Raw genomic sequence first — 115,343 nt, 5'->3', positions numbered from 1 at the left:
CGCATACCAAATCCCAAATTTGATTTATCAACTAACATGCCCATTTTACGGGTGAATTCACCGTTACCGTCCGGTAGCAAAAACACATTTTTGGCGTGTTGACTTAATCCCCACTGGTACATTACAAATGCATCGTTTACCGACAGGCATACAACGGCATCAACACCTTGGTCCTGAAATTCTTGGTAGAGTTCTTCAAAACGCGGTAAATGAGACGTCGAACAAGTTGGCGTGAATGCTCCAGGTAATGAAAATAGCACGACGTTTTTGTTAGCAAACACCTCATCGGTAGTCAGGTCTTTCCACTCAAATGGATTCGGTCCACCGAGCGCCTCATTTCGAACTCGAGTTTTAAATACAACCTTTGGAACTGATGTAATCATAATTTTTCCTATTAGTATGATGGTTTTTGATTTTTCACTTATTCAAAGCCTAAGAGATAAAACGAAATATTTCTAACATAGCGATCAATTTTTTCGCATTAATTTAATTCTAAGCAGATAAATTAATAGGGGTGGGATACATCCTCCTTCCCCTCTCAAAAAAGTTGTACTGTGAAAGTAATTTTCCAATTGCAGCGCGAGAAAAACACAACATGAAAGATACAAGTACTTTCCATTCAGGCTTCTGTAATTCTCTCCAATAAAAAAGGGCCTTGAAGGCCCTTTTTGTAAAACTAAAGATTACGCAAAGCTTGTTTTAGTCAACGCTTCTTCTGATTCCATTTCCCCGCGATGATCTTTCGCAATCATTTCATAGAGTAGCGGTAATACAACGAGCGTAAAGAAGGTACCAATCAACATCCCCGCAACAAGAATAATACCGATACTATTGCGCGCCTCAGCACCCGCACCTGTTACGAGTACTAGTGGGAAATGACCTAATACAGTAGCACCGGTAGTCATCAAGATTGGACGTAATCGAGTCGAAGCTGCGCCCTTAACTGCGTCAATCTTTGACTTGCCTTCAAGTTGCAACTGGTTAGCAAACTCAACGATCAAAATACCATTTTTTGCAATTAAGCCGATCAACGTAATCAAACCTATCTGGCTATAAATGTTAATCGTTGTTAATGATAAAAATGGCAGTATTAACGCGCCAGCTAATGCTAATGGTGCACAGCCAAGTAATACAACCAGCGGATCTCTAAAGCTATTAAATTGAATTGTCAGTAAGAAATAAACCACAATCATCGAAACAAGCAATACCGTCACCATCGTATTACCTTCTTTTCTCAATTGACGAGACTCACCTGCATAATCAATTGAATACGTCGCTGGCAGTTCAGCCGACGCAATCGACTCAATCGTTGCCAAGCCTTGTTCTTTGGTTATATGCGGTAAAATACCCGCTAAGATTCTAAACGAGCTTTGTTGATTAAATGACCCCAACACTCTTGGCTTAGTCAATGTTTTCAGCTCAGCAAATGCCGACACTGGAATGAGTTCACCTGAATCGGTGCGAACCTTCATGTCCATCACATTCTCTGGATTGAATCGTTCGTCATTGCCGACTGTAGGAATCACGCGATACGCTTTTCCATCTTTATTGAAGTAATTAACAAAGTTATTCGACACGAGAATACTAAGCTGTTCGTTCACCGAGGCTAAACTTAGCCCTAAATCCGCCACTAACTCGCGGTTAATCAATAATTCTGCTTGAGGTAAGTCTATTTTCAAATCGGTATTGACGAATAAGAAGTTACCACTTGCCGTCGCTTGCTCAATAATTTTATCAGCATACTGCTTCATTGTTTCAGGGTCATCAGACGCTCGAATCACAACTTCAACATCAAACTGACCAGCGGTTGGCAAAGATGCAGGTAAAATAGGGAACAAGCTTAAGCCCGTCACAGAACCAAGACGACCATATAAGTCGAATAATAAATCATGAACTGAGTTTTCACGCTCTTCATATGGCGCCAATTCCACACCACCAAAACCTGCGGCTGCCGTGATAATTTGCCACGTAAACTTACCACCTTCAGTAGCATTCAGGACACGAGCCGTATCATTCATTTTACTTGAGGTATAGCTTTGCGACGACTCTGGCGGAGCTTCGACAACGACCTGAATACTGCTTTGGTCTTCAATCGGGGCAAGCTCTTTTTGCGACATTAAATAAAATGGCACCGATAACAAAGATAAGACAATCGCGACGAATAATATCTGAGGACGCCAGTTAAAATACGTATCTAATAACTTGAAATAAATTTGCTGAATTTTATCAAAGTACTGGTTAACCCTGCGAGTAAGCTTACCTTCTTTACCACCTTCAGGATTCACATAAGCACTCATGATTGGTGACAAAGTTACCGCTACAACACCTGAAATAAGTACGGCAATCGCCAACGTAAACGCGAATTCTCTAAATAGAAACCCCGTCAGGCCAGTTAAAAAGCCAATCGGTGCATATACGGCCGCCAATGTCAGTGTCATAGCGATTACCGGCACCAATAATTGACGTGAACTGATCAATGCCGCTTGCAATCTTGGTTTGCCTTCACGCATATGCCGAGCTACGTTTTCAACGACAACAATGGCATCATCGACAACTAAGCCAACGGATAGAACAATCGCTAAAATTGTTAATAAATTCAGCGAAAAGCCCATCAACGAAATAACCGCAATCGCACCTAATATTGAGATTGGAATAGTCACTAATGGCACTAAAGCCGTTCTAAAAGAACCCATCATCGCCAACACCACGATACCAACAAGAATCACGGTTTCAGCGAGCGTCGAGAAGATTTCTTTAATTGAGTCACGCATGTACAACGTACCATCGTAACCGATGGTAATTTGCATACCATTAGGTAGTACTTGGTTGAGCTGATCTAGTTTTTCATACAGCGCATCACCAATGTTAATTTCGTTAGCACCAGGTAACGCCCATACCGCTAAAAATACTGTGTCCTGATAATCTAATCGCGCTGTAACCATCCCTTCAGCTTCACCAATTTCAATATCGGCTACGGCTTCCAAATAAAGCTGGCTTCCGTCGACTTCTTTAATCACTAATTTATTGAAGTCTTCGACACTTTTTAAGCTTGTGTTTGCAAGTAAATCAATTCGCTGGCGAGCATTTTCACTGTAACCTAATGTCGCGATGGTATTATTCGCTTGTAACGCGCTAAAAACATCACTTGCGCTAACATCGTATACCGCTAATTTGTCTGAATCTAACCAGATACGCATTGCTGGGTTACGACCGCCTTCTAGTGTTACCTTTTGAACACCTTCAATATCTGACATTTGAGGAACAACATCGCGAATCAAATAATCACTCACTTCACTGCGTGGCAACTCACCAGATTCAACATTCAGATAAAACACTGCGTAGGGGCTATCAGCTCTAACAATCTCAATCGAAGGATCTTCTGCTCCGGTCGGTAGTTCAAACTTAATTTGGTCAAGCTTCGTCGTTAGTTCGGCTAAAGCATCCGACGTGTTGTGATTTAGATCTAACCAAGCAGTCACTTTACTCGATCCTGCTGTCGTTGCAGAATCGACATAATCAACACCTGGAACCGTTGAAGCCACACGCTCAATAGGTTCAGTCACGTAGCCTTTAACGACATCTGCTGAAGCCCCAGTATAAACCGTATTAATAACAAGAGAGGCACTTTCTATTTTGGGGTATTGCTGAACAGAGATACTTTTCGACGCACTAACACCGGCAAGTATTATTAAAATTGACAACACAATTGCCAATACTGGTCTATTAACGAATATATCCATAACCGACGGTTTATTTTCATGTAGAGAGCTCATTACTTACCTCCAATTGCCGCCGTTAACTCAGGCTCTTGGGTGTAAACAAGAATGTTCTCTCTTAATTTAAATGCACCTTCACTCGCAATCAGTTCACTACCTGTTAACCCCGACAATACCACCTGCATATCCTGAACTTTATCGCCAAGTTCTACTTTAACTGGCTTTGCGCGCCAGTTACCTGCTTCGTCTTTAACTAACTGATATACAAATTCGCCAAAATGACTACGGGTAACAGCATTTGTTGGCACCATCACAACACGGCGTTGCTCGGTAGGGACAACAACATTAACAATTTGGTTATGAATAAAACGCTGTTCACTGTTATCCAGTAGCGCTCGATAGGTTTGTTGGCGAGAATTAGCATCTAGTGATGCATGCTTAGCGATAACACGCGCAGTACGAATAACTTCAGCTGTGTTTGAAGAAGATAATGTTACTTGAACTTCATCGCCCACAGAAAGTTGAGTCAATGTTTGAGGTATAGAGAAATCAACCCAAATCTCATCACCAATACCAATCAGCTGAGCTATCTGGCTATTTGCATCAAGCAGCTGACCAACTTGGTATTGCGACAAATCAATACGACCTGCAAATGGTGCTTTAATCACTTTTTTTGCGATGATCACCTGTAAGTTATCAATTTCGGCTTGAGCTACCGCAACTTCAGCTTCAGCGCGATCGACTTCGTCTTGACTAATGCGGTTTTGATCGACGAGTTTTTTGAATCGCTGTAGCGTTTTACTCGCTAACGTTAAACGCGCTTTGGCAGCAGCAAGATTTGCTTGCTCAACGCTTGAATCAATCTTTAATAGTACTTGATCTTGATCGACAACATCACCGGGTTTAAAGCCCACAAGGGTAATTGCCCCCGGATACTCGTTACTAATCGTCAATGTTTTTGTTGCCTTTACCTGACCAATGACTTTCGTCGTTTTAGTATATTCTGATGTTTGGGCATACGTACTGACTACAGACGCCGAAGGCTCTGGGAAAGACTCCGCAAATGCGATCGCAGCTTGAATTTGACCAAATTTAATAAAACCTAGTCCTAAGATCACAACGAGCAAGATAAATACGGCACTAAGCCATCTCGTAATATTCATTTGATACTCCCGACGCTACTATCGTAGGTCTAATTTTGTTAGTTCCGCTTGAATACGAACTAATGATTCGTCGTCAATCGGTTGTTGCCAGGGATAACTGTTTAATAAGCGAATTAGGCTGCGGATGATCGGGTGATCGACCTCTAAGGCTTCATTCACTGTAGCTGTCCCTTCAACAATTTCTTTTGTTTGTTTGACGCGGCGAACCATTTCGTAACCAACAGCCATCGACCAGCTGCTGATCAAAATATCTTCAATAACTTGGCTTAAATTAGGCACTTCTTTAAGTTCACCAGCAGCAATACCTTCCGTCATACTGATTTTGAACGTCTGCTCACAACTTTCACTCGCCTTTAAAATTTTGTCTGTCCACATTGGCGAGGCTCTGCGAATCACTGCTTCATTGGTTGAATATGACTGCAGTTCATAATCAAATTCAAAACGTTGCATTTTTTTCGGTGCGATTAAACTAATTGCGACAATTTTTTCGGGTGCCGACAAAGGTAAGTTCAATACGGTCGTAAAAATAGACGACGCATACTCAAAAGATTGGCAGGCTAATGCCAACACCATGTCTTCTTTGCTTTGCACAAACTTGTAAACAGATCCCATTGATAAACCCGCTAAACGCGCTACTTTCGCCATCGTGAAATCAGTAATAGATGATTCACTGATAGATTCCGCAGCGGCATTCAATATCAATTCTTGCTGTTTTTCTGCGCTATGCTTAGGTGCAGGAGCCATAAACCCTCCAAATATTGCTATGAAATAATGCTTTTGATTATCATTCGAATACCATTCGAATGCGGTTATTCTATCCTTTTAAAACATCATGTCAATGATTGATTAACAAAAGTAACTATAGCGAAACGGCTTAAGAACTCAGTTTCAGTACTACTAAATTCCCTGAAATTTGCTGGAGAGTAGAGTTAAGAAGTTGAATAACTGATAAAAGAATTTATTTTGTGAAGGGATTAGAAATACTGACTTCGTCTAAAATGAACATAGGTTGATTAAGTAAAATGTAAAGAAAATAAAAAAGGTGGATACCTAGAGCACTAGGTAACCACCTTTTGAGTCTGAAAATCATTTATTGGCGTCTTGTGTACTTCATCACACCAAATAATGCGATAAGCGATATCAGCACGGCGTTGAACGATCCACCACTTTCGTAGCTAATGCTTTCATAGTGTTCTTCGTAATACTGATCATAATCAACACTTTCAAGTGGTAAAGCATAAAGCTCGTTGTCATCATTACCACTTAATGTAGCAACAACATCTGGATAACCCACCTCATATAAATCAATTAATACGTCATAATGATCTGTTACGTAACCATCTAGCAATGTTGTCACAACCTCATACTCATCGTCAGTGCTTTCACCGTAAATCAAGAAACTATCTGTCGTGAAATAATGGATCCAAGGGCCACCATTTCGGCTGAGATACATTTCGGCGTATACTTCGCCCACATCATGGTTGCCATCACTTAAAACATCGGCATCAAACATCACTGAAAATGTCCGGTGGAAGCCATCAAAATCGATATCTTCTTCAAGAAAGCTCTGTGCGTCAAAAATACTAAAACTATGGTGATAACTTGCAGGCTCATAACCTTGAGTTGCAGCTTTACGCTTGAATAACAATGATTTGTCGGCACTAAGCTGCTCTCTTGTTTTGCCTTGCACTACATTAATGTTTTGTTGTTTCGCTTGTGTCAATCGCGCTTGCTTCACGTCGTCTGTTAAATCACGTTTTAAACCACCTATTGCAATGGCAAAAGTTTTTTCATCTTGTTTTTGTTCCGCTGCAGTAGCAAAGGGTGTCAATACAACACAAGCAAGTAATGCTGTGTGGAATAAAGAACTTAACATTGCTTCCATAAAAAGAGATTTTGATGTTTGTGAATCTTTCATAGTGGTCTTCCTATTGCCGTTTTGTTGGCTTCATTAAAAACCACGCAAACTGAACGCAAGCTGAACGAATAAAATAATTTTTAAATAATTTTTTGTTCAGCTTGCGTTCAGCTTTTAGCGTTTACATTGACCACGAATAATCATTTATTTACCCAACTCAATAATTTAAACTGATTAGCGTTACCTTGTTGGAGTTTACTATTCATCATGAAATATTTAATACCGTTAGCATTTATTTTGAGCTTATTTGTCAGCACGGAGATCCATGCTGCAAGTAAACCTGCAGTTAAGAATGCTAATCAAGCGGCACAAATTGTTAAGTCTCGCTACGGTGGTAAAGTTCTGAAAGTGAATAGCAGCAAAGGAAAAGGTAGTAAGGTCTATAAGGTTAAGTTAATCAAGAAAAATGGAAAAGTCGTAAACGTCTCCGTTTTTGCTGATACGGGTCGGGTAAAAGAGCATTAAGGATAGCAAGCGATGCGCTTATTACTGATAGAAGATGACCCTCAATTACAAAACAACCTAACCGCCAAACTTATTCAAGAAAAGTATTCTGTCGATGTAGCAAGTGATGGTGAAGACGGCTTGTTTCAGGCATCTGAGCATGCTTATGACGCAGCAATTGTTGATGTAGGTCTCCCAAAACTTGACGGCATTAGTGTCATAAAAGCCATTAGATCGCAGGGGATTACTTTTCCTATTCTCGTACTCACCGCACGAGATCATTGGCAGGATAAAGTGAATGGCTTAGAAGCAGGTGCCGATGACTATGTAACTAAACCATTTCACCCTGAAGAATTAGTAGCAAGACTCAATGCGTTAATCAGACGCTCAGCTGGCAAAGCAAGTCCAGTAATCGAAAACGGGCCGCTTGTCCTAAATACGTCGACACAGCAAGTTCACATGAATGGCAAGCTGATTAATTTGAGTGGATCCGAATATAAGCTTATCGAGTATTTCATGCATCATATCGATGAGGTGATGTCCAAGACGACGCTAACTGAACATATTTATGATCAAGACTTTGATTTAGACTCAAATGTTATCGAAGTGTTTATTCGACGACTGCGCAAAAAGCTCGATCCTGACAATGCTCATAAGATTATTGAAACGCTTCGCGGCCAGGGGTATCGACTCAGAAGCCATGAAACCTAATTCAATTCGTACGCGCCTGATTGCTAGCGCTTTATTAATTATTATCGTGACATTACCGATTATCGGTTTTGCATTAAATCAGGCGTTCGAAAGCAAGTTGAAAAATGCCCTTCAACAAGAACTAAGCGCTTATGTTTACAGTATTTTGGCAGTGGCAGATGTTGAAAACCAACAACTTTTTATGCCAGATCAACTTCTTGAAAATCAGTTTAACGTAAGCCAGTCAGGCCTCTATGCATTAATTTCCCAAAGTAATGCCTCTGGTGAAGATAAAACCTTATGGCAAAGTGAGTCGTTATTGACAATGCAACCACCTAAAACATTAATGCATCCAGAATTAGGTGGGTTCGCTTTTTACAATACCAGCATAGATAACCAAGCCCATGCTATATATAGTTTTAGCGTTAGCTTTGTTGATCAATATTCAGAGTTTCCTTTTACTGTCCACATTGTTAAAGACTTATCAAACTTTGCTGCTGTAAATGACGAATTTCAGCAAGAGCTTTGGTTATGGCTAGCGGCATTAATGGCGTTCTTCATGTTAGTCCAAGGCGTATGGTTATATTGGTCCCTTAAACCATTAAATACATTGAAAAATGAATTAAACGCTATCGAAAACGGTACAGCCATCAGTATTGAATCTACTTACCCACAAGAACTCGAACAAGCTACCCAACAGCTCAATACACTGCTGGAGACAGAGCAATCTCAGCGAACACGTTACCGAAACTCATTATCTGACTTGGCCCACAGCCTAAAGGCGCCGTTAGCGGTAATTCAAAGCCAGCCAGATCTGAGCAACAGTTCAAGAGAACAGCTTCAAACGTTGCATCAGATGATCGAACATCAATTAAAAAGAGCACAAGTTGCAGGTGAGTCGTCCTGGCATTTAGGGGTCACCATTAAGCCAATTGCAGAGAAGCTCACTAATACAATGGGTAAATTGCACCCTGACACTTCAATAGCACTCAAGTTAAATGTGAGTGCACAAGCAACGTTTAAAGGAGATGAGGTAGACCTAATGGAAATCTTAGGCAACCTTCTCGACAATGCTTGTAAAGCAGCCAAGTCAACGGTCGTATTTTCGATAACGGCGACGCAATCAGAAACGGTATTTTGCGTAGAAGATGATGGGCTTGGGGTGTCTGAGGAATTAAAGCACACGATTTTATCTCGCGGAACACGTGCCGATACCTATGAAAAAGGTCACGGTATAGGGTTGGCGATAGTTCGAGACCTAGTCTCAAGCTACCAAGGCAATATACACATTACTAACTCAAGCTCATTAAGTGGCGCGAGTTTTTCCGTTTCCTTCTCACATTAAACAATTAATTTACAAAATAACATTTTCGTTCAGCTTACGTTCAGCTTGACTGCTTTAAGCTGAACCTATCTTTTTGGAAAAAGGATAGAACAATGAAAAAGTTAGTTTTTGGTTTCTTTATCCCAGCACTACTTATCGTAGTGTTTATGGGTCTGCCAGCCTTAGCAGAAAATGTGAGTCATTCGGAATTAAGTCATGCCGAAACCAAAGCATTTGAGCAAGGTGAAATTGCACAAGTGTTAGCACCAATAGCACTTTATCCCGACAGTTTACTGACTCATATTCTGATCGCATCAACTTACCCAATTGAGGTGATTGAAGCACACCGATGGGCGACTAAAAACCCTGAAATAACAGGTGAAGACGCTGAAAAACAGGTAGAAGCTTTTGAGTGGGACCCGAGTGTCGTTGCATTAATTTCCTTTCCAAGTGTACTTGAGAAGATGAGTACAGAGCTTGGGTGGACCCAACAACTCGGCGATGCGTTTTTACAAGATGAAGAGCGTGTTTTAGCGACTATTCAAACACTCAGGGAGCAAGCTCAACATGCGGGTAACCTTGAGAAAATGGAAAACGTAAAGGTCATCAAAGAAAAAGAAACAATCATCATTGAGCCGGCGAAAAAAGAAGTGGTATACGTACCATACTACGACACTCGCGTAGTTTACGGGGGATGGCATTGGGCGCACCACCCGCCTGTGTACTGGCATTACCCGCACCATCATGTTGTACACCACCATCATAGCCCATTTCACTGGCATACCGGTGTGCACATTAGTTTCAACTTCTTTTTCAGTAGTTTTCATTGGAGCAATCGTCATGTTGTAGTGCACCACCATCACCGTAAGCCGTATTACCACAAGCGTCATTATGGCTATAAAAGAAGTGTTTCGCACAGCGGTTATGCAAATAGTAAACGTTGGCACCATAACCCCGTTCATCGTCGTGGTGCAGCTTATAAAAGCTCAACTATTTCACGAAAGTATCATAGCAATAGACCAAGCAAGAGCTACACAAAGACGGTACGCGTAAGTGAAAAACAATTTGGTAAACACCCAAATAAGGTGAAAACAACAACGATAACGCGTCATCAAAAGCTCAATAAAAAGATGACAACGACAAAAGTAACGAAAACAAAAAGCACGCATTACAAAAACAGTAAACCGTATAGCACCAAGTCAACAAAGCAAAAGGTAACGACGCATGCAAATAAAACCAAGACATATAGGTCAGAAAAATACCAACACAAACCGGTGAAAAACGTGCATCAAAAGCAAGTTAAATCAGTAAAACAAAGTACAAAGACATCAAAGCACTACCAAAGTAAACCAAGTAGTAGTGTCAAAAAAAGTAAGCAGTACAGTAGTAAACAAACCAAACAACGTGCGTCTAAAAATTCGCATAGAAGTAAAGTGAACGTAAAACATCGCAGCTCAAAAGGGGGGAGCAGCCGTCACCATTAATCAAACCATCAATAAAAAAGCGGCATTGGTGACGGCCGCTTTCATTGTGTCGAATAACGAAAAGATTAACCAAATAAAAAAGGCTCCATTAGGAGCCTTTTTTAAATAAGTGTTGGCACACAATAAAGCCGTTAACAAAAACAAACATAAGCTATTGATTTTATTACAAGGTTATTATTCATAAAATTAAAAAAGTTGTTAACTTCTCAGCACATCAAGCATTCTCACAACTAAAGCTTTAACAATAAAGTTGTTAACAACAATCAGACTACAAAAAGCTACTTCCTTTTTAAGTAAGAAAGAACTTTTCGTAAACCTGCTTCACTACAACAAAGATTAACAGGAGAATCTCCAAGAGCTTTGTTTTTTGAGTTCATCCAGTGTTGCATAAACTCAACATCGCCACCGCCAACTGCAAACAGTTTTTGATACACCATTATAAATAACTTCATTCTAATTTCAGAGGATAGATCAACATCAACTTTATTAGTGATGGAGTAACTCCATTCCTCTGTGACATCCAAAATGTCTCTTGCTTTTTTAAAGGCTATTTTTAATGTTTCTAATTCTCTGTTTTCAGCCATTACATCACCTTTATGAAAGCTCTTGTGTCGGTAACTAATAACGTTATACCTATACAAACCTTAACTATCATATAGCAAATACTATTTAATTATGCTCTAAATCTACACTAATACTCATAGACTTAGCCCTGCTTACTACATCTTGTAGATTCCACCCAAAAACCGCCACCTTTCCAAAGCAAACCAGCCATGTTTCCGACCATAATTTGCCACTTATCCAATACCAGTTTGCCACTACAGGGCATCATTCAGAGAGAGAAAACCAATTTTCGCTAACTTAACCTAAAAGGGGGCGAAAACACTTAGTGTATCTTTTTTCGCAAAGCTGCACCGACAGCCTGCTTCTGAGTACGTACCCAACCTTTCTCCCAGTAGGTTTGGTTTTTTTTCATCATGTCGATTAGCCCATCAAATATTCGGTCTTTGGCTTCCTTTGATGCAGATGAACCTATTGGAGAGTTGTTATTTAGGTTATGAGTTGAGGAAAATGCCCATATATGTTGGCGCATGTCGAACTTTCTAGTGTCAGCGGACTTTTGCTGGTTTCCACAAAACCTAAGAAAATCACATAGGGAGGTGTTGGTTTCTTCGCAAACATGAACGATCCCTTCCAAATCATGAATACCACAGAAGTGAATATTTTCAGCAGGGAGCATGTTATTAATCGTTTCAACGAGATTTTGGCGGTGCTCAGGGATCAAATATTCTAATAAATCGCGACAATCACCAATATAGTAATCTTGGTGAGTAACAATCAGAGCAAAACGATTGTCATACTTATTTGACATACTATCGTTTATCGATGTTAAATGCTGAATACATTGGGAAACCTGCTCCACACCCTTTAAGTGTATATCACGAATTTGATCTCTTAATATACGTGGGTTATCTGTTACTAGTACTCGACTTTTGGGCTCTGCTCCTTTGGCATCGATTAATAACATATCGTCCTCTTCAGTAACCAAAAAGTCGACTACTTTACCCGTTATTTCACTCTCTTTATAAATAGCTTCGATGTCACTTTCTGACAAAAACTCATGCTCAAATTCAAGTAATAATTGCTCTAAGTACCTTTCAAAGGAAGAAGTGAACTTGTCTTTGAATCTATTTGGGTCTGCTTGTTTTAATACTCTTAAAATAAACTCTGAAATACCAATACTAAGTACCGTCGAGTGTGGTGTTGTTATTCCATCAGGTATGACGATAACCGGTTTACAAATTAAAAAGGGTTCATCAAAATATTCATCTCGCCTTATTGTTCTCGTGACTGGGCGGTGCTTTTTAATTAATGTTTCAATTTCATAAATATTACCTCCAACTAGCTTAAGCAATGCTTTCAATTCGTCAAAGCTAAAATATGGACACATATACTCCACAAGTTCTTGGTACTTGATCACTACAGAGTTATTCCAGGTAAAGATTAAGTGAAGCAACGCGGAAAACAATAAAAACCGCTCAAATTCGACCCCTGTAATTTTTTCAAAGTCATCTTTTGGTGCAGAGCTTGCTGTTGGTTGCATCAACATGGAATAAAAGCGAAATAAAAAAAACAAATGCTGTATAGGGTGAATTTGAAATCTTAATTGCGGAATAACCATTTTTCTCAAAACGATGCGGTAGTTTGAATGATTTGCGATGTCAGAGGCATCAGATTGAATATTCCAAATATCTTCCATTATTTGGTGTGCTTGCTTATCAGAAGCGAACTTGGCATTGGTGTGCGGTACTAACTCTAGTGCCCATTCTAATGCTAAAAGTGCGGTCCAAGGTCTGCGCTCTGCGACATTCTGGCCTTCAGGTTGATGGTGCAAATATCGAAGAAAATAGCTAACTAGTGATTCTTGAGTATAAGATTTGATATTTTCACGAACTTGATTGGCTTTTATTTCAAATGACATAGGCAGCTTTAATTATTGAATTTAAAGGAGATAAATAAACTAACCAATGTGGTAAGTCCCTAATTGTTATTTACTAAGTTAAAAGGCTAAATAATAGTCGACACTGAACAAATTAATATAATACAGCCCTTTCTTAGATTACTGACAAAAACCACATGGAAGCGAGCCGCGCTGATACAATTGTTTTTATTTCAAAATATTCAAGCGATGATATTGCAAGTACTGTTGCTGCTTAGCATTAAAACGGCCGTAATTTCCTACTGAAATTAGCCACTCTTTTTTCACGCTATCAGGTAGTTTGTCACTAACAATTAACTCCCCATTGCCCTTAAAGCTAATGAAACATCTGTCAAATAACCTATCCACATGGGGAGATAAAAGTAATCCATTATTACCATCTAATCTTTCCTTATTTGTTGCAGCTCTCCATGGTTTAATATGGCTGGCAATCAAGAAACCTGTTTCTTTAATCTGAGTTAAACGGCACATACTCTACATATTGAATGCCTCAAAGAAATGGACAATGCCAATTCAGAGCTGGAATCTGACATTGTCACAACTCGCCATTCACTTCGAAGACCGATTGGATGACGCGCTAGATATGTAGCAATTTAGGCTGACACAGAATTCTGAACGCCCTCTTATAAGATAAATTTGACGCTGACCTTACAAAATATTTACTTCCAATATCACTTAATTCGCCACTCTTTTTCATCTCCTTTATTATAGCTTCAGCTTCAGGTATCAAACTCATGTGCTTTTTATGCAAATAAGTATATTGCTCATAAGAGGTGATTGGATCTTCATGGAGCTTAATTAGTGACCGTAATTCAGGGTGTTGATTAATTAAGCTTTTAGCAACAGACTCAAAAATAACAGCATGTTGTATCCTACCTCTTGCTACCAACTCTATAGCTTGTATGTTTGACGAAACGGGGTGCCTGTTTTTCTCTAAAATATTACGTTTAATCCTTTTTGAACCTAGTAAAAATGCCACTTTTTTGTATTAACGTATTTCCAATTGACTTGCTCTATTTCTACATTAGCTTTTGTAATGAGTGAAATGCGAGTCTCAACTACTGCTTCATCTATCTTTCTGTAATTTGATACGTTGTCATCTGAAATGGACAATATATTACCAACACGACATAGATCGCCATCAAGTTTACCACTGTTGACCATTTTAAATACTCTACGCCCAGGTAACTCAAGTACTTCAACTTGAAATCCAAGCTTTTCAAAAACTCGACTCTGAACCTCAAAAAGGTACTGGCTTAAAGGGGGTTTAGTATGAGTTGCAAATGTTATCTTTGATTGGGCATAGCAACTACCAACGAATATGTTACTTACCATATAAAAAATAAAAATTAGTCTGAGTACCTTAAAGCCAAATAACCCATTCTTATTTGAGAAATATGGATAACACATCATTTGGCCTATGCCCCCTGATAAATCAAACTTATCATGTGTAAATGTAATTATTGTTCTTCAATAATTTAGTACAACACCCAATATTGTTCCAATACTAAGTATAGGCGTGGTTCTACCTTCAGTTCTATCTTGTAGTTGTTCCAAAAAATGATTAAGGAAGAGCATCCGTTATCTTGATTTTATTAGTTGTGTGACTCACTAGCCAAACGACTGAAAGTGGCACTTTTGCGAAGTTCGGTTGAGAGCGATCTACGAACATTAGACTTAAGCTGATAATTGTCTAGGTTTTTGTTGTCGATTCATTACTATCTACTCTGTTGACATACCAGCAGCAAATAATATTGACTTTACATTATCCAAACAAAAGTCATATTTTTTCCAACTGCCAACAGCTTTGTTATTAATAGGGCTTCTTACTTGAACCGCGCTGGCTGTCGCTACAGGGGATGTGTTCTTATGAATATCGACTAAACAATCTTGCCAGGTTAACCCACAAAAATGGATCAATTTTTTGGCCTCTTCAGCAGGTGAATTCACCAGCTTTTCATAGTTGACCAGGTAAAAATTGTCCGGATACTTTTCCTGCCAAAAAGCGATGAGCCGTTTAAATAGCAGATAGTATCGGGCGCTTGTTGCCAGGTCATATGAGTAGTTATAGTAAGAGAAATTTACGGCGAATAGCTGTCTGAAATTGCTGACTACAGTATCCAGCGGGTTTCTGTCTAAACAGACTATTTTGGCCTGGGGAAAGGCCGACAGAATAAAACCTGTATATAGAAAATTAAGCGGCATTTTATCTACGAACCTTGGGGTTGCTCCTGTTAGGACCCGGGTGCTTTCGATATATTTTTGTCCCAGCGCCTCGAAGTCGATATTGCAGGCTGCACCTATAGTCTCAGCATCGATGACATAAGGCGATGAAGTCGCTGAAAATTCCTTTAACAACAAGCCGAAGTTCTGCAACTCGCCGGCGCTGGTCACATCAGGATGTTTGGAAATTATCCGTTCCACCAGAGTGGTGCCTGTTCTTGGCATGCCAACGACAAATATCGCTTCCCTTGAATCATTGCTGGCTTGGGTAACCTTAGGTTTATCATTAAAAACAGACATTAAGCGCTGAAAAATCCTTTCATCGTCTTCAATGGTGTAATTTAACTGTTTTCGTTTAGCCGTTTTAGCTTGGCTCAAATACCGGTAAGCCTGCTGATAATCTTCGCGGGCCTCATATATCCTTGCCAGTGCATGCCCAATGTACAGCCGATCATCCGCAGACATTTCCTCGTGCGCCATGCCAAGCATTTTTTCCTGAATGTGAGAAGCAACCTCCTTTCCCCCCAGGCTGGCAAGTGAGGAATAGGCTTTATAATAGTCAGGTGCAAGCGCTATGGTTTTCTCAAAGGCCGCTTTGGCGCCCTCAAAATCACCGGTGAACTTTAAAGATGTTGCCAGGTTAAAATGGAACTGGGCATTGTCCGGAGCCATTGCCACCGAGGGTTTAAAGCTTTTTGTCGCTAAATGGTGCAAACCTGATTTACTATAGGCTACTCCAAGGGTATCTAAATCAAGCGCGCTTAAGTTAGCCAATGATTCTGCTTTTTTACAGCTTTCCTTTGCCTTTAAATGGTCATTGGTCAAAGCATAGTGTTTTGCAAGCTGGGCAATATATTCGGCGCGGTTAGGCTCAATAACAATAGCTTGTTCTATAAGCTGTATCGCTTTTTTATAATTGCCATGCTCACTGGCAATTATCGCTAAGAGAAAGTAACCATCAGCGACATATTTATTCACATGTAATAGGTTAATAAGGCACTGGTGAGCCTGCTTATATTCCTTTTCTTCAATAAGCTTTTGAGCTTTTATTACCTGCTCGTGAATATTCATTTCGGTTACTCTCTTCAATTAAAAAAGGTATTACCCCTTATCCCTCAACATTGGGGTAATACCTGAATAAAATGACTTTATTCCTATAAGTCAAACATATACTCGAATCGCACCCCTATTTTTCTCGGCGTAATCAGATAATGTCCATAATTTCTTTGTAACGCGGGGTCGTTGGAATTCATTTCGGAAAACCTGGCTAGGCCAATATCCCCTCGATCTCGACGTGCTGAGCTAAACGCGTATTTATCGAACAGGTTATCTACATAGAATGTGACAGACCAGTTGTCTTCAGAGAGTTGAGCCGAAAGATTGCTTAAGGCATATCCAGGTAATTTTTCACCATCGGCTTTTAAGCCAAGTTTCGTATAGACATCACTTTGATAAGTCATGCCGTAATTGATGTCTAATGCCTTGTTGAATAATTCGGTACTGTATTTCAAGCCCAGTGATACTTGCTGCTCAGGTGAACCCGGTAAGCGGTCGCCTGAAGCACCGTCATAGAAATTTTGCAATTGAGAACCTTGCTCGTCAAAGACACCAAATAGATACGACGCATCCGCGGTTAATTCCGCTTTGGTGTAGGCGTATGTGGCAAAACCGGTTAAGTTGTCACTTAGCATTGCTCTAGTTGATATTTCGATACCCGAAGCTTCCGCAGTAGCGGCATTGGATGTGATAGGTTGCTGTCCGTTTTCGGTTGCCCCTCCCACTTGCGCGTTATCCCATTCAACAAAAAACAATGCCGAATTAAAATGTAATTTGTTTTTAAACCAAGAGCTCTTAAAACCAAGTTCATAGTTGGTGGTAGTATCCGCTTGATAGGTGGCTTCATGTGGCAAAGCACAAACAATTTGGTTGTTCAGCTCGTCGACATTATCCGGACATTCGGCAACACCATTGGAACCACCAATTCTAAACCCTTCACTAATGGTTAAATAGGTAAGGACATCATCACTAAATTGATAGCTGACATTAAATTTCAATAAGTTACCATCATCTTCTGCACCAATGTCTTTAAAGTCCAAGTTAACTTCGCTGGCTGAATAATCACCAAATAAAGTGTAATAAAGCGGTAAGTCAATAGCAGAGCTGGATGCAACTTCATACTCGTAGTATCTGCCGCCCAAGGTTAAGGATAGCTGGTCCGTTGCCTGATAACTTATTTCACCAAAAATAGCTTGCTCGGTGATTTCTGAGTCAACGATAGAAATGTATTCCAAATCATCCGGGCGAAGTTGATTTCCGCCCCAGTTGTCGACCGCAAACTGGTCAAATCCAGGGGTAAATTCTCGACTGTCTTCGGTTGTTTTAAAGTTATTATAATAGCCACCTACTATCCAGCTTAATTCAGAGTCTGATGTGGAAACCAACCGGATTTCCTGAGTGAAAACTTCTGAATGGTCTTCTTCACGGGTAAACGATGAAAAGGCAGGGAATTCTTCATAACTATAATCTAAGCGAATCAACAAATCGGTTTGGTCACGCTGCCCGGTTGCTTCAAATTCAGAGAACCCAGTCGCAGAGGTTAACTCGGCAAAGCCTAAATCGGCTGTGATTTCCAGACTAATGAGTGAATCTTCTTTTTCTCTAGGCTCGACATAACGATAGCCAGATTCATATCGACCTATATGCTCAGATAAGGGATTGCTGTCACTTAAGCTGTCATAATGCACGATAGAACGGCCGCCGATTTCCTGTTTCTGGTAAAAATAAGAAAGGGTAGCGTCCAGATAATCTGTCGGTGTCCAGCGCAACATTAAGCGAGCCGTTGACGTTTCCTCACTGTTAACATCTTTTTGCTTTTTTAAGTTATTTTGCACGTCTGATGGATTAGTCCAATCGGGATCAGGTAAAGATACGCCTCCTTCACGAACGAGATAACCATAATCAACATAACCAGGTCTATCCAGGTAGTTATAGGCAAAACGTATACCAAATTCGTCGTCGATCAATGGCGTGTTAAAAACAACACCCGCTTCACCACCAGTGTCGTTGCTTTGAGCTAAATTAAAAATGTCGCCATAGAATGAGCCAGAGGTCTCATCAAGGACGGGTTTGTTAGGCAAATAACGAATGGCACCACCTAGTGTGCCAGCACCGTACAAGGTACCTTGCGGCCCAATCAAAACTTCAACGCGTTCAACATCAATAAGTTTCATGTCAACAAATAAAGGTATTTCACCGACATAAGTGGCAACGGTACCGCCATCGGAGTCTGGACCTGAAGAGTTGGTATTTAAGCCTCGAACTATAATGGTTGAACCTGAGCGACCACCTTGATCCGGAACAGAAAGGCCTGGAACCCATCGCGCCACATCGGACAATTGGCTAATGTTTTGATCTTTCATCACATCACCGTCAAGGGCAGTAATATTAACCGGGGTTTCCTGCACGCTTGATGCACGCCGTGACGCGGTAACAGCAATACGTTCAATCCCTTCCGCAGACTCTTCCTGTGCAATCGTATGTGTAGATACGGATAAGGCACCTGATAATGCGACGTAAATGGCTGATTTTTTAAAATATTGCCTGTTGTTAATAATCATATATTCGTTCCCCTCAAGTTCAACTTATAGTGTTTTAATAGGTATAGTTGCCAGTTGTTATATCTTGGCTAGATATTATTTTAGTAAATAACGACGCCGATACTCAGCAGAGCAATAACGAGTACGGTTAACGCCACTAATAAAGGTGCGATGAATTTAAGCCAGGTAATATAAGAAACACGACCCAATGCTAGTCCACCCATCACTATCGCGGAAGTGGGGGTAACTAAATTTGGTAGTCCTGACGCAGCCTGATAAGCGGTGACAACTAACTCTCTCGGTACATTGACAAAATCCGCCAATGGCGCAAGCACCGGCATAGACAGCACAGCTAGGCCAGAAGAAGATGGGATCAGCAAAGATAAAAAGGCTTCAACCGCGTATATGGCATTGATAAAAGCAATTGGTGATAAATCACTTAATGACTGTTCAAAATAAAATAAGAAAGTATGGGTAATATTGCCTTCATCCATGATGACAACGAGGCCCCGTGCCAAAGCAATAATAAAGGCAACCCCTAACAATTCTTTTGCGCCATTGATAAAACTTTGGCAAATGACCTCCTCTTTCATTCTGGCAATTAAGCCAACCAAAATGGTCGCGCCTAGAAACAAGGCTGATATTTCGGCCATCCACCAACCTGAAGTAGAAACCCCCCAGACCATAACGATAAAGGTGACACAAAGGACAACTAAAACAAGCTTTTGATTCAAGGTTAAAGCGCTGTCACTAACAGAATGCTGAGCATGTAAAAAATAGTTTTCATTTTCTTCCTTGTGTGCAAATACCAGCGAAGATTGCGGTGACTTTTTGATCTTGCTGGCATAACGCATGACATAAGCGGCGCAAAGTAACCAGCCAGCAACAAGGAGCAGGATCCTCAGGGTTAAGCCCTCGGTAAAGCTTACCTGGGCAGCATTTGAGGCAATAATGGTTGCAAACGGATTTATGGTAGAGCCTAAAGCGCCTATGCCAGCCCCTATCATTACCACGGCAACACCTGTGATAGTGTCGTAACCTGCGGCGATCATGACAGGAATAATCAGGGTGTAAAATGGCAGTGTTTCTTCAGCCATGCCAAAAGTGGTACCCCCTAGAGCGAATAAGCCCATTAAGGTTGGGATCATCCATATTTCTTTTCCCTTTAATTTAAGGGTTATATGAAAAATACCACTCTCAATGGCTTTGGTTTTGTTCACAACGCCAAAGAAACCACCAATAATAAGTACAAATAAAGCAACGTCAATTGCGCGCGCCTGACTGGTTTTAGGGTCATAGAAACCCTTAACTGGCGCTAATAAAATATCTACGATCCCTTGTGGGTTACTCTGCGTTGGCTGATAAGTCCCCGCAATAGGCACTAGAGAATCTATTGCCTCATGTTTTTCAAGTTGATATTGACCCGCTGGCACGAGCCAAGTCAGGACTGCCATTAAAATGGTGAGTAAAACCAAAATGGTATAAACCGATGGGAACTTCATTTTAAACATACTGTTTCAGGCCTTTCATATGGTCATTCACTATATTAGCTAACCAGGTTAACAATCTCAGCTGGCGTTTTACCTTCTAGCCCCATTTTGCTCAGTGTTCTTCCGCTCTTGAAATAGTTATCATCATTTAAGGCACTGGTTAGGTGAAGCACAGAATTGATGATTGGTACGTCTACTCCTGACAGTTTAGCCAATTGTGCGCATGGCACTAATAAATAAGGCGCATCTTCAGTAATATAACGGCTTTTGGCTGAATCCGGGGCTGAATTCACGTTTCCATGAGTTTCTGATGTTTTATTGAGTTCATAAACACTTGTGGCCGACATGCCATACAGTTCATTCATTGCGTCTAACTCTGTCTTTAAATTTAAATTTAAAGCGCGGCCTACGGCTAATCGTTCTTCGTCTAGCTTTTCGCATGCTTTTGCCGTTGCTGTAGAGCAGCAATCGGTATAATAGTTAAATTCACCGGGAAAGTTTTCAAGTAAGCCGATATTTAGCAAGGTCATTAGTGGATGACCACCAAAGTTGATGTTTTCCATGCCAGCCGCGATAACATTTTCTAATGGAGTCAATTGCAGAGGGAAAATGGGCTGAAGCTTTTCAATTAATTCTGCCGTGCGAGAAGCTGGCAAAGCAGCAACAGGCAAAAAAGACTTCATGCCAAAAATGGCTATTTCAGCATTTCCGGTAATTCGCGTTGCCCAAGGAATTGATATGGCGTCGACAAAGGAAATATCTAATGAAGCATACCCTTCATTATTTTTGATTTGTGTCAGTTCCAGCGAACCATAATTACCCGGCATCAACACGATGGTTTGCCCTGAAGAAAGGAAAGGTAGCATTTCCCTAAACAAAGGGGCTTGGGCAAACGATGGTACTGGTAGAACTAAAACCGAAGAAAATTCAACGGCTTCTTTGATATTGGTGGTGGCAAGATGAATATGTTCAAAGCCACAATAATCAAGTTTGGCGCCACGGTATTCATTTAATGACTGTATCCCACCTTCAGCAGAAATAGCATGTATCTGTTCATCAAACCCTTTGGAGCCGTAGAGTGCCACTTGAGCACCTTGATGAGTAAAATGGTAAGCAGCAGTCAGCCCGGCATTACCGGCACCAAATACAGATACCCTTGTCTTATCTAAGCTGTTAGTACTTTTTTTGTCGGTCACGCTTAAAGCCTATTTATATCAAATCAATTAAGAAAACTTGATGAAGACTTTATTAGGCTGAGTATATCTTGTCTAATGCTAGTATAGAGTGAAGCTATGTTTAAATGTTATAGATGGCTGTGTTCAAGCTGAAATAGCCCCATAAAAACAAATTGTTAGCGCTGTTCTGGAGTTGTAAAAGTATACGCGCTATGCCTATGTGTTATATTTCGGAGTGCGTAAATACCACCCCTAATTGCTCAGCCTGTTTTATAAATAATGCGATAAATTTATCTAAAACTTCAGAGCGAGTACGTAATGATGGCAATAAAATAAAAAAACGAAATGGAATGCTTGGTTTGAATGGCTTAATTACTACTCCTGGATGCACTTCAGAGGCATACTGTGCCGAAAAAGGATCGACAATTGCTGCGCCTACCCCTTCCGCTACCAGAGTTGCAATAGCACTGGCGAGCGAAACTTCTGCAACTTCTTTTTGCTTTAGTTTTTTCTTTCTAAAGGCTTTGTCAACGAGTTGTTGAGTATCGTCTTTTTCACAACTTACCAAGGGATGATCCGCCAGCAACTCAGGAGTTATCACAGGTAAATTGGCCCGTGAGCTGTCGGGAGGAAGTATACATACACAATCACATTCTATAGTAATGCTGGTTACCCCCTCGGTAACTTCAGGTAACAAGGCAAAACCTATATCGCAAGATTGTAACGCCGTACGACGCTGCACTTCCTCGGAACGGTAGGTTTTAAGTGAAGTGGTAACATTTGGGTGCTCTTTTAAGAACTTACCTAAAATCTTGGGCAAAAAACTGGTGGAGAGCATAGGAAAAGCAGCAATATGTAAACTGCCATGGTGACTATTCTTGATATCTTCAGCGCAATCAGACAAAGACTCTATAGCACCGTAAGCTTTAGAGACTTCCAAGTAGAATGCTCGCCCTTTATCTGTGGGAAGTAATCGGCCTTTAACACGTTGAAATAGTTTAAAGCCAATATTTCTTTCCAAACTTGCGATTAAACGACTCACGGCAGGCTGGGTGATATGAATAAAGTCAGCTGCGGCTGTCACAGTTCCTAATTCATATACGGCTTTAAATGCACTTAATTGCTGAAACTGCATTGCTTCTCACTCTTGGTTCGTATTGCTATATAGATAAAGTTTATTGCCTTGCTTTTAAACAAATGACTAAAGCTTGTAATTGATTAATAATCAAATTTTGATTCAATTATAAGTTTTAAACAACTTAAATTATCGCATTTAATTCAATACCGCATAAGCCCTAAGCGGAAGTATGACTAATCTCACCTGTATTTTCGCTTTGAATCGATAAGCAGATACTTAGCATATGAAAATCAAATTGTTAGCAAGAGTGCTGTGGTCCAACCACATGAAAATTTCTAAGGCGCTTTGTGCCCCAAAGCGCCATAGAGAACTAAACTCGCATAATGAATCCTGGTAAACATATTTCTACCGATAGAATGTCTGCTTTTAAGATTTTTCATTAAACCTAAATTCTTTTTTCAATCTTGGAAGTAAAAATATTGGGCTATATGTTCAGTCAGTTCATGTCTGCTTTGGCGGAGCAGCTGCCATCAGCAAAAACATACTTATAGGTCGGCTTATCGAACAGGCTGTGTAAAAACTTGATTATTGTTGGCACTCCTCTAGATTGCCGTATTTTTGCGTAAACTGACTTTTTAGCCATTGAGATATTTGATGTGCTTTAAATTGAATATTTTCGTTTAAATGGCGTTAACGTTGGATATCCACAGCCATTTTTAATGGAGTATATAAGCATGTTGGTACGCTATGCCCTGAGCATTGAGATTAATTTGGTGGTTCCCACTATCTTCATCATGCGTTTAAAGTTGTAGGCTAGAATATGAAGGCTGATTTCTGTGCTGACATTGTGCTTACGCTTCATTAAGAAGTGAGTCGCCCCCATCCACATTTTGATAGTACCAAACGGGTGTTCTACCGTTTGCTTTCTGAGTACAGTCGTTTCAGGGGCTGCGTCTAACTTCGCTTGCATGACTTCAATATCGTGCTCATGTATCCATCGCCTCATGCGGCGAGGATCTCGTTTTGATTGGGTGCATTTGGCGCGAATAGTACAGGCTGTACATGCCGCTCGGTTGAAGTACACATCTTGCTCGACACCTTTATCCATTGACCGCATTCTATTTTGCAGCTCATTGTTAGCGGGGCAAACGTAGACATCTCTTTTGGGGTCATACTTAAATAATGACTTATTAAATATGCCTTTAATTTTAGCGCCAGACGTGTCTATTTGCGGCACTAAGGCTGTCGCACCTAAGTCTTGCACAGCTTTGATATCTACTCGGCTGAAGTAACCTTTATCTGCAATAACCGTGATATCTTTTCTGTGTAACGCCTTTTGTACTTGTTCAGTAACCGGAGGTAATTGGCCCCTGTCTATCGTCATCGTAATGTCATGACTCACAATGAGGTGATGCTTAGTGTCAACGGCACTTTGCAAGTTGTAGCAAACCCGACGATTCATATTATCCGTTTTCATTAACCGAGCATCCGGATCTGTCAAAGATAATTGCTTGTCTGGATGCGTATTCACAGCTTTTTCTATCGCCTTCATTTCCTGAAGGCGACGTTTCAGCCAGGCTAATTTATCTTTCATCAATGCCGTATCTTTTTCGCTTTTATCCTCAACATCGGCACTATCGAGTAGTGATAAGTACTTGCTGATGTGACTTTCAATGCGTTTAACGTGGTCTCTGGCTTTTTCTGGGGTGAAGTTATTCTTTTTAGCGTTCACCGCTTTAAACTTGCTGCCGTCAATTGCGACTATCGCATCGGTAAACATATTCATTTGCCGACAGAGCTCAACGAACTGACGGCAAGCATTCTTTATCCCTTTGCCATTATCCTTCCTGAAATCAGCAATGGTCTTAAAGTCTGGTGTGAGACGCTCAAGAAGCCACATCAATTCGACATTGCGTTGGGTTTCTCGCTCTAGACGGCGAGATGACTGAATACGATTTAAATAACCGTAGATGTAGAGCTTTAACATTGTGGCGGGGTGATAACCCGGACGGCCTGTTGCTTTAGCCTTTACCTTAGTGAACCCAAGAGAGAGTAAATCGAGTTCGTCGACAAATACATCAATGACACGCACTGGATTCTCAGCCGAAACAAAGTCATCTAATGCTTCTGGAAATAATGTGGTTTGGGTTCGACTTTGGCCCTTAATATGATGTGACATATCAGAGACTCTAATTGTTGTTAACCTACTAATAAGTATAGTAGTTTAGTCATTTCACTCGCATGAATATCAAGACTGAATGATCATAAAAACAAGCCTGTTAGACCAAAACGTGATCAATAGTTTTCACACAGCCTGCGAACATACCAGCCATTTACTATTGGGTTATTCCCTTACTGCGGTACGAAGTACTCTAGAAAATTAAGTCTTTAAAAGCAGCTGGTTTTAACATTCGTTAACTAGCTTTCTTATCTTGATTACGAAATTTTCGCTCACACGTACCTTTTTCACAGCGAATAGATTCGATGCAATCGTAATCTTGATTGATGCAATAACAAATCAATACTTTCTTTTGTTTAGTACATAACAGCTTTGAGATATCGGAATGCAAGTCTGTTTTGGTAGAAGATAAGTTACGGCCCATATACCCTCTCCTGATGTCCTTGTGGGAACCTGTTTACCACTAATGCAATATTGGGTACTGCAAATACTTGATTGGTACTAATTGGTAAAGCTCTAAGAAGCTACTCGTAAGACCATCCAGAGGCCATACTAACGGACTCATAGTTTACGTTGTATCAACAATCCGACCGCAATTAGTAATATTCCGACACCCTAAAATAACTTGATATTTATTAGTAAGATGGCGTTGAAGTTTTTTGAACTATTTTCAATAAGGGGCTGGAGAAGAATGGGTTTAAAGGTTGAAGAGCAGTAACACCCAATAATCGGGTGTTACTAAATGAGAGCACACTTCCTTGTGTAACCTTGTTAACTATTGAGCCGGTAATGGCATTGTTGTGATCTGCTCACAGCGGTATGCCGGCATGTTTAACTCAAACGGATCATCACAACTTGCTAATGCGTTTGTATTAGTGCGCTTATAACACATAGTTGTTAACGTACCTTCTGTGAAGTAACCTGTTGGACAGGTATCGATTTCTTTGGGCTGATAGTGAGTTGTGCTGCATTGTTGACCTTCCAAAGTTCCTGTTTCACAAGAGTAAGTCACATTACTAGTCACGTCGGTTAAACACTCTGAGCCAGAAAGCGTACCTGTTATACACTGATATAAAACACCGATTTCATCATCATATAAGCAATCTGTACCGGATAAAGTGCCAATCGTACAAGAGTGAGTTGCCGGTGCTTTACCATCTACTAGACAATCAGAACCTGAAAGTGTGCCTGAACCACATTGATATAAAACCGACGTATACTCTGTTGATAAACAGTCGGTACCAGATAACGTGCCTGTTGCACAAGAAAAACTCGCTGGTGCTGTGCCATAATGCAAACAATTGCTGCCTGATGGTGTACCAGTAGGACATTGGAAGTCAGAGCTTAAGCTAGCAGCTATTGCGAAGGGGCATTTTTAGAACGTTCGATCAGCACGATTCATTTGACCCTCCGCAAAAATTAACATAGACAAGTACCACATGAATCATAACGTGAGTTCAGAAAATTGGTAACAAACATGACGATGATAGTGTTCATCTGCAGTCAATATTGCGGTAGGAAAGCCTTTGGTATTTATCGCGTTTGGGAAGTTTTGCGCTTCTAAGCACATACCTTGGTAGGCTGAAAATTCATCCGCTAAGTACTGGCCGGAGTATAACTGCAACCCAGGCTGGTCGGTAAAAACTTGCATTTTCACCCTATTAGCATTGCCAACTAGAGTCGCAACCGCTTGTTTATTTTTCGTATTTTCCAATACAAAGCAATGATCATATCCGTTGTTTTGCTGTAACTGACTATCGGCAACTGATGTTAACTTTTCGCCCAGCACAGACAGCTGTTTAAATGAAAATGGGCTATTCTTAACTACTCTCACTTCGCCTGTCGGTATTCCTTCCCTATTTATTGGTAGGTAATGCAACGCATTTAACTGTAGCGATAAGCTTTTAATGGAGGGCTCTCCCAGGTGAAAATAGCAGTGGTTGCACATATTCACCACGGTATCTTGATCTGTCCGTGCCTTAAACTCTATCTCCAACGAGTTATTGGCTGTCAACCTATAGACGACGGTTGCCAATACCCGACCAGGAAACCCCTGATCGCCATCTTCAGAAAGTAAACTTAGCTCGGCAAAATTATCAGACAAGCTATCAGGGTTAAAGTGCCAATACCGTGAGGAAAAGCCTTGTGCTCCGCCGTGCAGGCAATTTTCACCACTATTCTTGCTCAATTGATATTCTTTGTGGTTTAAGCTAAAACGCGCCTTAGCAATGCGATTACAGACCCGGCCAACTGTCGCGCCAAGATAAAATGGATCCTGCAGATAACTTTCTTGTTTTGTGTAAGCTAACGTCATTTCCGTCAGCCGGCCTTTTATCGGAAACAAGATGGAGCTTACCCTTGCGCCAAAATCCAGTATCTTAACCTGCATGCCATGATGGTTGCTTAATATGTGGTAGTTCATATCATTGCTAGCCTTCATCAAGCTGTTGTTACCTGAGCTGTCATACCCTGATGCCTGTGTGCTAACTACAGCGAGGCAACCAGATCAGTTTTGGCAACCTCGATGCCACCAAACCTACCACCAAACGGTGTATAAGCCGGTTAATATGACAACAACACCAAATGCGGCAATATTAAAGGCCTTTTCAGTGGTAAAACTAACGTCATTTAGGTTGACGGTAGTATCGTTTAACGAAAAGTTAGTGCGGTTCAAAAGAGAAACAATAACCATCAAGAGCAGACAAAGCATAAAGACAAAACTCATCCGATCCATAAAAGGTAATTCTGGCTGTAAAACTCTTAGGCTAAATGAGAACACCGCAGAGCCAATGGCTGCAGATAACGCCCCCATTGAAGTTGCTTTTTTCCAGAACATACCTAATAAGAAGATCACAACAATGCCTGGAGTGAACACCCCAGTGAACTCCTGTATATACTGAAATGCCTGATCAAACTGACCTAATAGCGGCTCTGCCATAACGAGTGCAATAGTCAAAGAAATAAGTGTTGCTATTCGACCTACCTGAACATAATGATGCTGGCTCTTATTGGGCTTAATAGGACGATAAATATCCATAGTAAATATGGTCGAGATGCTATTAGTCATAGATGCCAGCGAAGAAACGATAGCCGCAACCAGTGCCGCGAAAACAAGCCCTTTGATGCCAACAGGCATTAACTCCATCATTGATGGATAGGCCTGATCAGCCGTCGCCAAATTCGGATAAAGCACCACAGCCGCAATTCCTGGCAAAACAACGATGATCGGCATTAACAGTTTTAAATAAGCCGCTAAAGCAATGCCCTTTTGTGCTTCCTGAATATTCTTCGCGGCCAGTGCTCGCTGAATAATATACTGGTTAAAGCCCCAGTAAGACAGGTTCATCACCCACATACCGCCAACTAACACCGAAATGCCTGGCAAATTCGTATATTGGGCGTTTTCGGGTGACAAAATCATATCGAAATGTCCAGGTAACTCAGCGGTCAACTTACCAAAACCTGCCATAGCTCCCTGCCCCTCGGCTACAGCATCAAGCGCTAGATAACTTAAAAATAAACCGCCAAATATCAAGAGAACCACTTGAATAATGTCGGTATAAGCAACGGCTTTTAAACCACCATACAATGAATAGGCTATCGAGAATGTTGCTAAAAATAACATACCATACCACCAGTCAACTCCGGCAACCGTTTCAATCGCCAAACCTCCTAGCCAAAGTACTGCGGTTAAGTTAACGAAGATATAAACCACCAGCCAAAACAACGCCAGTGTTGTTTTGACACGATGGTCAAAGCGCTGTTGCAGATATTGAGGCATAGTGTATATCTCATTTTTTAGAAATACCGGTAACAGGTATTTTCCCACTAATACCAGCGTGATTGCCGCCATCCACTCGTAAGACGCTATAGCCATACCAACAACAAATCCGGAACCTGACATACCGATAATTTGCTCTGCCGAAATATTAGACGCAATTAATGACGCACCAATCGCCCACCATGGTAACGAGCGGCCAGCGAGAAAATAATCTTTGGTGTCTGCCCCTTGTTCTTTTTCATTGCGTGAGATCCATAGTGCGACTACCAAAAGCCCTAACACATAGACGACAAATATGCCGACATCAAACATTGCTAATTTCATCATTTCACCTTGTTATCATTGTTATTTATCGTGATTAAATTAAGTTGACGAACGCACCATTGACAGCTGTACATCGATAGATATCTGGCGTTAACCCTGTTTTAGCCGGGTACTGTTCTAATACAGCATCAATGACACTAGGGAGCATCAGTTTAGGGGCAAGCGCGACCACGCAACCACCAAACCCACCGCCTGTCATTCTTACGCCACCTTGTTCACCCAGAACAGTAGCAACAATATCAACCAAAGTATCGATTTCAGGTGTGGTTACTTCAAAGTCATTTTTAAGTGACTGGTGAGAGTCGGCCATTAACTGACTAATGCTTGCCATGTCTCGCTTGTTAAGCGCGGACAACATTTGACAAGTTCTGCTATTTTCACTGAGTACATGTTGTGCTCTTCGAAAAAGTATTGGTTCAATGTCTTGCTTAACCACTTCTAGCTGTTCAGGTAAAACATCGCGCAAAGTCTTCTTGCAGCAAAAACTCGCTGCGGCTTCGCATTGCATTCGTCGAATATTATATTCACTGTCAACCAGGCCACGCTTGACGTTTGAATTGATAATTAAAATAGCAATATCGTCTGGCATAACTGCGTATTGAACGCTTAGGTCTTGGCAATCGAGCAGCATCACTTGTGATTTTTTGCCTAATGCCGAAATCATCTGATCCATAATGCCACAGTTACAACCGACAAACTCGTTCTCTGCCTGCTGCCCTTTCAATGCGGCCTCAAGCCCTGTTAGCGATAGTTTATTTAGTTGTGTAAAGGCCAAAAGCAAGGCGATTTCAAACGAAGCCGAGGAACTGAGTCCCGCACCTCGAGGTACATTACCTGAAACAGTAATATTTGCGCCTTTGATATCTGGATAGCTCTGCATTAAGGCGAACAAGGTGCCCCTGACATAGTTACTCCAAGCATATTTTTGATCGAAGGTGATATCATCCAGAGAAAATTCGACTTGTTCATTATCAATATCAATCGCAATGACATTTACCTGGCGATCATCTCGTAAGCTGGCCGCGATATCAGTGCCGAAGTCGATAGCCACAGGTAAAACGAATCCCTTGTTATAATCTGTATGGTCGCCCATCAGGTTTACCCGTCCGGGAGCATGACAAACAATATCAGGCTGCGCGCCAAACGCTTTGGCAAAAGAGCGTGTTAATAGTTCATTCCGATTCATGGTTAAACAACCTCCAGATAATGAACGGGGGCAAGGTCACGCAAGCGCTGCGCCGCTTGCTCTGGGGTAAGATCGCGTTGTGCTTCAGCCATCATTTCGTAACCAACCATAAACTTTCGCACCGTAGCCGAACGTAACAGCGGCGGAAAGAAGTGAGCATGTAATGTCCATTCTTCATGAGTAGCTCCGTCAAAAGGAGCGCCATGCCAGCCCATGGAGTACGGAAAGGAGCATTGAAACAGATTGTCGTAAGCTATGGTGATTTTCCGGATGATGTCAGCCAATGACTGCCGGGTTTGCTCGGTTAATTCTGTCATGCGCTTTATAGAAAATCGTGGCAACAGCAGAGTTTCAAATGGCCAAGCAGCCCAATAAGGTACTACCACCAACCAGTCATCATTTTGACATACAATACGTTCTTTATTAATTAGCTCTCGGGCTACATAATCAGCAAGCAGAGGCCGATGATATGATTCAAAATAAGCCAATAAATTGGTTAATTTCTTTTGCGCCAACGTTGGTAATTGCTGCTGTGCCCAGATCTGACCGTGTGGGTGCGGATTTGAGCAGCCCATAACTGCACCTTTATTTTCAAAGATCTGTACCCACTGATACTTAGTGCCCAGCTCTTTACATTGTTGTTGCCAAGTATCTACCACATATTTGATTTCACTAACTGACAACTGGGGCAGCGTTTTTGCGTGATCTGGAGAAAAGCAGATAACTCGGCTTTCACCCTGCTCTACCGCCATCCTAAATAAGGGGTCGTCATTACTCATTTTGGGCGTACCGGGTTTTAACGCCGCGAAATCATTTTGAAAAACATAGGTTTTTTCGTATTTAGGATTGACGTCGCCGCTAACACGGGGATTACCAGGACATAAATAACAAGCGTCGTCATAAGCCTCTTTGGGTTGCGCATCATTGGCTTCAACCTGCCCTTGCCACGGACGCTTTGCTCTGTGAGGAGATACCAGTACCCATTCAGCTAGCAACGGGTTGTACCTTCGATGAGGGTGCTCTACCGGATCAAACGTTTCTTTTATTCCAATATCAGACACTTCTAGTCACACCTCTACGATAAACAACCAACTTAAGATATTAGTATAATACTATTTATAATACAATATGTTTATTATTTGAAAATCTGCCGGCCATGAAAAAGCAAAAGCCACTCAAATGCCAAATATTTGAGTGGCTTTTTAAAGGCTAGAAGTGACTTAACTATCTGTCGTAATAGTTACCGGTGATACTAGGAGGCTTTGCTTTCTAATGCCGCTATTTGCTCATTAACTATAGCTAAGGTCGCTTTTTGCGTTATCATTGCCGCATCAAACGCCGCTTGTGCCTCTTTATTCTTAATATGTTCAAAAATATCTCTATGGGCTTGGTATTCGTCCATAGTTACGGCTATTAACCGATTGGTAAAACGAATATTTACCTTTAACGCCGTGGTAATAAAGTTTTTTAACTGTATGAAAAACGGGTTATTACTGGCAGACAAGACACTTTGATGGAACTCTATGTCTGCTTCATGGGTATCATCCATGCCGCTGGTTGCATCTTTCATCCGAACTAAGGCGTTTTCAATCGCCTGTAAATCAGCGTCGGTGGCATATTGAGCAGCCAAAAACGCCGCTTCTGGCTCAATCGCTAAACGCAATTGTAAAAAATGTCTAAGCAGGTATAAATCCGGCTTACCCAATAAAATCCAATTAAGGACATCAACATCAAACAAGTTCCAATGCTTCGAATCAACAACCTTTATCCCTTGCCTAGGCCTTGAGCTGATCAGCCCCTTAGCTGTTAGCATTTTCACCGCCTCTCGAGTGGCAGTGCGACTAATATTGAACTGGGTGCACAAATCAGCTTCCGACGGCAAGCTATCACCGACTTTATAACTGCCTTGCATTATTTGTTTACCCAACTCATGCACTAGCTGCTGAGTTAAATTACGATGTGATGGTTCCATACAACTAATTAATGTTAAAAGATTAAGATTTGTATGATAAATGACTCAAATTAAATACTCTAGTGTAATTTAATAAATGCTGTCCATATCCTATTGTCCGAAATAAGTAGTCCCCAACAGTCTCATCGCTCTTATTCTTGAATTTATTAATAGCGACAGAAAGTACTTGCTTCTGCCCTCTTTATTTGTATTATAAATACTATTGTTAGTTTAATTTAGACGTTATGATGAAATCAATGCTACTGACCAATGTTGCCTTAGCAACACTGCTGTTATCTCATTTGTTCTCGAATGCACAAGCGCGTGAACCCTGGGAAAATCATGAGGTGTTTGCCATCAACAAAGAAGCGCCACATGCCACCTTGTTTCCATTCAACTCCAGAGATGCCGCGCTGAATAATGACAAAGAACAGAGTAGTAACTTTATTTCACTCAATGGCTTATGGAAGTTTGACTGGCAGCGTTCGCCTAAGGATAAACCTAACGGTTTTGAACAGTTAAATTTCAATGACGAAAATTGGCAGCAAATTGCGGTGCCTGGCAATTGGGAGACTGAAGGTTACGGTTACCCTATTTATCTAGATGAGCGGTTCCCGTTTGCTACCACTTGGCCAGATGCTCCTAAAGATTATAATCCAATAGGATCATACCGTAAGCAATTTAGTCTACCAGCATCATGGCAAAATAAACAAGTATTCTTACACGTCGGCGCGGCAAAATCTTCACTGGATGTTTGGTTAAATGGCAAAAAAGTGGGGTTTAGCCAAGGTTCAAAAACACCAGCAGAATTCGACTTAACCTCTTATTTGGCTAAAGATAAAAACCTGCTCGCCTTTCAAATTCGCCGCTGGACTGATGCCAGTTATCTGGAAAGTCAGGATATGCTGCGCATCTCAGGAATAGAGCGCGATGTCTATCTATATGCAACTCCTAAGCAACATATCTTTGATTTCCATGCTAAACCGACGCTGAACGAAAACTTTACTCAGGGTAAATTAACGCTTGATATCAACATAAAAAATTATGACAAAGCCGCTACGAACAAGCTGGTTGAACTGCAGCTATTGGATCCCCGTTCAGATTTGAAAGTTTTGCTTAGCAAACAAAGTAAAATCAACATTGCAGGGCAAAGTTCTTTAACTATTTCATTGGCGGGTGAGATAAACACACCGGCGCTTTGGTCGGCAGAATCGCCCAATTTATATACCTTGCTCATTAACTTAAAAGACACCGAAGGTAATACCATAGAGTCAATACGTGATGACATTGGTTTTAGACATTTAGCCGTAGTTAACAGCCAGCTTACCATTAATGGCAAGGCTATCACTATCAGAGGTGTTGACCGCCATGAAACTGATCCGATACACGGTCATGTGGTAACCAAAGCGTCGATGGAAAAAGATATTAAATTAATGAAACAGTTTAATATTAACGCTGTTCGTTCAAGCCATTACCCCAATCACCCCTACTGGTATGAGTTAACCGATAAATATGGCCTATATGTGATCGATGAAGCCAATATTGAATCGCACCCCTTGGCTATCAATGAAAAAACCCAACTGGGTAATGAGATGAGTTGGCTGCCTGCCCATTTAGATCGAACAAAACGGATGTTTGAGCGCGACAAAAACCATCCATCGATCATCATCTGGTCATTAGGAAATGAAGCGGGTCATGGCAAAATTTTTGAAGCCACTTACCAGTGGCTAAAAAGCAATGATGACAGCCGACTAGTACAGTATGAACCAGCCGGAGAAGCGTACTATACCGACGTGTTTGCGCCCATGTACCCGTCAATTGAGCGCTTAATCAAATACGCTGAGTCTAAACCCAGTCGTCCGGCGATCATGATTGAATATGCTCATGCAATGGGTAACTCTGTTGGCAACTTAAAGGATTACTGGCAAGCCATAGAAAAGTATGACGTTTTACAAGGTGGCTTTATCTGGGACTGGGTCGACCAATCGTTGCAATATACCAATGAAAATGGCACAGATTTTTGGGCCTATGGAAAAGATTTTCATCCAGATTTACCCAGCGACGGTAATTTTCTTAACAACGGTTTAATGAACCCAAACCGAGAGCCACATCCACATGCGTTCGAAGTAAAAAAGGTTTATCAGGCCATTCGTTTTGAGCGTTCAAATGCGTCGGTTGACGTATATCGCATTAAAAACCGTTACGATTTCACCGATCTGTCTCAGTTTGATCTCCAGTGGAAAATAGAAGCCGATGGCGAATTGTTTGCTCAGGGGCAGCAAGCATTGCCAGCAATAAAACCGGACAGTGAATCTGATATTCGCTTGCCATTACCTGCGCTACCTAAAAGTGACTCTAAGGAATATTTTATTACCTTAAGCGCAGTGTTAAATAAACCACAAGGGCTCTTGGCTACCGGCCACGAAGTTGCTTTTGAGCAATTCAAGCTTCCGATTAAATATGTCAATCAAGCACCACAACCTGCAATGCTTACCATGGAAATTGCCCAGCAGTCTGATAACAATTTGGTATTAAACAATGGGGATACCAAAGTAACCTTTGATAAGGTTTCCGGCTGGTTAAATCAATATCAGCACAACAACAGTGCATTACTTAAGTCACCACTTAAGGCAAACTTCTGGCGTGCACCGACCGACAACGACCTAGGTAACGGTATGCAAAACTGGGCTGGAGTTTGGCAAACCGCAGGTGAAGAACTTCAGTTACAACAATTAACAACCAGCAAAGTTGCTGACGGCTTCAAGGTGATTGCTCAATATCAGACACCTCTTTTTAGCGGTAACTATCAAGTCGCCTACCTTGTTCATCATAATGGCCAAATACATGTGCAGGTTGACTTAGAGATATCAGATGGCCAACAACTGCCCAACATTCCGCGTCTCGGCATGCAGTTAACTATGCCTGGGGAGTTTCAGCAATTATCCTGGTTTGGTCGTGGACCACATGAGAGCTATGCCGATCGCAAAACATCGGCACCCATCTCTTTGTATAAGAGTTTAGTAAAAGATCAAATCCATCATTACGTTCGTCCGCAAGAAAATGCCAATAAGACCGATGTTCGCTGGATTGCGCTGAAAAACTCAATGGGCTCAGGCATAATGGCTATCGGTGATCAACCGCTAAACGCAAGTGCTTGGCCATATAAGCAAAGTGATATTGACTTTGTCGCCGGCAAAGATGGAACTGCCTCGGCGTCAGGTTTAGTACCGGTAACCACTAAGCGTGGCGCCGAAGTACCAATGCGAGACTTAACCACCTTAAATATCGACCATATGCAAATGGGAGTCGGTGGCGATACCTCTTGGGGACGTTTAGTGCACCCCGAATATACGATTCCGGCTAAAAGTTACCGCTACGGATTCACCTTAGTACCAATTGGTCAATCTCAATCCAGTGAAACGGTGCTGGCTCGCTCTGCGAGGTTAAAATAGGTATTGGTATTAATGAAGTCGGCACAGCAAACAACGATATGGCTTATAAGAGGCAAGAATGACAACAGCTAGAACACCAGAGTTTTCTGATGATGAATTATTGCAGGTATTAGCAGCGCATTACGAGTTATCAGGTACATTAAAAAAGTTGCCCGGTTATTGCGATCAGAATTTATTACTGACCACAACTGATGAGCAAAAGTTTATCGTGAAAGTGGCAAATTTAGCTGAGCCTAAACTTGAGCTCGAAATGCAAAATGCAGCCATGGCACATTTAACAGCAAAGCGATGTGCCGTACCTTGTGCACTCAACAATAAGCAGGGTGAATCAATCACGGCAATGGTTAACAGCGAGCAGCAATCGTTCTGCTTACGGGTATTAACCTTTTTACCTGGGCAGTTTTATGCCGACGCTGACAGCACCCAACACAACCCTGCATTGTGGACTGATTTGGGTCACTTTCTCGCCAATATTGATCTTGCCCTAGCTGACTTTCAACATCCTGGTGTATTTAGGTATTTGGACTGGGACTTGGCACAGGGTTACCGTATTTGCATGAGTAAAAAGCATTTGCTCGATGCAAAACAAACCGAGTTGGTCGATAAGTTTTTAATGCTTTATCAATGCCAAACCATGCCGTTACTCGCTAAGTTACCCCAAGGAGTTATTCATAACGACGCCAATGATTACAATCTGTTGATTGATGATGTTAACGGCCCACAAAAAATAACAGGGGTTATTGATTTCGGCGACGTGGTGCACAGTCACATAGTCAACGAACTGGCTATCGCCTGCGCCTATGCGCTGATGGGCGAAAAAAGAGAGCATCATGACGCCCTAAGCACGTTAAAAACTATCGTTGCTGGCTATCATCAAGTGCGTCCGCTGCAAGATGCCGAATTAGAAGTGTTATATTCTTTAGTTGCACTGCGATTATGTACAACCGTATGTAACTCTGCCTTAGCGATACGGCAACAACCTGACAATGAATACTTGCTGGTATCGGTAAAACCGGCATGGCTACTACTGACCGAGCTCAGCACCCTATCCCCGTTTGCAGTATTATGTCAACTACGCGAGGCTTGCAACCTGCCCATAGATACCGGGCAGACTGCCGACAGCATCATTAGCTATCGTAAACAGCATTTAGGCAAGACGTTAAGTTTAAGCTATCAACAGCCACTAAAAATAGTTCGTGGTCAGGGAGCTTACTTGTTTGATCAACAAGGAACGCCCTATTTGGATATGGTCAATAATGTTTGCCACGTCGGTCATTGTCACCCTAAAGTGGTCGCCGCAGGTCAGGAGCAAATGGCCAAGCTGAATACCAATACCCGCTACCTGCATGACAATATTGTTAATTATGCCAACAAATTACTAGCGACCATGCCAGAAGAGCTGTCGGTATGTATGCTGGTAAATTCTGGCAGTGAAGCCAATGAACTAGCGTTGCGCTTGGCTCGCTGTTATTCCAAATCAAAAGAGCTATTGGTGGTAGACGGCGCCTATCACGGCAACACCAATGCCTGTATTGAAGCTAGCCCATATAAATTTAATGGTCCCGGTGGCGAAGGTGCCCAGCCGCATATTCATACGGTAGCTCTGCCCGACCCTTACCGCGGTGAGTTTCAGGGAAATACGCCTGCAACAGCACAAGCTTATGCCAACAGTGTCAGCAATGCCATAGAACGGCTGACTCAGGAAGGTAAACAACCCGGTGCCTTTATTTGCGAATCATTGCAAGGGGTCGCAGGACAAATCATCATGCCTGACGGCTACCTGTCATCTGTGTATTCAATGGTTCGAGCGGCTGGCGGTGTATGTATTGCCGACGAAGTACAAGTTGGTTTTGGTCGTGTCGGCTCGCATATGTGGGCATTTGAAACCCAAAATGTGGTACCAGATATTGTCACCTTGGGCAAACCCATTGGCAATGGTCATCCCATGGCTGCGGTAATTACCACCCAGGCAATTGCTGATGCTTTTGTAACTGGCATGGAATATTTCAATACCTTTGGCGGCAACCCAGTTTCCTGTGCCATTGGCACGGCAGTGCTCGATGTAATTGAGCAGGAAGGTTTGCGTGAGCATGCCCACACAACAGGGTTGTACTTCAAAAACAAATTAATCGAGCTTCAGCAAAGGTTTGATTTAATTGGTGACGTTCGTGGCCTTGGCTTATTTATTGGCGTCGAATTGGTAGAAAACAGAAAAAGCAAACACCCAGCGACGGAGAAAACCGCATGGTTAGTGGAGTTTTTCAAAAAGCACAATATATTACTCAGCACTGAAGGCCCGTTTTATAATATTTTAAAAATTAAACCGCCGTTGGCCTTTAATTGCGCTGACGCAGATAAATTTATCAAGGTGCTTGATTTAGGTCTAACCGAATTAGCACAACAATAATATTTCTTGATCAAAAGAAATTACAGATATTAACATGCAAATGAATCGATAAGGTTACCATGAACTTTTTACAGACTTTAGGCATAAACAGTCATAACTATGGCGCATCGACTGGCCAGCAATGGTTACACACTGACAATAATGGACAGTTTGATATCGCATCACCAGCCGATGGTAAAGCCATTGCCAGTGTTTATCAGTGCTCTGAAGATGACTACGAGCAAGTTATCGCCACCGCACAAGCGGCATTTAAAACCTGGCGCAAAATGCCAGCGCCCAACCGCGGTGAAATCGTCAGACAAATAGGTAATAAACTAAGAGATTACAAACAGCCTTTAGGTGAGCTCGTTGCCTATGAAATGGGGAAATCACTTCAAGAAGGCTTAGGTGAAGTTCAGGAAATGATCGACATTTGTGATTTTGCCGTTGGTTTATCGCGTCAACTTAACGGTGCCACCCTGCACTCTGAGCGACCGCTGCACCGTATGTATGATCAATATCACCCGCTCGGTATCGTTGGTGTTATCTCGGCCTTTAACTTCCCTGTCGCAGTTTGGTCGTGGAACGCCATGATAGCGGCAATTTGCGGTAATGTTACCGTCTGGAAACCGTCAGAGAAAACCCCGTTAACGGCCATTGCCTGTCAAAATATTTTAAAAGACGTGTTGGCTGAAAATGAATTGCCTGAAGGTATATTCTCTTTGGTCATCGGTGAAGGCCAGGTTGTTGGCGAAGGTATGCTGCATGACAAACGTATTCCGCTGATGTCAGTCACTGGCTCTACCCGCGTAGGACGCCATGCAGGTACCTGTGTCGCCGCTCGATTTGGTAAGTCAATTCTTGAGCTAGGCGGCAATAATGCAATTATTTTAACGCCTCAGGCAGATTTAAAACTAGCCATTCCAGGTATAGTTTTTGGTGCTGTCGGTACCGCGGGCCAGCGCTGTACGTCAACCCGACGAGTCATTATTCACGAAGACATTTACCAGCAAGTAAAAGAAGTCTTAGTTAAAGCTTATCAGGGGCTAAGAATAGGTACGCCTCTTGATGAGAATAATCACGTCGGCCCATTAATCGACAAACAGGCCGTTGCTATGTTTACTGAAGCGCTGGAGAAAGTTCAGGCTGAAGGGGGTAAGTTACTTTGTGGTGGTGAAGTATTAACTGGCGAAGGCTATGAGTCAGGCTGCTATGTTAAACCCGCTATTGTTGAAGCAGAAAACCATTTTGAGATGGTTCAGCACGAAACATTCGCCCCCATCGTCTATTTGATCAAATACTCTGGCGATGTACACGAGGCTATCGCCATTCAAAATGACGTGGTACAAGGGTTATCATCTGCAATTTTCACCGACAACTTGCGTGAAGCAGAGAACTTCCTGTCACACTGGGGCTCAGATTGCGGTATTGCCAACGTTAACATTGGTACCTCTGGCGCTGAAATTGGCGGTGCTTTTGGCGGTGAGAAAGAAACAGGTGGTGGTCGTGAATCGGGCTCTGACGCATGGAAAGCTTATATGCGACGTCAAACCAACACCATTAACTATTCGACCGAATTACCATTGGCTCAAGGGATAAAATTCGATCTTTAATCGGCGATTAATCTCTATCACAAGAGCGAAAGATTAATTCATTGCTATTAGCTCTTGAAAGGCACTTAATACACAAAGGCTCATCTCATGTCGAGTTGGCCTTTTAAGTTTAAGACGCCTGAATACCCTCGTTCAATAAAGCTTACTCTGTAAACTTGGCGTCTCTTTTCTCAACACTTTTGATAAACTTTTTGGCGAGCTTTCAACTAAGGATTTCACTTTAAAACCAATCAGCGCACAGCTAATGCCTATAATGGGTGACAACCAGTTAAAAAAGCAAAACACGGCGTATTCGAGTGGGTTTATCAATAGAACTGACTGCATATATGCGCCACAAGTATTCCATGGAATAAGTGGTGAAGTAACTGTACCGCCATCTTCTAGCGCACGTGATAGGTTTTCAGGTGCCAGCGAACGACGGCGATACTCTTCCTTAAACATTCTGCCCGGCATCACTATCGCGATATATTGATCGGCAGCAATGCAATTAGTGCCAAAGGCGGTAACAATTGTTGTAGAGATTAATGCCCCAACAGAATGGGTGACACTCACTAAACTTGTTACCAAACGCTTTAGTAAGCCTACGGATTCCATAATGGCACCAAAAGTCATCGCTGATATAATCAGCCAAATGGTGTTAAGCATGGACCCCATTCCCCCGCCACTTAATAAACTATCAAGCATCGGATTACCGGTATCAAGGCTAACTCCTGCATACATTACTTGCCAGACCACCATAATATTTGCTTCAAGAATAGATAAGTTGCCGATAGCAAAAGACTGTATCAATTCTTGTTGAAACAATATCGCCCACACAGCGCCAGCAATTGCACCAATGCCTATTGCTGGAAACGCGGGAATTTTTCTCATTGCTAAAAATAACGTGATAATTAAAGGTAATAATAAATACCAGGCAATAAAAAATTCACGCTGCAAACTGGCAGCAAGCTGCGCTAATTGCTTGTTAGCAACCTGTTCAACAGTATTCAACCCCAGAATAAAAAAAATAATCAAAGTGAGCATAAAGCTTGGTACGGTGCTCCACATCATATTTTTAATGTGTATAAACAGCTCGGTACCTGCAATGGCCGGCGCTAAGTTTGTGGTATCTGAAAGTGGTGATAGCTTGTCACCAAAGTAAGCGCCACTAATTATCGCACCCGCAGTAACAGCCCCCGAGGCGCCAAGCCCTGCGGCAACCCCCATCAAAGCAACACCTATAGTGGCAGCAACAGTCCAACTGCTGCCAATGCACAATGCAACTATTGCGCAAATCACACTACAGCTGACATAAAAGTATTGAGGTTCAATAATTTGCAGACCGAAATAAATCATAGTTGGGACTGTGCCCGCGAGTAACCAGGTACCAATTAACGCGCCCACAGCAAGCAGAATCAATATCGCGCCAAGGGTCAAGCTGATGCCCTTAACAATTCCCTGCTCCAGCTCTTTGCCTGTGTAGCCGTTTTTCAGACCGATGATACTGGCTATGCCCGCACATAACATCAGGGCAATTTGATTGGGCCCAACAGAGGAGTCATCACCAAAAAAGTAAACCGCTGAGGACAGTAAAATGAGTAAGATGACGATGGGAAACAATGCATCAATTAATGACGGTTTTTTATGTTTATTTATCATGCCGATCCTTAACCGTTTTAATAACAAAAGAGAATTCTGCTGAGTTAAACGTTTAGCGCTTAACTGCGGGCAATTTACTGAGGGTTAGGCGCCAAGTACCCCTGTGGAATAAGCACTTGGCTATAGTTATCGAGAAAAGACATTAGGAACTGACTGCCCTAACATCTAAAAAATTGAGTAAATCCATTTACTCATAAGGAGCTTATAGTGAACCACGTATACCGATGGCGTAACGAGGGCCAGTCTCAGTGATCGATAAAATATGGTTTGAAAACAGTCCACGCTTATGGGTGATTTCATTGGTCACATTGATACCTTCAAAAAATACCGTCAAGCTGTCATTAATGTCGTAACTGCCACTGATGTCTACCTGAGCATAATCATCAACATACACTGGGTGTCCATAACCTCCATCAGTGACTTGCATAAACTCATTACGATTGTTGTAGGCAATTCGGAACTGAATGGCATCCTTCTCGTAATACAAGACGGCATTTTGAGAGTCCCCCAGACCTGGCAACGGCAGTGGGTTCTCTTCACTATCAGCACTCGATTCACTGTCAACAAACGTCATATTGGCCTGAAAACCAAAACCATCAAATGGTGCCGGTAAATAGGTCATACGATGCTGCACTGCTAGTTCAAAGCCATCGATTTCAGCTGAATTTAAGTTCATTGGGCGACTCATTTTATAGTCGTAGGTGCCGCTTGGAACAGTAACTGACTCATCAAAGACGCCGCCTTCAATAAAGTTGTCTATATCCTTGCTGAAATAGGCGACAGCAGCATAACTTGATTCATCAAAGTACCATTCCAAACTCAAGTCGATATTGTCTGACTCATAAGGTTTCAGTTTTGGATTGCCGCCCCAACCGGTTAAGGCACTGGGTTTACCACCACCATAACCAGTTTCCGGAGACATTTCGGTTAATGTTGGACGAGTAATACTTTGCGAATAAGCAAAACGAGCGATAAGGTCGTCTACAATTTCAATATTGGCATTAACACTTGGCAACAAATGCTTATAACTATGGGGGACGGTAACCGGCTCATAGTCTTCGGACTCTATCGCGGTTAATTCACCTGAGTTATTGATATCAACCAAATCTTCTAATTTGATTGAAGCGCCAATGGACTTCGTTTTGGTTTCAACGTAACGCAAGCCGGCAACCAAACTCCACGGCATATCACTAAACTCACCGTCAAAATGAAAATCTGTATAGAGTGATGTTGTTCTTTCATTTACTTTAAATGAATAGGGTTTACGCAGTGCGTTATAACCATAGCTTTCCATGGCCTCGGCAACAAATGCGGGATCATCAGAATTACTTATTGCGGCGTCGCTGGATAAGAAATCAAACAACTCATAGGAGTTAAATCGCAACCAGGAGCTGGTAGTATTTGCATTAGCACCTGATAAGAAGCCATCGGCATCATAAAGCTCAAACAAATTGTCCGGTATATCTACTGCATCAGGATAACCACAATAAGCACAGTTAATAGACCAATGCGTATAATAGCGCGTTCTTGCCAGTGTGCGGTCAGAGCTCATCACCCCAAAATCAATTCGGGATAACACCCCTTGATCGAGTACATAGCTGGCATCGGCTTTGAGTTCGGTGATCTCGTCAGTAATGTCCCAGCCAAAGGCACTGGCCCAATGCGCTCTAACCCTAGATGGCGACAAGTCTTCAGAAAAAGACAAGCTAGGCACGGTTGAGCCCGTTGTGGTATCCCAAGCATAGGAGTTATAAAAACCGGCAACCGTATCTGTTGTTTTACCGCCATTTAACGACTCGGCTTTCGAGGTAGAAATATCGATATTAACCGTTAAATTATCTCTAAGCACCCAATCAGCGTTAATACCAAAAGCCTTCGTTGATGTGGGTGTTTCTGACATACGATTCAAATAATCTGTTGCACTGGCACGACCCATTTCTAATGCTACTACAGTGCGGCGTTCATCAATTTCAGCGGCAACGATATTGCTGCCTTCAAACCAGTGAGCCAATATATCTTCACGGTAATTTACATCGTATTCAGACACCAGCGCATCGGCGGTGAGTGTCAGGTTATCTGATGGCGCATATTGCAGAATAAGGTTGCCTGACGTTCTATCACGACTTTCGGTTTTTACGATTTGATCCCAGTTTTGCGGAACATACACCCCTGACAAGCTGGAACCATCTGCCAGAAAAAGCGTTTGATCTTCATAATAGCCAAAGTTCATGCCCTGATCATAACGACTATCTCGTTTAGCAATAGACAGTGACGCAAGCACACCAAACTTGCCGTCATCAAAGGTGTTACTGATCAAGCCTGAAAAGGTCGGGTTATTAGATTCAGACATGTCATCATAAGTGCTCTTAACACTACCAACCGCTTTAAACTCTTTTATGTCTAACGGTTTGTGTGTAGTAATATTAACCGTTGCCCCGATGCTGCCTTCTTGTAGCTTACCGGTTTGTGTTTTATGTACTTCGGCGCCATTAATTAACTCAGCGGCCAGGGTATCAAAACTAAAGGCACGGCCACCACTAATTGTCGCCATCGTTCGGCCATTAACCAATACTGAATTAAACTCAGGCCCCAAACCACGAACACTGATCAACTGCCCTTCTCCACCTTCTCGGTCAATGGCAACACCAGAAATCCGTTGCAAGGATTCAGCGACATTCTGATCGGGAAATTTACCAATATCTTCTGCGGCAATTGCGTCAACAACGCCATCCGACGCTCTTTTGATGTCCTTTGATTTGATCATACTGGCATGAATACCAGTAACAGTAATAACTTCTATATCTTGTTCGTTTAATTCATTACTTTTACGCTCTTCAGCTGCACTGGTCAACGTCACCACACCAAGGTTAAGCATAACCAACATGGACAAATAATTCAGTTTTGGTTTTTTAGTATTCATTTTATATCCCCTGACAGACTCGCCATTCATGTTCCGTTTTTTCTATCAAATTATTTTTAGCCGATTTTTTAATCGACTCATTTCATACTATAACGTCAAAAAACCAATTACAATATTTATCATACAAATAGTATGGTATTAATAATCACACATTAGGTTTTATCTATGATATAAATAAGCGAGGATATGTTTGTTTATCGAATAAAATTACACAGTGGCCGCGAAAGCAGTCAGAATTTGAGGGTTACTATGTTGAAATTGTTAACAATAAGTTTTTGCTTATCGCTGTTTATATCGTTACCTGTCTTAGCACAGGCTGCTCTAATAACTAGCATAAACACCAATAATCCTTTGTTTCGCAACCTGATCGATCGTACTGGCACACCGCAGCAGCATAAAGATTACGACCTCTACAAAAATCAAAAGTACAACCCATTTATTGATATGGGCGCTTGGCATGGCTTTTTGTTACCGGCTAAAAGCAAAGACTATGGCGCTTTTACTGGCCCAATGGTGATAGCTCAGGAATATAGTTTATTTATTGCGGATAAATTAGAGCAGTTAACAATTATCGACAACGACACCAGCCAGAAATTGGACTTTGCAACAGCCGAGTCTGAAATATACTCACAACCCGGTGCTCTTATTCAGCATTTTAACTGGCCCCACTTGAGTATTAAGCTTGAGCTTCACTTTATCAGTAACAGAACCGCTCTAGTCACCACCGACTTAATAAACAAAACCAGCAAACCACTATCCCTAAAGATAGACTGGCACGGCCAGCTACTATCAAAGTGGGATGATGAGAAAACCGTCACGCAAGCCCTGCCAACTTGGTAGAGAACATTAACTAATAATGCTCAGGGGCTAACAATACACTTTGGCAAAGTCCGCTCCACTTGGCATGTTTTAACGGGAGAAAGCGCTCAGTACCAGATCAAGCGCTCTATTGCCGCCGATACTCAAATATTTGCTGAAAGGCACCAATATGTCAGCCAATCATCCATTAATATTACAGGCAACAGCCGAGTAAAATTAGCGACAAGCCATAGTTATTTTCACGACCAAATTGAGGCCGTTCAAGAGCAGGCATTTATTGACAAGGCATTAGCAGTACCGGAAAAATATATCCAGCAATCTAAAGCGAGATGGCAGCAGTATCTAAACAAGCAAGTTGCCCAGATACAGAAAAGCGATGCGCAAAAACAACTGGCCATCAAATCAATTGAAACTCTCATTGGCAACTGGCGTAGTGCTGCCGGTAACCTGTTACACGACAGTGTTACCCCTTCCGTAACCGCAAGATGGTTTAACGGTACCTGGGCCTGGGATAGTTGGAAGCATGCTTATGCCATGGCCAGCTTTGAACCCGATGTTGCCAAAAATAATATTCGTGCAATGTTCGATTATCAAATAAAGGCAAACGACAAAGTCAGGCCACAGGATCACGGTATGGTGATTGATGCCATTTTTTATAATAAAGATAAAGCTCGTGCTGGTGATGGTGGCAACTGGAATGAACGTAACAGCAAACCGCCACTAGCAAGTTGGGCGGTGTGGCAAGTTTACCTTGAAAATAACGATATTGACTTTATCAGGGAGATGTTTCCGAAGCTGCAGCAATACCATCAATGGTGGTACAGAAACCGAGACCACAATCAAAACGGTTTAGTGGAGTATGGTGCAACTAAGCACAGGTTGCACAATGATAGTGAAGAAAATATCCGCTTTAGCGTAAAGTATTCATCACCCGCAAACTCTATTGTTCTAAGCCAGTGCAAAGCGTCAAATCAACATTGGTACCAGTGTGCCGGCATCGACCTCTATCAAGATATTATAAACCGTGCGGATTATGAGGCTATTGATATCGGTGCTCAGCATGGTGCTGCTTGGGAGTCAGGTATGGATAATGCGGCGCGATTTGGTTTTATCAACAATGCACAGTTGAAACACTACGCCCAAGAAGATTATCAGGGAGATATCGAGCAGGCCCGTAAAGATTGGCAGGTAATGTTTTACGAAAACCGAAATGCGTCTGGCGAACTCCTGGGTTACTCGATCAATCAAGAGTCTGTTGAATTAAACAGCTATCTAGCACATGAAAAAATGCTACTAGCCAATATGGCTGAGCTACTACAGCAAACTGAACTGGCGACAATGTACCGAAATTCCGCGGAGAAATTGAAGAAGAAAATAAACCAGTGCTTTTTCGATGAAAATACAGGGTTTTATTATGACCGAAAAATACCGAGCAAGACTACAACAACGAAAACCTGTAGCGGTGACCTGTTAACCATGCGCGGCAAAGGCCCGGAAGGCTGGAGCCCGTTATGGGCAAATATCGCCGATAAAAGCAAAGCGGCACGAGTAAAAGAAGTCATGCTCAGAGAAGATGAATTTAATACCAAAGTTCCTTTGGGTACTGCCTCACTTTCAAACCCTGCTTATGACGCCAATATCTACTGGCGTGGCCGGGTTTGGTTAGACCAAGTCTACTTTGGCTTAATCGCCCTAAATAACTACGGTTATCAGAAAGAAGCAAATATCTTAGCCGAAAAGTTGTTTGAAAATGCCCAAGGCCTAAGTGAAGATGGTGCGATTAGAGAAAATTACAACCCTGAAACTGGCGCAGTACAAGGCGCAACTAACTTTAGCTGGAGCGCAGCACACTTGTTAATGCTCTATTTTGAAATGTAACAGAGTCCATTTGTCGCGTGAACCATAACTTGTCGTCATATAAAAATTTAATACCTTATTTTCCAACAAGTTAAAAAATCGTACTTTTCCACTTTTGAACCATAAGTTGTCATAAAACCACTAAATTGAACCATAAGCTGTCATTTACAAAAAAGAAACCGTAGCACCTTAAGAAAAGGTAAAACTACGGTCATTTATAATAAGCTTTTAAAATATATCTGCCTATTCGGCAGGGTGTTGTCTGTTACTGATGCTCACTTCCAGAGCTTTTCTCAACTGCCTATGCGGCAGGTAACAATCTATCTCCATGAGCAGTCTGATGATTACTGGCGATTTGCAGTGGCTCGACTTTATGCAATTGGCTGGGTAGCCGATGTGCAATTTTCCAACATCTGTCATTGCAAATAATTTGTAAGTCAGTTCTGAGAATACTCGCTGACTTTTTGGTGGAGAGGTTGAGGTGTTAGCCAGCCCTTTGATGCTGATTTCACATATTCTTGAGCAAAGTTGATTGGGGTTTCAACTTCTTCAATATCGCTTTTAGGCGATGATTGTAAAAAACGAGTATTGTTTTTTCCTTTCCTATAAGAACAGATAGTGTTGTCATTGTAGAGGCGCCGGAAATTAGATTAATAAAGAGTATGTTAATTTTTTATTACAAATTTATTCAAGTTTGTCCGGATATAATATAAGTATATTTGATTAACATTTAATCCAATTAACAAAGCGCTGCGCCCAGGGCGCAATCTCTTCCGGAGGCAATAATCCAGAGTGTTTTGATTTTGGGTGTGGGATACCTGAAAATCCACTCTTCGTTAACCACTGTTCGAATAAGGCGGTTGGCCAACCTAATGACTTTTTCATAACTCCAAGCTTTATGTTCTCGATATTATCCATCGCCCAACCTTCCTTGGCGGTTTTGAGCATCATTGTGGACAGTTTAGCTGCACCATCTGAAGTGTCGACTTCAAGCAATGTGATTTGTTGACCACTGTAAATTAGTTCAACAATCGCGAGACAGCGCGGATTCTGAGAGTCAGCTAGCCAATGTTTCTTTCCATCACCAAGTTTGGGGAGTTTTACTGTTGTCTTGTTTCTTATTGAAAAACCATGAGCAGATTGAAGGACTTCAACCATGTTTAGAAATGATTGAAACTTACTGAGGTAAAGGTGTGCATCGTCGGTTTGATCGTCCAGGTTATTCCATACCCCGCCGGCCAAGTTGCCGGTTACCTCTTTTTCATTAGCACTTAACTCTTTATCCAGTATTTCTTTTTCGCCCTCGCCAGTAATGTTTTTTACTGGCTTTGTTTTTTGATTAACCCTGTTGGTAATAAATGGGTCTTTAAACTTAATGGCAACCCTGTCGGACAGCAGATTCACAGTTGCTTTATCTGTGTCTGATAATTCATCATCATCCAGCTCGTATTCATCAGGAGCCTGACCTCGGCCAACATCGCCTTTGATCGATTTACCGCCCACGCTACGCTCATACTTTGGGTGAACTATGTCAACTTCACCAGTAACGCTTGAAGCCAAACCACTTACACTTCTAATTTCCCAAACCAAGAAGCTTTTAGACTCAAAATCTTGCCAGCCTGTCACTTCAAGCTCTACCACGTTTAATGGAGGCGGAGAGAACTGAAAATTCCAGAAATCATAATTTCCACGGCGATAATGCTGGGTTAGCAAATTAATGCTTATGCTTTCAAAGGACTGGCGAGCATGCTTATCCATCAAAACCCAGCTAAGAAAACGTCTATTGTCGTCTCGGTTGAAGTAATGCAAAGGGTATTCAGTACCGTCTCGGACATATATTGTCGGGTTGCGCGTCTTTAACTCAACATAGAAATCTTCAGCCAATGCATTATGTTGAAGACTTAATCGTGCCATATATGGATCGTGATAAAAGAGTACGCGCGCCATTTCCAACTGTGGGATATAAATCTTTTGTTTTGATTCTTCTGATACGAAGCAATATTGGTTGCCATCTTGTCCTTTCGGTGCTTTTTTGAAAGCAAGGCAGTCATTCAACTTTGCAACCTGCCAGTTCTGCGCATCTGAAATTGTGAATTTGAACACTTTTCCACTGTTATTGTGTTGTTGAGTGGGGTTCAATATTCTTCGCCTGGCCAATATAGGTACAGCACTGAAGTTGAGACTATTTGCTTGTTTTCCTGAAAGGTATAGGTTTATGGACCACAATTTTCGATCAATGCCGCGAAATAATGAATCAATGCCGGTAATTTTGGAGTCATCTTCAATATGCTTATATATCGCGCCACGTATCATTTTCTAAAATCTCATCTAATAATTTTTTAACTATATTTGTTATTCGTTCATCACTTAAGCCCGCTTCTCGAAGAAGTGACCATGCTTTAACTGGCTGCTTGCTTTTGATTGTTGAAATCAATACTCGCACCAAACGTCTGGCCTGATACTCATCAACACTTTCTGAGTAGTTTTCCAATAAAGTTCGGGTTCGTGGCAAGCGGTATAAGTTCTTCTCGATGGTTGCTTTATTGGATAACTGTTGAAGTAAATAACTCTTGCTCATTCTTGGTATGGATAAATCTTCATCGAGCTTTTGAAATACCTTCATCAATTCTTTTGCCGCTTTACGATCTCTGCTTGCCCTATCTACCCTTTTATTTGTGTTTGTAGTGATAGCGTGGTTTTGAGCGTTTACTTGCATTAGCCAGAGATAATGATTTCTATATAACCTGGCATACAGTGCAGGCCGGAGTGCCCTTGCTGCCTTTGGTGTATTGTCATTTAATAAAATGAGCCATGTTTTCTGATCCTGGTGAATTGCTTCAGGCTGTTCATGAGGTATTTCTTTGTGGGAGCATCGTTTAACGGGGTAACTCAACGCCAGTTCAATAGCCCTTTCAATATTTAGTTCGGTAAAGGAGATTGCATCAATAACTGTGAGGTGCTCGGCAAAACTAAATGATTTTCTGTGTTTTTGGAAAATGCTTCTTAGCCAGGAAGTTTCCTTATTGGAAGGGGCAAGCCCATTAAGCGTAAGCCAATCCTTATTCCAGTAATGTTGGAAATGACTAGTTATTTTTTGATGTTCAACCCTCTTTCCGGTCTGAAAACCGTAATCAACAGCTAGCTGTTTGTAAAATAACGACCATTGTTCATAGCTGGGGTAATCATTCCTTTCGATATCAAAGAGCTGATAAGCAAGCCTTGAAAACCGCAGATCCGCATCTATTTCACAGAATTGATTAACTTGGCTGGCTTCAGATATTGGCATAAAAGCGTGGCGATGGCTTCCATTCAGCTTGATGTCGGTTTCTATTAACGGTCCATGTTTGGGGCAGTACTTAACCAAAGGCACATGCCATCGCCTGTCCCAAAACCCTTCTCCATGAGCCAGCTCTTGTTCATGGACACACCCTGGGCACATCAGTAATATTTTTTTGGCTTGAACTCTAGAGGCTGCAATACCTGTAGCTAAATGAGCAGCACCTTGTGAATCTTCTCGCATCCAACCAGCTATGGCAATTCTGCGGTCGCGAGGAATAAAAGGCGCATAAATGGGCCATAGTGTGTGCATTTCAATAAGTTTATTAGCGTCTAAACCTAACGCTTTTGGATATTGGTTGGCTATGTCTTGAATATGGCTGGGCAGATCAATAGTGGCAATTACTTTTCTGTTTGCAAATATAGAATCGAGAAGCTGCTTTGGGGAGGTTTCTCCATCATGTACTCCGGCTCGCGCAATAGTGCTGTAGAGTAACTCATTTGAGTACGGAGTAGGAAAACCAAGCACTAAAACCCCGCAACCCAATATTCTAAGTTAAACAATAAACTGCGTTGCTCTAAGCTATCGTGCAAATCGGTATTCTCAGCCTCACAGTAATCAAATACAAAACGTAAGTCTTCACAGTCTAAGCTGTGCCAGTCTTTACGCTTCATCGTTTTCGGGGAAGAGTACTTTTTACTTTTAGTCTCCCGCTGTTGCTCGTTATACCAAGTGATCAATATGGGTAGCATCTCAGCAAAGTTCTGCTGGGGGCTTTCCTTAAAAATGCGCTTAATGAGAGCTGTTAATATATCTTTGTCATATTTTTCATCAAGCTGAAGCATCAAGTTGAAAAGCCTCAAAGCTTCGTTATTGCCACCAAAGAGGTTTTCTTCCTCTTTATGTGCTGATGACATAATCTGACTGCCGAGTTCCAGAATTTTCTTATCAATATCTGTTACTCGTAAATCCGAATATTTTTTAATCCTGTCTGCATCACCGGATCGAAGTGCATTAAGCATTGGATGTACCGGCTTTAACTCTTGTTCATAAACCGACTTCATTATCCCAACAGTTATCCTTTCTTTTTTATTTGCTATGGCTCTTAACTGTGCAAGAACAAACAACTTCATAACGATATCAAGCACGCCTTGAGATAAGTCGTACCAACAGTCACGAATGTCATCGGTCAATGGATTATCACCATGTTTCAACCACTGATACTTCCATAAGTCGTTGGTAAAATTTATCCAGTTTGAGTTGTCAGTTTGGCCTTTACCTTTTTTATAAATCAGCTGCGGAATAGTTTCCCAATATATTGAACCAAAACCTGCGCTTCGCCGCCCTGATTGGAGTTCAAGCTCAAAGATAGGTCGAGCTTTTGGTGTACCCACCAAAACAACAGGAATGCCCACTTGGTTTACCAGTTCAACGAAAAACTCCAGCATTTGCTCCTTACCGCCAGAACGTACCTGGCTGAGCCGTTGTATCTCATCGATAACTAGCACCCCTATTGCCCGGTTATTTGCCGTTTGGCGCATCAACGCCAGCATTTTGGGAACCGAAAGGCGTTGCTTTGCATACCGTCTTTCGTAATCAGTATCTAAAATACCATCAACAGCACTGAAAAAATTTAGACATAAACTCTCTAAATCACCATTGTTTGGGCATTCAATTTTTAAGTATGTGATTTGAATAAAGTTACTCGACTCGTGGTAAATAACCTGAGGGTAAGTATTCAGTATTCTGTCTAATGAAGTGCTTTTTCCGCTACCAGATATTCCAATTAACGACATACTTCTCGCCGTTGTTTTCTCCGTCGCAAAGTTTACCGGGTGATAGCCATCTGCTTTTATCAGTTCATAGCCTTCCTGCAGCTTTTTATTAAGTGAGCCATCGCATAAATTGCGACCAACATACCCCCTACGTATCATCATACCGATCCGCTCTTCCAGGAGAACATGCTGTGACAGCGGCTGAAAATAATCATCCAGTAATGAAACGACCATGTGCATTCTTGCCTTAGCATCAGCCAGTCGGTCAGAAGGCTTATATATGATCTCGCCTTTCAGGCTTGAGCCGGCCTGCTTGACAGACAAAATGGGGGGCAGAGCCTCAATGAATGGGTTGCTGTCGTATTGTCTGATGCCTGTTTCTTGGTATACAGCTTTTACATAGTGTTTTGGTAATTGCATCAATCATCCCCACCATTAAACAACTCATCCTCAAAATCCGGATATTCATTATCGTCATCTTGACTATTAAGGGGTATCACCTGAGATGGTGACTTGTTAGACTCTTTTGTCGTTGGTCGTCTCTTTTGTCGCTCCTTCTCAAGTTGTTCGGAACGTGCTTTGCCAACATTTGCCATACGCTCTGTATTGGTCGCAGAAGGTGATGGTGTAGATTTAATCGCTGAAGATATAATTTCCTCGACCCGTTTTTCGTGCAATGCACGGGTTCTATCTGAATTAAGCTGGAGCTGACTTTCAGATTTTTTCTGTATGTCTTGTTTGCGCCAAACTTCCCAGAATGAGCTATTTCGATATTCACGAGACAAGTCAGTTAACCTACAGAGCCAATGTTCACGAGAGTCTGACTTGTGAAATAGGTAAATTTCGTTGGCAAAGTTTGGATCGTAAGCGACGGTTACTTTTTTAGGCCGGTTAGACTTGTCTGCTCTATGCATCCACCCTGCGGCAAGGACTTCTGGTGAAGAGTAGTAAAGTCCAAATAAGCAAACACCATTTTCAGAAACAGTTGCTTTTTCAGTTGGTAGCAAAGCGATATGTAAACTTTCTGAGTCTGCTTTTCTGAGGCGTCCGGTTCGATGCTGTAACCCCCAATTCCACAAGTGGGCAGGGATTAATGGTAAATCAGCAGGCATATCCTGGCTTTTGTCGTACTTAGTAAGTGGATCTACAAAATTACGTATAATTATTGAAGACGTAATGATCTCGGTAAATTCTGAAATGGTTAGTTTTCCATCCAACCAATAGTTTTTCCCACCTCTTTTTTTAACTGTAGGGCCTGTAACCACTCCTGGGGCAAATGGCTTAAATTCTGCCTGAAGTGTCCTAAAGTTTCTCTCTACAACCCCTTTAGCGTCACCGCGAAACGGTGGGGTGTTTTCTATTCGCACAAAAAAACTCTTCTCAAGACCCTCAATTTGGTGCCCAAGAAGCTCACCTCTGTCTGCTAGTAATGCTTCTGGTAAACCGGGTTGAGGCCAAGCAATAAAGTCCGTTCCACTATCCAAATGGTTCAAGTATTCATTTTTATCGGTCATGGCCAGGTGAAGAGCTTGAATAGCGGCGACATAGGAAGGATTTTCAAAACCGATGTACCAGCCGACTATAAAGCGAGAGAATACGTCAACGACCACATATAAGATTGGCCTACCGACAGGCTGATTGCGGTCGTGATCAGACACTAAAATAATATCAGCTATGGTCGCATCAATTTCATAACGAGAACCGGGACCCAGTGCCTGCATTGTTGCCGTACTCTCAAGAGGCCTGATGTCCTTGCGATAATCTGCAGTAGAGTTTGTCGCAATTAACTTTTCTGCGTGACTGTACTCTCGCTCAAAAAAATACCCTAGTTGTCGTTTTGTCGGCTTTTCTGACTCTGGAGTTCCAGGAAAATATTCGTCGTAAAGAAGCTTTAGGCGCCTATGTGCAAAGGCGACGGAAAACTCCGCTTCTTTTAAAAGGTATTTATCAATAACTATCCTAAATAGCTTTTCAGTTAACTCATCAACGATAGCCCCTATACCTGGTTTATGGACTCTCGGCCGCCCTAGTTTTTTCCCCTTAGCAACGCGCTTTTTACCTTTACCACCTGAGTTTCGATAATCTGGTAATAAGGCATTTGGCGTTTGACCTCTCTGCCAGTATTGGCGTACTTTTTTATACAGATAGGGCTTTGATATGTTTCCTTCAAGCAGAATTTCTTTTATATGCTTTGCTCGAACCTTGGGCAAGTAAAACAGGGGATCGGTAACCAAAGGTTTTATAATTTTAAAGTACTTGTCTCTGGTTAAAGCTTCACTGGAGTCCGCTGTTGGCGATAAATTTAGCAAATAATAATAAGGATCCTCTGAGCGAATTAATTTCTCATCTAGCACTAATTTTTCAAGTTCAATTAACCCTATTACTCCAGGGAATGCTTTCTTATCTTCAACCGCTATCCAGACTATTTGCTCTCCACTGACTAACAGAATTCGATAAAGTGTCCTATCAAGGCTGATGACTTCATTAACCTGAAACATTAAGCACCTCAACAACTGAGTCCACAGATTCCGAGTATAAATCACAGCACCTCAAGTCCGTATAAGGAATTGTAATATCGAAGTGGAAGTAACGTTTTGCCAGCATCCTTCTGAGTTGGTATAAGCTTTCACCTAGAGGAAGTGAATAAGCCGTATCTAGCTGCTTACATAGGTCAATAATTTTTAAGTTACCATGTTCCTGCAGCCATTTTGAATGCTGTTCAAAATTTCGGCATTCATCCTCAATGTAAGTTACGTCTTGTTGCAAAGTATAAAGCCAGTCAATGTTATTAAAGACGACGCGAGGAATTTGTTTTTCTGTTACGAGAAACCAGGGGATATCCTTTTCTAACCAGTAGCGCCTCTCTACTTCGAGCTTCTCTATCACTCTCTTGCTAGCAAGTTTTGAAACCGGTTTTACCTGAATAGCAAAAACCGGATTTTCTTTTTCTTTGGCACTGACTACAAAGTCACTACTCAAGTATTGGACTGCGCCAGAGTGTGAAGGATGAGAGATTCCGGATGAACGGCATATTTGTTTGGTGACTTCTGGATCTAAAGGAAATTGCTCACGTATATCTTCAGTTGATTGACGCCATTGAAGAAGTAAAAAAGTTGCTAGTTCGAGATCAGATAAAAGGTGGTGGGTGCGTTTCGTCAAGTGTCCAAATATACGATGAGACCGGCCTTCAGATGCAACATCTCGAACGGTGAGCCAGGGCTTATAATTTTTACCACTTCCTTGACCTCGTCCTTCCTTTATCCAACGAGCGTTCTTAGCTTCAGAGTTCCAATATTGCTTTTTACCCATACAGAAAAGCCATCTTTGCTAACTTAATTACAAGATAGCTCAGATGGCTTCAGTTAACAACATTATTGTATTGTTAACTACTTTATTGTTGGATTAGCAACTTTATTGTAAACCCACAATAAGAGTTATTGATTATCAGATACTTACTCTACGGTAACCGACTTAGCTAAGTTACGTGGTTGGTCAACATCAGTACCTTTGATAATAGCTACATAATATGACAATAACTGTAATGGTAATGTGTAAACAATTGGCGCGATTAAGTCATCACAGTGTGGAACATTGATAACCTTCATTGTTTCATCACTTTCAAATTTCGCATCGTTATCAGCAAATACATACATTAAACCGCCACGAGCACGCACTTCTTCAACATTCGATTTAAGCTTCTCAATCAAGTCATTTTTTGGTGCTACAACGATAACTGGCATTTCAGCATCAATTAACGCTAATGGGCCGTGCTTAAGTTCACCAGCAGCATAAGCTTCTGCGTGAATGTATGAAATTTCTTTAAGTTTTAATGCACCTTCCATTGCGATCGGGTATTGATCACCGCGACCCAAGAACAATGAATGGTTTTTATCAGCAAAGTCTTCTGCTAAGTCTTCGATAGAATCCGCTAACGCTAATACTTCTTCAACTTTATTTGGCAGCGTCACAAGTGCACTCGACATTGCTTTTTGATCTTCAACACTCATGCCGTGATGTTTACCAAGTGCCAATGTCATCATCATTAAGCCAACTAACTGCGTAGTAAATGCTTTTGTCGAAGCAACACCAATTTCTGCGCCAGCTTTCGTCATAAACGCTAAATCTGACTCACGTACTAAGCTTGAACCCGGTACGTTACAAATCGTAAGACTTGAGCGGTAACCTAGCTCTTTTGCTAAGCGAAGTGCTGCCAATGTATCTGCCGTCTCACCCGATTGAGAAATTGTCACAATCATCGCATTCTTTGGCACGTGAGATTTACGGTATCTGAACTCACTCGCAATTTCGATGTTACAAGATACGCCAGCATGTGCTTCTAACCAGTAACGCGCCACCATGCCTGAGTGGTATGACGTACCACAAGCAATAATTTGAACATGTTCGATTTCTTTGAAAATTTCATCAGCGCCAGCGCCGAATGTTTGCGTATCAAGCAAACCAGCATCAAAACGGTTTTCTAACGTATTTCGGATAGCTGTTGGTTGCTCGTAAATTTCTTTCAACATGTAATGGCGGTATTCACCCTTGTCGCCAGCATCATGACTAACTTCAGATTCTTTCGCTTCGCGAACAACTGGCTGACCTTCACTATCAAAAATATTCACCTCAAAACGCGTTACTTCTGCAACATCACCTTCTTCAAGGAAGCAGAATTTACGAGTTACCGGTAATAACGCCATCATGTCAGAGGCAATAAAGTTTTCACCAACACCGAAACCAATAACCAATGGGCTACCTGAACGAGCTACGACAACTCGGTCTTTATCATTGGTATCCATGATTGTTGTACCGTAAGCACCTTCTAGTTGCTTAACAGTGCTCTGTACAGCTGATAATAATGTGTCATGGCTTTTTAATTCATGGTGAACTAAATGTGCAATAACTTCTGTATCAGTTTCAGAAGTGAAAACGTAACCTAAGCCTTGAAGTTGAGCACGAAGCTCTTCATGGTTTTCGATAATACCGTTATGAACAACCGCGATGTTGTCTGAAGAAATATGTGGGTGAGCATTCGCTTCACTTGGTACACCATGTGTTGCCCAACGCGTGTGAGCAATACCAGTACCGCCAGCCAATGGCGTTTCAGCTAAAGCGTCTGCTAATTCTTGTACTTTACCAAGACGACGTGCACGATTTAATTGATTGTCATTATCAATAATTGCAACACCTGCACTATCATAACCACGGTATTCTAAACGTTTTAAACCTTCTACTAAGATATCCGCTACATCACGCTGTGCTACTGCACCAACAATGCCACACATACTATTATCCTTTTTAATATTTTATTTGTTGAGTGGGGCGATAACTACATTCACACCACACTCGATTAACTGTTTCTTTACCGACTCATTTAATAACTCATCAGTAATTAACGTATCTACCTGTTGCCAAGTTAACTCTAAATTAGGTATTTTTCGACCAATTTTTTCCGACTCAACAACAACAATAACTTCTCTGGCCACTTCCGCCATTACTCGACTCAAGCCAATCAACTCATTAAAGGTCGTTGTACCTCGTTCAACATCAATGCCATCGGCACCAATAAATAGCTGATCAAAGTCATATGAACGCAACACCTGTTCTGCTATTTGCCCCTGGAACGACTCTGATGTTGGGTCCCAAGTGCCACCGGTCATCAAAATAGTTGGCTCACTCTCCAATTCATGAAGTCTACCAGCAATTTTCATTGAGTTAGTCATAACAACCAAGCCACGCTTTTCAGCAAGGTATTCAATGATGGTTGAGGTTGTTCTGCCACTATCAATCACAACACGGTAATGATCTTTTATTAAGCTTGCGGCCGCTTTTGCAATAGCCTGCTTTTGAACCGAAACTTTTGACTCTTTCGCTTCAGTTATTTCATTAGGCAAGGGCACAGCACCACCATAACGACGTAATAGCAGACCACTTTTTTCTAATGCCGCGAGATCTTTTCTGATTGTAACTTCCGAAATATCAAAACGCTTAGCTAACGCTTCAACACTTACTTCACCGACAGAGTTCACTTCAGTGATAATAATATGACGACGTTGTTGAGTGTTTCGTTTTGACATTATTTCTTTCGTTAAGTTTCAGTTCGAAACTTATTATAGTGATAAAATTAATTTGGTCAACATTTACACCATTTTTGTGGCTATTGCGATACACTGAGTAAAAAGCATTATTAAAAAAGTTTATGAAGTTTCGCTTATTAATTCTTGTTATTTTTACACTTACTGCATGCAAATCAACGCCTAATCTATCATCGATAAAGAGTGCGCAAGAACTTGTTAAACAAATAGAGTCTGATGATAAAGATGTCATTGCGATAGCTGATCGTGTGGTAAAAACGAAAAATTTAGCCCAACAAGATATCCAAAATATTTCACTGCTTATTGAAGAGTTAAAAAGGCATATAGAAAAGGTCTGGGGGAAAAAGAACACGCAGCTTCCAGGAAATAAACGTTACGTAAAGTACACTAACGATTATAAAGCCAGAGCTATTATCGATTTTATAACCGGAACCGTGACGGTTGAAACACTGTTAGAAAATAATAAATCTCGTGCATTAGATAACCTGAATCAAGCCATCATCATCACATTATTAACGCCCGATGATCCGCGGAAAAATGATATTTTCAGTAGTAAAGCACCTGAACTAAAAGGGACGCCGTTCCTGTATGGTCAAGTATTAGACCAAGATAAGAAGCCAATACAATACCAATGGCGTGCAGGAAGGTTCGCTGATTACTTAACAAATAATGAACTAGCGCAAGTACGCATTGATAAACACGACTTGCTTCAGGTACGTTTTAACTTAGTTGAAACTCATCAGCATTTGCGTAAAGAAAAATACAGTGAGTTTGTACTCGCCTCAGCTAAGCGCTATCAAATAAAGCCAGATTTAATTTATGGCATTATCGAAACAGAAAGTAATTTTAACCCTTATGCGGTAAGCCACGCAAATGCTTATGGTTTAATGCAAGTCGTTCCAAGTACTGCAGGCGCAGATGTTTACCAAAAAATTAAAAACAAACCAGGTAAACCAAGTAAGCAGCAGCTATTTGATCCTGCGTTTAATATTGATATGGGTACAGCCTACTTACACATACTGCAAAATAATTACCTTAAAGCAGTCAATAACAATACCAGCCAACATTACGCGATGATTTCAGCCTACAATGGTGGAACAGGTAACGTACTTAAAAGCTTTCATCGCGATAGAAAAACAGCCGTTAAAATCATCAATGAACATCAACCTCAAAACGTCTATTACGTACTGACAAGAAAACATCCAAAAGCAGAATCACGCCGTTATTTAGAAAAAGTCACAAAGGCAGAAAAGAAGTATCAGTAAAAAAGGCCTGATTACTTCAGGCCAACACTAGCGGAGTTTTAGTTAAATTGAAGCATTGATAGTGAAAGTTGATGTTGATGGGTGATATCACCCACTTCATTTTTCAATCCAATAGCAATACTGGGATCAGCGAGCTGCCAATCAATCTCGATAAATCCATAGTTTACTTGGTTAGTGTACTGTCCTACACGATGCTGATTAGGACTAACGTCCTTCCATTTTTCACTCAATCCTGAGCTAGTCACTTCCCATAAATGATAACCTTTGGCTGTTTCTACTTTAGACACTTCACCCCAATGAGTATCACCACTGATGAAGATCACTCCAGGGATTTTATGTTTGGCGATAAAGTCGAGTAAACGTTGCCTGTCAGCGGGAAAATTTGCCCAAGATTCCCAGCCAGTAAACTCAGGTAATAGTTGTAAACTTGAACCAATAACTTTAATCGCAGATGGCTTAAGGAGTTCTTGCTCGAGCCATTGCCATTGTTTTTCACCTAGCATCGATGCTTGTTTGTCGGGAGAAACCATGTAAGGCCCCATGTTATTGGGAATACGCTTCAATAAATAGTTTACCTTCGATACTTCATGGAGCTTATCTCGGTTCCAACGTAGATCGGGCAAAATTACCTGTACTTGCTGGTTTTTTTCACCATAGAAATAACTGGTATAAATTCCGTCTCTTGTATAGCGAGGTGAATCTTTCGGCTCTTGCCAAAAGTCGAGCATGACTTTTCTCGAAGCCTGTTTTTGCGGGTATTCTTTCCCTGCGTCATTTTCACCATAATCATGATCATCCCAAATGGCGATTAATTCTGCGGTACTTTTTAACTTATTAAATCCTTTGTGATCACCAAGCATCTTGTACTTGTCGGCTAAGACCTTCATGTCTTCAGTATCACCATAAATATTATCACCAAGGAAAATAAAAACATCAGGATCATCAGCAACAATCGCGTCAAAAATAGGCATCGCTTTGTATTCTTTTGCACACGAACCAAAATAAATTTTGTCGACAGCAAGTAATTGAAAAGACGGCATTAATGCGATCATTACCAACAATATATTTTTCATCGTTTATCTACTCCAATAAAGGAGGTAAAGGTTGATACAATCAACCTTTACCCATCACGCGATTAGAAGTTCGCATTAACGGTTAAGCTTGTTGTGCGCGGTGCACCAATAAAGAAGGTCGAACCGTTACCTGTACCCGTCGATAAATAATCTTCATCAAAGATGTTATTTACCACAAGCGCAATATCAACAGAGTTAACACCTGAGCCAGAAAACTCAACGGTATATCCAATATTCATATCCAATACAATATAATCTTCAGCTTCACCGCGTTCTCCTGTGTACTTAGTTGAAGCGCCAAAACGTAAATTACCGTCGTAATAGTTAGCTGATAGTACCCACATATCATCGACAGAATCTATTACTTTTTGGCCGGCCTCAAAGCCTGGTGCATCACCAATATACGTTGAATCATTTTTGGTGAAAGAGCCATATAACTCCCAATTATCCGTTAGCTTATAGGTTGCACTCAGTTCGATACCGTCAGACTCAATGCCACCAACGTTGATGTATGTGCCGTTTGTACCAATCGTGTAATCAATGCCATCGGTATCACTGCCAGGTGCAATAAAAGTAATACGGTCATTAAACTCAATCATATAAGCGGTTGCTTGCAGATTTAAACGTTCACCGAAGTAACGAATACCAAAATCGATATTCTCCGCCGTTTCTGGTTCAATCTCATTCAATGTTGAAGAATCTCGTTCAAGTACACCGTCTTTGATAGCCGAAAAGTTCTCACTATAGCCGGCAAACACCTCTGTGGTTGGACTCAATTCGTATAAAGCACCTGCGCTAAAGAGTACATCTGAATCACTGTTAACATCGGCGTTATTTGCAGATTGATAATGATCGGTTTTCTCTAGGTCAACTAAGTACTGTTGTACACCGAGATTAACGACAAAATCACCTGCTGTGATTGTATCTTGGACATACCACTTAAGCGTGTCTTGATCGAACGTATTATCATACTGTATCCAGTATGGCGTTGAATCAAAATGATGATAAACACTCGCATTAATCACTTTATGCCAATCACGATGTTCATCACGCTCAGAAGTTTCATACCAGACCCCTGCAAGTAAATCATGATTACCGATTGTAGTGTATGCTTTTGCAGTGAAACCCGTACGCTCTTTAGCATAATGGGTATGACGGTATGACATGACAGGAATAGCATCATCAGCATAACACGCTGGGTGCAAACCAGGGCCAGAATTCCATGGCCAAGTATAGTTTGCCGTACAACCATCAGCAGGTGCTAGAGGATTACCATTTTGATCGGTAAAACCGTAGCTTCCAGCAATCGTGCCGCCTTGGTTTGTTGGGTTACCATCAGCATCTACTGCCATCACTAAATATGGTGGAATCCAATCACCTCGGCCCTTGTTTTTATGAAAATACGGTGTGATTTCAATCGTTGTCACATCTGACACAGCGTACTCTGCTTTTAAATACGCTAATGTGTTTTCTCGAAGCGTAGACCAACCCTCTGCGAACATTTGATCAAAATGAGGGATACCTGTCCAATTCCATGTTAACTGGTCCCAGTCAGGTGTTTGATTAAATTGTTCAATGCTAACACTGTTATAATTATCTTCAGTGACATCGTCATAAGATAAGCGACCGGTCAATGTAAGTTGGTCTATTGTCGATACAAACTTCACCTCAGCATGCTGGTTTTTGCTGCCACCATTTGAGCCTTCACCAACCCATCGACTTGTTGTTGTATCTGAGTAACTAACATAAGCAAAGGTGTTATCTAGTATCTCACCTGTTTCATATCTAACAAAGAATCGCTCAGCGTCATGAGAACCTGTGGTATAGGCAAACGTTGTGCTTTGCTCCATATCAGGGGCTTTACTCACAAAATTGAATGTACCACCTAGCGCATCGAGAGACGCTGATGAAATGTCAGAAGTACCCTGAGCCACCTCAACAGTTTCTAAGTTTTCAGTTGCTAGGTAACGATTAGCCTTCGCGCCACCACCATAGTTAGAACCACCATTTGGAATACCATCAACCGTCATACCCAATTGTTGCTGATTTCCGTCGATAGAAAAGCCGCGCATGGTAATTGAAGTTGACCAGTCGTCACCACCAAAAGCATCGCCTTCGTTAATACTGATGCCCGGAAGGTTATCCATAACACCTAAGACACTTGTTACCGGCGCCTGCTGATCAATCATCGTGGTATCGACCGTGTTGTTTGCATAGGACAACTTTTTGGCAATAACCGTAACTTCTTCAATATTCTTATCGTTGTTTGCATTCTCATCAGCAAGTGCTGGCATCGCAAGAGCACTTGTTATTGCAAGACATAGCAAACTCTTATTTTGCTTGTAAAGGCTCATAATTTTCTCACTTTGATGTAGTTATTTTTGAAAACGTTGAGCAGATTAATCAGCAAATGTTACATCTATGTTATTTTTTATTGAACGTTCAATTAATAAAAATTTAACTTGTGTTTACAGACCTATTCCATAACTATTTATTAAAAATATTTAACAAAGGTCACTGGCTGTGGCCAAAAAGCGTTGAGGGTTTAGAAAGTATTATGCCTAAAGTAGGTATGGAAAAAATTAGAAAGCAACAATTGATTGAAGCGACGTTAGAGTCTGTTGAAAAGCATGGCTTACAAGGCACAACTATCTCCAGTATTAGCAAACTTGCTGGCGTATCTACGGGTATTATTAGCCACTATTTTGGTGGTAAAGGTGGTTTGATAAAAGGCACGACTATTTATCTTTTGGAGCAATTAAGACAAGATTTTTTAGCACAATTCAGCACCCAAAAGCCAACAGCGATAGAGCGGATAAATTATATCATCAATGCTAATTTCAGCACTGCACAGAGTTCAAATCGAGCAGCCATTTCTTGGTTAAGTTTTTGGGTATTATCCATGCACAGCGATGAATTAAGTCAATTGCAAAAAGTTAATCACGCAAGATTAGCGAGTAATTTACGTTTCGCTTTCAAAACACTCGTCAAAAGAGAATATGTTGATCACTGCACAAGTATTTTAGCGGCTCAAATTGACGGCCAATGGCTGCGTTGTGCATTATCACACAGCGATGAAGTGATGTTTGCCACTGCTGCAAATGAATGCAAGGCGCTTGCGCAACAGTTAATTGTGCAATATAAAAAAACTGACATCTAACGCAGGTAAACTCATCAAAAACATAAACTTTTGACAAGATGAGTACAATTATTGGCGTAGGGGTGATCATTATATTGATACTAGGTTTAGTATTAATGTATGCCTTTCGAAATCAAAGATTAACAGGTGAAGAGCCTTCAGCGTTAAGTGCGTTAGTCGCGATCTTATTTACATCTGGGCTTGATGGCGGTTTTATCCTACTACCACTCATTGAATATCAACAATACACCCAAGATCAGAGCTATCATTTTACTAATCCACTATCGATAGAAATGGGCTTTTGGGGAATTACCGCTTGGGCAATGTATTTTGTTTCTACCCTTTACTTCCTGACGTTAGAGCCAAAGCTAAAGCTCTTTGAAATTACGTGGGTCAAGCGATTAAGTGCTTGTGTCGTCATTGCGACCTGTGCATTTACGCTATCGCTTTTTATCGATTTAATGCCATTCTATTTACCAGAGAGCGTTAAAAACGGTACATGGGAACTCACGATATTAATTTCTCTCGTCATTGTCTGTTCATTAATGATGAGTATAAGAACCAAATTAATGACCATGCTCAGTAAAGTGAGTGTGATCGCCTTTAGTTTACTGTGTCTCTATCTTGCTTGGTTGAGTAATTTTGGTTTTGCTGAATTGGTTGCAAGTAGTGTGCTATCAACAGACTACGTACTTAATGCGCATCGCTTCATTCTGCCATTTAATAATTATCATGAATTCTATTTGGCATGGTGGATGACATGGTCAATTATGCTTGGTCAGTTCGTTGCCAAATTTGTGAGAAACATTAAGCCCTTAGCACTATTTTTTATCATGACAATATTACCCTTGGTACCAAGTTTTCTTTGGTTTTCTGTGCTTTATCACATATATGAATCAGGCTTTGGCTTAGATAGAGGAACTCAGTTGGTAATGTTGGTGCTTGGCTGTGCTTTTGTCGTCAATTCAATTGATTTTATGGTCGCAAACTACAGTCAAACCTTTAGCCTAACCATTGAAAAGCAGGGTAAATTCAAATTCGTTGCTATAAATACGGGGTTACTTCTAGGATTAACTTACTTGTTTCAAACTGAGTGGATGTATGTTCAAACAGCAGCTTGTCTTGTCGTACTTATTTTAATTCTACTGATGGTGAAAGTATTCGCTTTTGAAAGTGGTACCTATCAAATAAAAAAGGCTAGGGGATAACCTAGCCTTATTTCTGAAATGTAATGTTTACTTTTTCGTTGGTCGAGACCAAGACGTGATATTTCGCTGCTTACCACGCGCTACTGCTAACGCTTTATCTTCAACTTCTTTTACGATGACTGAACCAGCACCAGTCGTTGCGTAATCACCAATAGTAACTGGTGCAACAAGCGATGCATTAGAGCCAATGAATGCATGCTCACCAATGATGGTTTTAGACTTATTGACGCCATCATAGTTACAGGTAATTGTGCCAGCACCGATATTAGCTTTTGCACCAACTTCAGCATCACCAAGATAGGTTAGATGGCCTGCTTTAGCACCTTCTCCTAATACTGACTTCTTCATTTCAACAAAGTTACCGATATGTGCATCACGCTTTAATTCAGAGCCTGGGCGAATACGAGCGAAAGGACCAGCAGACGCTAATTCACCGATAATCGCATCTTCAACAATCGTATTTGGCTTAATTTCAGCACCAGCACCGATAGTACAGTTCTTTAAGATACAGTTAGCACCAATTTTGACGTTATCGGCAATTTCAACACGCCCTTCAAAGATACAATTAATATCAATCACAACTTCTTGGCCGACGGTCACTTCACCACGAATATCAATGCGGTTTGGATCACGTAAGCTAGCACCTGCAATCATCAGCTCTTCAGCCTGACGCAATTGGTATGCGCGCTCTAATTGAGCAAGTTGAACACGATTATTGGCACCTTCCACTTCAATTTCACTGTCAGGGTGTGCGGTTTCAATCACTTTACCCTCATGATGACAAGCAGCAATAATGTCTGTTAAGTAGTATTCACCTTGTGCATTATCATTTGATAAGTTACTTAACCAACGTTTTAAATCACCACCGTTAGCAAGCAAAATACCAGTATTACACTCGTTAATTGCCAGTTGCTCAGGTGACGCATCTTTTTGTTCAACAATACCGATCACCGTATTATTGTCTCTAATAATACGACCATAGCCCGTCGGGTTTGCTAATTTAACAGTCAATAGTGCCATCCCGTTATCAGGTTTAGCTGCGATTAACTTTTCTAACGTAGACACTTTCGTTAATGGAACATCACCATAGAGTACTAAAACATCTTCATCGTCTTTTAAGTGAGGAGAGGCCATATCGACGGCATGCCCCGTACCAAGTTGCTCAGCTTGTTCGACAAAGGTTAAGTCATCACCCTGAATTTGTGCCTTTAGCACGTCACCACCGAAGCCGTACACAAGATATATATTTTCAGCATTAACTTGGCGTGCTGCATCAATAACATGACCAACCATTGGCTTATGCGCAACAGGGTGCAGAACTTTAGGTAAACTTGAACGCATTCGCGTGCCTTTGCCGGCCGCTAAAATAACAACTGATAAACTCATTACTATTCCATTAATTATATTTATTAACGATATTGTATCGAGTTTTGGCGTGGATTGCCTATGAATTTTGAGTTAAATTTTACGCAAAAAAAAACGAGCCTACACATCGTGAAGACTCGTTTATTATTCACTAAAACTAGTGTTTGATATAGCTTTTAGACTTTTTTCTTAGCCGCTTGGATTACACGTAATTGTGCAACCGCGCGCGCTAATTCAGAAGCAGCCTCTGCGTAATCTACATCGCCACCTTGATTATTCAAGTGCTCTTCAGCACGGCGTTTAGCTTCTTCAGCTTCTTGTTCATCTAAGTCTGCAACACGTGTTGCTACGTCAGCTAACACAGTTACATTGTTTGGTTGAACTTCTAACATGCCGCCAGATAAGTAAAGAACTTCCTCTTCACCACCTTTCTTGACAATGCGAGCCATACCAGGTTTTAGTGAGGTCAGCAAAGGTGCGTGACCAGGCATTACACCTAACTCACCTTCGCTACCAGTGATCTGTAATGACTCAATGCTACCAGAGAATAACTCTTCTTCAGCACTTACTACATTCAGATTTACAGTCATTGCTGCCATTGTGACCTCCTAATTGCTCCGAAAAGCTAAATTACATTGATTTAGCTTTTTCAACAGCTTCTTCGATTGAACCAACCATGTAGAACGCTTGCTCTGGTAAGTCATCGTATTCGCCAGCAAGGATACCTTTAAAGCCACTGATAGTGTCTTTAAGAGATACGTACTTACCTGGAGAACCAGTGAATACTTCAGCAACGAAGAATGGTTGTGATAAGAAACGTTGAATCTTACGAGCACGGTCTACTGTACGCTTATCTTCTTCAGATAATTCGTCCATACCTAAGATAGCAATGATATCTTTAAGCTCTTTGTAACGTTGTAACGTTGTTTGAACGCCACGTGCTACGTCATAGTGCTCGTTACCAACTACTAATGGATCTAATTGACGTGATGAAGAGTCAAGTGGATCGATAGCAGGGTAGATACCTTGTGCTGCGATATCACGGCTAAGTACAACTGTCGCATCTAAGTGAGCGAAGGTAGTTGCAGGGCTAGGGTCAGTTAAGTCATCCGCAGGTACGTATACCGCTTGGATTGAAGTAATTGAACCAGTCTTAGTTGATGTAATACGCTCTTGAAGGATACCCATCTCTTCTGCAAGAGTTGGTTGGTAACCTACCGCTGAAGGCATACGGCCTAATAGTGCAGATACCTCAGTACCAGCAAGTGTGTAACGGTAAATGTTATCAACGAAGAAAAGTACGTCACGACCTTCGTCACGGAACTTCTCAGCCATTGTTAAGCCAGTCATCGCAACACGTAAACGGTTACCCGGTGGCTCATTCATTTGACCGTATACAAGCGATACTTTATCAAGTACGTTTGAATCGTTCATTTCATGGTAGAAATCGTTACCCTCACGAGTACGCTCACCAACACCTGCGAATACTGAGTAACCGCTGTGCTCGATTGCGATGTTACGGATAAGTTCCATCATGTTTACGGTTTTACCAACACCAGCACCACCGAATAAACCAACTTTACCACCCTTAGCGAATGGACATACTAAGTCGATTACCTTGATACCAGTTTCTAACAATTCGTTAGCCGCTGATTGATCTTCATATGAAGGAGCTTCACGGTGGATAGACCATTTTTCTTCTTCACCGATTGGGCCAGCTTCATCAATTGGCTCACCCAATACGTTCATAATACGACCCAAAGTTGCAGTACCAACTGGAACTTGGATGTTATTACCTGTATTTACTACGTTCAGACCACGACGCAAACCGTCAGATGAACCCATAGCGATTGAGCGTACTACGCCACCGCCTAATTGCTGTTGTACTTCTAGTACTAAGCCTGAAAGGTCACCTTCAGTTACATTTAATGCGTCATATACCTGAGGTACAGCATCTTGTGGGAATTCTACATCCACAACTGCGCCAATGATTTGGACGACTTTACCTGTACTCATGTTTAATCCTCTAATCTTTTGCTCTTTAAAAGAACCTGTTGCCTTAAACCGCTGCCGCGCCCGCACAAATCTCACTTAATTCTTGCGTGATACTTGCTTGACGTGCTTTGTTGTATACCAATTGTAATTCGTCGATTAAATCACCTGCATTGTCGGTTGCTGCTTTCATTGCAACCATACGAGCTGCTTGCTCACATGCTAGGTTTTCAACCACGCCTTGGTACACTTGAGATTCGATATAACGAACTAATAACTGATCAAGTAATACTTGAGCATCTGGTTCGTATACATAATCCCAGCGATGTTTAATTGCGTCATCATCTGACTTCGGCAAAGGTAAAAGTTGATCGATTCTCGGCTCTTGCGTCATCGTATTTACAAACTTGTTGTAAACGACAAACAGCCTATCAATTTCGCCATTATCATAGGCATCCAGCATCACCTTAACACTACCGATAAGGTCTGTTACTGAAGGACTATCTCCTAAACCAGAAACTTGTGAAACGACGTTTGAACCCATGTTGTTAAAAAATGCTGTAGCTTTTGCACCAACAACACCAAAATCAACTTGAGCTCCTTGCGCTTGCCATTTAGCAGCATCCGCAAGTACTTGTTTAAACATATTAATGTTTAAACCGCCACACAAACCACGGTCTGTAGAGATGACGATATAGCCTACGCGCTTAGCTTCACGTTCTTCCAAGTAAGGATGACGATATTCTAAGTTACCAAGCGCGATGTGACCGATCACATTTCGCATATTTTCAGCGTATGGACGAGAGGCAGCCATTCCTTCTTGCGCTTTGCGCATTTTAGAGGCTGCAACCATTTCCATCGCGCTGGTGATCTTCTGTGTATTTTGTACACTTCCAATCTTCGATTTTATCTCTTTAGCGCCGGACATGACTATTCTCTCCGAAAAGGTTAACTAATTACCAAGTTTGCGTAGCTTTGAAAGTTTCAATAGCTTTTGCTAAACCTGCTTCGATATCAGCGTTGTAATCACCCTTTTCGTTGATTTTAGCCATCAACTCAGCTTGTTCATTATTAACGTATGATAATAATGCAGCTTCGAAGTCTACAACTTTATCGATTGCGATATCGTTTAAGTAGCCTTTTTCAGCAGCGAATAATGAAACAGCTGTTTCAGCAACAGATAACGGGCTGAATTGCTTTTGCTTCATCAATTCAGTTACACGTTGACCGTGCTCTAACTGTGCACGTGTTGCGTCATCAAGGTCAGATGCGAATTGAGCGAATGCCGCTAATTCAGCGTACTGAGCCAATGCTAAACGGATACCACCACCAAGTTTCTTGATGATTTTCGTTTGTGCAGCACCACCAACACGAGATACCGAGATACCTGCGTTAACCGCTGGACGAATACCTGAGTTGAATAAATCAGACTCTAGGAAGATTTGACCATCGGTAATTGAAATTACGTTAGTTGGTACGAATGCAGAAACGTCACCCGCTTGTGTTTCGATAATCGGTAACGCAGTTAATGAACCAGTTTGGCCTTTAACTTCACCGTTAGTGAAACGCTCTACGTAGTCTTCGTTTACACGAGCAGCACGCTCTAGTAGACGTGAGTGAAGGTAGAAAACGTCACCTGGGTATGCTTCACGACCTGGTGGACGACGTAAAAGTAATGAGATTTGACGGTAAGCAACAGCTTGCTTAGATAAATCATCATATACGATTAACGCATCTTCACCGCGATCACGGAAGTATTCACCCATTGTACAACCAGAGTATGGTGCTAAGTATTGAAGTGCAGCAGCTTCTGATGCAGACGCAACAACAACGATAGTGTTTTCTAATGCGCCGTGCTCTTCTAAGCTACGTACTACGTTAGCAACAGTTGATGCTTTTTGACCAACAGCTACGTAGATTGACTTAATACCAGTGTTTTTCTGGTTAATGATTGCATCTAATGCGATCGCAGATTTACCAACCTGACGGTCACCGATGATAAGCTCACGCTGACCACGACCGATTGGAATCATTGAGTCGATTGATTTGATACCAGTTTGTACTGGCTCATCAACAGACTTACGATCGATAACACCTGGTGCTACAACTTCAACAGGAGCAAAGCCATCGTTGTCGATTGGACCTTTACCGTCGATTGGCTCACCAAGAGTGTTTACTACGCGGCCTAATAAGCCACGACCTACTGGTACTTCTAAAATACGGCCAGTACCTTTAACTTTTACGCCTTCGGCAAGGTCAGCGTAAGGACCCATAACTACCGCACCTACCGAATCACGGTCAAGGTTTAACGCGATAGCGTAACGATTGCCTGGAAGTTCGATCATCTCACCTTGCATTACATCAGCAAGACCGTGGATGCGAATGATACCGTCAGTTACTGAAACGATAGTACCTTCATTACGAGCTTCACTAACTACGTCAAACTGTTCAATACGTTTTTTGATCAGTTCAGCGATTTCAGTGGAATTCAGTTGCATGCTCTGTTCCCCAGTTAAGATTGTATCGTTGATGCTAAACGGTTCAATTTACCTCTAACTGAACCATCAATTACCATGTCACCAGCCTTGATAACAAGACCTGACACAACGTTAGTATCAACCACACAATTGAGCTTTACTTTACGAGCCAAACGCTTTTCAAGCGCGGCGCTTAATGTAGTTTGTTGTTCTGCTGATAATTCAACAGCAGAGGTTACATCCACAGTGACTTCTTTCTCAAATTCAGCTTTTAATTCGCTAAATTGAGTAACCACCTGTGGTAGCACCAACAGACGTTCGTTTTCGGCTAAAACTTTAATAAAGTTTTGACCATTGCTGTCTAGCTGTTCGCCACAAACGTTGATGAACAAGTCTGTTGCTTGTTCTACCGATACACCACCTGAAAGGTAAGTTTGCATCGTTTCGTTTTGCGATACTTCAGCAGCAAACACTAGCATTTCTAGCCAGCTATCTACTGCCTTTGCTTCTACAGCATAATCGAACGCTGCTTTAGCATAAGGACGAGCAACTGTTGTCAATTCAGACATAGTGCTTTACCCCTTAAAGCTCAGCGACAAGTTTATCTAAGATGTCGCTGTGCTCAGCGGCATCAATTGAACGCTCAAGAATTTTCTCGGCACCAGCTACAGCAAGAACAGCTACTTGTTGACGTAACTCTTCTTTCGCGCGGTTGCGTTCAGACTCAATTTCTGCATGACCAGAAGCGATGATTTTCTCACGCTCTGCTTGTGCTTTTTCAGAAGCTTCGTCAATTAATTGAGCTTCACGCTTTTTAGCTGCTTCGATAATCTCAGCTGCTTGCGCTTTTGCTTCTTTTAATTGAGCAGTCGCTTTACCTTGAGCTAATTCAAGCTCTTTGGCTGCACGGTCAGAAGCCGCAAGACCATCAGCAATAGTTTTCTGACGTTCTTCAATAGCTGCCATTAATGGCGGCCATACGTACTTCATACAGAATAATACAAATACGACAAATGCGATTAATTCACCGATTAAGGTAACGTTAATGTTCATTTGTGTACCTCCTATAATTTATTCGCGAAATGAAAAATAGCTAGTTGATTAAGCTAATGCGAATAACATGTATAAGCCGATACCTACACCGATCATAGCGATCGCATCGATAAGACCAGCTACGATGAACATTTTTACTTGTAATTGTGGTGCAAGTTCAGGTTGACGAGCAGCTGATTCTAAGAATTTGCCACCTAATAAACCAAAACCAATCGCAGTACCTAAAGCACCAAGACCGATTAGTAATGCAACAGCGATATATAACATATTTATCTCCGATTATTTTAAAGTAAGTTATAAAGTTAAAAATTAATAAATTCTTGTTGGACATCCTGTCCTAAACCCTTCGGGTTCTTTGACCATATTTGTTCTATAAAAAACAAATATGGCCGCCTAACTCTATCCCGAAGAGTTAGTGATCTTCGTGCGCCAAGCTTAAGTACACGATAGTTAACATCATGAAAATGAAAGCTTGAAGCGGAATAACTAATAAATGGAACGCAGCCCATAAAAAGTGCACTGGTAATTGGAATAAACCAATTGTTGCAATCAAGATGAAGATTAGCTCACCAGCGTAAAGGTTACCGAATAAACGTAATGCTAATGAAACTGGACGTGCAATTAACGTTACAGATTCTAAGATAAAGTTTACTGGGATAAATGCCCAATGGCCGAATGGTTGCATCGTTAACTCTTTAGCGAAGCCACCGAAACCTTTAACCTTGATTGAGTAGTAAATAATTAAGAAGAATACACCGATAGAAAGTGCGAACGTCATGTTCATATCAGTAGTAGGTACTGACTTGATGTAAACATCGTGTGGATCCATACCCATAAAGGTAGAACCAATCCAACCAGCAATTGTTGGAATTAAATCAACTGGAACCCAGTCCATCGCGTTCATTAATAAAACCCACATGAAAATCGTTAATGATAACGGGGCAATTAATGGGTTTTTGCCGTGGAATGTTTCTTTAACACTCGTATCGACAAATTCGACAATCATTTCAACTGCACATTGAAGTTTGCCTGGAACACCAGTCGTTGCTTTTTTAGCGACTGAACGGAAAGTTAGTAAGAATATCAAACCTAACGCAAGAGACCATAATAATGTGTCGATGTGTAGAGTCCAGAAGCCGGCATCAGCACAAGCTTTGTTAAAAGCTACGCTACCGTCAACGGTACACATTTTCGCATTGGTCAAATGGTGTTTGATATAAGAGCCAGTATCTGCTGCCATCTTTTATCCCAATTATTGTTGATTAATAGTAAAACCGTTTGCGACCGCCTGCACAAAAGGAGCAAACATCGCTAAAAAATACGTTATGAAAAAAGCAGGCAGTTGTAAGTTCTCGATAAACTTAAAACACAATGCAAACAACACTGCCGATAATACTAATTTCAATTTCACGCCGCTGTTGAAGGCATCAACTACCTTTCTAGCAGCATTTGCCCCTGCGTACTGAAACGCTTTGTAGGCAAATAACATGTTTGGGATAAGCGCTACAATTCCGCCTAACGCGGCTGATTGAGCATGAGAAAAGCCAAACATAAAAAAAGTCACTATTGTTGATAACACTATAATAATCAGTGTTATTTTTAACTGCCTTATGGCAATTTTTCGGCCCTTTTGAGCTAGCTTGTTCATAACTGATTATCAACTAGTAAAAACTTCGTAGTGACTACCTATTTTTTAAGAAAAAATTAATCTTAAAAAAAGTCAGCGCAAGTATACTGGTTTACGCTTTTTTTGCAACAAAATAGGGCATTTCATTTTCGCAAAAAGGGGCGTTAAACGCCCCTTTTTAAAACAAATATTCACTATAAATATGAATAGCTATAAAACCTGCATATTTATTCGCTAAAATGACCCGAAACGAGAAACAATTGAATCGAGCTCGGCAAGATCAGCATACGAAATAACAAGTTTTCCTTTACCTTTTTTATTGTGATTTATAGTCACTTGAGAACCGAGTTTTTCCGTCAGGTTTTGCTCCAATGACTGTGTATCTGGGTCTTTTACCTTTTCAACCTTAGGTTGCTCAGGCGTTAACACCTTTTTAATTAGCGCTTCTGTTTCACGTACTGTTAGCTCTTTTGCGACAACAGTTCTAGCAGTGTTTGTTTGAATATCATCTTCTAATGCTAATAAGGCGCGAGCATGGCCCATTTCTAAATCGCCGTGCTCCAACAAGGTTTTTACTTCTTCATTTAAGTTGTTCAAACGTAGGAGGTTTGAAACCGTTGTACGAGATTTACCAACTGCATCTGCTACTTCTTGGTGCGTTAATTCAAACTCAGTCAATAAACGTTCCAAAGCTATCGCTTCTTCCATAGCATTTAGATCTTCACGTTGAATATTCTCAATTAACGCGATTGCTACTGCAGCTTCATCTTGCACGTTTTTAATTAAACACGGGATTTCATCGAGTTGTGCAAGTTGTGCAGCACGCCAGCGGCGTTCACCCGCAATAATTTCAAACTTATCATTATCAACAGCCCTTACGACGACAGGCTGAATGACACCTTGTGCTTTAATTGAATCAGATAATTCTTCTAAAGCATCAGGCGACATATCTTTACGCGGTTGATATTTACCCGGTTGAAGCTGTTCTATAGGTAATGTTCTTAACTGACCATCTGCGATGACATCAGCTTCTGGGTTTGAGTCCGAAGATTTTGCTTGTGGAGTAGGAGCATTGGTAAGTAAGGCATCAAGACCTCGGCCTAAGCCTCTTCTTTTTGACGGACTCATAGTTTTCCTTGATAAATTAACTAGCTTTAGATTTTGCGGACGCTGATTTTACATCATTTCTTTTCAAAATTTCACCTGCTAATGCTAAATAAGCTTTAGCACCGGTTGATGACTTATCGTAGTACATCGCTGGTGCACCAAAACTAGGTGCTTCAGCTAGACGAACATTACGTGGAATCACCGTACGATAAACTTTATCACCAAAATGACGCTTTAATTGCTCTGAAACATCGTTTGCTAATCGATTACGAGGATCGTACATGGTACGTAAGATCCCTTCGATATGAAGATCATTATTTACCACTGATTGTAGTTTTGAAATGGTATCCATTAGGGCAGTTAAACCTTCAAGGGCATAATATTCACACTGCATTGGTACCAAAACAGAATCAGCCGCAGCCATCGCATTAACGGTTAACATGTTGAGTGAAGGAGGGCAGTCAATGATGATAAAATCATACTGGTTTCGCGCTTCAGCTAACGCATTTTTGAGACGCAATTCACGGGCGTAAAATTCCATGAGTTTAATTTCAGCCGCCGTAACATCGGTATTTGCTGCAATTAAGTCATACACACCTGCAGTATTTTTAACTACGACTTCTTCGATTGGGTTTTCTTCAATGAGCAATTCGTAACAAGTCGCATGAACTTCATATTTATCAACACCACTCCCCATTGTCGCATTGCCTTGAGGATCTAAATCGATCAACAACACTTTACGTTTTGTTGCGGCAAGTGATGCAGCTAAATTAACCGATGTAGTGGTTTTTCCAACGCCACCTTTTTGGTTGGCAACTGCGATAATTTTTCCCACAAAGTCCTCGAACGTATTTTTATTTTGCTATTGTGTTTTTTTTAGTTCAATTAAATGTCGCTCACCATCCAATGTTGGTACGGTAAGCGGGTAACTATTGGTTACTTTAATGTTTTCTGGCAATAATTCAATTTCTTCTGTTGGATATTGCCCTTTAAGTGCGTAAAAGCATCCTTTCTCATCAATCAGGTGTGAGCACCAGTTAATCATATCTTGCAAAGAAGCAAAAGCTCTAGACAAAACACCATCAAATGGTTGTTCTATTGGATATTTTTCTACACGCATTTGTACAGGGGTGACGTTTTTCAGTTTTAATTGGAAAACAACCTGACGTAAAAATGTAATTCGTTTACCCAGAGAATCCAGCAAAACAAACTCGCGTTCAGGGAACAAAATAGCCAATGGAATGCCGGGTAAACCAGGGCCTGTACCAACATCAATAAAGCGATCACCTTGCAAATGCTCACCAACCACTAAAGAGTCCAAAATATGTTTTACAAGCATATCTTTTGGATCTCTAACAGATGTTAAGTTATACGCTTTGTTCCATTTGTTCAATAATTCAACATATTTGCTAAGTTGTGAAACTTGTTCGTCGCTTACTTCGATTGAAGTTTTTTCAATCAGCGAACGTAATTCTACTTCGTATGTCATCTATTTAGGCACTCTTGCGCAACAAACCGTGTTTTTTCAAATAAACAATCAGCAACGAGATTGCAGCTGGTGTAATACCTGAAATTCGAGACGCTTTACCTAAAGTTTCAGGTTTAGCATCCGTAAGTTTAGCAACAACTTCATTTGATAAACCAGAGATCTGACTGTAATCGAAGTCTACAGGGATCAACGTATCTTCATGACGTTTTTTCTTTTCAATCTCATCCATTTGGCGATCAATATATCCTTGATATTTAATCTGAATTTCTACTTGCTCAGCTGCTTGAGTGTCATTAAGTGCTGGGCCAAACGCTTCGATTGCCATAACATCTTCATAACGAGTTTCTGGACGACGTAAAATATCTTCTAAATTTGCTTCTCTAGAGATTGGGTTTTTCAATAATGGATTTAACTGCTCTTTTGCAGGATGATCTTTATGAACCCACGTTGTTTTTAAACGTTGACGTTCAAGCTCAATATTTTCCATTTTTTCGTTAAATCGTGCCCAACGTTTGTCACAAACAAGGCCTAATTCTCGGCCTTTTTCCGTTAAACGAATGTCAGCATTGTCTTCACGCAGCAACAAACGATATTCAGCACGAGAAGTAAACATACGGTAAGGTTCTTTTGTCCCTAGCGTTGCTAAGTCATCAATCAATACGCCCATATATGCTTGATCACGACCCAAGATCCACTGATCTTTTTCTTGAACTCTTAAAGCAGCATTCGTAGCAGCAATAAGACCTTGCGCACCAGCTTCTTCATAGCCGGTCGTACCATTAATTTGGCCGGCAAAATATAAGTTCTGAATAAATTTAGATTCCAACGTTTGCTTTAAATCGCGTGGATCAAAGTAATCATATTCAATAGCATAACCAGGGCGGGTAATATGTGCGTTTTCAAACCCTTTTATTGAACGAACAAGATTCATTTGTACGTCAAAAGGCAAACTAGTTGAAATACCATTAGGATAGATTTCATGCGTCGTTAAACCTTCAGGCTCAACGAAGATTTGATGCGTATCTTTGTCAGCAAAACGCATAATTTTATCTTCAATCGATGGACAGTAGCGTGGACCAACCCCTTCAATCACACCTGTATACATTGGTGAACGATCTAGGCCTTCACGAATAATATCATGGGTTTTTTCGTTGGTATGCGTGATATAGCATGAAATCTGCTCTGGATGATCCTCTTGAGATCCCATGAAAGAAAATACCGGACGAGGTGTATCACCAGGTTGCTCTTGCATCACTGAGAAATCAAGCGTTCTCGCATCTAAGCGAGGCGGTGTGCCCGTTTTCAAACGATCGATTCTAAATGGCATATCACGTAAACGGCTGGCTAGATTTACACTTGCAGGATCACCTGCGCGTCCACCTTGGTAGTTATTTAAACCGATATGAATTTGGCCAGCTAAGAAAGTACCAACAGTTAATACAACAGTTTTGCCTTTGAACTGCAGTCCCATTTGGGTAGAAACGCCAACCATTTGATCATTTTCAATGATCAAATCATCACATGGCTGCTGGAAAATCGTTAAGTTTTCTTGGTTTTCTAGAAAACTCCTTACAAACGATCGATATAACGCTCTATCAGCTTGTGCACGTGTAGCCCGTACTGCTGGGCCTTTACTTGCATTTAATGTTCTAAACTGGATCGCACTATGATCAATGGCTGTTGCCATTAATCCACCAAGTGCGTCTATTTCTTTTACAAGATGTCCTTTACCGATCCCGCCAATTGCTGGATTACATGACATCTGTCCTAAGGTATCAATATTGTGTGTTAAAAGAAGTGTTTTACAGCCCATGCGAGCAGCTGCAAGTGCTGCTTCAGTACCAGCATGGCCACCGCCAACAACAATAACGTCAAATGAGTCTTGATACCACATTGATCATTTACCTTAGGTTAATTTAAAAGGGCACGTATTCTACCGTTTTTTTTAGATCGTTGGAATGAAAATTATCGTTTAATTTAAGCAGCACGATCACTAATTAAATATAAAGATCTTATATAAAGATCTTATTATTACTTATTATTAAGATCGTCTTGATCTGTTGATAACTCTTTTTAGCCCTTATAAACCAATGAGATCCGTGAGATCAGATCCTGTGATCAAACGTTGATCTATGGGCGTATATCCTTTGATCAAAAGCCTTTGTTATCCACATGGAAAATTAGATTAAATTTAATAAACTGAATAATAAGATCTATTTCAGTACTTATTACCAAAGATATCCACATTGCTTTGCATAATGGCGTTTTTATGTGGGTATCTTATTAGTAAGATCAAGATAACTGATCTTTTAGATCGCTTATCCATAGAGAAGATAGTTCTTCTGGATCGATATCTTGCTGCATATCATGTAATAAAGGTTCTTTTATTTGATTACAACCCTTTGATATTAGTAGTTTATTTATGTTTTTCGCTGCATAACAAAAAGTGTCGTAGCTCGAGTCACCTAGACCGATCGTTATACATTTCGTTGTTGATAGATCAATTTCTTGATCTGTGAGCTGATCGACAAAGTGCTGTATGTTGTCAGGATACTCTCCTGCACCATGAGTAGAGGTACAAACTAGCCAAATTTGATCTTTGTAGGGAATATCTGACAATTCAGGAGATAAATGGAGCGTGGTTTGATGGTTTAATTCGTCTAAAGTTTGTTGGCATGCTTCGGCAACGTACTCTGAGCCACCTAGCATACTCCCGACGATTATTTGAATTGAAGCCATAGTTACACCTATTGATTAAAATAAGCGTAACTATAACATTTTATACCTATTGAAATACTGCTTTAGTCATCTCTAAGGTTGTTCTTAATAGAGCGTATAAAAAGCTTCTAACTTGTTGTGTTGGTAGCTTAAGGTGCCATAACACTGAATGTTACTATGGCACTATGCTCTGATAAATTTACGTGATCGAGTTGTGTTTAAGAGTAATACCTATGTCTTTCGGTCTGTCCATATACTTAGAAAGAGCAAATCATTATTACAACTGAATTTAGACCAAATAACTTACAGGGGACTATTTACCAATACAGAAAGACGAGAATATCTTACCTAATAGGTCATCACTGGTGAATTCCCCGGTAATCTCATTGAGTTCTTGTTGGCAAAGCCTCAACTCTTCAGCTAGGATCTCTCCAGCAACGTAAGCTTCTAACTGATCCTTTCCGCTTGTTAAATGTTTATATGCGTTTTCTAACGCGACCAAATGACGTCGACGCGCCATAAAACCACCTTCCGTACTTCCTTGATAACCTATGATCTCTTTTAGGTGCTCTGTTAGTAAATCTACACCTTGATTGGTTTTTGCTGATAACGTGATGACAGGTTCATCGTTCTCAACGGTTTTACCTATTGTTGCGCCAGATATATCCGCTTTATTTTTAATTAATGTGACGCCAATATTTTCCGGTAATGCTTGATAGAATTCAGGCCAAAAGGTTTTTAGATCAATGGCTTGATCGTTTGACGAATCAACCATTAACAATACGCGATCAGCTTGCTTAATTTCTTTCCACGCTCGCTCAATACCTATTTGCTCTACTTTATCTGGACTCTCGCGAAGACCCGCAGTATCAATAATGTGTAAAGGCATACCATCAATGTGTATTTGTTCAGTTAACACATCGCGTGTTGTTCCCTCAATATCTGTTACTATAGCGGTCTCTTTACCACTCAACGCATTAAGTAGGCTAGATTTACCTGCGTTAGGTCGCCCTGCAATAACAACGCGCATTCCTTCTCTCAATATGCTGCCTTGTTTAGCTTGTTTTTGAACATCTTCAACACTATCTATAATCGCCGTAAGATCATTCATTACCTTTTCATCAGCGAGAAAGTCTATTTCTTCTTCCGGGAAGTCGATGGCTGCTTCAACGTACATGCGCAGATGGATTACGTCTTCTACAAGCTGGTGAACGAGTTTAGAAAAACTACCTTGCAAAGATTGAAGGGCACTTTTGGCAGCTTGTTCTGAACTTGAATTGATCAAATCTGCAATAGCTTCTGCTTGCGTTAAATCGAGTTTGTCGTTCAAAAATGCTTGTTCGGAAAACTCGCCTGGTTTTGCCATTCTGATATTTTCGATAGCGAGTATTTCTTTGAGTAGCATATCAAGAATGACGGGTCCACCGTGACCTTGTAGTTCTAGAACATCTTCACCAGTAAAAGAGTTAGGACCTTCAAAATACAATGCGATGCCTTGGTCTAAGGTTTGCCCTGATTGGTCTTTAAATGGCAGATATTCTGCATATCGTGTTTTGGGTTGCTTACCTAAGATGGTTACGGCGACTTTTGACGCTAAAGGGCCTGATACACGAATAATACCTACACCACCTCTACCCGGTGCTGTTGCTTGTGCAGCAATTGTTTCTGTGTTGCTGCTTAATGACATCTCAGTCATATTAAATCTCGATAATGGTCTAATGGTGGTATTTTACGCTAAGTTTTGCTCAAGCTGAAATTTAATACCAGTCCGTATAGTAATATGATCTACTCAGAGCTGCGCCAGCAGTTCGAGTACAATCATAATTTGTGAAGGTAGAGTCGTTCTCAGCTTTGTCTCCCTAGTCGCTCTAAGTCCCCCATCCACGGAGTCGTACATCAATCAAATTTTAGGCAGTAATCGGCTGCAGGAGAGCTCGCGGAGGGATTGGATAAAAGTCGCTACTACTATGTTACAAGCAACTTTTATCACAAGCTGAGCGAACATTTATTTATTCAGATTGGTATAACAATAAAAAAAGCGACCAGAGGCCGCTTTTTTTATTATTCAATTTAAATCAATTAATACTATTTTTGTTTAGCTTTTTCCATGCCGTTAAAAATAATTTTCATTTGAATAATTGAAACAATATTACTTACTAACCAGTATAAAACTAGGCCAGATGGGAACCAGAAGAAGAATACAGTAAACATTACAGGCATGTACTGCATGATCTTTTGTTGCATTGGATCTTGTGTCGTCATCGGTTGCATTTTTTGCATCACGAACATACTGATACCCATTAAAATAGGTAAAATGTAGTAAGGGTCTTTCGACGAAAGGTCTGTTAACCACAAGCCAAACGATGCATGGCGCAACTCTACACTCTCTAAAAATACCCAGTACAATGCCAAGAAAATTGGCATTTGGATTAACATAGGTAAACAACCACCTGCTGGATTTACCTTTTCTTTGCGGTAAAGCTCCATTGTCGCTTGACCCATCTTTTGACGATCATCACCAAAGCGCTCTTTAAGTTGTTGCATCTTAGGCTGTAAATCACGCATTTTGGCCATCGATGTGTATTGTGCTTTGGTTAATGGGTACATGATACCTTTCACGATTAACGTGATGATAATAATCGCAATACCCCAGTTAACAACAACTGATTGAATTGCCAATAATAACCAGTGTAATGGCTGACTGATCATAAATAAGAAGCCAAAATCAACAGTCAGATCTAAGCCATCTGCAATGGCTGCTAAGTCATCTTGTAACTTAGGACCAACATATAGTGTTGCCGTCGCTGTCGCTGTTTGATTGGCATCGATTGTTACTGCTGGCGCTTTAAAACCAATAACTGCATCGCCATTAGAGGTATAGTTCGTGTAAAGTTGATTATTGTCACCAACTTGCGGAACCCAAGCTGACACAAAATAGTGTTCAAGCATTGCAACCCAACCACCACGAGTTGTTTGATTTAAGTTTGCATCAGCAATATCTTCAAAGTCGTATTTCTCGTAACGTTCTTCCGTTGTTGAGAATGCGGCACCACGATAGGTTGGAATAAAAGCTGAAGATCCTTCAACGTAACTTGATTGCTTTAATTGACCATACAACTGAACACTTGCACTTTGTGCTGTTGTATTAGTTAATTTGTAAGAAAGGCCTATATCGTATTTACCTTGTGTAAAGGTATACGTTTTCACTAGGTTAAGACCGTTATCTTGGTTTAATACTAAATTAACTTCAAGCTGACCGTCACTGTTTAATTGGTAATCGGTTTTTTCTACTTGGTAAATAGGGCGACCAGGGATCAGGCGATCTGGACCGTTAGCGCCAGTTAAACCACTTTGTGCAATGTATTTGCGAGCACCATTTTGAAGCATGGTGTATGGAATGCCGCTGCCTTGCTCTGTATCGTAATTTAATAATGATACTTCCGTAATATCACCACCTTGTGTGTTGATTTTTACTTTCACAACATCGGTTGTGACCGTGATCATTTTCGCTGAAGGTTTCACTACATCAACACTTGGTTGAGTTTGTGAAGATGCAGGAACAAAGTCATCATTGCCATTTTGCTCTGCTTGTACATCTTGAGTTACTTGTGGCTGTTCTTGCACTTGAATAGGTGCATTTTCAAGCTGCCATTGTTGAAATAACAAAAAGCTCACTACAAGTAATGCTATAAAAAGCAAACTGCGTTGGGATTCCATAAGTTATTTTTTCTCTTTTGGTTTTTGTGGTACTGGATCTTCACCACCTTCATTTAAAGGATGGCATTTTAGTATACGTTTGCTCGCTAACCAACCACCTTTTAACAATCCGAAACGATTTATTGCTTCAATTGCATAAAAAGAGCAGGTTGGATGGAAACGACATTTATTTGGGCCAAGCATTGGACTAATAAAGTTCTGATAACCCTTTATTAGATATATTGCTATTTTTTGCCCAATCGACGGTCTATTTTGCGCCATATACCATATATTTGCTTGCTGATGTCTTCATTTTCAAGGCTATCTATGCCTGACTTTACCATTACTACCATATCAACATGTGGGAGTTGGTCTTGATTTAATCGAAAACTTTCGCGAACCAAACGTTTAATTCTGTTTCTTTGTACTGCTAGTTTGACACGTTTTTTGGCAATAGCTAGCCCCAAACGATTTTGTTGATCATTGTTTGGTGTTGTTAAAACAGTAAAGTGTTGAGTAGAAAATCGAGTAGGATTTGAGAAGATGTTTTGAAATTGACTGGGAGTCAAGATTCTTGACTCCCGAGTAAACTTTTTAGTAACCGTCATAATCTGGCTACAAATCTCGTGAGAGATTAAGCGCTTAAACGAGCACGACCTTTAGCACGACGACGCGCTAAAACAGCACGACCGTTCTTAGTAGCCATACGAGCACGGAAACCGTGGTTACGCTTACGCTTTAATACGCTAGGTTGAAATGTTCTTTTCATGAGACTTAGTCCGTCGGTTGTTGTTGCCCTGGCAAAACAGCCCTTTGGCACACTGGTTCAAAAAATGAGGGCGAATTTTAAAGCGCCTACAGTTTTTTGTCAATATTATTCTTTGGATAAAATTTGCAAAGATCGTTTAAGGATCCTGCAAAAATTATTTGCTATCCACAGTTTTATCACATTTTAACGGGTATTTTATTGTTATTGTACAAAAATGTAGCAGATGTTATTAAAACATAACTGCTAATTTTAAACTATTATATGGATGTATATTATTGTTTTTATTTGATTAATTGTTGCTTTAGTGAAAAAGTTTTATAAATACGAAAAGTCAATATTGATGTTGTGGATAACTCGTTAGATAATAGCTGAATAATTAATAATATTTATTTTCTGATCCGCGCTTTTTGCCTCGTTCTTGGCATCTCTCGAATAGATTAGAATGTTAGGAGTCATAGAGTGTCACAATCACTCTGGCATCGTTGCCTGTCTGTTTTACAAGAAGAATTACCTGCACAACAATTCAGTATGTGGATCCGCCCACTCCAGTGTGTAGAAGAAAACAATATCATGACGATCTATGCTCCCAATCGATTCGTTCTAGATTGGGTTCGCGAGAAATATGTTGATCGCATCAATGAGTTGGTCTCTATGGAGGAGTCTAACCCTCCATTGTTAAGATTTGACGTTGGAAGTTTACCAACATCAACTCACGATCAAGTTTCTCAAGTCACTGAAGTGCCTAAACCTAGTGTTAGCAACTCGAGTAATGCTCAGCCTGAGGCAAATTTACCAAAATCTACTAATGTTTTTGTCAAATACACGTTTGATAATTTCGTTGAAGGTAAGTCAAACCAACTAGCAAGAGCCGCAGCGTCTCAAGTTGCTGACAACCCTGGTACTGCGTACAACCCTCTTTTTATCTACGGAGATACCGGTTTAGGTAAAACTCACTTATTGCATGCCGTCGGAAATGGTATTTTGCACAGTAACCCGAAAGCAAAGATTGCTTACATGCACTCAGAACGCTTTGTGCAAGATATGGTTAAAGCTTTACAAAACAACGCAATAGAGCAGTTTAAGCAATACTACCGCAGTGTCGATGCTCTACTGATCGATGATATTCAGTTTTTTGCTAATAAAGAACGTACACAAGAAGAGTTCTTCCATACTTTTAACGCGTTGCTTGAGGGGAATCAGCAGATCATCCTTACCAGTGATCGTTATCCAAAAGAGATCGATGGCGTAGAGGATCGTTTAAAATCACGTTTTGGTTGGGGGCTAACCTTAGCAATAGAACCACCGGAGCTTGAAACGCGAGTTGCAATTTTGAAGCGTAAAGCGCAAGAGCGTAATATTAACTTAGCGGATGAAGTCGCGTTTTTTATTGCAAAACGGATCCGAGCGAATGTGCGTGATCTAGAAGGCGCATTAAACCGTGTTATCGCCAATGCAAACTTTACCGGCCGAGCGATAACAATCGATTTTGTTCGAGAAGCATTGCGAGATTTACTTGCACTGCAAGACAAGCTTGTTACTATCGATAACATACAACGAACGGTCGCTGAATATTACAAAATAAAAGTAGCTGATCTGCTGTCTAAAAGGCGCAGCCGTTCGGTCGCTAGGCCGCGCCAAATAGCAATGGCGTTGTCTAAAGAATTGACTAACCATAGCTTACCTGAAATTGGTGATGCGTTTGGTGGTCGAGATCACACAACAGTTCTTCATGCTTGTCGCAAGGTGAAAGAGCTTCGTGAAGATTCTCATGATATAAAAGAAGATTATTCAAATTTAATAAGAACATTATCGTCTTAAGGGTTAAAGCAAATGAAGTTTTCGGTAAATAGGGAAGTCTTACTTAAGCCATTACTTTTAGTTTCTGGTGCAGTTGAACGCAAAAGTACATTACCTATTTTAGGCAATATACTTTTTGACGTAAGTGGGCAATCACTTACCTTAACAGCTACGGATTTAGAGCTTGAGATGGTTTCTTATGCTGAAGTTGAGAATCATGGCGAAGATGGCAAGGTAACCATCCCGGCGCGCAAGTTATTAGATATCTGTAAGAGTTTACCTGATAATTCTCAGCTTACTTTTGACGCGCATGATGAGACGGTTACGATCAGTACAGGGCGTAGTAAATATTCGTTATCTACATTGTCTGCTAACGACTTTCCTAATATCGAGCAATGGCAAGGTGACGTTGAGTTCAAGTTGTTAAAATCTGAATTACTGCGTTTGATCGAAAGCACTCACTTTTCGATGGCCAACCAAGATGTTCGCTACTACTTAAATGGTATGTCGATTGAGACCGAAGGAAATGAAATTCGCTCGGTTGCGACAGATGGTCACCGTTTGGCAATTTGTAAAATTGGTAATGATGCATTATCGCTTCCTTCACGACAGGTTATTGTACCTCGCAAAGGTATCCTAGAAATTATTCGTTTATTGGAGCCTGTGGATGAAGAAATTCAAATTTTCATGGGCTCTAACCATATCCGTATTTTAGATACGGCTTTTTCATTCACAAGTAAGTTAGTTGACGGTCGGTTCCCTGATTACCGTCGAGTCTTGCCACGTAATGGTGACAAAGTCTTAACAACAGACAAAGACTCACTTCGCCAGGTATTATCTAGAGCGTCTATTTTATCGAATGAAAAATTCAAAGGTGTTCGTTTAAATTTTGAACCAACTGAACTTAAGATCACAGCGAATAACCCTGAACAAGAACAAGCAGAAGAATTAATTGAAATTGATTTTCCGTATGAGTCACTAGAGATTGGTTTTAACGTTAGTTATGTGCTTGATGTTTTAAACGCAATCAAAGATGAAGAAGTTCAATTTACGCTCTCTGATGCTAACAGTAGTGTCGTGATTGAAGGGAAAGATTCTGGCGAAGCAATTTACGTTGTTATGCCAATGCGCTTGTAGTGAATGAGTGTTACTAAGCTTACAACGCACAACTTTAGAAATTTAAAGCCTGCGAATATAACGTTTGATAATGATTTAAATTTTATTATCGGTGATAACGGTAGCGGTAAGAGTAGTATATTAGAAGCGATTTTTTATCTAGGTCATGGAAAATCGTTTCGCAATGCAAAACTAGATAACCTTGTGACATTTGAGCAAGGTTACTTTGTAGTTAGCATTGAGAATAATCAGGAATCTCGTTTTGGTATTAAAAGAGATATCAATACAGGTTCGAGTGAAATAAAGATTAATGGTGAGAAGGTAAGTAAGCTTTCTGACCTCGCCGTTAACATTGCGGTGCAAGTGATTACGCCAGAAAGCTTTAAGTTGTTTTTTGGTGGTCCTAAAGAACGACGTAAGTTTTTCGATTTAGGGATGTTTCACGTGAAACAATCATTTGGTAGTTTGTGGAAAAGCTTTTCAAAACTACAAAAGCAGCGAAATGCCTTATTGAAATCATTTCGCAATAAGGCTGATTTCGATTATTGGGATCAGCAATTTGTAATACAAAGTGAAGCAATTGCTGAGCTGAGAAAAAATTACTTTACCCAACTGTCAGAAGAACTTTCAGGCTGGATTAGTATCTTATTACCGGAGCTTGTTGAAGATATTCGTGTTCAATATTACCAAGGCTGGCCAAATAAGAAATCACTCGCTGATGTATTAGAAAGTAATTTTGAAAAAGATTGCCAAACAGGGTTCACCCAATATGGCGCACATAAATTTGATGTAAGGTTTTTGATTGGCGGCAAGGCACTTGATTTAAAACTTTCTCGTGGACAACAAAAGTTGTTTTTACTGGCTTTAACTTTTGCTCAGACAAAATTGATTGAAAAAGTAGAGCGCGTAAAACCAATTCTGTTAATAGACGATTTTGGTGCAGAGTTAGATATTAATTCTCGAACAGCATTGATGAATGCTTTAAATAACATTGATTGCCAAAGTATTATTACAGCAATCGACGAGTTTTCGTTGGAACCCATGTTACAACAAGAACAACAATATAAGATGTTTCACGTGAAACATGGTGAAATCTTAGAAATAAGTAAATAGGCTATATATGACAGTAGAAAACGAATACGGCTCAGATAGTATTAAGGTACTTAAAGGGCTTGATGCGGTAAGAAAAAGACCAGGGATGTACATTGGTGATACCGATGATGGTACGGGCCTACACCACATGGTATTTGAGGTACTAGATAACTCAATCGATGAAGCGTTAGCTGGTCACTGTAACGACATACACGTAACAATCCACTTAGATGGTTCGGTATCTGTAAAAGATGACGGCCGAGGTATTCCAACTGATATTCACCCTGAAGAGGGTGTTTCAGCAGCTGAAGTAATTATGACTGTACTTCATGCCGGTGGTAAATTTGGTGGTGAAGATTCAGGTTATAAAGTATCTGGTGGTCTTCATGGCGTAGGTATTTCAGTAGTAAACGCGTTAAGTGACAAGTTAAAGCTAACCATTCGTCGTGGTGGAAAAATTCACGAGCAGGAATATCATTTAGGTGAACCGCAAGCGCCGCTAGCAGAAGTTGGTGATTCGGAAACAACTGGTACAGAAGTACGCTTTTGGCCAAGTGCTGAAATTTTCTCTGATATTGAGTTTCACTATGACATCTTATTAAAGCGTATTCGTGAGTTATCATTCCTTAACTCGGGTATTTCAATTACATTAATTGATGAACGTGACGCAGATAAGAAAGAACACTTCCACTATGAAGGCGGTATTCAAGCATTCGTTGATTACTTAAATACAAATAAAACACCAGTAAATGAAGAAATCTTTTACTTCGATTTAGAGCGTGAAGACGGTATTGTTGTTGAAGTGGCTATACAGTGGAACGACGGCTTCCAAGAAAATATTTTCTGTTTCACAAACAATATCCCACAAAAAGATGGTGGTACTCACTTAAGTGGTTTTAGAACAGCATTAACACGTACGCTAAATAGCTACATGGTTAAAGAAGGTCTAAACAAAACCAAGAAAGGTGAAACTAACGCCTCTGGTGATGACGCACGTGAAGGTTTAACCGCCGTAATTTCAGTGAAGGTACCTGATCCGAAATTCTCATCACAAACAAAAGATAAGTTAGTATCAAGTGAAGTTAAATCTGCCGTTGAGCAAGCGATGGGTGAGAAGTTAGGCGAATACCTATTAGAAAACCCAGGTACAGCTAAAACAATTATCATGAAGATAATCGATGCTGCACGTGCTCGTGAAGCTGCACGTAAAGCACGTGAAATGACACGTCGTAAAGGTGCTCTTGATATTGCAGGTTTACCAGGTAAATTAGCTGACTGTCAGGAAAAAGATCCGGCACTCTCTGAACTATACATAGTGGAGGGTGACTCTGCGGGTGGTTCAGCTAAGCAGGGTCGTAATCGTAAAAACCAAGCTATCTTGCCTCTTAAAGGTAAAATTTTAAACGTAGAAAAAGCACGTTTTGATAAGATGATTTCATCTGCAGAGGTAGGTACGTTAATCACAGCCCTTGGTTGTGGTATTGGTCGTGATGAATATGATCCAGAAAAACTACGTTATCACAGCATCATTATAATGACGGATGCCGACGTCGATGGTTCACACATTCGTACACTATTATTAACTTTCTTCTATCGTCAAATGCCTGAAATTATGGAGCGCGGTTATGTTTATATTGCTCAACCGCCACTTTATAAAGTTAAGAAAGGTAAGCAAGAACGTTACATTAAAGATGACGAAGCATTAACTGAATACCTAACAACATTAGCTTTAGAAAATGCAGAAATTCATGTAAATGAATCTGCGCCAGCCATTTCTGATGTCGCATTAGAACAGTTGGTAAATCAATTCCGCTCTACTATGGATACGATTAAACGCGTATCTCGTCAGATTCCTGAAGACATTTTAGAGAAAATGGTTTACTCAAATGTTATTGAAACAGCTGAGTTTGCTAATAAAGATTCGGTAGAAGCTTGGTCTAAAAACATCTTAACTCAATTAGAAAACCAAGATGGCAATGGTTCAATTTACTCAGTTGAAGTATTGCACGACGCTGAACGCAACATTTACTTCCCACAATTCAATGTTCGCCAACACGGTATCGATAAGCAGTATAACTGTGGATATGAGTTTATTAACTCAAATGAATTTAATGCTATTCGCGGGCTCAACAAAGCAATCAATGGCTTAATGGAAGAAGGTGCTTACGTTAAACGTGGTGAAAAAGTTAAACCAGTATCAAGCTTCGAAGAAGCATTAAACTGGTTAATGGCTGAATCAAAACGTGGTCAATACATTCAACGTTACAAAGGGTTAGGTGAGATGAACCCTGACCAACTTTGGGAAACGACAATGGACCCAGAAACACGCCGTATGCTTCGTGTTACTATTGAAGATGCAATTGCAGCAGACCAACTGTTTAACACCTTAATGGGTGACCAAGTTGAACCTCGCCGTGAATTCATTGAAGACAATGCCCTTAAAGTGGCAAACTTAGACGTTTAGTTTTAATCGTTTATCCAATAAAACATGCCCGGTCACCATATCGGGCATTTTTTATTTTAAAGGATACAAACCTTACTAGGCTTTAATTGAGCCAGTGAGTATAATTAGCCCAATTTTTAATAAAGTTTATAACGTAAACTAGGAACGACATGAGTACGTTTGATATCAAAACCTTCCAAGGTTTAATTTTACAATTACAGGATTATTGGTCACGCCAAGGTTGTGTGATCATTCAGCCACTCGATTTAGAAGTAGGGGCTGGTACTTTTCACCCTATGACATTCTTACGCGCTATTGGCCCGGAGCCAATGAGCAGTGCTTACGTGCAACCATGTCGTCGTCCTACCGATGGTCGTTACGGTGAAAACCCAAACCGTTTGCAGCATTACTATCAATTCCAAGTCATGTTGAAGCCATCGCCAAAAAATATCCAAGAGCTTTACTTAAATTCTTTAAAAGAGTTAGGCATTGATCCATTGGTTCATGATATTCGTTTCGTTGAAGACAACTGGGAATCACCAACACTAGGTGCCTGGGGTCTTGGTTGGGAAATCTGGTTAAACGGAATGGAAATTACTCAGTTTACTTATTTCCAACAAGTAGGTGGTTTAGAGTGTGCACCAGTAACAGGTGAAATCACATACGGTCTAGAGCGTCTTGCAATGTATATCCAAAATGTTGATAGCATCTATGACTTAGTATGGACAGATGGCCCTATGGGTAAAGTACTATATCGCGATGTATTCCATCAAAACGAAGTAGAGCAATCGACGTACAACTTTGAACATGCTGACGTTCCAGCTTTGTTCGAACAATTTGATCATTGCGAAAAAGAAAGTCAAAAGCTCATTGAGCATGGCTTACCTCTACCTGCATACGAGCAAGTAATGAAGGCATCACACGCTTTTAACTTATTAGATGCACGTCACGCTATTTCAGTTACAGAGCGTCAACGCTACATACTTAGAGTAAGAGCTCTATCTAAAGCCTGTGCTGAAGCATACTACGAAGCGCGTGAAAAATTAGGCTTCCCACTTTGCCAAACTAATGACCAAGCAACTAATAAGGAAGAGAAATAATGACAACACAAACCTTATTAATTGAATTAGGTACTGAAGAGTTACCACCAAAATCTTTAAAAGAGCTCGCTGAGACGTTTTTAGCACAAATCGAAGCTCAGTTAAGCTCAGCTAACTTAGCGTACGATAACGCTACGTGGTTTGCTTCTCCGCGCCGTTTAGCGGTAAAGGTAGCTAACCTTCAAGAAAAGCAATCAGACAAGGTTGTTGAAAAGCGTGGCCCGTCAGTATCTGTGGCGTTTGATGAAAATGGTGTTGCGAGCAAAGCAGCGGAAGGTTGGGCTCGTTCTAACGGTATTACGGTTGAACAAGCGGAACGTTTAGTCACAGACAAAGGTGAATGGTTATTACATAAAGCCACCGTTATGGGTGAGACAGTAGACGCACTTATTCCTGCAATGGTTAAGCAAGCCGTCGCAAAATTACCAATTCCAAAACCAATGCGCTGGGGCAGCAGCCGCACTCAGTTTATTCGTCCAGCACATACGCTAACGATATTATTTGGTGATAAGGTCATCGCAGGTGATGTACTTGATATTGAGTCCGATCGTTTAAGCCAAGGCCACCGTTTCCATAGTGAAGGCTTAGTCTCTATTGATCACGCTGACAACTATGAAGCGGCTTTAAAAGAAGCGTACGTATTAGTTGATTACCAAGCACGCCAAGACATCATTAAAGCGCAAATTAAAAATGCAGCTGATGAACTAGGTGGTGATGCGCTCGTTGACCAAGACTTATTAGATGAAGTAACCGCTCTTGTTGAATGGCCAGTTACTTTAGTTGGTGATTTTGATGAAAGCTTCTTAGAAGTACCGCCAGAACCACTGATTTACTCAATGAAAGATCACCAAAAATACTTCCCTGTCATGGATTCGAAAGGCAATCTATTAAATAAGTTTATTTTTGTATCTAACATTGAAAGTAAAGATCCGAGCCAAGTGATTTCAGGCAACGAAAAGGTTATTCGTCCGCGTTTAGCTGATGCTGAGTTTTTCTTTAAAACAGATAAAAAGCAAACGTTGGAATCTCGCTTAACTAGCTTAGAGACAGTTTTATTCCAGAAACAATTAGGCACGTTAAAAGACAAGTCTGAGCGCATTGCAGCGATGAGCCAATTTATCGCAAGTTTAATCAATGAAAACACTGAACAGGCATATCGTGCAGGTTTATTAAGTAAAGCTGACTTAATGACTGAGATGGTTTTAGAATTCCCACAAGTGCAGGGCACTATGGGTAAATACTATGCGACCCACGACGGCGAAGCTATGCCTATTGCTCAAGCATTAGAAGATCAATATCGTCCGCGCTTTGCAGGTGATAAGCTGCCAGAAGGTAATATTGGTTGCGCAGTTGCCATTGCAGACAAGATTGACACATTGGTTGGTATCTTTGGTATTAACCAAGCACCAAAAGGCGACAAAGACCCATTCGCATTGCGTCGCGCAGCAATTGGTTTAATTCGTATTATCATTGAAAAAGGCTTGAGTATTGATATCACTGCACTGGTTGAACACAGTGTTGCGTTATATGGTGACAAGCTAGTTAACGAAAATACGTTGAACGATGTTAACGACTTTATTTTGGGTCGCTACCGTGCATTCTACCAAGAGCAAAATATCAGCGTTGATATTATCCTCGCTGTATTGGCAAAAGCACCTACAGCACCATTAGATTTTGATCAGCGCGTTAAAGCGGTAACTCACTTCAAAGGTTTGGCTGAAGCAACAACTCTTGCTGCAGCGAATAAGCGAGTAGGGAATATCTTAGCTAAATTTGATGGTCAGTTACTTGAATCAGTTAACGGTGCATTAGCAACGGAAGATGCTGAGAAAGCATTAATCGATGCTGTAGCAAATGTTGAAACAACAATAGCGCCAATGATTGAAGCAAAGGAATATCAAGGTGTATTAACGGCACTTGCTCAGTTAAAGACGCCAATTGACGCATTTTTCGATGATGTAATGGTGATGGCTGACGATGAAGCGGTGAAGGTTAACCGTTTAACACTGCTTGCTCAAATTCGAGCGCAGTTCTTAAACGTGGCTGATATTTCTTTATTACAATAATCAGTAATACCAATTGAAAAAAAAAGGGAGTGCTATGCACTCCCTTTTTTTATTAAGTATTGATAGGGTTTATCATCGGTTTGCTGAGCGACAAGTTCATGCTCCATAAAGCGGCAAAAACTTGGAACATCTCTTGTCGTTGACGGATCGTCTGCTGTTATTAGTAATGTCTCGCCAGCTTCTATCTTCCTGATGTTGAGTCTAATCATCATAACTGGCTCTGGGCACCTTAGCCCTACAGCATCAAGTACGTGATCGGCATTATCGAACGGGCTTTGACTCATAACAGCTACCTTAAATAATAAAAGGGCGCTAGTTTACGAAAATTGACGAGGATATCAATCTTTCTTACTGTCTTGCACGACATAACCATCAATTCCGTTTACTGTTAGCGTGTCAAGTTGCCATTTTTTAGCTGACGCCTTATCTTCAAAATTGTCAATAATGACGCGATATACATTTTTGTCTGGACGAATACTTAGTTTGTGATTGTCTAGCAAGCCTATTTTTTCCTCTATTTCTTTGACAAATAGCTTTGCGTTTTCATCATTTGAAAAGACTCCTAATTGAATATGCCATTGTTGGTAAACAATGCTTTCACCTGAGTTAACTACATCCATGTCATTACTTTCGGACTTAGCGGTGGCTACCACTGGAGCATTTACCACCGAATTATCATTCTTATTGATTGATGCGTTAACAATATTCGATTGCTGTGTTTGCTCTGGTTTGGTTGTTGCCTTTCGCTTAGCCGTTATTTTATTCTCTGTACCAAATTTAAAAGTAATACCAAAATTTATGCTGTGCATATCGCGATATGCATCATTTCCAAACTGACTTTGGTGCTTTAGCGTAACTGCAAAGTTATTCGTTAAGGCAAAATTAAACCCTAAACCTAAATAGGGCAAAGTACTCTCTGAAGCTAAAAATTCTTCATTGGTCGTATCGGTTACATACATGACACCTGCGGAAGCAAACGAAGTAATTTTATCATTAAACGGCTTCTGCATTGTTGCGCCCAAGTATAGTGACTCGAACTCTCCGTACAGTGTTCCTGTATTCGTTTCCTTTTCAAGTTCACCTGATTGATCCACACCTACCTGAAATGCAAAATTAGGCTTAAAAAAGTACTGGTAACCTGCATTAAATCCTACATCACTAGCAGATTGATAATTATAACTAGAAAGCAAATAAACTTGATGTTCGTTCGCTAAAAGGGAACTAGGGATTATAGTAGCAATTAATGGATACAAATATTTTTTCATTTTTACCGTGTCAGATAGCGTAGTTTTTATTGTTTTTTTTCATATTACCAGTAAGGTAGATGACGATAAAGCGCAATACTAGATTGCAAAGGCTTACATTTTTGCCGAGAGTTCCATGCCAAAAACCGATTTTTTTAAAAAATGTTTTCTTCCTATCGCTTTGGTTACTTCATCTTTAATAGGATTATCTGCTCATGCAGCTTCACAAGATAATCAGTATTACAGAGAGTTATTCAAAAAAGCGGAAAAGTTAACAGGTCGCTCACAATCAGCTCAATATAAAGAGTTGTATCAGCAACTTCATTATTATCCGTTACAACCATATTTAGATCAGCAACGGTTGATAAAATCCATTCATGTTAATAATGCAAATAACATCTCTCAATTTCTAGCAACCTATGAGGGAACACCGTTAGATTGGCCACTGAGAAAAAAGTGGTTGGAATATTTAGCAAAAAAGAATTACCGCACATTATTTATTGATGCGTTTAAATCAAATAGCGATCCAAAGCTCATGTGTTATATGAGGTCAGCACAGCTCGCTGCTGGTGAATCACCTGACGTAATACTGCCACAAGTGACTGAGTTATGGGTTGTTGGTAAGTCTCAACCAAAAGTTTGTGACAGCATATTCAAGCAGTGGAAAAACGCAGGGTATCGCACACAGGACGTTGTTTGGCAACGCTTGGAAAAAGCAGCAGATGGAGGCAAGCATACCTTAATACCATATATCACAAGCTTGCTTGACCAAGATCAGCAGTATCTGGGTCAGCTATGGCATAAAGTACGTCGTAACCCTGCTTATATTACAAAACTATCAAGGTTTCCTAAAAAGAGCGCGAGAGAAGCACAAATTCTGTCTTATGGTTTAAAACGTTTGATTTGGCGAAATCAAGACTTAGCGATCAAGGTTTATAAAGAGGCACAAGCGCGTTTTCCATTTTCTACAGAACAAAGGCAATCGATTGACCAGAAGTTCGCTTTGGCTTTAGCAACGAGAGGGCATGAAGCAGCAAAAGAATGGCTAGTAAACGTAGATGACACTCTACAAAACGATCAAGTTATTCAGTGGCGTATTTCACAAATGCTGCGTGATGACAATTGGCAAAGTATTCATCAACAATTGAAGCAATTTCCAGAAAAAACAAAAGAGACACTTCAGTGGAAATATTGGTTTGCTAGAAGCTTAGTTGAGACAAGTCAGGAAAATGCTGGTGAAGTATTACTAGCAGAGCTTGCGACAGAGCGTCACTACTACGGTTTTTTGGCGGCAAGCCGATTATCAAAAAATATCGCACTTAATCATCAGCCACTAGAAATAACGCAGCAAGAAAGAAACCAAATATTGCAAAGCGACAGTGCTAAAAGAGCGTTTGAGTTTTTTCATTTGGGCAGACCAACCATGGCGCGCAAAGAATGGAATCATTGGCGAAAGTCATTAACAACGCGAGATCGGTTAGTTGCTGCCAAAGTAGCTAATGAGCAGGGATGGTATGACAGAGCAATATTTACCCTTGCTTACGAAGGATATTTGAATGATGTCGATTTGCGTTTTCCTTTGGCCTATGAGGAAACAATAACTGCACAAGCAAATAAACACGATATTTCACCTCCTTGGGCGTTTGCAATTGCGCGACGTGAGAGCTCTTTCATGCCAGATGCACATTCTGGTGCTGGCGCACGGGGTGTCATGCAAATTATGCCTGCTACTGCGAGGCATGTGGCTAAGCGTCCCGTTTCTATTAGGAAACTGAATAATCCTGAACAGAATATTGCTTTAGGTACTAAATATTTAAAACAGCTGCTTGATAAGCATAATCAGAATCAAATCTTAGCAACTGCTGCATACAACGCTGGTAGTTCAAGAATTAATAAATGGTTGAAAAACACACCCACGCTATCAGCTGATATTTGGATTGAAACTATCCCATTTAAAGAAACAAGAGAGTACGTAAAAAGTGTAATGGCTTATCAACAAATCTATCGGGAAAAAACAAACCAAAAAGAATCGTTGTTTGCCATGTTAATTGCGATGGAGATCTAGTGCTTTGACTAGCTCAACGATACGCATACTGGTACTATTGCGCTAATTACAACAGACTCAATTGGTAGGGCATATGTCAAAATTACAAACACTTTACCCAAATCATGTAAAAACAATGCAGGAACGCACGGCCAGTGTTTTGGCTCGTGAAAACTTAGAAGGGTTGGTCATCCACTCTGGACAAGAAATAAAAGTATTTTTAGATGATTATGGTTATCCATTTAAGGTTAACCCGCATTTTAAAGTGTGGTTACCATTAGTCGATATCCCAAATTCTTGGTTGATCGTAAATGGTAATGATAAGCCAACCTTAATTTACTACCAACCTGTTGATTTTTGGCACAAAGTTATTCCATTGACGGAAAGTTACTGGAATGAGTTTTTTGATATTAAAGTGCTCACCAAAGCGACAGAAGTTGATAAACTGTTACCATATGATAAAGCTGGCTACGCGTATATTGGCGCGCATATTGAAGTAGCTCAAGCGCTTGGTTTTGACAATATTAACCCTGAGCCTGTACTTAATTACTTGCATTATCATCGTGCATATAAGACTGCTTATGAGCAAGAATGTATGCGTAACTCAAACAAAATAGCGGTTACTGGCCACAAAGCGGCAAAAGCGGCATTTTTAGCTGGTAAGTCAGAATTTGATATTCAACAAGCGTATTTAAAGGCGACAAACCACACAGCGAATGATACACCTTATGGCAATATTGTTGCTTTAAATGAAAATACAGCCATTTTACATTACACAGCGTTAGAGCTTACAGCTCCAGATCCAATGCGTTCATTCTTGATAGACGCTGGTGCTCAATTTAATGGATATGCGTCTGATATTACCCGTACGTATGCATTCGAACAAAATGAGTTCGCTAATATGATCAAGCGCATGGATGAGTTAATGTTGAAATCCGTCGATGGTTTACGTCCAGGTAAAAGTTATGTAGATCTTCATATTGAGACGTATCGTGATATTGGTAATGTGTTAAATGAGTTTGGGATTATTAATGTGGATGCCGACACGGCGGTTGAAACAGGAATCATTTCGACGTTTTTCCCACATGGCTTGGGTCATCACTTAGGTTTACAAACTCATGATGTAGGTGGGTTTATGGCTGATGAGCGTGGCACGCATATTAATTCGCCTGATAATCACCCGTTCTTAAGAACTTCTCGTGTAATAGAAGCTAATCAAGTATTTACTATTGAACCGGGGCTTTACTTTATCGACTCGCTTCTAGGTGATTTAAAAGCTTCAGAGCATAAAGATATGGTTAATTGGCAGGCGGTAGAGTTACTGAAGCCATTTGGTGGTATAAGAATTGAAGACAACATCATTGTTCATCAATCTTCCAATGAAAACATGACGCGAGATTTAGCACTCGATTAATAAGCTAGATCAAGTCAATGACGCCTAAGGCATACCGTATTGCGATTAATGATGTAGTTGAAGAAACTGTCGTTAATCGCAGTCGTTTCATTTGTTATCTTTTTCCATGTACTTCATCCGAAGACTTCAAAATTAGGTTGAATGCTTGTCAGCAAGAACACCCTAATGCTTCTCATCATTGTTACGCATTTTTGTTTGGTGCCCCAGATGATAGCCAAAAATATGGTTTTTCTGATGATGGTGAGCCATCAGGAACTGCCGGGCGGCCAATGTTAGCGAGCTTGCAGGGGGGGGATATTGGAGAAGTTGCAGCGATCGTAGTTCGGTATTTTGGTGGAACTAAGTTAGGGACTGGAGGCTTATCTCGGGCATATAGCTTAAGTGTCAGAAACGCATTAGAAAAATTGCAAAGTCATACTAAAATACCTATGGTACAACGCTCATTGTCGTGTCAATATACACAGATAAATGATGTTTATTACTTACTTGAGCAACATCAGGGGAAGTTAATTGAACAACGCTTTGAAGCATCTGTTGAATTAACTCTTGAGCTACCTATTGCGCAAGTTGAAGCATTTGCAAATCAGATAGAAACAATGTCATCTGGTAAGTTAGTACTAACATCAGACGAATAATAACAATTGGTGGATACCAAAAAAGCCGTGCAATATAGAAACATCATCCGAATTTTAGGATTACTGGTCACTTTATTGAGTGGAACCATGTTACCACCCGCTTTAGTCTCTGCAATCTATCGAGATGGGGGCGGTGTTCCGTTTCTTTTATCTTTTTTGTTTTGCTTAGCTGCGGGTGTATTGACGTGGTACCCAAATAGGAACCAAAAGGGCGATTTAAGAGCACGGGAAGGCTTCCTGATCGTTGTTTTATTCTGGACGGTACTGGCGAGTTTCTCCGCAATTCCATTATTACTGCTAGACGCGCCTAATTTATCTGTTACTGATGCGTTTTTTGAATCCTTTTCTGGTTTGACGACAACTGGCGCCACAGTACTAACTGGCTTAGACAGTATGTCTCATGCGGTTCTGTTTTATCGCCAACAATTACAGTGGCTCGGTGGTATGGGGATCATCGTATTGGCGGTAGCTGTCTTGCCTATGCTTGGCATTGGTGGAATGCAGCTTTATCGAGCTGAGACGCCAGGTCCTGTAAAGGATTCCAAAATGACCCCCCGTATTGCCGATACGGCAAAACATCTGTGGTACATCTATTTATCCTTAACCATTCTTTGTGGTGTCGCGTACTGGCTCGCGGGAATGTCAGCATTTGATGCGATATGTCATGCGTTCTCAACCATTGCTATTGGTGGTTTCTCAACGCATGATGCAAGTATGGGGTACTTTAATAGCCCAGCGATTAATTTGGTTTGTGTCGTGTTTTTGATTATTGCAGGGGTAAACTTTGCACTACATTATGCGGCTGTTCAAAATCGTTCATTTAAAAGTTATATTTTTGATCCTGAATTTAAGGTATTTATTTCAATTCAAATAGTGCTAACGCTCGTTTGTTTCATCGTGCTTATGACCGAAGGCACATATAGCGATGCGGATAGGGCACTTGATCAAGCATTATTTCAGTCTGTTTCAATTAGTACGACTGCTGGTTTTGCTACGACATCATTTGCTGATTGGCCAACCTTGTTACCTATATTATTAATCTTCTCGAGTTTTATTGGTGGCTGTGCCGGCAGTACTGGTGGTGGTATGAAGGTGATTCGTGTATTTCTCTTATATTTACAAGGTGTTCGTGAGTTAAATAAGCTTGTTCATCCTAAAGCCATTTTTTCAATCAAGCTGGGTAAAAAAGCGCTACCACCTAGAGTTATTGAAGCCGTATGGGGATTTTTCTCTGCATATGCAGCAGTATTTGTTATTTGTATGTTGTTGTTAATTGCGAGTGGAATAGATGATATCACTGCATTTACGGCTGTCGCAGCTTGTTTAAACAACCTAGGTCCTGGTCTGGGAGAAGTCGCATCAAACTTTGCCAGTATTAATGACTTCAGTAAGTGGGTGTTGATCGTTGCAATGCTATTTGGTCGGTTAGAGATTTTCACATTGTTAGTGCTATTTACGCCAGCGTTTTGGCGTTCATAATTATTTTACTGAGAAAAAAGCCCAGCATATTGCTGGGCTTTTTTATGTGAACAGTTAGAAGTATATCGCACCGACTTGGAATAACTTTTCAACTTCAGTGATGTACTTTTTATTCACTAAGAAGATGATGACATGATCTTCCTCTTGAATAACCGTATTAGAATGTGCAATAAGTACTTCGTCACCACGAACGATTGCACCAATAGAAGCACCTGGTGGAAGTTTCAATGATTTGATTGTTCTGCCAACAACTTTTGATGCGCTCTCATCGCCTTTCGCTACAATTTCGATTGCTTCAGCCGCACCACCACGTAGCGAGTAAACATTATCAATCGAGCCTTTACGGATACGTGTTAATAAAGCGGAAATCGTCGCATGTTGAGGTGATATGGCGATATCGATATTACTACCGTGAACTAGATCAACGTAAGCATCTCGTTGAATGAGCACCATGGTTTTTCTTACGCCTAAATGCTTAGCTAAGAGAGACGACATAATGTTGGCTTCATCGTCATTAGTCACGGCGATAAAGACATCGAATTGATCAATGTGCTCTTCAACCAGCAATTCTTGATCAGACGAGTCGCCTGAGAAGACAACGGTGTTCTTGAGCTCCTGTGCAAGTTGATCTGCGCGTTCAACGTTGCGTTCAATTAGCTTAACTTGATGATTTTTTTCAAGAATGCTGGCGAGTCCTGCGCCAATGTTACCGCCGCCTGCAATCATAATGCGTTTATAAGCAGGTTCCAGCTTTTGAAGCTCATTCATAACGGCACGGATGTGTTTTGTCGCAGCAATAAAGAATACCTCATCATCAGCTTCAATCACGGTAGTGCCAAGTGGACGAATAGGTTTACCTCGACGGTAGATTGCTGCAACACGGGTATCCACATTTGGAATGTGCTCTCTCAGGGTTGAAAGGGCATGACCAACAAGTAAGCCGCCATAGTATGCCTTAACGGCTACTAAACTGACTTTTCCGCCCGCAAACTCTAGAACCTGTAAAGCGCCAGGATAATCTATTAGACGAGCTATATCTCGAGTAACCAATTGCTCTGGCGCAATGATGTGATCAATTGGAATATGTTGGTTATGAAACAAGTCTTCACGGTATTTGAGGATTTGCTCTGACCGGATACGTGCGATTTTTTTCGTTGTACCAAATAGCGAATAACTAATTTGGCAGGCAATCATATTAGTTGCATCGTCACTGGTTACTGCAATAAGCATATCAGCGTCTTCAGCGCCGGCTTGTTTCAAAACTTCCGGATGGCTACCTGCGCCAGCAATAACTTGTAAATCGAGTTTATCTTGAAGCTCACGCAGCTTGTCTTGGTCAATATCGATAAGCGTAATGTCATTTTGCTCACCAACCAGCTTCTCAGCTAGTGTACCGCCAACTTGTCCTGCACCTATAATTATTATTTTCATTCAGTGTTCCGCTACTGCACCGAGTTAGTTATTCTTTATTAGTTTGGCGTAATAAAAGCCATCCATACCTTCTTCATCTGGCAGTATCTGCCAACCGATATCATTGCTGTTATCCGTTATAGGAACAAGCTTAGCTTCTGGCGTGTTTGCTAAAAACGTTTCTATTTGTGCTTTGTTTTCATCAGGTAACACGCTACAGGTAGCATACAGCAAAGTACCACCTGGTTTTAGCATCTGCCAAATATTTTGCAATATTTCTTGTTGAATTTTAGCTAGCGAATCGATATCGTCCGATTTTCTTAACCATTTGATATCGGGATGTCGTCTGATTACACCGGTTGCTGAACAAGGAGCGTCAAGTAAAATCCGGTCAAACAACTCACCATCCCACCATGAATTAGTTGTTGCATCAGCACTAATTAAGGTGGCGTCTAAACCTAGACGAGTTAAATTTTCTTGAACTCGCGCAAGTCGTTTATCTTCGATATCTATTGCTGTCATTTCGACGCTTGGTGCTAACTCAAGCACATGACAGGTTTTGCCTCCAGGCGCCGCACAACAGTCAAGCACTTTATCGTTGGCCTGGCTTTCGAGTAACCATCCAGCTTGCTGGGCAGCACCGTCTTGAACAGATACATGCCCTTGTTCAAATCCCGGGAGTTTACTCACGTCGACTGGGCTAGATAATAAAATCGTTGATGAAAGCATTTGTTTGATACTGTGATCAATGCCTGCATCTGATAGTAATTTACTATAGTTCTCTACACTATGATGTTGTGTATTTACTCGCAACCACATAGGAGGTTTTTCCTGATTGGCGGATAGAATTGACTGCCACTTTTCAGGATACGCTGCTTTGATTTTGTTAATAAACCAGCCTGGGTGGTTATATTGTATAGGCTCTGGTAATTCAGTCTGGCTAGGTTCACTTTGCCTTAAAAAGTTACGTAATACACCATTGATCATGCCTTTCAAATGAAATTGCTTTAGCGGTTTTGCTGCTGAAACGGTTTCATTAAGTGCAGCATGATCAGGAATACGCATGTATTTCAACTGATAAATACCAACAAGTAAGAGAAAATGAGCGACCCTTTGTTTACCTTTTAATGGTTTGTCAACCAAGTGGCGAACATCAAATTCAAGCTCTGGTAAGTAGCGAATAACACCGTAGCAAATTTCTTGAAGTAGAGCAGAGTCTTTCTCAGCCGCTAGTGCTTGCGCAGCGGGCAACTCTTCAGACAAACTTCTACCTTTATCCACAACGTTAAAAATGCACTTTGCCGCGAGTGCGCGAACATTTTTACTCATTAATTAAACCTGTAATTGGTGTACCTTCAGCAAACCAGTGTCCACGCGCATTTAAAATATCACGAACAGCAAGCGGTTTTTTACCCGGTATTTGTAACGACTCGAGCGATAGGGCACCATTGCCTGTCGCAACCAGAATGCCTTGTTTGTCGGCGGACAATATTGTTCCAGGTGTTTTATTATGCTCGATCACTTTGGGTGAAGCCTTCCAAATACGAATGCGTTGTGGTTGTTCTTTTTCATCAGTGAAGGTGAACTGAGCAACAGGCCAAGGAATGTAAGCTCTAACTTTACGATCGAGCGTGTTTGCGTCCATCGTCCAATCAAGCTCAGCTTCTGCTTTATCTAACTTTGCAGCGTAATTGGCTAGACTATCATCTTGCTTTTCTGCTTTATGTTGTTCATCTGCCATTAAACTTAGCGTATCAATTAATGCTTTTGGTCCAAGTTCAGCAAGCTTTTCATAGAGTGATGCACTGGTATCTTCAGCGGTAATGTCACAAAACGCTTTAAGAATCATGTCACCAGTATCTAACCCTTTATCCATTTGCATTATTGTGACGCCAGTTTGCGCATCCCCGGCTTCTAATGAACGCTGGATAGGTGCCGCGCCACGCCATTTGGGTAGTATCGAGCCATGAACATTAATACATCCCAAGCGAGGTGTATTCAAAATAACTTCTGGTAATAGCAAACCATACGCAACGACCACCATGACGTCCGCTTGATAACTTGCTAATTGTTGCTGATCAACTTCTTCTTTAAAGTTTACTGGTTGTTCAACAACTAAATTGTTATCTAGTGCAAGTTGTTTAGTTGCGCAGGGTGTGAGCTTTTTTCCTCTCCCTGACGGTTTATCAGGTGGACAATAAACGGCAACTACGTTGTGGTGAGAATCGATGAGTGCTTGCAGGTGCTGAGCCGCGAAGTCAGGAGTACCTGCAAAAATAATATTTAACGGTTTAGACAAAAGAAATTCCTACTATCACTCAGTTACGCTTGCGCTTTCGCAAGGCGAGCTTCTTTTTCAAGTTTTGTTTGGATGCGTTTTCGCTTTAATGGAGATAAGTAATCTACAAATAACACACCGGCAAGATGGTCCAACTCGTGTTGAATACAGATACTCATTAACTCGTTGCCGTCTAATGTAAATTCGTTACCTTCACGATCGAGTGCCTTTACTGTTATTTGCTCGTGGCGCGTTACTTTAGCGTAACAGCCAGGAACCGATAAACAGCCTTCTTCATTAATAAATGTTTCGTCACTTTTCGCGATAATTTCAGGATTGATTAAAACGATCGGTTCATCGCCTTCATCAGAAACATCCATAACAACAATGCGTTTGTGAATGTTAACTTGGGTAGCCGCTAAGCCAACACCTTTTTCGTCGTACATGGTTTCAAGCATGTCGTCGACGATCTTTATAATTTCGTCGTTAACCTCAGCAACTTCTTCTGCTTTAGTTCTTAATCTTTCGTCAGGGAATCTAAGTACGTTTAAAATAGCCATAATTGTTCAAAATAATTAGCGATATTCAAGATAGAATGTTATGTTTCAATTTTAGCCATTAAATGCAATTAATCATAGTGGTTATTGAATAACAGGCAGGGTAGCATGTTAAAAAAAATAATATTAACAACAATTAGCTTCCTTTTACCGATGCTCGCATTGGCAGATGAGCTCACTTTAAAAGAGAATGCACCAAAAACATATGTCGTTAAAAAAGGAGATACGCTTTGGGATATTTCAGGCTTATTTCTGAATAAACCTTGGTTGTGGCCTAAACTTTGGCGACTAAATCCTGAAATAAATAATCCTCATTTAATCTACCCTGGTGATGAATTGCGCCTTGTTTTTGATGCACAAGGTCAGCCAATGCTCGTCAAAGGTAAACCTGAGCTAAAATGGTCACCAAAGGTACGTACCCAGTTAAAAGACCTAAATCCGGTTGAGACATTACCACTTAACATTATTGAGCCTTATATTCAGTACGCTAGCGTGTTTGACAAAGCTAGCTTAGATAACATGCCGTATATATTAGGTAGTGATGAAGGGTATAAGTCGAGCGTTGACGGTTTTTATTTATACGTCAAAGGAAACTTAACACTCGGCCAAGCGTATGCGATTTACCAAAAAGGTGATGAAATAGTTGATCCTGAATCTCAAGAAGTATTGGGCTATCACTCCGTGCTAGTTGGTACAGGTAAAACGTTACGTGAAGGCGATATTGATAACAATATTCCGGCAACCTTGTATTTGGACGGTGTTAAAAGAGAAGTAAGGTCTGGCGATGTTGTATTGCCTGTAAACGAAGGTCAACAATTACCTGCATATTATACAATGCAAGGTGCAAATGATGGCTTAGCGGGATCTATTATCTACTCGGCATCTGGTGGACGAGAGTTCGGGAAACTAGAAGTCGTGATGATAAACCTTGGTGAAAGCCAAGGTGTTAAGGCCGGAGATGTGTTTAGTATTGGTCGTGTAAGCCCTGACGTCGTTGAAACAAAGCAGGGACCGATATATACCAAAGATGCATCTCGATGGCATCGCATGGCAAATCGATCGAAGTCTGATTACCAAATGCCGATGGAGAATGTTGGTAAGATGATGATTTTTAAAACTTATGATAAAACAGCGATGGCATTAATTTTAAATTCCACCAAACCTGTTCGATTAAAAGATATGGTGACAGCCCCTTAGATTAAGCTGTACTAAAGGCTATCTCTTAAGGAGGAGAGATGGCTAGAACAAATATTGAATTTTGGCTAGCGCTTAAATTAGTACCTAGACTTAGCCATACCAAAAAGCTTCAACTTGTTGAGCTTTTTGGTATATCGAGATTATTTAGTAACCCCCCTGATCTTTCGAGCTTAAAGCTTACCGAAGCTCAACGTTCGAGTATCCTTCAGCCTGACTGGCAGCGAATCAACAATATAGTCCAGGACACAGAGAAGGCAGGCGCCACTATCGTGGCATTTGACGACCCTGATTATCCTCTCCAGCTCAAGGAGATTTTTGATCCGCCATTTATTTTGTTTGTAAAAGGCAACAGACAATTGTTGCTACGCAAACAGATCGCGATAGTAGGAAGCAGAAGCTGCACTGTTACTGGCAGGGAGACGGCTTTTTCTTTTGCAAAAGATGTTGCAAGCCAAGGTCTTGTCGTCACCAGTGGGTTGGCGCTAGGTATCGATGCTGCTGCCCACCAAGGAACTCTTGATATCACCAGTAGTACGATTGCTGTGATTGCGACAGGAATTGATATCGTTTATCCACGTCGTCATGGAATATTAATGAACAAAATATTGGCTAACGACGGTCTAATTGTTAGTGAGTTTTTACCAAAAACTGTGGCAAAACAAGGCCATTTCCCTAAACGAAATCGTATTATTAGTGGCTTGTCACTTGGTGTCCTTGTCATTGAGGCTAAGGTGAAAAGCGGTTCATTGATTACGGCAAGAATGGCGTTAGAGCAGAATAGGGATGTATTTGCTGTGCCAGGAAGTATTCATAATGAAATGTCATCAGGCTGTCATGCGTTAATTAAACAAGGTGCTAAACTTGTTACTGAGGTGGCCGATATACTTTATGAGTTGGCTATCGATTTTTCAGCACCGCTATTGTTGGAAAATCAAGCTGGTAAAAATGAATGTGAAAAAACCAACGATCAAGGCTTGTTAAAAGACTCATTGTTAGCTAGTGTGGGAGATGAAATAACACCAATTGATGTGGTTGTTTCTCGAACGCAACTTCCCATAGAGGAAGTGTTAAGTCGACTAACAGTTCTTGAGCTTAGAGGTCTGGTAGCAGCTGTACCAGGAGGCTACTTGAAGTTAACTAGGGGGTAGTGATGTTTGACATTCTTATGTACCTTTTTGAAAACTATATTCACTCAGAAGCAGAAGTTATGGTTGATAACGACACATTAACGGATGAGCTTAAGGGTGCTGGTTTTCACCAAGATGAAATCTATAAAGCGTTAAAGTGGCTTGAACAACTTGCTGCCTTGCAAGATGCTGAAGCATTCCCATGCTTAACTAAAATCAATAACCATTCTGTGAGGATATACACAACTGAAGAAATGCAGTTGTTAGATACTCAATGTCGTGGTTTCTTATTATTCCTAGAGCAAGTCAATGTCCTTGATTTTACAACACGTGAGTTGGTGATAGACCGCGTGATGGAGCTTGACACTAAAGAGTTCACATTAGATGACCTGAAATGGGTGATATTAATGGTACTATTTAATGTTCCAGGTCAGGAATCGGCATATTCTCAACTCGAGGATTTGATTTTTGATGAAGTACCTGACGGACCATTGCATTAAGGCATAATCCTTCATCAAGTCATATTCATTTATGGGTGTTTTATGACATAATTAGCTTATCTAGTTATCTGTTTACAAGATTTGGTTAATTATGTCTGAACACGATGATTCATTATTTGAGCGTCATGAACATGCCTTAGAAAAGGCGTATGAAGTGTGTCCAGAATGTGGTTCTGAGCTTGCAATCAAGCATTCTAAAAATGGTGCGTTTTTAGGGTGTGTATCTTACCCAACCTGTCAATATACTCGTCCTATCGTCGAGCATGAAAAAGTTGAAGACAAAATCTTGTCAGGGACGAGCTGTCCTGAGTGTGGTCATGAGCTAGCGGTCAAGCAAGGCCGCTATGGTATGTTTATTGGCTGTAGTAACTTTCCTGCTTGTCATCATATTGAAGACCCTAATGCAGTGGAAGAAGAAGACGAGAGCGAATTAGTCACTTGCCCAAGCTGTAAGAAAGGGCAGTTGCATGAAAAACAAAGCCGGTATGGCAAAACCTTCTACGCATGTGACTGTTACCCAAAGTGTAAGTTTGCGGTAAACCATCAACCCGTTAAGGGCAGTTGTAACGAATGTGGTTTTGAATTATTACTGAAAAGAAATATGGCAAGTGGTGAAAAGCTACAATGCGCTAATAAAAAGTGCGGAAAATTTCAATAATACGCATTAGCTAATATAAAAAAGGCCCTTAACGTTAATGACGTTCAGGGCCTTTATTCATCTAGGTTGTATCTACGTTAGTTGTTCAATATATTGCGCAACTTCAGGGAATTCATCTTCAGGTAAGATGCTTGCGATTTTATTTAAGCGCTCAATTAATTGAGCTTTAGTATCACCACAAACATTGATGTGTCCCATCTTACGGCCCGGACGCTTCGACTTTCCGTACCAATGCATCGCTACCGATGGCACATTAAGTACTTGGTGATCAACGTGATCTGGACCCAAAATATTGATCATTGCCGCAGGACGGACAAGATGAGTTGAGCCTAATGGCAAATCAACAACAGCACGAATATGGTTCTCAAATTGACATGTATCACTGCCTTGCTGTGTCCAATGGCCTGAATTATGGACCCTTGGGGCGATTTCATTGACTAATAATTTGTCACCAACTTGGAAAAACTCAATAGCGAGTACACCAACATAATCCAATGTATTAGCAATGCTATCGAATGCTTCGGCAGCTTGTTTTTGTAGCTCTTGTTTTTCGTTAACGGCTAGTGAAACACTCAAAACACCATTGCAATGATGGTTTTCTGTTAGCGGGTAGGCATAAGTTTCGCCATGCTTGTTGCGAACACCAACAAGTGATACTTCGCGATCAAAAGGAATCATTTGTTCCGCGATTACACCCTGTTGCTCTGAGCCTTTCGCGCCATCGAAAAAGGCTTGGATATCAAGCCAAATTGCTTCACTTTCCGCTTTATCTTTGAGTCGCCATTGACCTTTTCCATCATAGCCGGCGAGGGCACTTTTTAAGATAAGGGGTAAGCTCAATGAGTCAAGTGCGGCATCAAAGTCTTCTTTCGTATGGATGATTTTGTGTGGTGCGTTAGCAACCCCTGCATCATCCAGTAACGCTTTTTCTAGACGGCGATCGCCACCTGTTTTGATTGCTTGGCTTGACGGAAATAATTTTCCAGTCGCTTCACAAATAGCTAAAACGTCATGGCTAATATGTTCGAATTCAGCCGTAATAACATCCGCGAATGCGAGACCATCTTCTAAGTCACCGTAAACGAGGCTATTAACGAGTGGATCTATCACTTTATCAGAACCCACATCGTAGGCTCTTACTTCAATATTAAGAGGCTTACTTGCTAACGCCATCATGCGAGCAAGTTGGCCGGCACCAAGTACAAGAACTTTTTTCATCATTATGGTTGTGTTGGATCAGGGTTGTCTAAAATGGTTTGTGTTTGCTCTGCACGGAACTTTTCGACATTAGCCATAATAGTCTCATCATGAGTTGCTAAAATTTGTGCGGCAAGTAAGCCTGCATTTGCTGCACCGGCAGTACCAATAGCGAGTGTGCCCACTGCGATGCCTTTTGGCATCTGAACTATAGAGAGAAGTGAGTCTTGACCATTAAGCGCTTTAGACTGAACAGGTACACCTAATACAGGTAAGCTGGTAAATGCAGCAGCCATACCAGGTAAATGCGCGGCACCACCAGCGCCTGCAATAATCACTTTGATACCACGATCTTTTGCGTTTTCTGCGTAGTCAGCAAGCAAATGTGGTGTTCTGTGAGCAGAAACAACTTTAGTTTCATATTTCACACCAAGTGAATCTAACATTTGTGCTGCGTGTGTCATTGTCGGCCAATCCGACTTAGACCCCATGATGATACCAACTGTCATGATAAAAATGCCTTTTTATTAACTGTGTAAATAAACTGCAAGAGGGCAGAAATGAATTGGCGGCTATTATACCTGTGTTTCTAGCTGAGCGAAACTTCAACAGTTCATTGGTTTGAACATAATGCGTTAACACCCCAGGTATTAGACTAAAGCACAATATCTATTTCTTATTCTCAACATACAATCATAGTGTGTCGATTTTTTAGTCAAGGTGAATAAGATGAATAATATCTATCAACAAGGCCTAGATCAGGTTTATGCCAATAATACGCCGCTTTCTCCCGTTAACTTTTTACAGCGCACGGCGCAAGTTTTTCCAGACCGTATTGCTATTATTCATGGTGAGCAAAAGATTACATATAAAGAGTACTACCATAATGTAAACCGACTCGCGTCAGCACTCATTGCTAGAGGCGTGCAAGTGGGTGATACCGTTACTGTCATGGCGGCAAATATTCCTGCTTTTCTCGAAGCTCATTTTGCAGTACCAATTACCGGCGCGGTATTGAATTCGTTGAATACTCGCCTGGATGCCCAAGCATTAGCATTTATTCTAGATCACGGTGAATGTGATGTGTTGTTTGTTGATACAGCCTACTCAGAAGTGATGCGTAAAGCGTTGTCGCTTTCAAGCCGTAATCCATTAGTGATTAATATTGATGATATTGGTAATGGTGACTTGATCGGTAGCTTAACTTATGAAGCATTACTAAAAGAGGGCACTGCTGAATATACAGATAATTTCATTACAGATGAATGGCAAGCCTTGGCATTAAACTACACATCAGGGACAACAGGTAACCCGAAAGGTGTCGTTTATAGTCATCGTGGTGCTTATTTAAATGCAGTAGGCAATACGTTAATTTGGCCTCTTGGTGAGCACCCAGTTTATCTATGGACGTTGCCAATGTTTCATTGTAATGGCTGGTGCTTTCCATGGACAATTACAGCTGCCGGCGGTACTCATGTTTGTTTGCGTCAAGTTGAGCCTGAAGCTATTGTGCAAGCGTTTGTTGATCATCAAGTTACACATTTCTGTGGAGCACCCATTGTGTTAAACATGATTTTAAATGCTCCAGCAGAATTAAAATTAAACATTCCTAGAAATATTAAGGCTATGACTGCAGGCGCGCCCCCCCCTGCGGCTGTCATAAAAGGAATGGAGTCACTAGGCTTTGATATAACGCAGTCTTATGGTTTAACTGAAGTTTATGGTCCGTGTGTGGTGAGTCAGTGGAAACCTGAGTGGGAAAACAAGGATGAAGATGAGCGAGCTGCACTAAAAGCACGTCAAGGCGTAAAATATCCAACGCAAGAGCATGTAGATGTGCTCGATCCTGAAACGATGAAGCCTGTTCCAAGTGATGCGACCACCATCGGTGAAATTATGTTTCGCGGCAACACAACAATGAAGGGATATTTGAAGAACCCTACGGCGACAGAGAATGCGTTCAAACATGGTTGGTTTCACTCTGGCGACTTAGCAGTAAAGCACCCTGACGGTTATATTGAAATTCGTGATCGTTCGAAGGATATTATTATTTCTGGCGGTGAAAACATCTCTTCGGTTGAAGTCGAAGGTGTGTTATTTCAACACCCTAAAGTGCTTGAGGCTGCGGTTGTTGCAAAATCATGTGAGACTTGGGGTGAGACACCATGCGCGTTTGTATCACTAAAACCTGGTGAACAGCTATCAACAGAGGAAATCATTGCATTTTGTCGTCAGCATCTAGCGCATTTCAAATGCCCGAAAACAATTGTTTTTGAGGATCTACCAAAAACATCAACCGGCAAGGTGCAAAAGTTTATTCTAAGAGAGAAAGTAAGAAATATGCCTGCGCAAGCGAGCTAAGTCAGCTTATTTTGTTAATTTTCTGGAGATAGACTACCAAAGGGATATAATTAGCACTTTTCAAATGTTCAATAAAACAGTTAACCGATGGAAAGTGCAGTTCAAGCATATCAAGAAGGCGGAATAATCGCCTATCCAACAGAGGCGGTATTTGGTTTGGGATGTGATCCTACAAACCAAGCCGCCGTTGAAAAACTATTGTCTATAAAACAGCGACCAATAGAAAAAGGGTTGATCTTACTCGCCGCAAATTATTCTCAGTTGTTACCATTTGTTGATGATAGTCTCATACCACAAGACAAGCGTTTTAGCGTGCTATCTCGTTGGCCTGACGGGATTACACAAGTGCTTCCTGCAAAAGCAGATGTACCGGCTTTTTTAACAGGAAAGTTTTCTTCAATCGCTGTCCGAGTAACAAGCCAACCGGATGTGGTAGCGCTTTGCAATGAAGTAAATGGCCCTATTGTTTCGACAAGTGCTAATTTGACGGGGCATGAACCAGCAAGAACAGCATCAGACGTAAAACAAAATCTTGGTGAACTTGTCGACTTCATTGTTGAAGGTGACACCTTAGGCTTTACTCAACCATCTAAAATTATTGATGGTTTAACAGGAGAAGTATTTAGAACATGAGCCAAGTAAACATTAATTCGGTTATTGATTATCTAAAGTCATTGCAAGATCAGATATGCCAAGCGCTAGAGCATGCTGATGGCTCAGGAACGTTTGTTGAAGATAACTGGCAACGTGAAGCCGGTGGGGGTGGGCGCACGCGCGTACTGACAAATGGTTTGGTAATTGAGCAAGGTGGCGTCAACTTTTCTTATGTGTCGGGTGATAAGTTACCTCCGTCAGCAACCGCTCATCGCCCTGAGCTGGCAGGCCGAACATGGCAAGCTTGTGGTGTTTCACTCGTTATTCACCCTAAAAACCCATACATTCCAACATCTCACGCAAATGTTCGTTTCTTTATTGCCGAAAAAGAAGGTGAGGAGCCTGTTTGGTGGTTTGGTGGCGGCTTTGATTTAACACCATTTTACCCGTTTGATGAGGATGTAAAACACTGGCACCAGGTAGCACATGATTTAACCGCTCCATTTGGTGACAACGTTTATAGTGAACATAAAAAGTGGTGTGATGATTACTTCTTTTTAAAGCACCGAAACGAGACTCGTGGAGTAGGTGGCCTTTTCTTTGATGATCTCAATGAATGGGGATTTGATAAGAGTTTTGACTATATCAAAGCGGTTGGTGAAGGTTATATCGATGCATATGTACCTATTATGAACAAGCGTAAAGATACTGAATTTGGCGAGCGTCAACGTCAATTTCAGCTTTATCGTCGTGGTCGTTATGTCGAGTTTAATTTGGTGTTCGACAGGGGAACACTATTTGGCCTCCAATCTGGCGGTAGAACTGAGTCAATTTTGATGTCGATGCCACCACTTGCTCGATGGGAGTATAACTACCAGGCTGACGCTGGTAGTGAAGAAGCAAAGTTACTTGATTATTTAACACCACAAGATTGGCTTAAATAGATTACAAATAGAAAACAGTTTGTAACGTTAAAATATGAAAAAGGTGCAGCTTGTGAATGAGAGGCACCTTTTTTTGATTTTAGAATAAACAACTCACCCTATAACTGCATTCATATATCAACTAGTTAGCGTCAAGCAAGCTAACAAATAAAAAGTTCAATTGGATTTTTTGATATAGATCATGCTTTAACACTGTTTACACATTGATAAAGTTTTTACATTTTCTTTTTTGAGGTAAATCAAGTTTTGTTGATTCCTAAGTCGATAAACTACGCCCATTACTTAGTTAGGAATCATTCTTATGAAAAAGAACTTATTAGCAGTTGCAGTTTTATCATCTTTATCAGTATCAGCTTTTGCTGGCGGTTACCAAGCAGGTGACATTGTTGTTCGCGGTGGTTTGGTAAACGTACAACCAGACAGTGCTGAACATGTAATCTACGCGGGTGGCGCTCCAGTTGATATCGGATTAGGCAATTTAAAGGCGTCTGTAGAAGATGATACTCAAGTCAGCTTGAACTTAGTTTACTTCATCGATTCAAATTGGGCGGTTGAATTGTTAGCGGCGACACCTTTTTCACATGATATTACTGTTAACTTAGGCGATGGCACAAAAACAAACCTTGGTGAAACTAAACACTTACCACCTACGTTAAGTGCTTTATACTACTTTGACACTAATTCAAACTTCAAACCATATGTTGGTGCTGGCATTAACTATACGTTTTTCTTTGAAGATGACTTTAATCCAGCGATGGAAGGCTCTGACTCACCATTGAATTTAAGCGACTTAAATTTAGAAAATTCTTGGGGATTAAGCGCACAGATTGGTGCTGACTACTATTTTGACGAAAACTGGTCAATCAATGCATCTGTTCGTTACATCGATATCGATACAACAGCTCACTTTAAAGCACTAGGTGGTGCAGCAGATGGTTACGTTGACGTGAACATTGACCCAATCGTTTACTCACTTCAAGTAGGTTACAAGTTTTAATCGAGTGATTGAAAAACTCCGATGCCCTTAAGCAGCAATTTTATTGCTGCTTTTTTTTGTTTAATAATTGCTGCTTTTTTTTATCCTGTAAATTAATTAAGCTTGTCCACCTGTCCTTTAAATTCGATTACCTATGGATCAATACTTCGTCGTTGGAAACCCGATTAAACAATCAAAGTCACCGACAATTCACCAGTTATTTGCTCAGCAAACAAAACAGCAGCTCAATTATGATAAGCACCTGATTGAACAAGGTGACTTTTATCAAACAATAATGCAATTCAAAAACGATAATATTAAAGGGGTAAATGTTACTGCGCCTTTTAAAGAAGAAGCATTTGAATTGTGTGATGAATTAAGTGAGTTTGCGGCTAAGGCTGGCGCAGTTAATACCTTAATTATTGATGGCGATAAGATTAAAGGTGACAACACTGATGGCGTTGGCTTAGTTAATGATTTACTTAATAACCAAGTACCGTTAAAGGGTAAACGTATTTTAATACTTGGCGCTGGTGGTGCAGCAAAAGGTGTGGTTGCGCCAATCCTTGAACACCAGCCTAGCCAATTAATTATTGCTAATCGAACCCTTAAAAGGGCACAAGACATTGCTAGCCAATATCCCGATAATATTATTAATGTCGTTACCTTTGACCAATTAGAGGATATGTCAGTAGATGTGGTCATCAATGCAACGTCAGCTGGATTAAATGGTCAGTCGCTACCGGTGCCCGCATCGATTATTACGACCTCGGTGATCTGCTACGATATGACGTACGGCAAGGAACTAACCCCATTTTTAAATTTTGCCAAGCAAGCTGGTAGTGAAAATCTGATAGATGGTTTAGGCATGTTAGTAGGGCAGGCTGCTCAAAGTTTCTATTTGTGGCGTGGTGTTATGCCTAATGTCAATCAAGTCGTTGCAACGTTACGAGCGCAGATGTAATTATGAACCAGGCAATACTTCTTAATGATGACTTAACATATACAGGTGATAGCTGGCGGTTAACAGGGTTGGCATCGGGGCAACTAATCACCATTACGGTATATACCAAGCAAACTGATTATACCGATAGTTTAAAGTTTGATATTGAGATGGCGGTAGAAGACTGGCTCGAAGATCACGAGCCAGATGATTTCAGCGCTATTGAATTAACCCTTTAAATAATCATTTTTTAGAATAACGTAGTTTTCCGCAGATTTTGCTAGAAAAGCTTGCTCTTCAGGTTTTAAAGTGCGAGCTTTCTTCATTGGGTTACCAACGTATAAAAAACCACTTTCCAATATTTTGTTTGGTGGGACTAAGGTTCCTGCTCCAATAAAAACATCATCCTGAACAATTGCCCCGTCCATAATAATTGCGCCCATTCCAACTAGAATACGATTCCCCAATGTGCAGCCATGGAGCATACATTTATGACCGATGGTTACATCATTACCAATAATCAGTGGATTACCGTCAGGGTTAGTATCGCTTTTTCTTGTAACATGAAGCACGCTGCCGTCTTGGACGTTCGTTCTATGGCCAATGGTGACTTTATTAACATCACCACGCATAGCAACAAGAGGCCATATACTGCTATCGTTTCCTATAGTTATGTCACCTACAACAATAGAACTTGAATCTATATAAGTATTTACACCTATTGTTGGCAATATCCCCTTAAAAGGGCGAATGTTATTTTCCATATTCATCTCTTTTAATATGAACCTGTATTGCCACATCTTACCGCAAAATAAACGAAAAGATTTTAAATTAACAAAAATCGACGTTTTTCCAGCAAAATATAGTGATTCCGCTTATTTATTTGTCACTTTGTAGACTAATTAGGCAAACAAAAATTAATTTAAAAATAAGTGTTGACGTGTGATAAAAAATCCCTAAAATGCGCATCCACTTCTTCGGGACAACCCAACGAAGTGTTTTGATAAGTTTAGTTAGTCTAAATGAATAGCAAACGGGTCAAACAACGTAGAAAAATAATTTAAAAAGTTTTTCAAAAAGTTGTTGACATCAAAATTGAGAAGCGTAGAATGCGCATCTCGCTTCGAGGCAACGGCCAT

Annotated in this window: 91 protein-coding genes and 2 pseudogenes (1 of these 93 running past the window's edge); 31 read left to right on the top strand and 62 right to left on the bottom strand. The window is 40.9% G+C overall.

Translation table 11 applies throughout. From position 1 onward, the window contains the following. The 5 genes and pseudogenes from QQK05_RS11805 to QQK05_RS11785 all read right to left on the bottom strand — a co-directional run. A pseudogene (locus QQK05_RS11805) lies at positions 1-383 on the bottom strand (redoxin family protein); its annotated part reaches 130 nt to the left of the window's first position; the annotation flags it as partial. Between the two features lie 300 nt (positions 384-683). Continuing rightward, a complete protein-coding gene (locus QQK05_RS11800) occupies positions 684-3,773 on the bottom strand; it encodes an efflux RND transporter permease subunit (RefSeq protein WP_284298826.1) in 3,090 nt (1,029 codons plus the stop codon). Next, the gene (locus QQK05_RS11795; protein ID WP_284298824.1) at positions 3,773-4,879 is read right to left on the bottom strand and encodes an efflux RND transporter periplasmic adaptor subunit; all 1,107 of its coding nucleotides are present in this window, start codon (positions 4,877-4,879) and stop codon (positions 3,773-3,775) included. The genes QQK05_RS11800 and QQK05_RS11795 overlap by 1 nt, the downstream gene beginning before the upstream one ends. Positions 4,880-4,897: 18 nt before the next feature. Then, positions 4,898-5,623, bottom strand: coding sequence for a TetR/AcrR family transcriptional regulator (locus tag QQK05_RS11790; RefSeq protein ID WP_284298822.1), 726 nt, complete (start codon positions 5,621-5,623; stop codon positions 4,898-4,900). Between the two features lie 346 nt (positions 5,624-5,969). Further along, complete coding sequence (locus QQK05_RS11785; RefSeq protein ID WP_284298820.1) at positions 5,970-6,797, bottom strand: choice-of-anchor H family protein; 828 nt, start codon at positions 6,795-6,797, stop codon at positions 5,970-5,972. Positions 6,798-7,004: 207 nt separating this feature from the next. On the opposite strand from QQK05_RS11785, the gene QQK05_RS11780 reads away from it, so the two are divergent. From QQK05_RS11780 to QQK05_RS11765, 4 genes are all read left to right on the top strand, one after another. After that, complete coding sequence (locus QQK05_RS11780; protein ID WP_284298818.1) at positions 7,005-7,262, top strand: PepSY domain-containing protein; 258 nt, start codon at positions 7,005-7,007, stop codon at positions 7,260-7,262. A gap of 12 nt (positions 7,263-7,274) precedes the next feature. Beyond that, positions 7,275-7,952 (top strand): response regulator transcription factor, encoded by a 678-nt coding sequence (locus QQK05_RS11775; protein WP_284298816.1) that lies wholly within the window; start codon positions 7,275-7,277, stop codon positions 7,950-7,952. Continuing rightward, positions 7,942-9,276 (top strand): ATP-binding protein, encoded by a 1,335-nt coding sequence (locus QQK05_RS11770; RefSeq protein ID WP_284298814.1) that lies wholly within the window; start codon positions 7,942-7,944, stop codon positions 9,274-9,276. Before QQK05_RS11775 ends, QQK05_RS11770 begins: the two co-directional genes overlap by 11 nt. Positions 9,277-9,368: 92 nt before the next feature. Continuing rightward, positions 9,369-10,739, top strand: coding sequence for a DUF3300 domain-containing protein (locus QQK05_RS11765; protein ID WP_284298812.1), 1,371 nt, complete (start codon positions 9,369-9,371; stop codon positions 10,737-10,739). Positions 10,740-11,017: 278 nt separating this feature from the next. On the opposite strand, the gene QQK05_RS11760 is transcribed toward QQK05_RS11765, so the two are convergent. The 17 genes from QQK05_RS11760 to QQK05_RS11680 all read right to left on the bottom strand — a co-directional run bounded on the left by QQK05_RS11760 (position 11,018) and on the right by QQK05_RS11680 (position 32,243). Then, positions 11,018-11,323, bottom strand: a complete 306-nt coding sequence (locus tag QQK05_RS11760) for an MbcA/ParS/Xre antitoxin family protein (protein ID WP_284298810.1) — start codon at positions 11,321-11,323, stop codon at positions 11,018-11,020. Between the two features lie 302 nt (positions 11,324-11,625). Continuing rightward, positions 11,626-13,221, bottom strand: a complete 1,596-nt coding sequence (gene gapS1, locus QQK05_RS11755) for a GapS1 family protein (protein WP_284298809.1) — start codon at positions 13,219-13,221, stop codon at positions 11,626-11,628. A 186-nt stretch (positions 13,222-13,407) separates the two neighbouring features. After that, positions 13,408-13,710, bottom strand: coding sequence for an HNH endonuclease signature motif containing protein (locus QQK05_RS11750; RefSeq protein ID WP_284298807.1), 303 nt, complete (start codon positions 13,708-13,710; stop codon positions 13,408-13,410). A gap of 492 nt (positions 13,711-14,202) precedes the next feature. Beyond that, the gene (locus tag QQK05_RS11745) at positions 14,203-14,403 is read right to left on the bottom strand and encodes a hypothetical protein (RefSeq protein WP_284298805.1); all 201 of its coding nucleotides are present in this window, start codon (positions 14,401-14,403) and stop codon (positions 14,203-14,205) included. A gap of 558 nt (positions 14,404-14,961) precedes the next feature. Beyond that, positions 14,962-16,533 (bottom strand): tetratricopeptide repeat-containing sulfotransferase family protein, encoded by a 1,572-nt coding sequence (locus QQK05_RS11740; protein WP_284298803.1) that lies wholly within the window; start codon positions 16,531-16,533, stop codon positions 14,962-14,964. A gap of 83 nt (positions 16,534-16,616) precedes the next feature. Next, positions 16,617-19,079 (bottom strand): TonB-dependent receptor, encoded by a 2,463-nt coding sequence (locus tag QQK05_RS11735; protein WP_284298801.1) that lies wholly within the window; start codon positions 19,077-19,079, stop codon positions 16,617-16,619. 80 nt (positions 19,080-19,159) lie between these two features. Then, a complete protein-coding gene (locus tag QQK05_RS11730) occupies positions 19,160-20,569 on the bottom strand; it encodes a YfcC family protein (RefSeq protein WP_284298799.1) in 1,410 nt (469 codons plus the stop codon). Positions 20,570-20,604: 35 nt separating this feature from the next. Next, entirely contained in the window at positions 20,605-21,744 is a 1,140-nt protein-coding gene (locus QQK05_RS11725) for an NAD/NADP-dependent octopine/nopaline dehydrogenase family protein (protein ID WP_284298797.1), read from the bottom strand. 202 nt (positions 21,745-21,946) lie between these two features. After that, positions 21,947-22,858, bottom strand: coding sequence for a LysR substrate-binding domain-containing protein (locus QQK05_RS11720; protein ID WP_284298795.1), 912 nt, complete (start codon positions 22,856-22,858; stop codon positions 21,947-21,949). 688 nt (positions 22,859-23,546) lie between these two features. After that, positions 23,547-24,980 carry an IS1182 family transposase gene (locus QQK05_RS11715; protein ID WP_284298793.1) on the bottom strand — a complete coding sequence of 478 codons (1,434 nt, stop codon included), beginning with the start codon at positions 24,978-24,980 and terminating at the stop codon, positions 23,547-23,549. 235 nt (positions 24,981-25,215) lie between these two features. Next, on the bottom strand, positions 25,216-25,404 hold the full coding sequence (locus QQK05_RS11710; protein WP_284298791.1) for a hypothetical protein: 189 nt from the start codon (positions 25,402-25,404) through the stop codon (positions 25,216-25,218). Positions 25,405-25,755: 351 nt separating this feature from the next. Further along, positions 25,756-26,277, bottom strand: a complete 522-nt coding sequence (locus QQK05_RS11705) for a hypothetical protein (protein WP_284298789.1) — start codon at positions 26,275-26,277, stop codon at positions 25,756-25,758. 147 nt (positions 26,278-26,424) lie between these two features. Further along, on the bottom strand, positions 26,425-27,420 hold the full coding sequence (locus tag QQK05_RS11700) for an aldose epimerase family protein (protein ID WP_284298787.1): 996 nt from the start codon (positions 27,418-27,420) through the stop codon (positions 26,425-26,427). A 96-nt stretch (positions 27,421-27,516) separates the two neighbouring features. Further along, the gene (locus tag QQK05_RS11695; protein WP_284299185.1) at positions 27,517-29,085 is read right to left on the bottom strand and encodes a sodium/sugar symporter; all 1,569 of its coding nucleotides are present in this window, start codon (positions 29,083-29,085) and stop codon (positions 27,517-27,519) included. Between the two features lie 34 nt (positions 29,086-29,119). Next, a complete protein-coding gene (gene galK / locus QQK05_RS11690) occupies positions 29,120-30,271 on the bottom strand; it encodes a galactokinase (RefSeq protein WP_284298785.1) in 1,152 nt (383 codons plus the stop codon). Between the two features lie 2 nt (positions 30,272-30,273). Next, a complete protein-coding gene (locus tag QQK05_RS11685) occupies positions 30,274-31,323 on the bottom strand; it encodes a UDP-glucose--hexose-1-phosphate uridylyltransferase (RefSeq protein ID WP_407704890.1) in 1,050 nt (349 codons plus the stop codon). A 200-nt stretch (positions 31,324-31,523) separates the two neighbouring features. Further along, entirely contained in the window at positions 31,524-32,243 is a 720-nt protein-coding gene (locus QQK05_RS11680; protein ID WP_284298783.1) for a FadR/GntR family transcriptional regulator, read from the bottom strand. A 224-nt stretch (positions 32,244-32,467) separates the two neighbouring features. Between QQK05_RS11680 and QQK05_RS11675 the strand changes: the two genes are divergently transcribed. Genes QQK05_RS11675 through amaB form a run of 3 tightly spaced genes read left to right on the top strand, consistent with a single transcriptional unit; the run spans position 32,468 to position 39,673 of the window. After that, a complete protein-coding gene (locus QQK05_RS11675; RefSeq protein ID WP_284298781.1) occupies positions 32,468-35,674 on the top strand; it encodes a glycoside hydrolase family 2 TIM barrel-domain containing protein in 3,207 nt (1,068 codons plus the stop codon). A gap of 58 nt (positions 35,675-35,732) precedes the next feature. Then, the gene (locus QQK05_RS11670; RefSeq protein ID WP_284298778.1) at positions 35,733-38,081 is read left to right on the top strand and encodes an aminotransferase class III-fold pyridoxal phosphate-dependent enzyme; all 2,349 of its coding nucleotides are present in this window, start codon (positions 35,733-35,735) and stop codon (positions 38,079-38,081) included. 59 nt (positions 38,082-38,140) lie between these two features. After that, on the top strand, positions 38,141-39,673 hold the full coding sequence (gene amaB / locus QQK05_RS11665) for an L-piperidine-6-carboxylate dehydrogenase (RefSeq protein ID WP_284298777.1): 1,533 nt from the start codon (positions 38,141-38,143) through the stop codon (positions 39,671-39,673). 132 nt (positions 39,674-39,805) lie between these two features. Here amaB and nhaC read toward each other — a convergent pair whose 3' ends face one another. Continuing rightward, positions 39,806-41,311 carry a Na+/H+ antiporter NhaC gene (gene nhaC, locus QQK05_RS11660; protein WP_284298775.1) on the bottom strand — a complete coding sequence of 502 codons (1,506 nt, stop codon included), beginning with the start codon at positions 41,309-41,311 and terminating at the stop codon, positions 39,806-39,808. Between the two features lie 202 nt (positions 41,312-41,513). After that, entirely contained in the window at positions 41,514-44,231 is a 2,718-nt protein-coding gene (locus QQK05_RS11655; protein WP_284298773.1) for a TonB-dependent receptor, read from the bottom strand. A gap of 186 nt (positions 44,232-44,417) precedes the next feature. Between QQK05_RS11655 and ygjK the strand changes: the two are divergent. Then, positions 44,418-46,928: pseudogene (gene ygjK, locus QQK05_RS11645) on the top strand (alpha-glucosidase). Positions 46,929-47,630: 702 nt separating this feature from the next. On the opposite strand, the gene QQK05_RS11640 reads toward ygjK, so the two are convergent. From QQK05_RS11640 to QQK05_RS11610, 7 genes are all read right to left on the bottom strand, one after another. After that, positions 47,631-49,220 (bottom strand): Tn7-like element transposition protein TnsE, encoded by a 1,590-nt coding sequence (locus QQK05_RS11640; RefSeq protein ID WP_284298769.1) that lies wholly within the window; start codon positions 49,218-49,220, stop codon positions 47,631-47,633. After that, positions 49,198-50,712 carry a TnsD family Tn7-like transposition protein gene (locus QQK05_RS11635; RefSeq protein ID WP_284298767.1) on the bottom strand — a complete coding sequence of 505 codons (1,515 nt, stop codon included), beginning with the start codon at positions 50,710-50,712 and terminating at the stop codon, positions 49,198-49,200. Before QQK05_RS11635 ends, QQK05_RS11640 begins: the two co-directional genes overlap by 23 nt. Next, positions 50,712-52,379, bottom strand: coding sequence for an AAA family ATPase (locus QQK05_RS11630; protein WP_284298765.1), 1,668 nt, complete (start codon positions 52,377-52,379; stop codon positions 50,712-50,714). Before QQK05_RS11630 ends, QQK05_RS11635 begins: the two co-directional genes overlap by 1 nt. Next, on the bottom strand, positions 52,379-54,457 hold the full coding sequence (locus QQK05_RS11625; RefSeq protein ID WP_284298763.1) for a transposase family protein: 2,079 nt from the start codon (positions 54,455-54,457) through the stop codon (positions 52,379-52,381). Before QQK05_RS11625 ends, QQK05_RS11630 begins: the two co-directional genes overlap by 1 nt. After that, positions 54,444-55,268 (bottom strand): TnsA endonuclease C-terminal domain-containing protein, encoded by an 825-nt coding sequence (locus tag QQK05_RS11620; protein ID WP_284298762.1) that lies wholly within the window; start codon positions 55,266-55,268, stop codon positions 54,444-54,446. Before QQK05_RS11620 ends, QQK05_RS11625 begins: the two co-directional genes overlap by 14 nt. A 143-nt stretch (positions 55,269-55,411) precedes the next feature. Then, positions 55,412-57,244 carry a glutamine--fructose-6-phosphate transaminase (isomerizing) gene (gene glmS, locus QQK05_RS11615; RefSeq protein ID WP_284298760.1) on the bottom strand — a complete coding sequence of 611 codons (1,833 nt, stop codon included), beginning with the start codon at positions 57,242-57,244 and terminating at the stop codon, positions 55,412-55,414. A gap of 21 nt (positions 57,245-57,265) precedes the next feature. Then, complete coding sequence (locus tag QQK05_RS11610) at positions 57,266-58,036, bottom strand: DeoR/GlpR family DNA-binding transcription regulator (RefSeq protein ID WP_284298758.1); 771 nt, start codon at positions 58,034-58,036, stop codon at positions 57,266-57,268. 122 nt (positions 58,037-58,158) lie between these two features. Between QQK05_RS11610 and QQK05_RS11605 the strand changes: the two genes are divergently transcribed. Continuing rightward, the gene (locus tag QQK05_RS11605; RefSeq protein WP_284298755.1) at positions 58,159-59,319 is read left to right on the top strand and encodes a murein transglycosylase domain-containing protein; all 1,161 of its coding nucleotides are present in this window, start codon (positions 58,159-58,161) and stop codon (positions 59,317-59,319) included. A gap of 38 nt (positions 59,320-59,357) precedes the next feature. Here the strand turns inward: QQK05_RS11605 and QQK05_RS11600 are convergent, their stop codons facing one another. Together QQK05_RS11600 and QQK05_RS11595 are read right to left on the bottom strand one after the other, a co-directional pair. Then, entirely contained in the window at positions 59,358-60,392 is a 1,035-nt protein-coding gene (locus QQK05_RS11600; protein WP_284298752.1) for an alkaline phosphatase D family protein, read from the bottom strand. A gap of 62 nt (positions 60,393-60,454) precedes the next feature. Beyond that, positions 60,455-62,746 (bottom strand): TonB-dependent receptor domain-containing protein, encoded by a 2,292-nt coding sequence (locus tag QQK05_RS11595; protein WP_284298749.1) that lies wholly within the window; start codon positions 62,744-62,746, stop codon positions 60,455-60,457. 203 nt (positions 62,747-62,949) lie between these two features. On the opposite strand from QQK05_RS11595, the gene betI reads away from it, so the two are divergent. Both betI and QQK05_RS11585 read left to right on the top strand, forming a co-directional pair. Continuing rightward, positions 62,950-63,552, top strand: a complete 603-nt coding sequence (betI, locus tag QQK05_RS11590; protein ID WP_284298747.1) for a transcriptional regulator BetI — start codon at positions 62,950-62,952, stop codon at positions 63,550-63,552. Positions 63,553-63,590: 38 nt separating this feature from the next. Continuing rightward, on the top strand, positions 63,591-64,739 hold the full coding sequence (locus tag QQK05_RS11585; protein WP_284298745.1) for a hypothetical protein: 1,149 nt from the start codon (positions 63,591-63,593) through the stop codon (positions 64,737-64,739). Positions 64,740-64,766: 27 nt separating this feature from the next. On the opposite strand, the gene glmU is transcribed toward QQK05_RS11585, so the two are convergent. The 20 genes from glmU to rpmH form a co-directional block, all read right to left on the bottom strand. Next, a complete protein-coding gene (gene glmU / locus QQK05_RS11580) occupies positions 64,767-66,125 on the bottom strand; it encodes a bifunctional UDP-N-acetylglucosamine diphosphorylase/glucosamine-1-phosphate N-acetyltransferase GlmU (protein WP_284298743.1) in 1,359 nt (452 codons plus the stop codon). Positions 66,126-66,280: 155 nt separating this feature from the next. Next, the gene (locus tag QQK05_RS11575) at positions 66,281-66,703 is read right to left on the bottom strand and encodes a F0F1 ATP synthase subunit epsilon (RefSeq protein WP_284298741.1); all 423 of its coding nucleotides are present in this window, start codon (positions 66,701-66,703) and stop codon (positions 66,281-66,283) included. Between the two features lie 31 nt (positions 66,704-66,734). Beyond that, positions 66,735-68,120, bottom strand: coding sequence for a F0F1 ATP synthase subunit beta (gene atpD / locus QQK05_RS11570; protein WP_284298739.1), 1,386 nt, complete (start codon positions 68,118-68,120; stop codon positions 66,735-66,737). 43 nt (positions 68,121-68,163) lie between these two features. Further along, entirely contained in the window at positions 68,164-69,024 is an 861-nt protein-coding gene (atpG, locus tag QQK05_RS11565; RefSeq protein WP_284298737.1) for a F0F1 ATP synthase subunit gamma, read from the bottom strand. Between the two features lie 28 nt (positions 69,025-69,052). Further along, entirely contained in the window at positions 69,053-70,594 is a 1,542-nt protein-coding gene (gene atpA / locus QQK05_RS11560; RefSeq protein WP_284298735.1) for a F0F1 ATP synthase subunit alpha, read from the bottom strand. Between the two features lie 14 nt (positions 70,595-70,608). After that, the gene (gene atpH / locus QQK05_RS11555; protein ID WP_284298733.1) at positions 70,609-71,142 is read right to left on the bottom strand and encodes a F0F1 ATP synthase subunit delta; all 534 of its coding nucleotides are present in this window, start codon (positions 71,140-71,142) and stop codon (positions 70,609-70,611) included. A 13-nt stretch (positions 71,143-71,155) separates the two neighbouring features. Continuing rightward, on the bottom strand, positions 71,156-71,626 hold the full coding sequence (atpF, locus tag QQK05_RS11550; RefSeq protein ID WP_284298731.1) for a F0F1 ATP synthase subunit B: 471 nt from the start codon (positions 71,624-71,626) through the stop codon (positions 71,156-71,158). Positions 71,627-71,674: 48 nt separating this feature from the next. After that, positions 71,675-71,893 carry a F0F1 ATP synthase subunit C gene (gene atpE, locus QQK05_RS11545; protein WP_116002224.1) on the bottom strand — a complete coding sequence of 73 codons (219 nt, stop codon included), beginning with the start codon at positions 71,891-71,893 and terminating at the stop codon, positions 71,675-71,677. 145 nt (positions 71,894-72,038) lie between these two features. Then, the gene (atpB, locus tag QQK05_RS11540) at positions 72,039-72,866 is read right to left on the bottom strand and encodes a F0F1 ATP synthase subunit A (protein WP_284298730.1); all 828 of its coding nucleotides are present in this window, start codon (positions 72,864-72,866) and stop codon (positions 72,039-72,041) included. A 12-nt stretch (positions 72,867-72,878) separates the two neighbouring features. Further along, a complete protein-coding gene (locus QQK05_RS11535; RefSeq protein WP_284298728.1) occupies positions 72,879-73,274 on the bottom strand; it encodes an ATP synthase subunit I in 396 nt (131 codons plus the stop codon). A gap of 213 nt (positions 73,275-73,487) precedes the next feature. Further along, entirely contained in the window at positions 73,488-74,381 is an 894-nt protein-coding gene (locus QQK05_RS11530) for a ParB/RepB/Spo0J family partition protein (protein ID WP_284298726.1), read from the bottom strand. A gap of 16 nt (positions 74,382-74,397) precedes the next feature. Further along, on the bottom strand, positions 74,398-75,195 hold the full coding sequence (locus QQK05_RS11525; protein WP_284298724.1) for a ParA family protein: 798 nt from the start codon (positions 75,193-75,195) through the stop codon (positions 74,398-74,400). A 27-nt stretch (positions 75,196-75,222) separates the two neighbouring features. After that, positions 75,223-75,849, bottom strand: coding sequence for a 16S rRNA (guanine(527)-N(7))-methyltransferase RsmG (gene rsmG, locus QQK05_RS11520; RefSeq protein ID WP_284298722.1), 627 nt, complete (start codon positions 75,847-75,849; stop codon positions 75,223-75,225). Positions 75,850-75,853: 4 nt separating this feature from the next. Next, the gene (gene mnmG, locus QQK05_RS11515) at positions 75,854-77,743 is read right to left on the bottom strand and encodes a tRNA uridine-5-carboxymethylaminomethyl(34) synthesis enzyme MnmG (RefSeq protein ID WP_284298720.1); all 1,890 of its coding nucleotides are present in this window, start codon (positions 77,741-77,743) and stop codon (positions 75,854-75,856) included. Between the two features lie 398 nt (positions 77,744-78,141). Further along, positions 78,142-78,588 (bottom strand): FMN-binding protein MioC, encoded by a 447-nt coding sequence (gene mioC, locus QQK05_RS11510; protein WP_284298717.1) that lies wholly within the window; start codon positions 78,586-78,588, stop codon positions 78,142-78,144. A gap of 292 nt (positions 78,589-78,880) precedes the next feature. Continuing rightward, positions 78,881-80,254, bottom strand: coding sequence for a tRNA uridine-5-carboxymethylaminomethyl(34) synthesis GTPase MnmE (gene mnmE / locus QQK05_RS11505; RefSeq protein WP_284299180.1), 1,374 nt, complete (start codon positions 80,252-80,254; stop codon positions 78,881-78,883). A gap of 398 nt (positions 80,255-80,652) precedes the next feature. Next, positions 80,653-82,284 (bottom strand): membrane protein insertase YidC, encoded by a 1,632-nt coding sequence (yidC, locus tag QQK05_RS11500; protein ID WP_284298714.1) that lies wholly within the window; start codon positions 82,282-82,284, stop codon positions 80,653-80,655. Positions 82,285-82,287: 3 nt separating this feature from the next. Then, on the bottom strand, positions 82,288-82,545 hold the full coding sequence (gene yidD, locus QQK05_RS11495) for a membrane protein insertion efficiency factor YidD (protein ID WP_284298712.1): 258 nt from the start codon (positions 82,543-82,545) through the stop codon (positions 82,288-82,290). Further along, on the bottom strand, positions 82,509-82,832 hold the full coding sequence (rnpA, locus tag QQK05_RS11490; protein ID WP_284298710.1) for a ribonuclease P protein component: 324 nt from the start codon (positions 82,830-82,832) through the stop codon (positions 82,509-82,511). The genes yidD and rnpA overlap by 37 nt, the downstream gene beginning before the upstream one ends. A 65-nt stretch (positions 82,833-82,897) precedes the next feature. Then, complete coding sequence (gene rpmH / locus QQK05_RS11485) at positions 82,898-83,032, bottom strand: 50S ribosomal protein L34 (protein ID WP_074496262.1); 135 nt, start codon at positions 83,030-83,032, stop codon at positions 82,898-82,900. 459 nt (positions 83,033-83,491) lie between these two features. Between rpmH and dnaA the strand changes: the two genes are divergently transcribed. From dnaA to glyS, 6 genes are all read left to right on the top strand, one after another. Further along, on the top strand, positions 83,492-84,850 hold the full coding sequence (dnaA, locus tag QQK05_RS11480; protein WP_284298708.1) for a chromosomal replication initiator protein DnaA: 1,359 nt from the start codon (positions 83,492-83,494) through the stop codon (positions 84,848-84,850). A 12-nt stretch (positions 84,851-84,862) separates the two neighbouring features. Continuing rightward, positions 84,863-85,966 (top strand): DNA polymerase III subunit beta, encoded by a 1,104-nt coding sequence (gene dnaN, locus QQK05_RS11475; RefSeq protein ID WP_284298706.1) that lies wholly within the window; start codon positions 84,863-84,865, stop codon positions 85,964-85,966. Positions 85,967-85,969: 3 nt separating this feature from the next. Continuing rightward, positions 85,970-87,058 (top strand): DNA replication/repair protein RecF, encoded by a 1,089-nt coding sequence (recF, locus tag QQK05_RS11470; RefSeq protein ID WP_284298704.1) that lies wholly within the window; start codon positions 85,970-85,972, stop codon positions 87,056-87,058. 7 nt (positions 87,059-87,065) lie between these two features. Further along, entirely contained in the window at positions 87,066-89,501 is a 2,436-nt protein-coding gene (gene gyrB / locus QQK05_RS11465; protein ID WP_284298702.1) for a DNA topoisomerase (ATP-hydrolyzing) subunit B, read from the top strand. A 149-nt stretch (positions 89,502-89,650) separates the two neighbouring features. Next, complete coding sequence (gene glyQ / locus QQK05_RS11460; RefSeq protein ID WP_284298699.1) at positions 89,651-90,580, top strand: glycine--tRNA ligase subunit alpha; 930 nt, start codon at positions 89,651-89,653, stop codon at positions 90,578-90,580. After that, on the top strand, positions 90,580-92,646 hold the full coding sequence (gene glyS / locus QQK05_RS11455) for a glycine--tRNA ligase subunit beta (protein WP_284298697.1): 2,067 nt from the start codon (positions 90,580-90,582) through the stop codon (positions 92,644-92,646). Before glyQ ends, glyS begins: the two co-directional genes overlap by 1 nt. Before the next feature lie 32 nt (positions 92,647-92,678). Here the strand turns inward: glyS and tusA are convergent, their stop codons facing one another. Together tusA and QQK05_RS11445 are read right to left on the bottom strand one after the other, a co-directional pair. Continuing rightward, positions 92,679-92,930 (bottom strand): sulfurtransferase TusA, encoded by a 252-nt coding sequence (gene tusA / locus QQK05_RS11450; RefSeq protein ID WP_284298695.1) that lies wholly within the window; start codon positions 92,928-92,930, stop codon positions 92,679-92,681. A gap of 54 nt (positions 92,931-92,984) precedes the next feature. After that, on the bottom strand, positions 92,985-93,911 hold the full coding sequence (locus QQK05_RS11445; RefSeq protein ID WP_284298693.1) for an SPOR domain-containing protein: 927 nt from the start codon (positions 93,909-93,911) through the stop codon (positions 92,985-92,987). Between the two features lie 115 nt (positions 93,912-94,026). Between QQK05_RS11445 and QQK05_RS11440 the strand changes: the two genes are divergently transcribed. The 4 genes from QQK05_RS11440 to QQK05_RS11425 all read left to right on the top strand — a co-directional run bounded on the left by QQK05_RS11440 (position 94,027) and on the right by QQK05_RS11425 (position 99,462). Beyond that, positions 94,027-95,955: a transglycosylase SLT domain-containing protein gene (locus tag QQK05_RS11440; RefSeq protein ID WP_284298691.1), complete on the top strand. Its 1,929-nt coding sequence runs from the start codon at positions 94,027-94,029 to the stop codon at positions 95,953-95,955. Positions 95,956-96,028: 73 nt separating this feature from the next. After that, positions 96,029-97,348, top strand: coding sequence for a Xaa-Pro dipeptidase (gene pepQ, locus QQK05_RS11435; RefSeq protein WP_284298689.1), 1,320 nt, complete (start codon positions 96,029-96,031; stop codon positions 97,346-97,348). Positions 97,349-97,365: 17 nt separating this feature from the next. Next, the gene (locus QQK05_RS11430) at positions 97,366-97,983 is read left to right on the top strand and encodes a YigZ family protein (protein ID WP_284298687.1); all 618 of its coding nucleotides are present in this window, start codon (positions 97,366-97,368) and stop codon (positions 97,981-97,983) included. A gap of 27 nt (positions 97,984-98,010) precedes the next feature. Further along, complete coding sequence (locus tag QQK05_RS11425; RefSeq protein WP_284298685.1) at positions 98,011-99,462, top strand: TrkH family potassium uptake protein; 1,452 nt, start codon at positions 98,011-98,013, stop codon at positions 99,460-99,462. Positions 99,463-99,516: 54 nt separating this feature from the next. Here QQK05_RS11425 and trkA read toward each other — a convergent pair whose 3' ends face one another. From trkA to def, 4 genes are read right to left on the bottom strand one after another with little or no spacing between them, the layout of a single operon-like run. After that, on the bottom strand, positions 99,517-100,893 hold the full coding sequence (trkA, locus tag QQK05_RS11420; protein WP_284298683.1) for a Trk system potassium transporter TrkA: 1,377 nt from the start codon (positions 100,891-100,893) through the stop codon (positions 99,517-99,519). Positions 100,894-100,917: 24 nt separating this feature from the next. Further along, a complete protein-coding gene (gene rsmB, locus QQK05_RS11415; RefSeq protein ID WP_284298681.1) occupies positions 100,918-102,201 on the bottom strand; it encodes a 16S rRNA (cytosine(967)-C(5))-methyltransferase RsmB in 1,284 nt (427 codons plus the stop codon). After that, positions 102,194-103,171 carry a methionyl-tRNA formyltransferase gene (gene fmt, locus QQK05_RS11410; RefSeq protein ID WP_284298679.1) on the bottom strand — a complete coding sequence of 326 codons (978 nt, stop codon included), beginning with the start codon at positions 103,169-103,171 and terminating at the stop codon, positions 102,194-102,196. Before fmt ends, rsmB begins: the two co-directional genes overlap by 8 nt. 23 nt (positions 103,172-103,194) lie before the next feature. Beyond that, positions 103,195-103,710: a peptide deformylase gene (gene def, locus QQK05_RS11405; RefSeq protein WP_284298677.1), complete on the bottom strand. Its 516-nt coding sequence runs from the start codon at positions 103,708-103,710 to the stop codon at positions 103,195-103,197. Between the two features lie 105 nt (positions 103,711-103,815). On the opposite strand from def, the gene QQK05_RS11400 reads away from it, so the two are divergent. From QQK05_RS11400 to QQK05_RS11385, 4 genes are all read left to right on the top strand, one after another. Then, complete coding sequence (locus QQK05_RS11400) at positions 103,816-104,904, top strand: LysM peptidoglycan-binding domain-containing protein (RefSeq protein WP_284298675.1); 1,089 nt, start codon at positions 103,816-103,818, stop codon at positions 104,902-104,904. A 38-nt stretch (positions 104,905-104,942) separates the two neighbouring features. Beyond that, on the top strand, positions 104,943-106,052 hold the full coding sequence (gene dprA, locus QQK05_RS11395) for a DNA-processing protein DprA (protein WP_284298673.1): 1,110 nt from the start codon (positions 104,943-104,945) through the stop codon (positions 106,050-106,052). Positions 106,053-106,054: 2 nt separating this feature from the next. Next, positions 106,055-106,531 carry a DUF494 family protein gene (locus QQK05_RS11390; protein WP_284298671.1) on the top strand — a complete coding sequence of 159 codons (477 nt, stop codon included), beginning with the start codon at positions 106,055-106,057 and terminating at the stop codon, positions 106,529-106,531. 91 nt (positions 106,532-106,622) lie between these two features. Beyond that, on the top strand, positions 106,623-107,189 hold the full coding sequence (locus QQK05_RS11385) for a DNA topoisomerase family protein (protein WP_284298669.1): 567 nt from the start codon (positions 106,623-106,625) through the stop codon (positions 107,187-107,189). A 72-nt stretch (positions 107,190-107,261) separates the two neighbouring features. Here QQK05_RS11385 and QQK05_RS11380 read toward each other — a convergent pair whose 3' ends face one another. Further along, on the bottom strand, positions 107,262-108,407 hold the full coding sequence (locus QQK05_RS11380) for a 5-(carboxyamino)imidazole ribonucleotide synthase (RefSeq protein WP_284299178.1): 1,146 nt from the start codon (positions 108,405-108,407) through the stop codon (positions 107,262-107,264). 2 nt (positions 108,408-108,409) lie between these two features. After that, the gene (gene purE / locus QQK05_RS11375; protein WP_284298666.1) at positions 108,410-108,895 is read right to left on the bottom strand and encodes a 5-(carboxyamino)imidazole ribonucleotide mutase; all 486 of its coding nucleotides are present in this window, start codon (positions 108,893-108,895) and stop codon (positions 108,410-108,412) included. 220 nt (positions 108,896-109,115) lie between these two features. Here purE and QQK05_RS11370 point away from each other — a divergent pair, with 220 nt between their 5' ends. From QQK05_RS11370 to QQK05_RS11345, 6 genes are all read left to right on the top strand, one after another. Continuing rightward, positions 109,116-110,747: an acyl-CoA synthetase gene (locus QQK05_RS11370; RefSeq protein ID WP_284298664.1), complete on the top strand. Its 1,632-nt coding sequence runs from the start codon at positions 109,116-109,118 to the stop codon at positions 110,745-110,747. An 87-nt stretch (positions 110,748-110,834) separates the two neighbouring features. Continuing rightward, positions 110,835-111,380 (top strand): Sua5/YciO/YrdC/YwlC family protein, encoded by a 546-nt coding sequence (locus tag QQK05_RS11365; protein WP_284298662.1) that lies wholly within the window; start codon positions 110,835-110,837, stop codon positions 111,378-111,380. Next, positions 111,377-112,285, top strand: a complete 909-nt coding sequence (hemF, locus tag QQK05_RS11360) for an oxygen-dependent coproporphyrinogen oxidase (RefSeq protein WP_284298660.1) — start codon at positions 111,377-111,379, stop codon at positions 112,283-112,285. Before QQK05_RS11365 ends, hemF begins: the two co-directional genes overlap by 4 nt. Positions 112,286-112,586: 301 nt before the next feature. Further along, positions 112,587-113,282: an OmpW/AlkL family protein gene (locus QQK05_RS11355; RefSeq protein WP_284298659.1), complete on the top strand. Its 696-nt coding sequence runs from the start codon at positions 112,587-112,589 to the stop codon at positions 113,280-113,282. A gap of 133 nt (positions 113,283-113,415) precedes the next feature. Then, the gene (gene aroE / locus QQK05_RS11350) at positions 113,416-114,225 is read left to right on the top strand and encodes a shikimate dehydrogenase (RefSeq protein WP_284298657.1); all 810 of its coding nucleotides are present in this window, start codon (positions 113,416-113,418) and stop codon (positions 114,223-114,225) included. Between the two features lie 2 nt (positions 114,226-114,227). Further along, complete coding sequence (locus QQK05_RS11345; RefSeq protein ID WP_284298655.1) at positions 114,228-114,443, top strand: hypothetical protein; 216 nt, start codon at positions 114,228-114,230, stop codon at positions 114,441-114,443. On the opposite strand, the gene QQK05_RS11340 is transcribed toward QQK05_RS11345, so the two are convergent. Continuing rightward, a complete protein-coding gene (locus tag QQK05_RS11340) occupies positions 114,432-114,968 on the bottom strand; it encodes a gamma carbonic anhydrase family protein (RefSeq protein ID WP_284298653.1) in 537 nt (178 codons plus the stop codon). The two genes, QQK05_RS11345 and QQK05_RS11340, sit on opposite strands and share 12 nt — an antisense overlap. Positions 114,969-115,343: the final 375 nt, after the last annotated feature.

Source organism: Thalassotalea loyana (assembly GCF_030161435.1).
Classification (GTDB): domain Bacteria; phylum Pseudomonadota; class Gammaproteobacteria; order Enterobacterales; family Alteromonadaceae; genus Thalassotalea_G; species Thalassotalea_G loyana.
This window is presented reverse-complemented; position numbering and strand designations above follow the sequence as displayed.

Bases quoted from the DNA above. Each gene is read 5' to 3' on its own strand.
- QQK05_RS11715 (WP_284298793.1), bottom strand. From the start codon at position 24,980: ATGTCACATCATATTAAGGGCCAAAGTCGAACCCAAACCACATTATTT.
- QQK05_RS11750 (WP_284298807.1), bottom strand. From the start codon at position 13,710: ATGTGCCGTTTAACTCAGATTAAAGAAACAGGTTTCTTGATTGCCAGC.
- recF (WP_284298704.1), top strand. From the start codon at position 85,970: ATGAGTGTTACTAAGCTTACAACGCACAACTTTAGAAATTTAAAGCCT.
- QQK05_RS11720 (WP_284298795.1), bottom strand. From the start codon at position 22,858: ATGCAGTTTCAGCAATTAAGTGCATTTAAAGCCGTATATGAATTAGGA.
- aroE (WP_284298657.1), top strand. From the start codon at position 113,416: ATGGATCAATACTTCGTCGTTGGAAACCCGATTAAACAATCAAAGTCA.
- glyQ (WP_284298699.1), top strand. From the start codon at position 89,651: ATGAGTACGTTTGATATCAAAACCTTCCAAGGTTTAATTTTACAATTA.
- QQK05_RS11345 (WP_284298655.1), top strand. From the start codon at position 114,228: ATGAACCAGGCAATACTTCTTAATGATGACTTAACATATACAGGTGAT.
- atpA (WP_284298735.1), bottom strand. From the start codon at position 70,594: ATGCAACTGAATTCCACTGAAATCGCTGAACTGATCAAAAAACGTATT.
- QQK05_RS11710 (WP_284298791.1), bottom strand. From the start codon at position 25,404: ATGGGCCGTAACTTATCTTCTACCAAAACAGACTTGCATTCCGATATC.
- pepQ (WP_284298689.1), top strand. From the start codon at position 96,029: ATGTCAAAATTACAAACACTTTACCCAAATCATGTAAAAACAATGCAG.
- rsmG (WP_284298722.1), bottom strand. From the start codon at position 75,849: ATGACATACGAAGTAGAATTACGTTCGCTGATTGAAAAAACTTCAATC.
- QQK05_RS11390 (WP_284298671.1), top strand. From the start codon at position 106,055: ATGTTTGACATTCTTATGTACCTTTTTGAAAACTATATTCACTCAGAA.
- QQK05_RS11340 (WP_284298653.1), bottom strand. From the start codon at position 114,968: ATGGAAAATAACATTCGCCCTTTTAAGGGGATATTGCCAACAATAGGT.
- QQK05_RS11620 (WP_284298762.1), bottom strand. From the start codon at position 55,268: ATGGGTAAAAAGCAATATTGGAACTCTGAAGCTAAGAACGCTCGTTGG.
- QQK05_RS11695 (WP_284299185.1), bottom strand. From the start codon at position 29,085: ATGAAATTAGCAATGTTTGATGTCGGCATATTTGTCGTCTATGTGTTA.
- QQK05_RS11670 (WP_284298778.1), top strand. From the start codon at position 35,733: ATGACAACAGCTAGAACACCAGAGTTTTCTGATGATGAATTATTGCAG.
- yidD (WP_284298712.1), bottom strand. From the start codon at position 82,545: ATGGCGCAAAATAGACCGTCGATTGGGCAAAAAATAGCAATATATCTA.
- QQK05_RS11610 (WP_284298758.1), bottom strand. From the start codon at position 58,036: ATGTCAAAACGAAACACTCAACAACGTCGTCATATTATTATCACTGAA.
- QQK05_RS11655 (WP_284298773.1), bottom strand. From the start codon at position 44,231: ATGAATACTAAAAAACCAAAACTGAATTATTTGTCCATGTTGGTTATG.
- QQK05_RS11770 (WP_284298814.1), top strand. From the start codon at position 7,942: ATGAAACCTAATTCAATTCGTACGCGCCTGATTGCTAGCGCTTTATTA.
- QQK05_RS11765 (WP_284298812.1), top strand. From the start codon at position 9,369: ATGAAAAAGTTAGTTTTTGGTTTCTTTATCCCAGCACTACTTATCGTA.
- QQK05_RS11735 (WP_284298801.1), bottom strand. From the start codon at position 19,079: ATGATTATTAACAACAGGCAATATTTTAAAAAATCAGCCATTTACGTC.
- atpG (WP_284298737.1), bottom strand. From the start codon at position 69,024: ATGTCCGGCGCTAAAGAGATAAAATCGAAGATTGGAAGTGTACAAAAT.
- QQK05_RS11430 (WP_284298687.1), top strand. From the start codon at position 97,366: ATGACGCCTAAGGCATACCGTATTGCGATTAATGATGTAGTTGAAGAA.
- QQK05_RS11440 (WP_284298691.1), top strand. From the start codon at position 94,027: ATGCCAAAAACCGATTTTTTTAAAAAATGTTTTCTTCCTATCGCTTTG.
- QQK05_RS11355 (WP_284298659.1), top strand. From the start codon at position 112,587: ATGAAAAAGAACTTATTAGCAGTTGCAGTTTTATCATCTTTATCAGTA.
- QQK05_RS11740 (WP_284298803.1), bottom strand. From the start codon at position 16,533: ATGAATATTCACGAGCAGGTAATAAAAGCTCAAAAGCTTATTGAAGAA.
- yidC (WP_284298714.1), bottom strand. From the start codon at position 82,284: ATGGAATCCCAACGCAGTTTGCTTTTTATAGCATTACTTGTAGTGAGC.
- QQK05_RS11380 (WP_284299178.1), bottom strand. From the start codon at position 108,407: ATGAAAAAAGTTCTTGTACTTGGTGCCGGCCAACTTGCTCGCATGATG.
- QQK05_RS11780 (WP_284298818.1), top strand. From the start codon at position 7,005: ATGAAATATTTAATACCGTTAGCATTTATTTTGAGCTTATTTGTCAGC.
- QQK05_RS11730 (WP_284298799.1), bottom strand. From the start codon at position 20,569: ATGTTTAAAATGAAGTTCCCATCGGTTTATACCATTTTGGTTTTACTC.
- QQK05_RS11790 (WP_284298822.1), bottom strand. From the start codon at position 5,623: ATGGCTCCTGCACCTAAGCATAGCGCAGAAAAACAGCAAGAATTGATA.
- glmU (WP_284298743.1), bottom strand. From the start codon at position 66,125: ATGAGTTTATCAGTTGTTATTTTAGCGGCCGGCAAAGGCACGCGAATG.
- atpD (WP_284298739.1), bottom strand. From the start codon at position 68,120: ATGAGTACAGGTAAAGTCGTCCAAATCATTGGCGCAGTTGTGGATGTA.
- atpF (WP_284298731.1), bottom strand. From the start codon at position 71,626: ATGAACATTAACGTTACCTTAATCGGTGAATTAATCGCATTTGTCGTA.
- glyS (WP_284298697.1), top strand. From the start codon at position 90,580: ATGACAACACAAACCTTATTAATTGAATTAGGTACTGAAGAGTTACCA.
- QQK05_RS11775 (WP_284298816.1), top strand. From the start codon at position 7,275: ATGCGCTTATTACTGATAGAAGATGACCCTCAATTACAAAACAACCTA.
- QQK05_RS11530 (WP_284298726.1), bottom strand. From the start codon at position 74,381: ATGAGTCCGTCAAAAAGAAGAGGCTTAGGCCGAGGTCTTGATGCCTTA.
- atpH (WP_284298733.1), bottom strand. From the start codon at position 71,142: ATGTCTGAATTGACAACAGTTGCTCGTCCTTATGCTAAAGCAGCGTTC.
- QQK05_RS11365 (WP_284298662.1), top strand. From the start codon at position 110,835: ATGGAAAGTGCAGTTCAAGCATATCAAGAAGGCGGAATAATCGCCTAT.
- dprA (WP_284298673.1), top strand. From the start codon at position 104,943: ATGGCTAGAACAAATATTGAATTTTGGCTAGCGCTTAAATTAGTACCT.
- tusA (WP_284298695.1), bottom strand. From the start codon at position 92,930: ATGAGTCAAAGCCCGTTCGATAATGCCGATCACGTACTTGATGCTGTA.
- QQK05_RS11605 (WP_284298755.1), top strand. From the start codon at position 58,159: ATGAAGTTTCGCTTATTAATTCTTGTTATTTTTACACTTACTGCATGC.
- QQK05_RS11800 (WP_284298826.1), bottom strand. From the start codon at position 3,773: ATGAGCTCTCTACATGAAAATAAACCGTCGGTTATGGATATATTCGTT.
- QQK05_RS11585 (WP_284298745.1), top strand. From the start codon at position 63,591: ATGAGTACAATTATTGGCGTAGGGGTGATCATTATATTGATACTAGGT.
- galK (WP_284298785.1), bottom strand. From the start codon at position 30,271: ATGAATCGGAATGAACTATTAACACGCTCTTTTGCCAAAGCGTTTGGC.
- QQK05_RS11795 (WP_284298824.1), bottom strand. From the start codon at position 4,879: ATGAATATTACGAGATGGCTTAGTGCCGTATTTATCTTGCTCGTTGTG.
- rsmB (WP_284298681.1), bottom strand. From the start codon at position 102,201: ATGAGTAAAAATGTTCGCGCACTCGCGGCAAAGTGCATTTTTAACGTT.
- QQK05_RS11640 (WP_284298769.1), bottom strand. From the start codon at position 49,220: ATGATACGTGGCGCGATATATAAGCATATTGAAGATGACTCCAAAATT.
- hemF (WP_284298660.1), top strand. From the start codon at position 111,377: ATGAGCCAAGTAAACATTAATTCGGTTATTGATTATCTAAAGTCATTG.
- rpmH (WP_074496262.1), bottom strand. From the start codon at position 83,032: ATGAAAAGAACATTTCAACCTAGCGTATTAAAGCGTAAGCGTAACCAC.
- QQK05_RS11785 (WP_284298820.1), bottom strand. From the start codon at position 6,797: ATGAAAGATTCACAAACATCAAAATCTCTTTTTATGGAAGCAATGTTA.
- dnaN (WP_284298706.1), top strand. From the start codon at position 84,863: ATGAAGTTTTCGGTAAATAGGGAAGTCTTACTTAAGCCATTACTTTTA.
- nhaC (WP_284298775.1), bottom strand. From the start codon at position 41,311: ATGATAAATAAACATAAAAAACCGTCATTAATTGATGCATTGTTTCCC.
- mnmG (WP_284298720.1), bottom strand. From the start codon at position 77,743: ATGTGGTATCAAGACTCATTTGACGTTATTGTTGTTGGCGGTGGCCAT.
- QQK05_RS11630 (WP_284298765.1), bottom strand. From the start codon at position 52,379: ATGCAATTACCAAAACACTATGTAAAAGCTGTATACCAAGAAACAGGC.
- QQK05_RS11680 (WP_284298783.1), bottom strand. From the start codon at position 32,243: ATGGAACCATCACATCGTAATTTAACTCAGCAGCTAGTGCATGAGTTG.
- mnmE (WP_284299180.1), bottom strand. From the start codon at position 80,254: ATGTCATTAAGCAGCAACACAGAAACAATTGCTGCACAAGCAACAGCA.
- mioC (WP_284298717.1), bottom strand. From the start codon at position 78,588: ATGGCTTCAATTCAAATAATCGTCGGGAGTATGCTAGGTGGCTCAGAG.
- QQK05_RS11760 (WP_284298810.1), bottom strand. From the start codon at position 11,323: ATGGCTGAAAACAGAGAATTAGAAACATTAAAAATAGCCTTTAAAAAA.
- glmS (WP_284298760.1), bottom strand. From the start codon at position 57,244: ATGTGTGGCATTGTTGGTGCAGTAGCACAGCGTGATGTAGCGGATATC.
- QQK05_RS11700 (WP_284298787.1), bottom strand. From the start codon at position 27,420: ATGAAGGCTAGCAATGATATGAACTACCACATATTAAGCAACCATCAT.
- QQK05_RS11595 (WP_284298749.1), bottom strand. From the start codon at position 62,746: ATGAGCCTTTACAAGCAAAATAAGAGTTTGCTATGTCTTGCAATAACA.
- trkA (WP_284298683.1), bottom strand. From the start codon at position 100,893: ATGAAAATAATAATTATAGGTGCAGGACAAGTTGGCGGTACACTAGCT.
- gapS1 (WP_284298809.1), bottom strand. From the start codon at position 13,221: ATGTCATTTGAAATAAAAGCCAATCAAGTTCGTGAAAATATCAAATCT.
- def (WP_284298677.1), bottom strand. From the start codon at position 103,710: ATGGCTATTTTAAACGTACTTAGATTCCCTGACGAAAGATTAAGAACT.
- QQK05_RS11385 (WP_284298669.1), top strand. From the start codon at position 106,623: ATGTCTGAACACGATGATTCATTATTTGAGCGTCATGAACATGCCTTA.
- QQK05_RS11745 (WP_284298805.1), bottom strand. From the start codon at position 14,403: ATGGTCAACAGTGGTAAACTTGATGGCGATCTATGTCGTGTTGGTAAT.
- QQK05_RS11675 (WP_284298781.1), top strand. From the start codon at position 32,468: ATGATGAAATCAATGCTACTGACCAATGTTGCCTTAGCAACACTGCTG.
- QQK05_RS11370 (WP_284298664.1), top strand. From the start codon at position 109,116: ATGAATAATATCTATCAACAAGGCCTAGATCAGGTTTATGCCAATAAT.
- QQK05_RS11445 (WP_284298693.1), bottom strand. From the start codon at position 93,911: ATGAAAAAATATTTGTATCCATTAATTGCTACTATAATCCCTAGTTCC.
- QQK05_RS11400 (WP_284298675.1), top strand. From the start codon at position 103,816: ATGTTAAAAAAAATAATATTAACAACAATTAGCTTCCTTTTACCGATG.
- atpE (WP_116002224.1), bottom strand. From the start codon at position 71,893: ATGTTATATATCGCTGTTGCATTACTAATCGGTCTTGGTGCTTTAGGT.
- QQK05_RS11535 (WP_284298728.1), bottom strand. From the start codon at position 73,274: ATGAACAAGCTAGCTCAAAAGGGCCGAAAAATTGCCATAAGGCAGTTA.
- purE (WP_284298666.1), bottom strand. From the start codon at position 108,895: ATGACAGTTGGTATCATCATGGGGTCTAAGTCGGATTGGCCGACAATG.
- atpB (WP_284298730.1), bottom strand. From the start codon at position 72,866: ATGGCAGCAGATACTGGCTCTTATATCAAACACCATTTGACCAATGCG.
- betI (WP_284298747.1), top strand. From the start codon at position 62,950: ATGCCTAAAGTAGGTATGGAAAAAATTAGAAAGCAACAATTGATTGAA.
- QQK05_RS11575 (WP_284298741.1), bottom strand. From the start codon at position 66,703: ATGGCAGCAATGACTGTAAATCTGAATGTAGTAAGTGCTGAAGAAGAG.
- gyrB (WP_284298702.1), top strand. From the start codon at position 87,066: ATGACAGTAGAAAACGAATACGGCTCAGATAGTATTAAGGTACTTAAA.
- QQK05_RS11600 (WP_284298752.1), bottom strand. From the start codon at position 60,392: ATGAAAAATATATTGTTGGTAATGATCGCATTAATGCCGTCTTTTCAA.
- amaB (WP_284298777.1), top strand. From the start codon at position 38,141: ATGAACTTTTTACAGACTTTAGGCATAAACAGTCATAACTATGGCGCA.
- QQK05_RS11625 (WP_284298763.1), bottom strand. From the start codon at position 54,457: ATGTTTCAGGTTAATGAAGTCATCAGCCTTGATAGGACACTTTATCGA.